The sequence below is a fragment of the Lentimonas sp. CC4 genome (assembly GCF_902728235.1).
Lineage (GTDB): Bacteria > Verrucomicrobiota > Verrucomicrobiia > Opitutales > Coraliomargaritaceae > Lentimonas.
The window spans coordinates 1324087-1439429 of the sequence record NZ_CACVBO010000001.1; the positions used below are offsets into that span (position 1 = coordinate 1324087).

The 115343-nt window shown below is 53.3% G+C and carries 100 protein-coding genes and 1 pseudogene (2 of these 101 only partly in view); 50 read left to right on the top strand and 51 right to left on the bottom strand.

Translation table 11 applies throughout. The features are described 5' to 3' along the window. The 5 genes from GZZ87_RS05825 to GZZ87_RS05845 form a co-directional block, all read left to right on the top strand. Nucleotides 1-298: the 3' portion of a hypothetical protein gene (locus GZZ87_RS05825; protein WP_162025584.1), read on the top strand. 128 nt of this gene lie to the left of the window's left edge; only the last 298 of its 426 coding nucleotides appear in the window; its start codon lies beyond the left edge, outside the window; the stop codon is at nt 296-298. Nucleotides 299-390: 92 nt separating this feature from the next. Beyond that, nucleotides 391-1683, top strand: a complete 1293-nt coding sequence (locus GZZ87_RS05830; protein WP_162025585.1) for a TolC family protein — start codon at nt 391-393, stop codon at nt 1681-1683. Nucleotides 1684-1688: 5 nt separating this feature from the next. Beyond that, nucleotides 1689-2912, top strand: a complete 1224-nt coding sequence (locus tag GZZ87_RS05835; protein WP_162025586.1) for an efflux RND transporter periplasmic adaptor subunit — start codon at nt 1689-1691, stop codon at nt 2910-2912. 21 nt (nt 2913-2933) lie between these two features. Beyond that, nucleotides 2934-6086 (top strand): efflux RND transporter permease subunit, encoded by a 3153-nt coding sequence (locus GZZ87_RS05840; protein WP_162025587.1) that lies wholly within the window; start codon nt 2934-2936, stop codon nt 6084-6086. 36 nt (nt 6087-6122) lie between these two features. Next, entirely contained in the window at nt 6123-6635 is a 513-nt protein-coding gene (locus GZZ87_RS05845; RefSeq protein ID WP_162025588.1) for a hypothetical protein, read from the top strand. Between the two features lie 222 nt (nt 6636-6857). Here the strand turns inward: GZZ87_RS05845 and GZZ87_RS05850 are convergent, their stop codons facing one another. The 4 genes and pseudogenes from GZZ87_RS05850 to GZZ87_RS19740 form a co-directional block, all read right to left on the bottom strand. Beyond that, entirely contained in the window at nt 6858-7778 is a 921-nt protein-coding gene (locus GZZ87_RS05850) for an Abi family protein (protein WP_162025589.1), read from the bottom strand. A gap of 199 nt (nt 7779-7977) precedes the next feature. Next, the gene (locus GZZ87_RS05855) at nt 7978-8658 is read right to left on the bottom strand and encodes a DUF2971 domain-containing protein (protein WP_162025590.1); all 681 of its coding nucleotides are present in this window, start codon (nt 8656-8658) and stop codon (nt 7978-7980) included. 22 nt (nt 8659-8680) lie between these two features. Then, on the bottom strand, nt 8681-9100 hold the full coding sequence (locus GZZ87_RS05860) for a hypothetical protein (protein WP_162025591.1): 420 nt from the start codon (nt 9098-9100) through the stop codon (nt 8681-8683). 78 nt (nt 9101-9178) lie between these two features. Further along, nucleotides 9179-9322 (bottom strand): annotated as a pseudogene (locus GZZ87_RS19740) (anion permease); the annotation flags it as partial. A 192-nt stretch (nt 9323-9514) separates the two neighbouring features. Between GZZ87_RS19740 and GZZ87_RS05870 the strand changes: the two are divergent. The 6 genes from GZZ87_RS05870 (at nt 9515) to GZZ87_RS05895 (ending at nt 16407) form a co-directional block, all read left to right on the top strand. After that, complete coding sequence (locus tag GZZ87_RS05870) at nt 9515-10972, top strand: efflux transporter outer membrane subunit (RefSeq protein ID WP_162025593.1); 1458 nt, start codon at nt 9515-9517, stop codon at nt 10970-10972. Nucleotides 10973-11051: 79 nt separating this feature from the next. After that, a complete protein-coding gene (locus tag GZZ87_RS05875) occupies nt 11052-12365 on the top strand; it encodes an efflux RND transporter periplasmic adaptor subunit (protein ID WP_162025594.1) in 1314 nt (437 codons plus the stop codon). After that, complete coding sequence (locus GZZ87_RS05880; protein WP_162025595.1) at nt 12362-13084, top strand: ABC transporter ATP-binding protein; 723 nt, start codon at nt 12362-12364, stop codon at nt 13082-13084. Before GZZ87_RS05875 ends, GZZ87_RS05880 begins: the two co-directional genes overlap by 4 nt. A 14-nt stretch (nt 13085-13098) precedes the next feature. Then, nucleotides 13099-14313, top strand: a complete 1215-nt coding sequence (locus GZZ87_RS05885; protein ID WP_178106560.1) for an ABC transporter permease — start codon at nt 13099-13101, stop codon at nt 14311-14313. A gap of 10 nt (nt 14314-14323) precedes the next feature. Next, on the top strand, nt 14324-14974 hold the full coding sequence (locus GZZ87_RS05890; RefSeq protein ID WP_162025597.1) for a response regulator transcription factor: 651 nt from the start codon (nt 14324-14326) through the stop codon (nt 14972-14974). Beyond that, nucleotides 14971-16407 (top strand): HAMP domain-containing sensor histidine kinase, encoded by a 1437-nt coding sequence (locus GZZ87_RS05895; protein ID WP_162025598.1) that lies wholly within the window; start codon nt 14971-14973, stop codon nt 16405-16407. Before GZZ87_RS05890 ends, GZZ87_RS05895 begins: the two co-directional genes overlap by 4 nt. A 1-nt stretch (nt 16408) precedes the next feature. Here GZZ87_RS05895 and GZZ87_RS05900 read toward each other — a convergent pair whose 3' ends face one another. Then, nucleotides 16409-17821, bottom strand: a complete 1413-nt coding sequence (locus GZZ87_RS05900) for a DASS family sodium-coupled anion symporter (protein WP_162025599.1) — start codon at nt 17819-17821, stop codon at nt 16409-16411. Between the two features lie 138 nt (nt 17822-17959). On the opposite strand from GZZ87_RS05900, the gene GZZ87_RS05905 reads away from it, so the two are divergent. After that, nucleotides 17960-18280 (top strand): pyrimidine/purine nucleoside phosphorylase, encoded by a 321-nt coding sequence (locus GZZ87_RS05905; protein ID WP_162025600.1) that lies wholly within the window; start codon nt 17960-17962, stop codon nt 18278-18280. Nucleotides 18281-18444: 164 nt separating this feature from the next. Next, the gene (locus GZZ87_RS05910; protein WP_162025601.1) at nt 18445-19011 is read left to right on the top strand and encodes a DNA-3-methyladenine glycosylase I; all 567 of its coding nucleotides are present in this window, start codon (nt 18445-18447) and stop codon (nt 19009-19011) included. Here the strand turns inward: GZZ87_RS05910 and GZZ87_RS05915 are convergent. The 6 genes from GZZ87_RS05915 to GZZ87_RS05940 all read right to left on the bottom strand — a co-directional run bounded on the left by GZZ87_RS05915 (nt 19008) and on the right by GZZ87_RS05940 (nt 31984). Next, complete coding sequence (locus GZZ87_RS05915; protein WP_162025602.1) at nt 19008-19580, bottom strand: hypothetical protein; 573 nt, start codon at nt 19578-19580, stop codon at nt 19008-19010. The two genes, GZZ87_RS05910 and GZZ87_RS05915, sit on opposite strands and share 4 nt — an antisense overlap. Before the next feature lie 276 nt (nt 19581-19856). After that, a complete protein-coding gene (locus GZZ87_RS05920; RefSeq protein ID WP_162025603.1) occupies nt 19857-21413 on the bottom strand; it encodes a DUF1501 domain-containing protein in 1557 nt (518 codons plus the stop codon). A 5-nt stretch (nt 21414-21418) separates the two neighbouring features. Then, nucleotides 21419-26974, bottom strand: a complete 5556-nt coding sequence (locus GZZ87_RS05925) for a DUF1800 family protein (protein ID WP_162025604.1) — start codon at nt 26972-26974, stop codon at nt 21419-21421. 187 nt (nt 26975-27161) lie between these two features. Further along, nucleotides 27162-27773 (bottom strand): carbonate dehydratase, encoded by a 612-nt coding sequence (gene can / locus GZZ87_RS05930; RefSeq protein ID WP_162025605.1) that lies wholly within the window; start codon nt 27771-27773, stop codon nt 27162-27164. Between the two features lie 179 nt (nt 27774-27952). Beyond that, entirely contained in the window at nt 27953-30385 is a 2433-nt protein-coding gene (locus GZZ87_RS05935) for a DUF2309 domain-containing protein (RefSeq protein ID WP_162025606.1), read from the bottom strand. A gap of 21 nt (nt 30386-30406) precedes the next feature. Beyond that, complete coding sequence (locus tag GZZ87_RS05940) at nt 30407-31984, bottom strand: proton-conducting transporter membrane subunit (RefSeq protein WP_162025607.1); 1578 nt, start codon at nt 31982-31984, stop codon at nt 30407-30409. 70 nt (nt 31985-32054) lie between these two features. Between GZZ87_RS05940 and GZZ87_RS05945 the strand changes: the two genes are divergently transcribed. The 5 genes from GZZ87_RS05945 to GZZ87_RS05965 all read left to right on the top strand — a co-directional run bounded on the left by GZZ87_RS05945 (nt 32055) and on the right by GZZ87_RS05965 (nt 39660). Then, nucleotides 32055-32933, top strand: coding sequence for a LysR family transcriptional regulator (locus GZZ87_RS05945; RefSeq protein ID WP_162025608.1), 879 nt, complete (start codon nt 32055-32057; stop codon nt 32931-32933). Between the two features lie 270 nt (nt 32934-33203). Further along, nucleotides 33204-34520, top strand: coding sequence for a cytochrome ubiquinol oxidase subunit I (locus GZZ87_RS05950; RefSeq protein WP_162025609.1), 1317 nt, complete (start codon nt 33204-33206; stop codon nt 34518-34520). Between the two features lie 2 nt (nt 34521-34522). Further along, nucleotides 34523-35536, top strand: a complete 1014-nt coding sequence (locus GZZ87_RS05955; RefSeq protein WP_162025610.1) for a cytochrome d ubiquinol oxidase subunit II — start codon at nt 34523-34525, stop codon at nt 35534-35536. Between the two features lie 214 nt (nt 35537-35750). Then, a complete protein-coding gene (locus GZZ87_RS05960) occupies nt 35751-36698 on the top strand; it encodes a hypothetical protein (protein ID WP_162025611.1) in 948 nt (315 codons plus the stop codon). A gap of 193 nt (nt 36699-36891) precedes the next feature. Next, nucleotides 36892-39660, top strand: a complete 2769-nt coding sequence (locus GZZ87_RS05965) for a bifunctional aconitate hydratase 2/2-methylisocitrate dehydratase (RefSeq protein ID WP_162025612.1) — start codon at nt 36892-36894, stop codon at nt 39658-39660. A 148-nt stretch (nt 39661-39808) separates the two neighbouring features. Here the strand turns inward: GZZ87_RS05965 and GZZ87_RS05970 are convergent, their stop codons facing one another. The 6 genes from GZZ87_RS05970 to GZZ87_RS05995 form a co-directional block, all read right to left on the bottom strand. Next, the gene (locus GZZ87_RS05970) at nt 39809-40084 is read right to left on the bottom strand and encodes a hypothetical protein (RefSeq protein WP_162025613.1); all 276 of its coding nucleotides are present in this window, start codon (nt 40082-40084) and stop codon (nt 39809-39811) included. 5 nt (nt 40085-40089) lie between these two features. Then, nucleotides 40090-41523 (bottom strand): GAF domain-containing SpoIIE family protein phosphatase, encoded by a 1434-nt coding sequence (locus GZZ87_RS05975; RefSeq protein WP_162025614.1) that lies wholly within the window; start codon nt 41521-41523, stop codon nt 40090-40092. Nucleotides 41524-41557: 34 nt separating this feature from the next. Beyond that, the gene (locus GZZ87_RS05980; protein ID WP_162025615.1) at nt 41558-42076 is read right to left on the bottom strand and encodes an STAS domain-containing protein; all 519 of its coding nucleotides are present in this window, start codon (nt 42074-42076) and stop codon (nt 41558-41560) included. Between the two features lie 147 nt (nt 42077-42223). Continuing rightward, on the bottom strand, nt 42224-42697 hold the full coding sequence (locus GZZ87_RS05985; protein WP_162025616.1) for a redoxin domain-containing protein: 474 nt from the start codon (nt 42695-42697) through the stop codon (nt 42224-42226). A gap of 152 nt (nt 42698-42849) precedes the next feature. Further along, nucleotides 42850-44031, bottom strand: coding sequence for a tyrosine--tRNA ligase (tyrS, locus tag GZZ87_RS05990; protein WP_162025617.1), 1182 nt, complete (start codon nt 44029-44031; stop codon nt 42850-42852). Between the two features lie 108 nt (nt 44032-44139). After that, nucleotides 44140-45225: an adenylyltransferase/cytidyltransferase family protein gene (locus GZZ87_RS05995; RefSeq protein ID WP_162025618.1), complete on the bottom strand. Its 1086-nt coding sequence runs from the start codon at nt 45223-45225 to the stop codon at nt 44140-44142. A 147-nt stretch (nt 45226-45372) separates the two neighbouring features. On the opposite strand from GZZ87_RS05995, the gene GZZ87_RS06000 reads away from it, so the two are divergent. After that, on the top strand, nt 45373-46734 hold the full coding sequence (locus tag GZZ87_RS06000) for an NAD-dependent succinate-semialdehyde dehydrogenase (protein ID WP_162025619.1): 1362 nt from the start codon (nt 45373-45375) through the stop codon (nt 46732-46734). A 68-nt stretch (nt 46735-46802) separates the two neighbouring features. Here GZZ87_RS06000 and GZZ87_RS06005 read toward each other — a convergent pair whose 3' ends face one another. The 12 genes from GZZ87_RS06005 to GZZ87_RS06060 all read right to left on the bottom strand — a co-directional run bounded on the left by GZZ87_RS06005 (nt 46803) and on the right by GZZ87_RS06060 (nt 58087). Further along, nucleotides 46803-47414 carry a PEP-CTERM sorting domain-containing protein gene (locus GZZ87_RS06005; protein ID WP_162025620.1) on the bottom strand — a complete coding sequence of 204 codons (612 nt, stop codon included), beginning with the start codon at nt 47412-47414 and terminating at the stop codon, nt 46803-46805. Nucleotides 47415-47575: 161 nt separating this feature from the next. After that, on the bottom strand, nt 47576-48142 hold the full coding sequence (rlmB, locus tag GZZ87_RS06010; RefSeq protein ID WP_162025621.1) for a 23S rRNA (guanosine(2251)-2'-O)-methyltransferase RlmB: 567 nt from the start codon (nt 48140-48142) through the stop codon (nt 47576-47578). A 125-nt stretch (nt 48143-48267) separates the two neighbouring features. Then, complete coding sequence (gene ruvB, locus GZZ87_RS06015) at nt 48268-49317, bottom strand: Holliday junction branch migration DNA helicase RuvB (RefSeq protein WP_162025622.1); 1050 nt, start codon at nt 49315-49317, stop codon at nt 48268-48270. A 102-nt stretch (nt 49318-49419) separates the two neighbouring features. Next, nucleotides 49420-49932 carry an ATP-binding protein gene (locus GZZ87_RS06020; RefSeq protein WP_162025623.1) on the bottom strand — a complete coding sequence of 171 codons (513 nt, stop codon included), beginning with the start codon at nt 49930-49932 and terminating at the stop codon, nt 49420-49422. A 67-nt stretch (nt 49933-49999) separates the two neighbouring features. Beyond that, on the bottom strand, nt 50000-50608 hold the full coding sequence (pnuC, locus tag GZZ87_RS06025; RefSeq protein WP_162025624.1) for a nicotinamide riboside transporter PnuC: 609 nt from the start codon (nt 50606-50608) through the stop codon (nt 50000-50002). 94 nt (nt 50609-50702) lie between these two features. Then, nucleotides 50703-51002 carry a Dabb family protein gene (locus GZZ87_RS06030; protein WP_162025625.1) on the bottom strand — a complete coding sequence of 100 codons (300 nt, stop codon included), beginning with the start codon at nt 51000-51002 and terminating at the stop codon, nt 50703-50705. Between the two features lie 41 nt (nt 51003-51043). Then, nucleotides 51044-51643: a bifunctional phosphoserine phosphatase/homoserine phosphotransferase ThrH gene (gene thrH, locus GZZ87_RS06035; RefSeq protein ID WP_162025626.1), complete on the bottom strand. Its 600-nt coding sequence runs from the start codon at nt 51641-51643 to the stop codon at nt 51044-51046. Nucleotides 51644-51695: 52 nt separating this feature from the next. After that, nucleotides 51696-52247 carry a DUF4136 domain-containing protein gene (locus GZZ87_RS06040; protein ID WP_162025627.1) on the bottom strand — a complete coding sequence of 184 codons (552 nt, stop codon included), beginning with the start codon at nt 52245-52247 and terminating at the stop codon, nt 51696-51698. A 55-nt stretch (nt 52248-52302) separates the two neighbouring features. Further along, complete coding sequence (locus GZZ87_RS06045; protein ID WP_162025628.1) at nt 52303-53979, bottom strand: OprD family outer membrane porin; 1677 nt, start codon at nt 53977-53979, stop codon at nt 52303-52305. A 174-nt stretch (nt 53980-54153) separates the two neighbouring features. After that, nucleotides 54154-55386: an outer membrane protein transport protein gene (locus GZZ87_RS06050; protein WP_162025629.1), complete on the bottom strand. Its 1233-nt coding sequence runs from the start codon at nt 55384-55386 to the stop codon at nt 54154-54156. A gap of 233 nt (nt 55387-55619) precedes the next feature. Beyond that, nucleotides 55620-56360, bottom strand: coding sequence for a hypothetical protein (locus GZZ87_RS06055; protein ID WP_162025630.1), 741 nt, complete (start codon nt 56358-56360; stop codon nt 55620-55622). A 77-nt stretch (nt 56361-56437) separates the two neighbouring features. Beyond that, nucleotides 56438-58087 carry a sulfatase-like hydrolase/transferase gene (locus tag GZZ87_RS06060; protein WP_162025631.1) on the bottom strand — a complete coding sequence of 550 codons (1650 nt, stop codon included), beginning with the start codon at nt 58085-58087 and terminating at the stop codon, nt 56438-56440. 111 nt (nt 58088-58198) lie between these two features. Here GZZ87_RS06060 and GZZ87_RS06065 point away from each other — a divergent pair, with 111 nt between their 5' ends. Beyond that, nucleotides 58199-59146 (top strand): helix-turn-helix domain-containing protein, encoded by a 948-nt coding sequence (locus GZZ87_RS06065; protein WP_162025632.1) that lies wholly within the window; start codon nt 58199-58201, stop codon nt 59144-59146. Between the two features lie 338 nt (nt 59147-59484). On the opposite strand, the gene GZZ87_RS06070 is transcribed toward GZZ87_RS06065, so the two are convergent. Then, nucleotides 59485-60087 (bottom strand): nuclear transport factor 2 family protein, encoded by a 603-nt coding sequence (locus GZZ87_RS06070; RefSeq protein WP_162025633.1) that lies wholly within the window; start codon nt 60085-60087, stop codon nt 59485-59487. A 300-nt stretch (nt 60088-60387) separates the two neighbouring features. On the opposite strand from GZZ87_RS06070, the gene GZZ87_RS06075 reads away from it, so the two are divergent. From GZZ87_RS06075 to GZZ87_RS06090, 4 genes are read left to right on the top strand one after another with little or no spacing between them, the layout of a single operon-like run. Next, complete coding sequence (locus tag GZZ87_RS06075; RefSeq protein WP_162025634.1) at nt 60388-61686, top strand: FAD-dependent oxidoreductase; 1299 nt, start codon at nt 60388-60390, stop codon at nt 61684-61686. Further along, on the top strand, nt 61683-62483 hold the full coding sequence (locus GZZ87_RS06080; RefSeq protein ID WP_162025635.1) for a DUF1365 domain-containing protein: 801 nt from the start codon (nt 61683-61685) through the stop codon (nt 62481-62483). The genes GZZ87_RS06075 and GZZ87_RS06080 overlap by 4 nt, the downstream gene beginning before the upstream one ends. A 53-nt stretch (nt 62484-62536) precedes the next feature. Beyond that, a complete protein-coding gene (locus GZZ87_RS06085) occupies nt 62537-63130 on the top strand; it encodes a sigma-70 family RNA polymerase sigma factor (protein WP_162025636.1) in 594 nt (197 codons plus the stop codon). A gap of 12 nt (nt 63131-63142) precedes the next feature. Beyond that, the gene (locus GZZ87_RS06090) at nt 63143-63415 is read left to right on the top strand and encodes a hypothetical protein (RefSeq protein ID WP_162025637.1); all 273 of its coding nucleotides are present in this window, start codon (nt 63143-63145) and stop codon (nt 63413-63415) included. Nucleotides 63416-63563: 148 nt separating this feature from the next. Here the strand turns inward: GZZ87_RS06090 and GZZ87_RS06095 are convergent, their stop codons facing one another. Genes GZZ87_RS06095 through GZZ87_RS06105 form a run of 3 tightly spaced genes read right to left on the bottom strand, consistent with a single transcriptional unit; the run spans nt 63564 to nt 66474 of the window. Beyond that, entirely contained in the window at nt 63564-64808 is a 1245-nt protein-coding gene (locus tag GZZ87_RS06095) for a cyclopropane-fatty-acyl-phospholipid synthase family protein (protein ID WP_162025638.1), read from the bottom strand. Beyond that, nucleotides 64790-65563 (bottom strand): DUF1295 domain-containing protein, encoded by a 774-nt coding sequence (locus GZZ87_RS06100; protein ID WP_162025639.1) that lies wholly within the window; start codon nt 65561-65563, stop codon nt 64790-64792. The genes GZZ87_RS06095 and GZZ87_RS06100 overlap by 19 nt, the downstream gene beginning before the upstream one ends. Next, nucleotides 65560-66474, bottom strand: coding sequence for an acyl-CoA desaturase (locus GZZ87_RS06105; protein WP_162025640.1), 915 nt, complete (start codon nt 66472-66474; stop codon nt 65560-65562). Before GZZ87_RS06105 ends, GZZ87_RS06100 begins: the two co-directional genes overlap by 4 nt. 89 nt (nt 66475-66563) lie before the next feature. Here GZZ87_RS06105 and GZZ87_RS06110 point away from each other — a divergent pair, with 89 nt between their 5' ends. After that, nucleotides 66564-67037, top strand: coding sequence for an SRPBCC family protein (locus tag GZZ87_RS06110; RefSeq protein ID WP_162025641.1), 474 nt, complete (start codon nt 66564-66566; stop codon nt 67035-67037). 413 nt (nt 67038-67450) lie between these two features. On the opposite strand, the gene murA is transcribed toward GZZ87_RS06110, so the two are convergent. The 6 genes from murA to GZZ87_RS06140 form a co-directional block, all read right to left on the bottom strand. Next, entirely contained in the window at nt 67451-68746 is a 1296-nt protein-coding gene (gene murA, locus GZZ87_RS06115) for a UDP-N-acetylglucosamine 1-carboxyvinyltransferase (protein WP_162025642.1), read from the bottom strand. A 21-nt stretch (nt 68747-68767) separates the two neighbouring features. Then, nucleotides 68768-69652: a hypothetical protein gene (locus GZZ87_RS06120; protein WP_162025643.1), complete on the bottom strand. Its 885-nt coding sequence runs from the start codon at nt 69650-69652 to the stop codon at nt 68768-68770. 456 nt (nt 69653-70108) lie between these two features. After that, entirely contained in the window at nt 70109-70375 is a 267-nt protein-coding gene (locus GZZ87_RS06125; protein ID WP_162025644.1) for a type II toxin-antitoxin system RelE/ParE family toxin, read from the bottom strand. After that, a complete protein-coding gene (locus tag GZZ87_RS06130; RefSeq protein ID WP_162025645.1) occupies nt 70359-70565 on the bottom strand; it encodes a TraY domain-containing protein in 207 nt (68 codons plus the stop codon). The genes GZZ87_RS06125 and GZZ87_RS06130 overlap by 17 nt, the downstream gene beginning before the upstream one ends. Nucleotides 70566-70754: 189 nt before the next feature. Then, on the bottom strand, nt 70755-71729 hold the full coding sequence (locus GZZ87_RS06135; RefSeq protein ID WP_162025646.1) for a helix-turn-helix domain-containing protein: 975 nt from the start codon (nt 71727-71729) through the stop codon (nt 70755-70757). Continuing rightward, nucleotides 71726-74506, bottom strand: a complete 2781-nt coding sequence (locus GZZ87_RS06140) for a DEAD/DEAH box helicase (RefSeq protein WP_244648131.1) — start codon at nt 74504-74506, stop codon at nt 71726-71728. Before GZZ87_RS06140 ends, GZZ87_RS06135 begins: the two co-directional genes overlap by 4 nt. Before the next feature lie 90 nt (nt 74507-74596). Between GZZ87_RS06140 and GZZ87_RS06145 the strand changes: the two genes are divergently transcribed. The 4 genes from GZZ87_RS06145 to nth all read left to right on the top strand — a co-directional run bounded on the left by GZZ87_RS06145 (nt 74597) and on the right by nth (nt 76995). Then, the gene (locus tag GZZ87_RS06145; protein WP_162025647.1) at nt 74597-74827 is read left to right on the top strand and encodes a hypothetical protein; all 231 of its coding nucleotides are present in this window, start codon (nt 74597-74599) and stop codon (nt 74825-74827) included. 384 nt (nt 74828-75211) lie between these two features. Further along, a complete protein-coding gene (locus tag GZZ87_RS06150) occupies nt 75212-75583 on the top strand; it encodes a dUTPase (protein ID WP_162025648.1) in 372 nt (123 codons plus the stop codon). A 102-nt stretch (nt 75584-75685) separates the two neighbouring features. Beyond that, a complete protein-coding gene (locus GZZ87_RS06155) occupies nt 75686-76294 on the top strand; it encodes a CPBP family intramembrane glutamic endopeptidase (RefSeq protein ID WP_162025649.1) in 609 nt (202 codons plus the stop codon). Nucleotides 76295-76341: 47 nt separating this feature from the next. Next, on the top strand, nt 76342-76995 hold the full coding sequence (nth, locus tag GZZ87_RS06160) for an endonuclease III (RefSeq protein WP_162025650.1): 654 nt from the start codon (nt 76342-76344) through the stop codon (nt 76993-76995). Here nth and GZZ87_RS06165 read toward each other — a convergent pair. Further along, on the bottom strand, nt 76992-77375 hold the full coding sequence (locus GZZ87_RS06165; RefSeq protein ID WP_162025651.1) for a hypothetical protein: 384 nt from the start codon (nt 77373-77375) through the stop codon (nt 76992-76994). The two genes, nth and GZZ87_RS06165, sit on opposite strands and share 4 nt — an antisense overlap. Before the next feature lie 687 nt (nt 77376-78062). Between GZZ87_RS06165 and clpB the strand changes: the two genes are divergently transcribed. The 14 genes from clpB to GZZ87_RS06235 all read left to right on the top strand — a co-directional run bounded on the left by clpB (nt 78063) and on the right by GZZ87_RS06235 (nt 94270). Then, nucleotides 78063-80654 (top strand): ATP-dependent chaperone ClpB, encoded by a 2592-nt coding sequence (gene clpB / locus GZZ87_RS06170; protein ID WP_162025652.1) that lies wholly within the window; start codon nt 78063-78065, stop codon nt 80652-80654. A gap of 199 nt (nt 80655-80853) precedes the next feature. Beyond that, nucleotides 80854-81714 carry a PEP-CTERM sorting domain-containing protein gene (locus GZZ87_RS06175; RefSeq protein ID WP_162025653.1) on the top strand — a complete coding sequence of 287 codons (861 nt, stop codon included), beginning with the start codon at nt 80854-80856 and terminating at the stop codon, nt 81712-81714. A 125-nt stretch (nt 81715-81839) separates the two neighbouring features. Further along, a complete protein-coding gene (locus tag GZZ87_RS06180; RefSeq protein WP_162025654.1) occupies nt 81840-83885 on the top strand; it encodes a hypothetical protein in 2046 nt (681 codons plus the stop codon). A 105-nt stretch (nt 83886-83990) separates the two neighbouring features. Continuing rightward, entirely contained in the window at nt 83991-85016 is a 1026-nt protein-coding gene (locus GZZ87_RS06185; RefSeq protein ID WP_162025655.1) for a DUF975 family protein, read from the top strand. A 57-nt stretch (nt 85017-85073) separates the two neighbouring features. Then, nucleotides 85074-85616, top strand: coding sequence for a hypothetical protein (locus GZZ87_RS06190; RefSeq protein ID WP_162029551.1), 543 nt, complete (start codon nt 85074-85076; stop codon nt 85614-85616). Further along, a complete protein-coding gene (locus GZZ87_RS06195) occupies nt 85617-86216 on the top strand; it encodes a hypothetical protein (RefSeq protein ID WP_162025657.1) in 600 nt (199 codons plus the stop codon). Then, entirely contained in the window at nt 86216-86527 is a 312-nt protein-coding gene (locus GZZ87_RS06200) for a rhomboid family protein (RefSeq protein ID WP_162025658.1), read from the top strand. The genes GZZ87_RS06195 and GZZ87_RS06200 overlap by 1 nt, the downstream gene beginning before the upstream one ends. Further along, nucleotides 86524-88215 carry a hypothetical protein gene (locus GZZ87_RS06205; protein ID WP_162025659.1) on the top strand — a complete coding sequence of 564 codons (1692 nt, stop codon included), beginning with the start codon at nt 86524-86526 and terminating at the stop codon, nt 88213-88215. The genes GZZ87_RS06200 and GZZ87_RS06205 overlap by 4 nt, the downstream gene beginning before the upstream one ends. Nucleotides 88216-88217: 2 nt before the next feature. Next, a complete protein-coding gene (locus GZZ87_RS06210; RefSeq protein ID WP_162025660.1) occupies nt 88218-89447 on the top strand; it encodes a DUF4350 domain-containing protein in 1230 nt (409 codons plus the stop codon). Continuing rightward, the gene (locus tag GZZ87_RS06215; protein WP_162025661.1) at nt 89444-90412 is read left to right on the top strand and encodes a MoxR family ATPase; all 969 of its coding nucleotides are present in this window, start codon (nt 89444-89446) and stop codon (nt 90410-90412) included. The genes GZZ87_RS06210 and GZZ87_RS06215 overlap by 4 nt, the downstream gene beginning before the upstream one ends. A gap of 45 nt (nt 90413-90457) precedes the next feature. Then, a complete protein-coding gene (locus GZZ87_RS06220; protein ID WP_162025662.1) occupies nt 90458-91813 on the top strand; it encodes a DUF58 domain-containing protein in 1356 nt (451 codons plus the stop codon). A gap of 4 nt (nt 91814-91817) precedes the next feature. Next, nucleotides 91818-92822 carry a stage II sporulation protein M gene (locus GZZ87_RS06225; protein ID WP_162025663.1) on the top strand — a complete coding sequence of 335 codons (1005 nt, stop codon included), beginning with the start codon at nt 91818-91820 and terminating at the stop codon, nt 92820-92822. Then, nucleotides 92819-93583: an RDD family protein gene (locus GZZ87_RS06230; protein WP_162025664.1), complete on the top strand. Its 765-nt coding sequence runs from the start codon at nt 92819-92821 to the stop codon at nt 93581-93583. The genes GZZ87_RS06225 and GZZ87_RS06230 overlap by 4 nt, the downstream gene beginning before the upstream one ends. 36 nt (nt 93584-93619) lie before the next feature. Beyond that, nucleotides 93620-94270 carry a hypothetical protein gene (locus tag GZZ87_RS06235; protein ID WP_162025665.1) on the top strand — a complete coding sequence of 217 codons (651 nt, stop codon included), beginning with the start codon at nt 93620-93622 and terminating at the stop codon, nt 94268-94270. A 268-nt stretch (nt 94271-94538) separates the two neighbouring features. Here GZZ87_RS06235 and GZZ87_RS06240 read toward each other — a convergent pair whose 3' ends face one another. From GZZ87_RS06240 to GZZ87_RS06275, 8 genes are all read right to left on the bottom strand, one after another. Further along, nucleotides 94539-94952, bottom strand: coding sequence for a response regulator (locus GZZ87_RS06240; protein ID WP_162025666.1), 414 nt, complete (start codon nt 94950-94952; stop codon nt 94539-94541). Then, nucleotides 94939-96726 carry a PAS domain-containing sensor histidine kinase gene (locus tag GZZ87_RS06245; protein WP_162025667.1) on the bottom strand — a complete coding sequence of 596 codons (1788 nt, stop codon included), beginning with the start codon at nt 96724-96726 and terminating at the stop codon, nt 94939-94941. Before GZZ87_RS06245 ends, GZZ87_RS06240 begins: the two co-directional genes overlap by 14 nt. A gap of 300 nt (nt 96727-97026) precedes the next feature. Then, a complete protein-coding gene (locus GZZ87_RS06250; RefSeq protein ID WP_162025668.1) occupies nt 97027-98694 on the bottom strand; it encodes a putative manganese-dependent inorganic diphosphatase in 1668 nt (555 codons plus the stop codon). Between the two features lie 227 nt (nt 98695-98921). After that, complete coding sequence (locus tag GZZ87_RS06255) at nt 98922-99647, bottom strand: type II secretion system protein (RefSeq protein ID WP_162025669.1); 726 nt, start codon at nt 99645-99647, stop codon at nt 98922-98924. A 249-nt stretch (nt 99648-99896) separates the two neighbouring features. Continuing rightward, nucleotides 99897-101192, bottom strand: a complete 1296-nt coding sequence (gene glyA / locus GZZ87_RS06260; RefSeq protein WP_280178254.1) for a serine hydroxymethyltransferase — start codon at nt 101190-101192, stop codon at nt 99897-99899. A 25-nt stretch (nt 101193-101217) separates the two neighbouring features. Then, nucleotides 101218-102798 carry a hypothetical protein gene (locus GZZ87_RS06265; protein WP_162025670.1) on the bottom strand — a complete coding sequence of 527 codons (1581 nt, stop codon included), beginning with the start codon at nt 102796-102798 and terminating at the stop codon, nt 101218-101220. A gap of 204 nt (nt 102799-103002) precedes the next feature. Then, the gene (gene surE, locus GZZ87_RS06270) at nt 103003-103782 is read right to left on the bottom strand and encodes a 5'/3'-nucleotidase SurE (protein WP_162025671.1); all 780 of its coding nucleotides are present in this window, start codon (nt 103780-103782) and stop codon (nt 103003-103005) included. A gap of 132 nt (nt 103783-103914) precedes the next feature. Next, on the bottom strand, nt 103915-104376 hold the full coding sequence (locus GZZ87_RS06275) for a thioesterase family protein (protein ID WP_162025672.1): 462 nt from the start codon (nt 104374-104376) through the stop codon (nt 103915-103917). Nucleotides 104377-104967: 591 nt separating this feature from the next. Between GZZ87_RS06275 and GZZ87_RS06280 the strand changes: the two genes are divergently transcribed. From GZZ87_RS06280 to GZZ87_RS06295, 4 genes are all read left to right on the top strand, one after another. Next, complete coding sequence (locus GZZ87_RS06280; protein WP_162025673.1) at nt 104968-105927, top strand: hypothetical protein; 960 nt, start codon at nt 104968-104970, stop codon at nt 105925-105927. 34 nt (nt 105928-105961) lie between these two features. Continuing rightward, the gene (locus GZZ87_RS06285) at nt 105962-106546 is read left to right on the top strand and encodes a PEP-CTERM sorting domain-containing protein (RefSeq protein ID WP_244648130.1); all 585 of its coding nucleotides are present in this window, start codon (nt 105962-105964) and stop codon (nt 106544-106546) included. Nucleotides 106547-106748: 202 nt separating this feature from the next. Then, the gene (locus GZZ87_RS06290) at nt 106749-107684 is read left to right on the top strand and encodes a transposase (RefSeq protein WP_244648129.1); all 936 of its coding nucleotides are present in this window, start codon (nt 106749-106751) and stop codon (nt 107682-107684) included. A 175-nt stretch (nt 107685-107859) separates the two neighbouring features. Further along, nucleotides 107860-108873 (top strand): FKBP-type peptidyl-prolyl cis-trans isomerase, encoded by a 1014-nt coding sequence (locus GZZ87_RS06295; RefSeq protein ID WP_162025676.1) that lies wholly within the window; start codon nt 107860-107862, stop codon nt 108871-108873. A gap of 346 nt (nt 108874-109219) precedes the next feature. On the opposite strand, the gene tal is transcribed toward GZZ87_RS06295, so the two are convergent. Beyond that, nucleotides 109220-110179 (bottom strand): transaldolase, encoded by a 960-nt coding sequence (tal, locus tag GZZ87_RS06300; protein WP_162025677.1) that lies wholly within the window; start codon nt 110177-110179, stop codon nt 109220-109222. Nucleotides 110180-110635: 456 nt separating this feature from the next. Then, nucleotides 110636-111022, bottom strand: a complete 387-nt coding sequence (locus GZZ87_RS06305; protein WP_162025678.1) for a DUF423 domain-containing protein — start codon at nt 111020-111022, stop codon at nt 110636-110638. A gap of 138 nt (nt 111023-111160) precedes the next feature. Between GZZ87_RS06305 and GZZ87_RS06310 the strand changes: the two genes are divergently transcribed. The 3 genes from GZZ87_RS06310 (at nt 111161) to GZZ87_RS06320 (ending at nt 114577) form a co-directional block, all read left to right on the top strand. Further along, nucleotides 111161-111754: a hypothetical protein gene (locus tag GZZ87_RS06310; RefSeq protein WP_162025679.1), complete on the top strand. Its 594-nt coding sequence runs from the start codon at nt 111161-111163 to the stop codon at nt 111752-111754. A gap of 56 nt (nt 111755-111810) precedes the next feature. Further along, nucleotides 111811-112878, top strand: a complete 1068-nt coding sequence (locus tag GZZ87_RS06315; RefSeq protein WP_162025680.1) for an outer membrane beta-barrel protein — start codon at nt 111811-111813, stop codon at nt 112876-112878. A 445-nt stretch (nt 112879-113323) separates the two neighbouring features. Further along, nucleotides 113324-114577 carry an argininosuccinate synthase gene (locus tag GZZ87_RS06320; RefSeq protein WP_162025681.1) on the top strand — a complete coding sequence of 418 codons (1254 nt, stop codon included), beginning with the start codon at nt 113324-113326 and terminating at the stop codon, nt 114575-114577. Nucleotides 114578-115210: 633 nt separating this feature from the next. Here GZZ87_RS06320 and GZZ87_RS06325 read toward each other — a convergent pair. Next, nucleotides 115211-115343: the 3' end of an FIST N-terminal domain-containing protein gene (locus GZZ87_RS06325; RefSeq protein WP_162025682.1), read on the bottom strand. It continues 1061 nt past the right edge of the window; 133 of the gene's 1194 nt are visible here — the last part of the coding sequence; the start codon falls outside the window, past its right edge; its stop codon occupies nt 115211-115213.

Below are 115343 nucleotides of genomic sequence, written 5' to 3' on the forward strand. Positions count from 1 at the left end.
CTGTGAGGGACACTGTGAGTCGGCGCATGTGGAGTCAGCTGCGGAGCACGTCGTGGTTTGTGAGATCCAGGAAGATTGCACAGATATCGAGCTGCTCGGCGGCGAACAGATCCCGACGCGGCTCAACGATTCGACACTCATCGAACTACCAGTCTTTGTGGTGTTCGAGTCTGCAGTCGTTTTTCCAAAGGTGCCAACGGTTGCGGGGAATGCACAGTTGCGGGCGCCGGCAAGAGCACCGCCTCCGCTGGATTGGCTCACCGATATTTACATCAAGAAGACAGTCCTGCGGGTCTGATCGTCCTAATACACTTAGCTTGGCTGGTTGTTTGAAACCAGCGTGTTTGTAGCGCTCTGCTACATCGTAGCTTCACCGTATTAGGATTTTTTATGTATCAGTTTTTGAAAATAGGACGCTCGTTGGCGTTCGCATTAATCGCTCAAGCGGCAGTGAGCAGCTTGTCTGCTGAGCCGCTTCGCGTGACGAAGGCGCAGGCGGTCGCACAGGCGCTACAGGCAAATGCTGGGCTGATGGCTGCCCGCACCACGATTGACCGCGCGCAGGGTAACTTCCGGCAAGCAGGCCGTTGGTCAAATCCCGAGCTTAGCTTGGATTATGCGACGGATGAAACCTTCAATGATGAAGGCGAATACGGCTTCGCGCTTGGTCTCGAGCAGCGCTTCCCCGTGACGAATCGTCTGCGTGTGCAGAAAGCGATTGCTCAAGATGAGATCGAACTCGCTCAAGTGGAGGTGGCCAATGAGACGCGCTTGCTCGTGCAAGCGGTCGAGCTGTCGATCAATAGCGTCGCAGAGCTACAAGCGCAGATTACACTGCGTGAGGAGCGCCGCGCGTTGAACCAACAGTTTGCCAACTTTTTAGAGTCGCGCATCGAGACGGGCGAGGCTTCGGTGATTGAGACCAACCAAATCAAAATCGAGATCTATGCGGTGAATCAAGAGTTGCAGCAGTTGCAGAACGAACTCGCCGAGCAGTTGACGGTGTTACGCCAATTGATGGGTGTGGCGGATGGCGTTGAGGTGGAACCTCAGGTTGATTTTAAGCTGCCACAGGCATCGCCTGGGCTGAGCCTCTTGACGCGGGATTCGCTGCAAAATCATCCAGAGTATCGCATGAAGTATTTGCTGCTTCGTATCGCGGACAAGCGTGTGTCGGTTGCAAAGGCAGAGCGATGGGCAGACATTGCGCTACGGGTGTTCTTCGAAGAAGAGCGTGGCGTGGATGATCCCGGCGGCCTCGGGCGTGATCGCTACTTGGGAGTCGGTGTTTCGATTCCACTGCCGTTGATGGATCGTAATAACGGAGCCATCGAAGCAAGCCGTGCTCAGCAACGGCAAATGAAATACGAGCTCGAGTATGTTGGCTCGAAGTTGCGCAGCGCAGCGAAGATTCAACGTGAGCGAGCGCTCAGCCTCTACACGCAAGCGCAAGACTATCAAACCAACCTGACTCAGTTGGTAAACAAGAACGTTGCGGATATGAACACCGCTTACAGCGCGGGGCAAATCAGCCTGACGGAGCTGTTTCGCGCTCAAGAGCAGGCACTGAAGATCCAGTCCACACACATCGAGATGCTACATGATTATGAGCAAGCGATGATCTACTGGAAAGCCGCCACCGCGCAACACAGTGCCCAATACACACCAACCAAACAGATTTAAATTAGATGAAACATTTCAATCAAACTCGTAGGGGCTTTGCTTGCGAAGACCGCGACCACTCCTCACCGCGTCGAACCTTCAAGGCTTTAAATGCCATTCGCGGGCTTCGACAAGCAAAGCCCCTACGTTTTCTTGCGTCGCTGCTGTGCGTCACCGCGGTATCCGCTGCCTCGCAACCGCCCATCATTCTCGATGAGACTGGCGTTAAAAATCTGCGGATCGAGACGGTCGAAGTGGAGGAGCGGGACTTTGAAACGACGGTCTTTGCCATTGGGCGCATTGAAGAGATTCCGTCGCAGCATTCGGTGCTCTCCTCACGTGTCGCAGGGCGTGTGATCGATTTGAAAGCCTTTGAGGGTGACACTGTGGAAGCGGGCGAGGTGATTGCATTGGTGGAAACACGACAACTCGGTGATCCACCGCCAACGATTGAGCTTAAGGCTCCGCAAGGCGGTATGGTGATTACTTCGCACCTGCGCTTAGGGCAACCGGTGCAACCGGATGTAGAGCTGATGGATATTTCGGATCGTTCTGCAATGTGGGCCGTGGCAAAGATTCCCGAGCAGGAGGCATCGCGAGTGAAAGTAGGCAGCCAGGCGCACATTCAAGTGCCTGCCTTGGGCGCCGAGACCTTTGAAGCGAAGTTGATTCGGTTCGGTGTGAATGCCGACCGCGGTGCGGGTGCGATTGAGGGGATCTTTCTTATTTCAAATACCGACGGGCGTCTGCTGCCGGGAATGCGTGCTGAGTTTGCAGTGGTTTTGGATAGTCGCTCAGATGTGATGGCAGTGCCGCGCGAATCCATTCAGGGCGATCCTGCTAATCGCATCGTGTTCGTGAAAGACTTTGATCTGCCGAATGCCTTTGTGCGTGCGCCGATTGTGGTCGGTCAACGCAATGATCGTTATGTTGAAGTCATCAGCGGTTTGTTTCCTGGGGACGAGGTGGTGACGCAAGGCTCGTATTCGCTGGGGTTTATTGGGGGCAGTGAGAGTATTTCGCTGAAGGAAGCCTTAGATGCGGCACATGGGCATGCGCACAATGAGGACGGTTCTAAACTGACAGATGCTCAGCGGAAGAAGGAGGAAGCCGCAGCGAAGGCAGCTGCGGAAGCAGACGCGGGCGGCGTGAGTGCGTCGAGTAATCGCTTACTAGTGATCTATGCAGGTGTGCTGACGGTGCTGTTTTTAATCGTGCTGCAACGCCTGTTCAATCAGCGCCGTGCGTAACTCTTAAGATCGATACATCCTATGTTAAATCATCTTATACGATTTTCGCTGTCACATCGGCCATTGATCTTGGTCTTTGTGGTTTTGATCTTGGTGCTCGGCATCAAGAAAACCACGGAGCTTCCCGTCGAAGTGTTGCCAGATCTGACTAAGCCGACGGTGACGATTTTAACGGAGTCGGCGGGGTTTGCTCCGGAAGAAGTCGAGACCTTGGTCACCATTCCATTGGAGAATGCATTGATGGGCGTGACAGGTGTGACGCGTCTGCGTTCCGTAAATGATGTTGGGTTGTCATTAATCTTCGTCGAGTTCGAGTGGGGCACCGACATCTATCAAGCGCGTCAGTTTGTGCAGGAACGCTTAGCAGGCGCGTCGGAGGCATTGCCCGAAGACGTGAGTCCGTATATGACGCCTGTGGCATCGTTGATGGGGAATATATTATTGGTCGGCCTTGCTGATCCCACCGAAGTGACGAGCCCGCGCGACCTGCGCACGCTTGCGGACTGGACGGTGGCGCGGCGCTTGCAATCCATTCCTGGGATTGCGGAAGTGCTCTCGATGGGCGGAGGGGTGAAGCAGGTGCAGGTGCAACCAGATCCCGATAAAATGTTGGCGCTTGGTGTATCCTTCGAGCAAATACAGCAGGCTGCCCAATACGCTGTGAAAAATACCACGGGTGGCTTTTTGACCGAGTCGGCTCAGGAAATAATGGTGCGGAATTTGGCGATGACGACGGATCTGGATGAGATTTCAAATACCGTGGTCAGCTATGAAAACGACCGACCAATTCGGTTGCGTGATGTTGCCGAGTTGGTCTGGGATATTGAGCCGATGCGCGGGGATGCCGGCCTCGGTAGTAAGCGACTCGCAGTAGATGGCGTGGTTCAAGGTTATCCAGGGGTGATTCTCAGTGTCACGAAATCGCCGGGCTTTGATACGATTGAACTGACTGAGCAGGTGGAGGCTGTGATGGCGGATCTACAGGCATCGCTGCCCGCAGGGGTTGAGCTGGTGACCTTGTATCGCCAGTCTGATTTTATTAATCTGTCGATCGGGAATCTGGAAGAAGCGCTGCGTGATGGAGCCATCATGGTGGCGATCATCTTGTTCCTGTTTTTGCTCAACGTGCGGATTACGTTGATTACGCTCACGGCGATTCCGTTGTCCTTGGGCATTACGATCCTGGTGTTTGATCTGATGGATCTGAGTGTGAATTCGATGACCTTAGGTGGCCTCGCGGTGGCAATCGGTATGGTGGTGGACGATGCGATTGTGGATGTGGAAAACGTCTTTCGCCGATTGCGTGAAAATGCCAGCCTCGCGAATCCCGATCCTAAGCTCGAAGTGATTGCCCGTGCTTCGGCTGAAGTGCGCTCGTCGATTCTGTATGCCACCGTGCTGATCATTTTGGTGTTTTTGCCGCTACTGGCACTCAGTGGAGTGGAAGGGCGTCTCTTTTCACCGATCGCGATTGCGACGATTGTGAGTATGCTCGCGTCCTTTGTTGTGTCGCTGACGGTAATTCCGGTGCTGTGCTCGTTTCTGCTTAATCCGAAAGCTGGAGTGGAGCATCACGATGGATTTGTGGTGCGTGCGCTGAAATGGGGATTTCAAAAGACGTGGCTCAACTTCTCTCTGTCGCAACCCTTGCTGGTGTTGTTGATTACAGGGGCACTGTTGTTTGTGGCCTTTGGGGCGCTGACGAATATGGGGGGCAATTTCCTGCCACCTTTCCGAGAGCCGACTGCGTTGATCGCGATGACGACTGCGCCGGGCACGTCGCTCAAGCAGACGACGGAATTGGCCGATACTGCTCAGGATTTGCTGTTGCAAATCGCAGAGGTCGATACGGTCGGTTATCGCGTGGGTCGTGCGGAGCGTGGGGATCACGTGGTGCCTGTTTCGACGGTTGAGTTTGATATCGAATTCACTGAAGTGTCGGAGCGCAGTCGCGCCGAAGTGTTGGAAGAGATTCGCACTGTGATGCGCACGATCCCCGGCACGTTTAGCGCGATGAGCACGCCACTGGCCGACCGCATCGGGCACATGCTCAGCGGAGTCTCGGCGAAGGTGGCGGTTAAAATCTACGGGCCTGATTTAAGTGAGCTACGCCGACTGGGCTCGAATGTCACAGAACTTGCCCGTTCGATTCCGGGGCTTGAAGAAGCACGTGGCGAGCAGCAGGCATTGATTCCGCAATTACGCATTGAAGTCGATCGTGAGCGTGCATTGGCCTATGGTGTGACGCCTGGAAAGTTGAATGAGCAACTCGCCGCGTTGATGGGCGGCGAGGTGGTTTCGGAAATTTATGAGGGACAGCGGGTGTATGATCTCGTGGTGCGTTTGCCTTTGGCGTGGCGTGAGTCACCGGATCGCTTGGCGAATTTGTATATTGATACGATGAGCGGCCAACGTGTGCCGCTGAGCTATGTGGCTGAAATTCATCAAGCGACCGGGCCGAATACGATCCTGCGTGAAAATACCATGAGGCGCTTTGTGGTATCGATCAACCCGACGACAGATGATCTAAACGCAGTGGTCGAAGCCTTGCAGGCGAAACTCTCGAGTGATCTCATATTGCCCGAAGGGTATACGGTCTCCTTTGAGGGAGAGTATCAGGCGCAACAAGAAGCGCGTCGCACGATTGCGATTATGTGTTCGTTGATATTACTGCTGATCATCTTCCTGCTCTTTAGCTATTTTAAGACCTTTAGTTTCGTGCTGTTAGTGTTGAGCATCATTCCGGTCTCTTTGATCGGTGGTGTGATTTATACGCATTATACATTAGACAATGTGAGCATCGCGACGCTGGTCGGTTTTATCGCCGTCACTGGTATCGCAGCACGTAATAACATTATGCTGCTCTCGCACTACTTGCATTTGATGCGGCACGAGGGCGAGGTGTTTTCGCGGGCGATGGTGGAGCGCGGCACCATGGAGCGGTTGGTGCCGATTCTCATGACTGCCATTTCGGCGGGGCTTGCTTTGATTCCTTTGATTCTGGCAGCGGATGAGCCCGGCAAAGAAATTCTGAATCCCGTGGCGATCGTGATCGTCGGTGGACTGATCAGCTCCACGCTGCTCGGTCTCGCGGTAACGCCCGCCATTTTCTACGCCTGCTTTAAGAAGCCAGCGGAAAAAGCCATTCGTCTGGAGGCCACTGCCTCCGAATAACTTAATTCAACAATCAAACGTAAATACGAATATATCATGAAAAAACACACAGCTATCAAATCACTCCTTCTCGGGCTATTCGCACTCGTCGCAGTTAACTCTGCTTCGGCGGGCACCGGTCATGATCACGGAGCGCATGCAGGGCACGATCACGACGCTCATACGGAAGTCGCGCATACCGACGAAGTCAAAATGCCGAACGGCGGGCGCTTAGTCACTTCAGTAGAGCCGCACCTGGAGTTCTATGTCACGCCCGAGCGTTTCGTGCAGATCACATTTATTGGGCACGATGGCAAAGTCGTGCCAGTTGCGGAGCAGAAAGTGTCTGCGATTGGAGGCGACCGTTCTTCACCGACGAAAGTCGTGTTTGTGAAGAAGGGCGATGTGTTGATCTCGAAGGCAGCACTGCCCGATGTGAATAACATGCCCATGGTCTTACAGGTAAAGACCGCGCCTGATGCGAAAACCGTGCGCGAGAAGTTTAATCTGAATTTGAGCGATTGCCCGACCTGCAGTTTCAAGGAATATGCCTGCGCGTGCGGGCATTGATAAGTGAGTCTGCTGGCATTACCTCAGTGCTTGAATATTTCACGCCTGCCCTTTTGAGGGCGGGCGTTTTTTTGAAATAGAAGAAAATACGATGAAATATGGTTCTGGAGCAGGGGAAAGACTCCGCTCGAAAAGCGGCTTCCTTGGTGGATTTGGAGGTAGATGAATTTGACTCCCTCTTTGCATCCTATGGGCTGGGTTCTCCGTTTTAAAGATTCCCGATTACATCCAAAATGGATCCTCGATCGAGTTCTTGGTAAAACCCATTGCTACTGGATCAATTTCGGAATACTCGGCTAGCAAAGCTTTTAGCCGCAGACGCCAATGGTTTCCGTGATTCATTATATCGAGCATGCTTACGAGGACGACTGCGTGCCCCTCGAACTTATTCGCATTCTGAATAATTGCTCGTAGGTGAGTCGGCACCAATGGCGTGATCGAAAAAATGCGGTTCCATAAGCGCCCGTGGTGTGCGCAAATGTTACGGATATGGGCTAGTGAGTGCAGCCAGCTTGCAAGCACTTTTGCGCTCACTCCAAACTCCAGTGCAATCTTCGCCTTAAGGGCCGCGTCTCCGATGCCCTTGTAAAGTATGGATAGTGTGCCGAGAGTGAGCACCTCTGTTGTCATCCATGCCGGTGGCAGGTAAGGGGTTCCGTATTTAGTGTAGTAGTGCTCAATAAATGTCTCTGAATGTGTTTGAGGTGAAATTCGGGTTTTAGTTGTTGGATGGAAGGCAACTCCAACAGCTCTTTCCGCTTTCCTGATGAATGCGGCATGATTGAATTTACGGTGAAAATTACTGGCATCCAGATACCAGTGCGGCCCAAATTTCAGGCATGCTTCATTGATCATTCTAGCGCGGATGCCGACTTCGATACGTTCCACGGCATCCGCCACGATCAAACGAAGATGGCGGTCAAATTCATATACCTTTAGGACTGAATCGAGATTCGTATCCTCTTTAAATTGGTTGCGATCCGGTGCTTTTAGAAAGGGATAGCAGTAGCCGCTGAGACGGTAATAGCCGATGTTTAACAGCGCCGCCTCGGCAATTGATTCATCGGGAACCGAAAGCCCCCGGTTCTTTATTTTTTCGATTTGTGTCGGTAAATCGATTGCTGGCTTCGAAAATGTGCTCATGGACTACACTTTAAACGTATGCAAAAAAATACCCACCAAGTTGCGCATCGTAGAGAGGCGTGGCGGGTTTGTTAGTTGAAATGTCATTATTGGTGGATGAAATGTCAAGACATTGTCGGGGGCTTGAAAGTCGGCGGCCGAAGATACTGTGTCGCATTTTCAGTGCGGTTTAGGTAGTAAGTTACGTTTTTCATGTGTTCTAATCCACGAGCACCTTGTATTCTTGGTGGCAGAGTCGCGCTCGCGTGACCGTGGCCTCAAAACCTGACTGCTGGAGTATCCTGCGGACGTAGTCTTCCTCTAATTTACAGTTATAGCCTAGGATGACTTTTCGTAACACGCCTTGAGGCATATCGACGAAATAACTGCCATTGGCGGCATCACATTCCTTAAGATGAAAATGAGCACGCACTTCTTTCTCATAAGCCCAATTGGGGGACTTTATTGAGTATAGCAGTTCAAGGAATCCAAGCCCATAGGTCTTGTCACCGTGTTGATTGGCATCGAATAGAGGTCTCGGTTTATTGTAGTCGATGATCACTCTGCGTTGAAAGACCTCGGGGTCGAATTCCAAGCAAACACCAGTATGTTTCTCTGCATAGTGTGCCCACATGAGGGGCTCTTCAGCAACTTGGCTGAATGATATGAAGCCGGTTTTCGGATGCTGATTATTAATCCAATCTTCAATGCACTCTTCTCGTGTTTTCGCCGCTTTTTCACTATCTTCGAGCCCGGTAATTCCCGGACGCCATTCGAATAGATCATTCATTTCTTTCAGACGGCCAATTCGGAGGTTTTGATTTTCAATCGTGAGCAGTGCGGCTTCTGCTGTGAAATAGCGGTATAAACTGGTGCTTTGATTGGTAGGTGTAGTGCTCATTATTTTTATCTATTGCAGGTTTCTAAGCAGCATGCCCCAAGGCGATAAGGGCTTCGGCGATGGATTGGACTTTCGGGGCGCGGACGCCTTTGAAGTGTTGAGCGACTTGCTCGGCCACGGTTTTTGGCCAAGCTTGTTTGACTGTCTTGGCCTTCGTTGTTGTTACACTGCTTTTGACTTCGAGTTCGTCCTCTTCGGTGCGCTGCTCTGAAGCTTCGAGGGGGTGGTCGTCGGGCCTTAGATCGCGGATACTGCTAGTGGTCGCGGTGCCATCGGGCTGATGAAGCGGCACGGATTTTTCAAAGACGTAGACGTTCTCTGTTTGGTTGGGTTTGGAGCCTTGCGGGCGCTCGATGCAGATGTCACCGCAGAAGGGTTGGAAATTGGCGCGTTCGGAAGCTCCTGTGTCGGCCCACTGTGTAATGAAATCAGTAAACATCATGGTATTTCGAATGATGCTGCGGATCTCATGACTAACGGCAAGAGTATGATGCGTTCTTATTTATGGATATTCCGTCGCCTAAAAAAGAACCCGACTAAGGAAAGTCAGCAGCAGGGCGAAAGTCAGGTTGAGGGCGAGCCCGATGCGCACCATGTCGCGTTGTTGGATCTGGCCTGAGCCGAAGATGATGGCATTGGGTGGTGTGGCGACAGGGAGCATGAATCGCAGGAGGTGGCTAGGGTTCGTGGCAGAATGATTCCGGTAGTCCCATATCGATGGCGAGGGCGACGAAGATGGTCGCGAGTTTGTAAAGCAGAGCGATGTGTTCATCTCTATTTCTGGAAAAATTTAAAACTTCACGATCTCTTAAGGTTCGGTTCTGTAAACTCTGTGGCATCCTCAAAGGAATGCCACATGATACATCTTACTCAAAAACAACTGACACGCTGCGCGAGTCAAAGCGTCATTGCGCTTAGCTTGCTGTGGCTGAGTGCCTGCGCCACCACCTCGTCGATGACCGACACACGTGCCAGCTTCGATGCTAACTTGCCAACGACTTGGCAAAACGACACGAAGCCCACGAGCACATCCGATACCACCGATCTCAGTGAGTGGTGGTCGCGCTTTAACGATCCGCAGATGGAAGTGCTGATTGCGGAGGCGCTTGCCAACAATACCGATAGCCGGATCGCACTGTCTAATATACGAAAAGCGCGCGCCGAGCGTGGCCTAGAAGAAGCCGAGCTCTGGCCGACGCTCTCAGGGCGGACGTCGGCGTCGAGTTCCAATGTGCATGACCGCGACACACATGATTCCAGCAGCTCCCAGAGCTATAGTGCCGGACTGGACGCGAGCTGGGAGGTCGATCTCTTTGGTCAGCAGCAGCAATACTTGAAAGCCTCCGATGCCGAACTCGCTGCGAGTGTGGAAACGTTTTATCAAGTGCAGGTCTCGCTAGCTGCCGAAGTGGCTAACACGTATTTGGATCTCTGTGCATATGAGTCTCGACTCGCCATTGTTCGGGACAGTCTCTCCATGCGCGAAGACACGCTACGCATCACGCAATGGCAAGAGGATGCCGGCGAAGGTGACTCCTTGAGCACACAGCAGTCCATCAGTTCGGTGGAGCAAGCGCGGGCACAAATTCCAGGCTTGGAGCAAAGTGTCGTCGAAACGCGCAATAGTTTGTCCATTCTGACTGGCCGCACGCCGGAGTCGTTTGCCACATTGGCCACGAAGGCTGCGATTTTTCCTCAAACACCTGAGGCGCTTGCGATCGGCATTCCAGCTGATACCTTGCGTCAACGTCCCGATGTTCGCACGGCGGAGTTACAAATCGAGGCGGCCACCGCGAATCTATCGGCCACCGAGCGGAGTCGTCTGCCTTCGCTCAACCTAAGCGGCTCCATTGGGGTCGAAGCGTTGTCTTCGGGCGACTTGCTCGACCCGCAGCGTATTCTTTCAAATATCGCAGCTGGCCTGAGTGCACCGATTTGGGATGCCGGACGTATTAGCCGAAATATCGAAATCCAAAACGAGGTGCTCGTCCAATCTTACCTGAGCTATGAAAGCACGGTGCTCAATGCATTGTCCGAAGTCGAAAATGCGCTCAGTGCGATTCGCAAACGCACCACGCAGCTCGCCACACTGACACGTGCGACCACCGCTGCGCATCAAGCGTCCGAGCTTGCTCAAATGCAATATGAAGTCGGCGAAATCGATTTGCTCACAGTCTTAGAAACGCAACGAACCGAATTGGTCGTTAAGGAAAGTCGTGCCGCGATCGAATCACAGGCACTGCAGGCTCACGTCCAACTTTACAAATCACTGGGTGGCGAATGGTCCACTCCCGGCGAAATTTCACAACTTTGAAGAGAAGTCAGAAGTTAGGAGTTAGAAGCTCAACGTCAGTGCTAACTCATCAATACAACTTTAAACATAATCACACATCATGGAAACCTCACAAAACCCACTCGAACCGGATTTGGCCGAAGCCATACAGGCTGGCAACTCGCAGCATAAATCCAAGAAATTCATTTACCTGTGCATCCTCTGTGTGCTGCTTGGTGCAGGATTTTGGCTTTACCGTAGCATGCAAACCAGCCCCGGTGATGCGCGCCCACAACTCACCACCCAGCCGATTCAGCGCGGCGATATACGTCTCACGATCACTGCCACTGGTAATCTCGAGCCGACTAATGAAGTGTCGGTTGGTAGTGAGCTCTCGGGCACCACGCTTGAAGTGTATGTCGACTCCAACGACCGCGTAGTCAAAGGCCAACAACTCGCACGCCTAGATACCAGCACATTGGAAAATCAACTCAAAGCGAGTCGCGCGGCTCTAGAATCCACTAAAGCCAAAGTGGTCGAAGCGGAGGCCACGCGTAAGGAAGCTGCAGCGACACTGGCTCGCCAAAAGGAGCTCCACCGCGTCAGTGAAGGGCGAATTCCTTCGAACGCCGAACTCGCAACATCCGAGGCCGCTGCCGAACGTGCAAAGTCCGCCGTGTTGAGCGCGCAAGCTGCCGTCGTTGAAGCCGAAGCGCAAATTGAGATCAATGAAAGCGACTTAGCGAAAGGGATTATTCGCTCGCCGACGGATGGTGTTGTGTTGAGCCGTAGCATCGAGCCCGGGCAAACTGTGGCGTCTAGTTTTACGACTCCTGAACTCTTTGTTATCGCAGAGGACCTTACGAGTATGAAGCTCGAAGTCGCCGTGGCAGAAGCCGACATTGGCGGTGTTGCTGCTCAACAATCTGCAAGCTTCAGTGTCGATGCTTGGCCAGATCGGAGCTATCAAGCCACCGTGCTGAAAGTATCCTATGGCTCTGAGGTCACGGACAACGTCGTCACTTACGAGACCGAACTCTCTGTCACGAACAAAGACTTAAGCCTGCGCCCAGGTATGACCGCGACGGCTGATATTGCGGTCGCGCACCATGAGGATGTGCTACTGGTGCCAGTCGCAGCCTTGCGCTTCAATCCCACGCGACCTGATGCTCCCGCTGCCAGCAGCAGCGAAAAGAAATCATTTCTCGACAGTCTGCTGCCAGGGCCACCGCGTCGCTCAGGCGCCAAGAAGGGCGGCCCAAGTTTAGACGCCGATCAATCACCTGTATCCGCCATTTGGATACTAAAAGATGGTCGTCCGGAACGTGTTGAAGTTAAACTCGGCATCAGCGATGGACGTTACACCGAGGTCAGCGCTGATGGACTTGACGAAGGCACCGAAGTCATCCTCAGCGAAAGCACACAAAAATCATGAACGCAGCGCTACAACCACTCATCGAATTAAAACAACTGACCAAAACCTACGGTCAGGGCAGCGCGGCTTTTGAAGCGCTGCGTGGCATCGATCTGAAAATCGGGAAAAGTGAATTTGTTTCTATCATGGGGCCCAGCGGTTCTGGTAAATCGACTTTGATGAATTTACTCGGCTGCTTGGACCAACCCACTACTGGCAGTTATTGCTATGAAGGGATTCCAGTTGAAACACTCGATTCGGTGCAACGCTCATTGCTGCGCCGCTATGCCCTAGGATTTATTTTCCAAGGCTTCAATTTGCTGGCGCGCACCAGTGCCATCGAGAATGTCGAGTTGCCCTTGCTCTATCGCGGCATTAAACGCTCTCAACGTCACGCCATGGCACGTGCAGCTTTGGCGCAAGTGGGCTTGCCGGACAAGGAGCGCAACACGCCGGCAGAGCTGTCCGGTGGACAGCAACAGCGCGTCGCGATCGCACGTGCGATTGTGACGAATCCCAGCACCCTGTTTGCTGACGAACCAACCGGTAACCTCGATTCGCAAACCACTTCCGAAATCATGGACTTACTGACGCGTCTGAATTCAGAACGCGGCATTACTATTCTGATGGTCACTCACGAACCCGATGTCGCTGCCTATGCCAAGCGCACGGTGAGCGTGATTGATGGACTGATCAGCACCGACCATACACACACTTCCACTTCCACTTCCAGCCACTAATTCTTATGTTTGCAATGCTCGGCAACGCTTTCCTTATCGCGATCAGAGAAATCCGGCGCAACCTGACGCGCGCTTTTCTCACGGTGCTCGGTATCATTATCGGTGTGGCGGCGGTCATCACTATGGTTACGCTCGGTGACGGCACCACTCAAGCAGTCAAAAACCAGATTTCCGACCTGGGTAGTAATCTCGTAATGGTGCGCCCAGGCTCTGGCTTTGGCCCTCGGTCACGTTCGGCAGGTGTGCCGAATTTCTCTGAAGCCGATGTCGTTGCGATCGACGAACAGATTGCAGGTATCGCCGCGATTGCGCCCGTGCGTAATACGTCGCTCAGCACCATTTATCGCCAAGAAGCGCGTAGCACTCAAATCACCGGCACCCATGCCTCGTATTTTGAGATTAATAGCTGGACGCTCGCGGAAGGCCGTTTTTTTGACGATTCCGAAGTGCTGCACGCTGATGCGGTTGCGGTGATTGGTAACACTGTGAAAACTGAGCTCTTTGGCTCGGAAGATCCGATTGGACAGAAGATTCGGGTCGGGCGTGCGTCGCTACTCGTTATTGGCCTACTTAAATCCAAGGGGCAAGCGGGTATGGGTGACCAGGACGACACCATTGTCGTGCCCTTGACAACGATGCAACGCCGCCTCGGTGGGCGCGCATCTGGGCGCGACGTCAGCCAAATCAGTATCTCAGCCGATGAGGATTTTGACAGCGACCTTCTCATTAGCGACATCTCCTCGCTCTTGCGCCAACGTCGCAATATTCAGGGTAATCAGGACGACAATTTTAATGTGTTTGATACGCGCCAAATTGCGGAGACGCTGAGTTCTTCCACGCAATTGATGACGACCTTGCTCACCGCCGTGGCTGGAGTGTCACTCTTAGTCGGCGGTATCGGTATCATGAATATCATGTTGGTTTCTGTGACCGAGCGCACGCGGGAGATTGGTATCCGGCTAGCGATCGGTGCCACTGCCCGCGAAGTGCTTTGGCAATTTCTGGTGGAAGCACTGACCTTGTCCTGTGTCGGTGGATTGATCGGGATTGGGCTCGCCTTCGCGTTTTGCAGTTTGCTTGCGCCGATGATTCAAGTGCCTTTTGCTTTTAACCTTCAGATCAATTGCATCGCATTCGTCTTTTCCGCTGTCGTCGGCATTGTCTTTGGGTTTGCGCCCGCACGCCGTGCAGCAAAGCTTGATCCCATCGACGCATTGCGTCATGAGTAGGTAATTCCCCATGCGCGTCCTAATTATAGAAGATGACCCCGGCCTTCGCCGCAGCCTGAGTGCCACCCTCAAGGAGGAAGGCTTCGCGGTCGATCAAGCCGCTGACGGAGAAGAGGGGCTGTATAAAGCCAGCGAAGGGCTTTACGATGCCTTGCTGCTCGATGTGATGATGCCGAAGTTGGATGGCTGGCAAGTGCTGGAGCGACTACGCCCGCAGCACAGTGTGCCCGTGTTGATGTTGACCGCACGCGACAGTATTCCAGATCGTATCAAGGGCCTCAATACAGGTGCGGATGATTATTTAACCAAGCCCTTTGACAGTGATGAACTCGTCGCACGACTGCGCGCGCTGATTCGCCGAACTGCGGGTAAGGCTCAATCAAAAATTGAGATCAAGGGACTCGTGCTCGACACCGCGCGTCGCAGTCTGAGTCGTGACGACTGCGAGATCGAACTCACTGCTCGCGAGTATTCACTCTTTGAATATTTAGCACTGCATCGCGGAGAGGTGGTGAGCCGTAGCTTGCTCTATGAGCGTCTCTTTGATGAGAACGACAATAGCCTTTCCAATCTGCTGGACGTTCACGTTTCCAACCTACGCAAAAAACTCGGCTCCGATAGCATTACCACGCGTCGCGGCCATGGCTACTGTATCGAATGAAACGTCCACTACAATCTATTCGCTGGCGAATTCAGGCCTGGCACGGGCTTATTTTGTTCATCGCCATCGCTGCATTTTGTGTGACCGCGTATCAGCTAGTGTGGCAGAATCAAGTGCGGCGCATTGATCGTGAACTGGATGAGATGGACCGTGACCTAGTGAGGAGTCTCTTTGAACAGGACGAGTCCACGGGCGAGGAAAGCAACTCATCGCAAAGCAAACTACCACGACACGAGTTGCTGTTATTTCAGTTGCAGCAAGGGACGTTTCAATTGCCTGAGCTAGTGACTGCTGAATTTAACCAAGAGGAACCCGGGTATTTTTACTATGCCTTCGCGGACAAAGATGAACTCATTTTGCTACAATCCGACAACGCACCACAGCCGCTGAACTTTTTGCCCTTACCGACTGAGGATGTGACTGCCGAGTTTCGCACGATCGGGAGTTTTCGCGAAAATTTGCATAGTTCTTCGTTTGGTCTGCGCAGTCTTGTTGGGCGCGATATGACGCCTGAATTGGAAGAGATGCAGCGCTTCGCATGGTCGCTGGGTGGCAGTGGGCTTGCTGTTTGGTTGCTCGGTCTGCTGGGGGGATGGTGGCTTGCGGGTAAGGCGATTCAACCGATTCAATCCATTAGTCAGACTGCGACACGGATCGCCGAAGGTAATTTAAACGAACGCATTAGCACCGCCGGTAGTGATAGCGAATTGGATCAACTCAGTCATGTGCTTAATCATACCTTTGATCGATTGAACGCCGCCTTCGAGCAACAACGTCAATTCACTGCTGACGCATCGCATGAGTTGCGAACGCCACTCACTATCTTGTTGTCGGAAAGTCAGCGCATGCGTAAGCGCGGTATGTCCCGCAGTGAAGCGGACTATCAAGAAGCCTTCGACCTCTGCCACGATGCAAGCACCCGTATGCGCGATCTAGTGGAAAGCCTACTCTTGCTGGCGCGTCAGGATAACAACAGTCCCAGTCAAGTGTTTAGCGAGTGCGATCTTCCCGTCCTGATCCGTGACTGCTGCGCGCAGTATCAAACCTTGGCGGAGTCAAAACAGATGCACTTCGCATTCGAACTCGAAACCTGCCAACTTCAGACAGACCCGCAATTATTGAAGATCGTGCTCAATAACTTGATTGGAAATGCCATCGAGCATCATCAAGGGCAGGGGACGGTTACGGTGAAATGCCATTCGGTCGATGAGAAGATCGAGCTGAGCGTCACTGACGATGGGCCTGGCATTGCGGAGGTCGATTTACCACGGATCTTTGATCGCTTTTACCGCGTGGATAAAGTCCGTGGTTCGCAAGACGGACATTCCGGCTTGGGACTCGCATTGGTGAAGGCGATTGTGCAAACGCTGAAGGGGCAGATTCAGGTTCAAAGCCAGCTAGGCCGTGGGAGCACGTTTACGGTTACGCTTTGACTTAGAATAGAACTTTACTGAGTAGCGTTAGCAGCACTGCGAAGGTTAGGTTGAGGGCGAGCCCGATGCGCACCATGTCGCGCTGTTGGATATGTCCTGAGCCGAAGACGATGGCGTTCGGCGGTGTGGCGACTGGGAGCATGAATGCACATGAGGCGGCTAGGGTTAAAGGTAGAATGATTTCGGTGGTCGGTATGCCCATGTCAATGGCGACGGCTGCGAAGATCGGCACGAGTAAGGCGGTGCTGGCTGTGTTGCTGGATAGCTCGGTCAGGAAAATGACGAAGGTGACGATGATGCCTATAAAGAGTAGCGTGGGCCAACCCGCCGTGAGCGCTTGGATTTGATAGGCGAGAAACCCGCTAGCTCCAGTGGTGCCGAGCACTTTGCTCAGTGTGATGCCGCCGCCAAAGAGTAAGAGCACGCCCCAGTTTGTGGTGCGCTCGACATCGCGCCATCGAACGAGTCGGCAAGAGGCGAGGAGCAGGAGTGCGCAGATTGCGACGAGTGTATCAAATGACTTTGCGATGCCGAAGTAAGCGGCGAGCGGTGCACTGAATAACCATGCGCAGATCGCGAGTGCAAAGATGGCTAAGGTCAGGGTGCGGGCGCTGTTGAATTGAAATGCCTGCGCTTCGACTTTGAACGGTGGCACGACTCCAGGTTTTGCAAAGAGGCGTAGTAAGATAAAGAGTGTGGGCAGGAGGACGGCGACGGCTGGTATTCCAATCGCAAGCCACTCGGCAAAGCTGATCTCGAGGTTGGCCGCGGCGATGGCATTAGGCGGCGTGCCGATTAAGGTGCCGATGCCGCCGATACTTGCGGAATACGCAATGCCGAGCAGTAGGTAGGTGGAGCATCGCGCCATGACGGGTGCTCCGCAGGTGGATTTGATGTGCGCCAGTATTCCGAGCGCAACGGGTAGAAGCAGCGCAACGGTTGCCGTGTTGGAGATCCACATGGAGAGCAGCGCGGAAGTCATGAAGAGTGCGATCGCTGTAATGTGAAAACTGCCTCGGCCAATCATTAAAATACGTATGGCGAGCCATTGATCCAGTTTCTGGTAAGAGAGTGCGGCCGCTAATCCGAAGCCTCCGAGGAATAGGAAAATCAAAGGGTGAGCGAATGCGGAGAAACTTTGGGTAACATCGAGTGTTCCTGTGAGTGTGGCCGTCACTGGAATGAGCATGGCAGTGATGGCGAGCGGGAGTGCTTCGCTAAGCCACAGTGTGGCGGCCAGTGCCAGGATCGCCAGTCCGGTGCGCACGGCCTCGGCGTTGTAGGCGTCGGATAGTTCGCCGAGGGGGAGCCATGTGCGAATGCTAAAAAAGAGCAGCCATGCCACGATTATGGTGATGGCTTTTCGCAGTCTGATAGGATCTGCGCTACTGGCGGCTGCTTGGGATGTGCTCATTTCATCTCCCGTTGTTTGGTTCGGTTAATCTATTCCGAAACCAATAGGCTGACAAGTCTGGTTGGATGGTTCTGTGGCTTGAGGCCTTTCTCTAAAATCCGGATTGCAAGTTTCGGAGGATTCGCCATGACCTTTCGCATGTCTGAAAATTTCGAAAACGTCTCTATCATTAAAAAGGCCAATGTTTATTTCGGCGGCCAAGTTACTAGCCGCACGGTAGTGTTTGCGGATGGCTCCAAGAAGACCCTCGGCTTTATGCAGCAGGGTGATTACGAGTTCGGCACCGAAGCGGCGGAGTTGATGGAAATGCTCGGTGGTGAAATGGATGTGAAGCTCGACGGTTCGGATGAGTGGAACACTTACGGCGAGGGCACTTCCTTTAATGTGCCTGGCAACTCCAAGTTTTCGCTGAAGGTGAAAGAAGGCGGCGCAGATTATTGCTGCACGTATCTTAGTTAAAGAACGTCGAACATTGAACGTCCAACGTTGAACTTTGAGTGGTGATTGACTGCCAACGTAGGGGCTTTGCTTCGCGAAGACCGCGCAAAGGCGATACGCACACGAAGTTTCGTGCCGTCTCCTTCGCTCGCGGGTGCCGCAAGCAGCACCCCTACAATTAAATTATGTGCCAACGTTGCCAATGGTCGGTCGGTTCTGAACTCGAGCGTGAGTATCACGATCGCGAGTGGGGCGTGCCGGTTTGGGACGACCATGTGTTGTTTGAGTTTCTGATTCTCGAGGGGGCTCAGGCGGGGCTTAGCTGGGTGACGATTCTGAAGAAGCGTGAGAATTACCGTCGGCTTTACGATGGGTTTGATCCCGCGCTGATTGCACAGTATGATGCTGCTAAGGTCGCTGAACTGTTGGCGGATGCAGGCATCGTGCGGAATCGGCTGAAGGTGGCGGCTTCGATTGGCAATGCGCAGGCGTTCTTACGGATCGTTGAGCGTGAGGGCGGCTTTAGCACGTGGCTGTGGCAGTTCGTGGGCGGGCAACCGATTCAGAATGAGTGGACAGAGTTTTCAGAAGTGCCGGTGAGCACGCCGGAGTCGGATGCGATGAGCAAGGCGCTCAAGAAAGAGGGCTTTAAGTTTGTCGGCACCACGATTTGTTATGCGTTCATGCAGGCGGTGGGGATGGTGAACGACCACACCACGGATTGCTTTCGTCACGCGGAGTTGTGCGACTAAGGGACGCTCGGCTCGACTTGCTTAAGAAAGACGTCGTCAGCGGTCCATAGTTCGTGGTCGGGGCCGGCGGAACGTATGTCCATTTCTTGGCCTGAGAGGGCGTGGAAGAAATAGGGGGTGCCCCATTGATCGATCAGCTCGTTACCGCGTAGTGCGGGGCTGTCGGGTGCGATGAAGATGATTTTCTTTGGGTTCTTGCCTAGCAATTGCTCGGTGATCTCAAAGTTTTCGACGCCAACAGGGTTTTCTTTGTAGGCGAATCGGTAGTGGGTGAGTAGCTGCTCGATATGAATGAGCGCTTCGTGCGGCGGTGTGTCGGCGGTAATGGCACGGCTGGTTGCTAGTGCGGGCTTATAGTGCACGTGACCGTCGGGCAGTCGTGTGAGGCGTGGGTCGGGCTTTGTGGGTGCGGCAGTGCTGCTGGAGTCGATGTGACTTTGTTGCGGTGCGTCTGCGTTGGCGGGCTCAGTGGATGAGGGAGTCGTCTCTTTGACCGCCGCGATGTCGACGATCAGCATGAGCATGGCGAGCGCGATGAGCGTGATGGGGATAATCCAGAGTTTTTTCATCTGTGAGTTTGGTGGATTCTGACTGATGCTCGGCTGTTTTTAGTCCGTAGTGTAGAACGTAGCAGGCTTAATGATGCTTAACCACTCTGATGTGTTCTTAAGAAGACTCGGGCTCTGTATTTTTAATATTCAGTGCACTGAGTTAAGCGTAAATTAAGCGTGGTTAAGCGGATCCGCGCAGCGGCTCTGGGATAATTTTGAGTCTGATTGATCTATTGCGCAATGGAACGTTTGCGGGGGTGCTGGAGGACAGACAGAAATGTCTGTATCACATTCTTATAAAAAACCGAGGTTTGCGGTTCCACTTATATCAAAGGGGTCTTGGAAGCGATCTAGGTTGGGGAAGATGGTTTGCATCTCGCTGCTGTTGGCTGGCACGCCAAACCAGTTGGCGAGGACTGCGGCGAATTGATCCACTGAGGTGGTGGGGATCCAGCGACCGCGTGAACCGCTTGGCACGTCGTCGCTGCCGCCGACGGCGAGTGTGGGATAGGTGCCATAGAAGTTGCCACCGTTGACTGCGCCGCCGAATACAAAGGAGTGCGAGCCCCAGGCGTGGTCGGTTCCGGCTGAGTCGACGTTGGTGCCGTTGGGCGTCCAAGTGCGGTTGAAGTCGGAGGCTTGGAAGGTGGTCACTTTATCGTAAGCAAAGTCGGTATCTTTGCTGTCGAGCTCTTTCATCGCGGCATTGAATGCACCGATGGCATGATCGAGTTGCTCGAGTAGGTTGGGGAGATCGTCGTTTATGTCGGCATGGTTATCAAAGCCGCCGAGATCGACGAAGAAGATCTGGCGATTGTTACCAAGGCATTCGCGGCCTGCGATGAGACGAGCGACGGCTTTGAGCTCTTCGGCGACACCGCCTGTGGCTTCGTAATCGGTCCAGATGGCATCGAAATCGATGCCTAGGTTGGCTTCGATTTGCATGGCTTCACTGATGATCGCTTCATTAGCGCGGGCACTGCGCACAACTTCGGTGTAGCCTTCTTCGATGATGTGCGCGTGGCTGTATTGCATGATTTGCTCTAGCGCTTTAAGACGTTCGCCGGTGGCGTTTGCGTTATACGTTCCGTTGGTGGCATTGATGGCGCTGGAATAGTTGGTGCCAAATCCTGTAAGGCTGATCGAGCCTGAGGAGGTCACGGTATATTGGTTGAGCGCGCCGCCATTCATAAACTGGTTGGTGCCAGCGGCGGTGATCATCATGGAGGTCTGGCTATTGACGTTCCACGTGTCGTTATAGAGATCGGCGACGCGTGCGCCCCAACCTGAGGTGTATGGCTTGTCGGCGATGGAGGACATCCATTGCGTGACTTGGTCGGAATGCGAAAAGAGCTGCTTGGGCAGGCTGCTGGTGCTGTAGCCGTTTTGAGTGGTAGGTTCGGAGAGGGTGCCGACATTGGTGACGAAGCCGGCTTCACTGGCCTCGAACATCTCGGCGAGATTGCCGAGCCTAGGGTGGAGTCCGAATTGATCTTGGCCAGGGACTGCGATGGGTAGAGTGGCGTCCTCGCCTGCAGGATTGTAGGTCGGGTGGACGATGCCGTTGGGAACGGCGACGGCACCACGGTCACTGGCGTAGGCGGCAGCTTGGGGGTTGGTGCCGCGTGGGATGAGGACATTGTTGGTATCGCAGCCGCCACGCAGGAAAATACAGACGAGTGCTTTATAGTCGGAGCCGACGAGCGCAGAGCCACCGAGTGAGCTGGCTGCGGCGGAGTTGACGAGTGAGAGCTGGGCGATGGTGTTGACCAAGGGGCCAATCGTCATCGCGCCACAGGTGCCAGCTTTGAGAAATTGGCGGCGGGAGATTTTTTTGAGGAGCTTAGACATGACGCTTATTTCTTGATTTGATACTCTGGCGAGAAGGTGAGGAGGTAGAGCGCATCGGCAAATTTGTAGAGACGATCAGTTTCATCGTTGGAGCCGTCGAAGGGGTCGCCGTATCCGTTGGTGATGGCATCAATGATGAGTTCGCGCGGGTTCTTTAAGGTTTCGTCGACGCCGTAAATGTTGGGGTCGTCGTTATCGGAGGTGTCGTAAGGATAGCGCAGTTTGAAGAAGCCGTAGGTGAGGCGACGGTCGAGTTCGTCGACCAGTGCTTCGTCGGCGAGGGACTCGCTGCTGCGACCGCGAGGGACGCTTCGCATTTGTGCACGCGTGCCGTATGAGCCGCTGATCAAGCTGATGACATTAGCGGAATTAGCGTCTAAGGTTTCGCGTATCATGACTCCGGCTTTCGCCCATGGGTTGGTCAGCACTAGGCTATCGACGCGCGCGATGATTTCGCCATCGCCGTCGAGTTGCTGGTAGGCGTAGTGGAATTCATCGGCGGAGTTCCAGATATCATTGCCAGAGGCTTCGAGTGTGAAGGCGGTTTCGCTGTTTGCTACGGTCGATCCCTCGGCTGCGACGTTGCCGATGTCGGAGTGATACCATGTGCCTTCGCCGCTGGTGATGGAGACGTTGCTAAATTCGGCAGTGGTGAGGATGCCATCGTCATGGCTGGTGAGCGCTAGCCCGATATAGACTTCGGAGGCCATGGGGAGCACTTGGGTTGCAATTTCGGTCCAAGTCACACCGTCTACTGATTCGCTGGCAATGAAGACATCGCCTGTGCGGTTGAGGCGCACCCAGTGTGGCGCCTCGGCTGAGTATGTTCCAGTGAATCCATCAGTCAGACCATTGCCTTCTAGCGTGAGTTCTGAAGTGGGTTCGGTGGCTGGGTAAAATGCGTCGGCTAGAGCTTGGCGGTCGAGTCGTTGGTAGTCGTGGCGGTCGGCATCGACTGAGTTGAAGGCGAGCTCTTGGTTAGTGTCAGTGCCACCGAGTTCGTCTCCGCCTGGGCCTTGGCTGTAGCGGATGATGTATTCGAAATAGTTAATGTTACGGATCACGTCTGGCTCGTTGGCGAGCTGAAGTTCGGGTGCAACCATACCCGCGGCGCCGACTGCTCCGCCTGGAGAGAAATCAGGTAGGTAAAAGTTGAATACAGTCTCTTGGGTGAATGGATCCATTTGCAGCCCACGTGTGCCGCTGGTGAATGTAGAGCCAGGAGCGAAGCGCACGTTGCGCTCAAAGTTGGCGAGTTGAGCGCTGGGGTATTTGAAGTTTTCGAGGTAGATGTCTGGGTTGCTGTAATCGCCTGCAGCGACATCGTAGGGCGCAGCACCTTCGGGATTGGTGAGTGGCAAATAGGTGTGAGCTTGAAGCGTGCGTAGTAATTGTAGATAGCCTTCGAGGGGCGACTTCTTCATGCCGAAGCGAGTATCGTTGAGATTGATGTTACGCGCTTCAGGATCGAGGAGTATCGCTTTCAGCGTGAGTGCGAGGTTGCCCTCTGAATTTTTAAAGACGGTCGCGACGCGGTGTAGGTAATCCTGTGACGGATTGGAGGTGGTAAAGCGTTGGATGAGACGGCGCGAGATGAACGCAGGTGTGCTGACGTGGCTATGCACCATATCAAAATCCGGTTGTCCATCTCCTGGGGTGCCCGCGAGCCAGTCGATGGCCGCCTCGATGTCGGCGATGCCTTGCAGCTCAGGATCGGTGATGTCGGAGTGATCAATCGTGGTGCCGGCAAAGCTTTTCGAACCTAAGCTGTGGTAGTCCCCAAACATTTTCATGGGGTAGAGATAAGAGCGGGAGAGTTGTCCTGAAGTATTTTGTGACGCGGAGAAGCTTGTATCGCTTGGGGCGTAAGGCACTCCGCCCCAAGCCGGAGTGCTGGTCGTGCTGGCGTATTGGCTAAAGCTTTGGCCGGTCAAGATTTTTGCAAATTCACGGATGTCGTCGTTGGTATATGTCGAACTTGGTAGCCCTTCGGGAGTCAGCTTGAGGGTGCCGTCGCTCCAGATGTTAAAGAGGCCGATCGAGAAGAGCTGCATGTTTTCGCGCGCCAAGTTTTCGTCGGGGTAGGCGTCGAAGAGTCCGTCGCCATCAAAGTCGATAGCTTTTTGGTTTTGCAGGCTAGAGAGCCATTTGCCCATGACTGGACTCCAGTTGACGTAGCCAAGCACGTCGCGGTAGTAACCGAAGGCATGGGTGTTGAGCATGTCTTGATAGTTGGATGCGGCATAAGCGTTTTGTGAGATAGAAGTGCTGCTGGCGCTTACTACGACGATCTGCTGGAGGGCGTAGCCCATCTTTTGGCGTAGTTGGTCGCGTGCGTTGAGCATTGTTTGCCAGTGTGCATTGCGCCGTTCGGCGTTCCCTGTGGTGGTGCCGATACTGAGGTTGTTATTGTCGCCGAGGTTGAGTTGTGCGTGGGTGACCGGATACTTCGCGCTTAGATACCAGTGCTCGGGGTTGGAGCTGCTGCGGTCGATGGAGGGCCAAGTCGGGCGGGACGGAGTCGCGGTGGTGCCGTCGGTGGGGTTGCGGCTTGCGTCGAATAAGCCCGCGAGTGTCATGCGCTGGAAGACTGCGGCGAGTGTGAAGTCTAGTAGATAAGTCTGCGGAGTGTTAGCCGTGGTCATCTGCGTATCGATCCAGTCGGAGTAGGCTTCGTTCCGGTGGTAGGCTGGGTTACTGAGGCGCTGGTTTTCGATCTGAGCTACGAAGGCGGCGACTTCGCTATCGGTGGCGCCGAAGGTGGCTTGGTTGAGGAAGCGGCGCACTTCGGATTCGAGTAGGTCACCGGTGAGTTGTGGGAATTCGCCGGAGCCCGTAGCGGCTGCTGCGGGCGCGTCGCCGGGGTCAGTGGCTGAGCCACCGGAGAGGTTGAGGAAGGCCCAGATCTCGCCGGCAGGGTTGTCGACGGTGTGAACGTTGAGGTAGAGCGGTGTCTCGTTGTTTTGCCCGAAGAGCGAGTCAATGATGACTTGTTTGCTCGCGGGGCCGCCTGCGGTAGGCACTGCGCCCGAGGAGTCGGTGAGATCCCAGAGGTAGTTGGTGAGTGGGCCGTTGAGTGGATCGCTTTCGTCATCGCCGGGTGTTTCAGTGATGGCGTAGATGATATTGCCAGCGGTGTTACCTGCATTGGCTTTGTGCACGTGGGAGTCTTGCTGTGCGGAGGTCAGGCCTGAGAATTCATCCCATAGGCGAATCTCTGTGCGGGGGCCATTAATAGTGGCCGTAGCGTATCCGGAGCCGCTGGTCGGGACCACGGCTTTGCCATCTTGGCTGAAGCTGCCGGTAAAGATGGTGATGTTGTCTGGACTATCGGGGAGGTCGAAGATTTGGATGGAGGCGCCGTTGAGGAGTTCTGATACATCGTAGCGCGCATCGTCGGCTTCTTTGATGGCGATGTTCACGGATTCGGGGTATTCGTTGAGGGTGTCGTCGACCGGGGTGAGGGTGAGGACCTTTTTGATTTCACCAAAGGCGAAGTGAACGGTGTCGGTGACGATGGTGCCGTCTTCGTCGGTTAGAATATAATCTTCGGGCTCGGCTTCTTCATCGCCCGCACTACCGATCAGCATGCAGCAGGTGCCGTCGCAGAGGGTGGTGCTGGTGCCTGCTTCGAGCGGGGGAAAGCACAGATCGACTATGAGTGGTTCAAGCGTGCCCGCGCGGGTGATGGTGATCTCGCCATTGTCGGGGGTGGTGTTTGGGTAGTTGCTTTCGAACGCAGCGCCGTCACTGCCGTAGAGGGTGATTTCTGGTTTGCCTTGCGATTGTGCGAGTAGGAGTGCGAGGGCGTCTGCATCGGGCAGGCCGTCTTGGGTTTCGGCGTCGAAGGGTAGAAATGGGTAGTAAGGCGCTAGGGCGAGCTCTTCCCAGTCGGGGATGCCGTCGTTGTCTTGGTCTTGTTCTTTGATTTCGAGTTCGAAGAAGTTGGGCGTGTCGCCATTGCCGAAGTCGGTTTGGTTGGAGATGAGGTAGCCGTTGCCTGCGATGAGTCCGTTAGTGAATTCCCAGTCGTCGAAGACGATGTTGGGATTGTTTAAATAGGGGAGGCGTAAGCTGCTGAATTTTTCGACAACGGCTCCGTCTCGATATACTAGGCCAGTGTGGGCACCGACGAGATTCCCTGTGAGATCGGTTACATATAGGTCGAAGGTGTCTTCCGCGACGGTGTGAGTCTCGTTGGGCGTTTTATATTCAAAGCCGCCGACGGCGAGCGAAGCGATGAGTTCGATGCGGTAGGTTTTTTCGAAGTTGATGTCGATTTGGACATCGGAACCGCCAGATCCACCTGCGCGCACGGCGGCGCCGGTGCTGTTGGAGGTGCTGTCTTCGATGTCGATGCGCGGACCTTCCTGGCTACTATCCGTGCCATTCATAAAGAACATGTATGTGTCCTGTTGGCCGCTGCTCATGTTAAAGAGCCATGTGGCGTAGAAGTGCTCGCTGCTGCCGGGGTCGAAGTAAATGCGTTCCAGCGTGCTACTAGTGCCGACGTCGCCAGTGATCTGCTCGGCGTTGCCCGTCATGCCGATGATGTCGGTGACGATTGCGGTGTTGTCAGGCCATTGTGCGCCCGTTTGACCGTCACTGTCGTAGTCGTGCTGCAGGAGTATGTTCTGTGGGCCGAGTTGATTGTGGAAAAAGACCTGAGCCAGAGCATCGCGATCGAGCTGTTGGATGCCGTCGATACTAGGACCGGACCACGCGATTTCCGCATACTGCTGCGGCACATTGGCGACGTAGTGTAGTTCAAGCGCGTAGCGTGTGTCGGCTGAGAGTTCGAGTAATGTGGAACGCTGGGTGGCGTAGGTGTCCCATTCGCCACTGGATAGATCGGTTTGCGTGGGAAGGATTTCGGCGATTTTGACCGGAGCGCTGCTACTCGTGGTATCGTGCAAGTAGAGTTCGGCAGGGCCGCCGGCGGAGAGGAAAAGGGTATAGCTGCCAGACTCGGGTGGAGTGATCCAGCAGCTCAGGCGTGCGCCGTAGCCGCTCGCGAGAAAGTCGGGTGCTTCGGGTGCTGGGTGGTTGCTACTGCCGTCGGGGGCGGAGGGAAAGGTGTTGAGCGCGTGGAGCTCTTCAATGGTGGTGCCCGCGAAGTTGGCCCAGTAATCGATGCGTATGGGACTGAGCGTTGCTGCAATGCCATCGGTGCCAATATGGAGGGGGCGTTCGGTGTTATCGCCCAGCCAGCCCTTGCTGATCGGGGTGAAGTCGTTGAGGTCTGGAGAGTGAGTGACGCTGTAGTGCTTGCCGCTGAGGGTTTGAAAGCGGAGCTCAATCTGATCCGGATCATTCTGAGTGGTGGAGGGGAGCAGTCTCGGGAGATCGGAGGCGTCTTCCGGATCGGTGCCGACGATGCACTCTTCGACATTGGTAAAGCCGTCGCCGTCGTCGTCATTGAGCAGTTGCAGGGCACTGGCATTGAAGCGCTGTTCCCAGACATCGCTGAGGCCGTTGCTGTTCTGATCCACGGCGATGGCCGCTGTGCTTAGCAGGTATAGGGGAAGGGCGAAGAGGGTAACTGTCCAGAGGTGCGACATAAGGCTATTAGCATGTCGCTAAGGTCCTATAAGTCAAAGTGATAGGGCTCCGTTTGATCGCGTAGAGGATCACTAGTGCAAAAGCTTTATTCGTCAACGAGAGTGTGCGCGTGATCCGCGCATGGACGCAACGCAGCTTCATTCATCCTAGATTTGTCTGTGAACTAAGTTCAGGGCAGCGATGTCGCTACTGTAATTGTTCGGTGCAGTGGTCAATGGGGTCTTGTAGATCGCAAATATGTCCGTCTTTGAGGCTATAGATCCAGCTATGGATTTCCAGCTTCTGCCCCCTGTTCCATGCCTCTTGTATCACAGTGGTGCGGCCTAGGTTGTTGGCTTGTTGGATGACATTGAGTTCACAGAGGCGATCCAAGCGCGCTTCATAGTCGAGTGCTTTTAAATGACTCCAATTGATGACTGCGATATCCTCGATGTGGCGCAGCCAATTATCGACGAGTCCGTTGGGCTGAGAGTTGATCGCTGCGCGGACGCCGCCACAGCCGTAGTGACCGCAAACAATGACATGTTGAACTTTGAGTATTTCGACCGCGTATTGCAGCACGGAGAGCATATTAAGATCTGAGTGCACGACAAGGTTCGCGATGTTACGGTGCACGAAGAGCTCTCCTGGTGCGAGACCTGTGATCTGGTTGGCGGGCACGCGACTATCGGCACAGCCGATCCATAGGTGTTTGGGGCTTTGAATCTCTGCTAGTTCCGCGAAGAAGTTAGGCTTTTCAGCTCTAACTTTTGCAGCCCATTTTCGGTTGTTTTCTATAAGGTTAGGTAGGGTTTTCATTCAGGGATTTTTATCGTTTGTGCTGCGATGTCGAGTTAGTTGATTGATCGAAATCTATAAATAGGGGGCGTCCTTTTGCTCATGTGACTTTGCGAGTGTTAGGCGTTGTTAGGCTACGAAGTTCGCGCCGGTCCGAATACTCTGTTTTAATTCGCTTTTCGATCACTAGCAATCGCGCCTTACGCCTGTGCCCTCCATTCGCCGTTTGGCATACGGCGGAGCCATTGCTGACCATTGGCTCCCAGTGAGATTAAATGGATCCAGCCGTTTTCGACTAGATGGCGCACGTGCTCTTGTCTGGACAAGATCGAATCGAGCACCTCGGTGTCGGCTGCGATGCAGGCATGTAGCCTAAGCGGTTCATGGATCAATTTCTCTCCGTCGTGCACCGACTGAAAGGGGAGCCCCGGCCGTAAATCATTTTCGTTGCCGAGTGCGACTCCCACGCCACCAACCACATTGTGGATCGCTTTGTGGCCACTACCGAAGTGATGGTTGTCGGTCGCGGAACCGTAGTATTGTAGGTTGATCCAACTACCGACCACGAGTGGTCCGCCGATGACTGCCTCAAGCACGGCGGCTTCGGGGTCGGCTGTGGCGTTGTATTCGTGCAGGAAGGCACGGCTGCCAAGATTCGATGCACGTGTCCATTCGCGCGGTGCGACGATAAAGGCGGCGTTGCCTGCTAAGCCCCACTCGGGGCGCACTTGTGACCAGTCGAGACTTCTGGAGCGAACCGCTTCGACGATATCTGATTGATCCTTAGCATTGCCGAGCAGCACTGATCTTTCGAGTGCAGTGATACCTCCGGCAGTTTCGAGTGATTCTTGAAGCTCTCCAATGAGTGATGCATCCACCGGATCGGTTTCGTAGAGCGTGACTTGGTCAGTCGTAGTGTTGTGTAGCCCGCCGATGAAAGTGGTGTCTTTGGGGATTTCAATGCCACGCGCCTGTAGCTCAGAGCGCACATCCTGCTGGTTGAGCAAAGCGGCTGCGAGGCGCGCATTGGCGTCACCTGCGTGGCCACCGCAGGCGCCACAATCGAGTCCGGAAGCAAATGGATTGTTCTTTGTCTGGCTACCGTGCCCGCAGAAAAGAACGATCTTGGCAAAGTTCTCCTTCAGGCCGAGTCCGTTGAGGATACCCATAGCCATATCGGCACGTGCGGCTGTGGGCATTGCTTCCAGAAAGGCCGGAGCTGATGCCGATTTGTGCTTCGACTTATCGATAGCAAAGGCATCGCAAATGATTTTATAGGCGTAGCTCAAGCCGATCGTCTCCACGAAGGTGAAGCATGATGCCGCGGCTTCCTTAAAACGTTTCCAGCTGCGTTCGTTTTCGCGCTCGATAACGCGTTCGAAACGAAGTTCATCATATTGAACCGCCTCAATGCCTGAAAGGCCTTCTGCAGTCTTTACCGGTGGTGCCAGTAGCACAGGGCAGCGCGCCTGTGAGCCGCCAATGCCAGGGATGCTGTGATCGATCGGCAGGCCGAAGAAGCCGGCAAATCCGATTGTCTGAATATTCAGCTTAGTTGATTCAAGTGCACGGCGAAAGACCTCGGACCGAACATCGATACAAAATACCGCTTGCACATCGGGACGCTCATTCGATTTCGCTTCAGCGGTAATCTGTGTGCGTAGCGTTTGCTCAAAAGCGTTCTCTAGGGCTGACTGCCAAATGAGGCGCTCGGCGAGTGCCAATGGAATTGCATCGTCAGATAAATCTTCAGGCTGCACCTCAAGGTTACGCTTCCAGCCTTCAATGCATTCGCTTTCTCCTAGATGCAATTCGTAGAGCGCAACTTCGTAGTTTAACAAGATCGCCAAGAGTTGCACGACTAAGTCGCCCTCGCTATTACGGATTTCGTGCTCACGGTCTTTATACCGTAAGTGACCCGACCAGCCAGGTAGGGTGAGCAAGATACGGTAGAGGAACTCTTCGATTTTCTCCTCAGGCATACTCAATTTCGAGACAGCCTCTTCGATTGCGACTTCTGGATCGTCGGAAAAGGACTTTACCTTGGCGCGGAACCCTTTCAATCCGTTGAGTTCAGGATTGCGGTCAATCAGCGCGGCTTCTTTCCACCCTGCATAGAGGCTGAGATTCTTCCATGGAAACTTCCATGAGGATTGCCCTTCGTCATCATAGGCCGCGCACCACTTTGCCGCCTCTTCGCGAATCACGTATTGCCATGGCGTGCCTAGGCGGGAGTCCAGATATACACTGAAAGAGCAGGTTTGGTAGTGTTCCGCTTGGTCGACATGTGGTGTGTTTAGCCGATCTACGAGATGGTCGACTGTGAGTGTTGCTTCAAACGATTTGAAGCTCTGTAGCACTTCAGGCGATGCGTTCGCAATGCCTGCTTGCAGATCCTTAAGGCTGATCTTTCCCGCTTCGTAGTGCGCTTTAAACCATTCGCGTGGCAATACTGTATCGGCATCTTGAATACGTTTAAAAGCAGTTGCCGTTTTTGCGAAACTTTGATCTGCGTATCCTAAAAATGGATTGACCGCCACGAAGTGTGACAAAGGCCAGAGTGGTGCGATCTTCTTACATGCCCTTGAAATATGTGAATGCAGATCCATGGCTTTTTCTGGTGCTTGGTTCATATTAAATCCGATTGTTATAAATTAACGATTTTTAGGGACGAGGCCGAGTTTACGTGCGGTATTGTTAGCGATCGTGTTCATGTAGAAGCCGTTCAAAGCATGCACATACAGGCGGCGCTTGTAAGCGACTGAAAGGAACCCTGGGTGTCCGTCTTGGAAACGGATGGATGTCATCAAGAAGGCAAAAATGAAGAGCGTGAGTATGATTTCAGCCATTGGCCATGTCGGCACATCACGCGGCAAAGAGGATGCCAGTAGCGTGTCGGCTAGGCCTGATAGCACGAAGTAAATGGCGCCGATGCCTGCGGCAAAGATCGCTGTCTTGATGATTTCACTGCTATCACGACCGCGGCGCATTTGTGTCCATAGTAGTTGTGTAATGGCCACTACGACCACCATGCTGAGCACCAGCATGCCAGGCTTTTCAGCAGGGCTCACTCCAAATACGTAGCTAAGACCAACCACAATACTCACACCGATCGCGACTGCTAACCAGATGCGACTCTGCGGAAGTTTCACATATTTTGGATCCGCATTGAGTTTCTTCGCAGTGGCAACCGCAGAGCCAGAAGAAAGGAAGGCATGCCCTTTGTAGAGTGAGTGCGCTACGATATGAAGCACTGCGAGGTGGAATGCTCCGAGACCACACTGCAAAAGCATGAAACCCATTTGAGCGATCGTGGAATATGCCAGCGCGCGCTTCACACTCGTTTGCGAGAGCATGACGAACGACCCATAGATCGCGGTGATTGCACCGAAGATGGCGAGCAGGAGCAGCGCATTAGATGTGTTCACCAATACCGGACTCATGCGAACCACTAGATATCCACCACCGTTAATGATACCGGCGTGCATCAGTGCAGATACAGGTGTCGGCGCCCCCATCGTGTCAGGTAGCCATGTGTGAAATGGGAACTGAGCGGATTTGAACATCGCTCCAAGGATAATCAGCCAGCCGATCCATGCGTTATTATCGAGCGAACTCCCTTGCTCCTGTGTAATTATAAATAGCTTTCCAAAGTCCTGCGCCCCGTAGATGACGAAGACGCCAATGAATGCGCCGAGTAAGCAGAAGTCACCCATGCGGCTAACAATGAATTTCTTACGAGCTGAAAGGAGCGTGCCTTTACGGTCTGGGTAATAGACCAGCAGCTTGTGGAGGCCTAGGCTGCTTGCCATCCATGCCGCGAAGAACTGCACCAAGCCTGGTGCCACGACTAAGGCCATCACGGAACCGAGCGTGACGCACATCCATTTAAAGAAGTATCCTTGGCGCTTATCACCAGCGAGGTAATTTTGTGAGAAACGCAGGATGACCGCTCCTAGGAAGCAGACCAATAGAAGGATTGTTGCCGAGAGCGCATCAAATCGAATGCCGATCCATCCAGCGTCAGTCAAAGTGGCAACCACAGGTTGCTGATCGTGAAAAGCCCATAAGACTGTTGCCAGCGTCGCACTGCCAAAAGCGCACCACGCAGTGAGCTCGGCAAACTTCCCCGCAGTAAGCGGACGACCATTGAGCCATTTCGATGAAAGCACGACCCACAGCATGAGGGCTGGCGCTATCCAGAGTATGAGAAGACTGATGAGTATTTCCATGCCACTATTGTAATGGAAACTCTTGATTTTGTCTAATATAAGAATTTAACTAAATCGTTCTCTTTTATATATGTCACAGTTAAACTATCACCACCTTCGCTACTTTCATGCCATCGTGCGCGAAGGCACGCTCACCCGTGCTGCCGAGACTTTGCACGTCTCTCAGTCTGCCTTGAGTATTCAATTGAAGAAGCTGGAAGAGAGCTTGGACTGCGCCCTATTTGATCGACAGCACAAATCTCTGAGTCTGACCGAGGAGGGGCGTATCGTGTTCGACTACGCTGAGACGATCTTTCGCACTGGTGAAGAGTTGATGGCGACGTTGCAAAATAAAAATAAGCGCTTTCGCGATGTGCTGCGCGTCGGTGCGGTGTCGACCCTATCCAAGAACTTCCAGATGACTTTCTTGAAAGAGGCCTTCGACGACGAAGATCTCGAAGTGGTGATTCAGTCCGGGAGTCTGCGAGAGTTGTTGAATCAACTGAGAGCGCACACGATCGACCTCGTTTTATCCAATACGCCGATCCTACGCGATGCTGAGCGCAAATTGCACAGTCAATTACTTGATAAGCAATCTGTGAGTATCGTGGGTCCCGAGCGCTTTAAAGGCCGAACAGGATTTAGGTTTCCCGAAGATTTGGTGGATACGCCGATCGTATTGCCGAGTATGGAAAGTAATATCCGAGCGGGCTTTGACCTCGCCATGGAACGTGCCGGCATCGCTCCCTTGATTGCGGCGGAGGCCAATGATATGGCGATGATGCGCCTAATCGCCCGCAAGACCGATGCGCTTGCCCTCGTCCCACCAGTGGTGGTTATGGATGAGCTACAAAACAAGCGGCTCTTCGAGCTGTGCAATATCCCTGATATTCAAGAGACCTTCTATGCGATTACCGCAACACGTCGTTACCCGAACCCGTATCTAAAAAAGCTCTTGAAGCACGATTAGGGGAGCTTGTGGAGAAGCAGCCTCTCCATCGTCACATTGCCGATGGAGTCTCGTGTGACCGAATCGACCGCGTATTGTGGGGCGGATCGAGGGTGAGCTCGTGATGCGGGATAAGAGTGTCGATTCTGCGCTGCAGCAGTCATGGGTGATCAAACTGATGCTGAGGTCGACTTGCTACTAGCGGCGATTAGGGTTTGTTATGAATTAGTTGCTAGTTTGACAGGGCTTTCCTTCGCAGGTCTTGCTTTACTGACTTCAGCAAGAACCATTATGGACGAATTTTTACTTTCTCGCATACAATTTGCGGCCAATATCTCTTTTCACATCCTGTTTCCGACGATCACGATCGCTCTAGGTTGGTTGTTGTTATTCTTTAAGCTGCGCTACCGCCGCACGCGTGATGCGAAGTGGATGGAGCTGTATTTCTACTTTACCAAGGTCTTTGCGTTGACCTTTAGTCTCGGGGTGGTGACAGGCGTGACGATGTCGTTTCAGTTTGGCACGAATTGGCCCGGGTATATGAATACCGTGGGTAACATTGCGGGGCCGCTGCTAGCTTACGAGGTGCTTACGGCATTTTTCCTCGAAGCGACGTTTTTGGGAGTGATGCTTTACGGCTTCCGCAGGGTGCCGAGCTGGTTCCATACGCTATCTACGTTTTTGGTGGCGGGGGGCACGACCTTGTCGGCATTTTGGATTCTGGCCCTCAATAGTTGGATGCAGACACCGGCGGGTCATGTGATGATCGATGGTGTGGCGCACGCTGAGAATTGGTGGCAAATCGTGTTTAACCCGTCGATGCCATATCGACTCATACATACATTGCTCGGCTCAGGATTAACGGTCGCTTTTCTAGCTGCTGGCTTGTTGGCGTATCGCTGTATCAAAGGTGATCAACGCCCTGCAGTGAAAGCTGGGTTGACTTGTAGTATCGTCTTGGCGGCAGTGCTGGCTCCTTTACAAGGACTCGTTGGTGATTTACACGGCACGAATACGCGTGACTATCAGCCACAGAAGCTGGCAGCAATGGAGGCGTTGTGGGAAAGTGGTGATGGGGTGCCGTTGGCGCTCTTTGCGTTGCCCGATGAAGAGGCACGTGAAAATCACATGGAGATCGCCGTGCCGAAGCTCGGTAGTCTGATTATTACGCGTGACCCGAATGGACATGTGCGTGGGTTGAATGAATTTATTGGCGAACATCCGCCCGTGGCTCCGGTGTTTTGGAGCTTTCGTGTGATGGTCGGGGTAGGCACCGTCATGATCGGCGTGGCTTTTGTTGGAGCATTTTACCTGTGGAAAAAGCCCGCACTGCCGCAGTGGTATTTAAAAGTGCTGTTGGGCATGACGTTTTCCGGCTGGGTCGGAACGATCGCGGGCTGGTATGTGAGTGAGATCGGACGTCAGCCGTGGTTGGTGCAGGGGATCTTGAAATCCAAAGATGCGGTGGCCGATCTGCCGCCCTCGCATGTGGCGCTCACGCTCACCGCTTATTTGGTGACTTACGTGGTATTATTTTTTGCCTACATTGGCTCTCTCTTTTACTTGGCGAGAAAGGAAATCGCGACTGAACCTAAGGAGCTTGTTTAAAAATGAGTTTGGAAATTTTTCAAAACGGCGAGTGGTTGCCCTTCGTCTTCGCATTTCTAATTGGCCTCGCGATGTTGCTGTATGCGGTGCTCGACGGCTATGACCTGGGGGTTGGGTTGCTGTCGCGTAGCGTGGAGCGCGAGGAGCGTGATCGGATGATTGCTTCCATCGGCCCGTTCTGGGATGCGAATGAGACCTGGCTGGTGTTGGGTGTTGGTTTGCTGTTGGTCGCCTTTCCTGTGGCGCACGGTGTGGTGCTAACGAATCTGTATCTGCCCGTGGCGGTGATGATGATCGGACTGATTTTTCGTGGCGTCTCCTTTGACTTTCGCAAGAAGGTGGCGCCTGAGGGCCAACAGCGTTGGAACCGAAACTTTTTCCTCGGCTCGCTGGTCGTGGCCTTGAGTCAGGGCTACATGGTCGGGCGCTATATTATCGGTTTTCAAGAAGGTCTGAGCGGTTACCTCTTTTCGGTGTTCTTCGCGTTGCTCGTGGTTGCAGGGTATACGCTGATGGGGGCGTGTTGGTTGATTCTGAAAACCGAAGGCGCGTTGCAGGTTAAAGCCGTGGGCTGGGCGCGTCGGGCGATTTGGGTGATGGTGCTCGGAGCCTTGCTCAGTAGTTTGACTGCGCCGTTTGTCGCGACGCGCATTTACGATCGGATGTTTGCCTTTCCCGAGGTGACGCTACTGCTGGCGATGCCGTTGATCTCGATCATGCTGACCTTGCTAATGCACTTCATTCTCGGGATCTTACCGTTGGAAAAGGATCGGCTCGCTTGGATGCCATTCGCGATTTCGATTGCGATCTTCGTGCTCGGATTCCTGGGGCTGGTTTACAGCTTTTATCCGTATATCATTCCCGGGCATTTGCTGATTGTGGAAGCCGCCGCCGCGCCGGAGTCATTGATGGTGATTCTGATCGGCACCGCGATTGTGCTGCCATTTTTGATCGGTTATACGGCGCTGGCCTACTGGATCTTTCGTGGCAAGGCGACGGATCTGAGATATGATTGAGGAGGGGCGTGTCGAACGTTGAACGTTGAATGTTGAGCGTTACGCTGCGTCGTTTTGTGTCGTAGCACGGTGCTTAAGCCCGAGAGCGTTGCCTCGCAGAATCGTTGCTGTGAACCCATCCCGACGGACTGCGTCTAAAGAGCGCAGCTACATTAGTGTTGTGTATTTTAATAAGCGTTTGACGTAAGGTGGGTGGTTCGCACTGTTTGGCCCCATGAAAAACGTTGTTTTGTGTCTGGTTGCTTTGGTGGTGGGATGGTTGCTTGGGGTGTCGTTTGGCGTCTCGGAAGTTCGTGAGCCCATAGGTGAGGTGCCGGTGTCTGTGGTGACTGCGCCGGTTGGCACGCTTGAGCGTATCAGCGAGTTAGAGGCCAGTCTCGCGGAGACGGAGTCGGCACTTGAGCGTGCCCAGTCAGAACTCGAGACGGTTCGCGCGGCGGCAAGAGATTCTGCTCCTGAGGCAGAGGTCGAAGAAGAGAAGGCTGCTCCGGTTCAGAACCCATTCATGGCGAATGTGCAATCGATGGCGGCTGAGAGTTCGAAGCAACGGAAGCAGGAAGAGTTGGAGAAGCTGAAGCTTAGCTTGAATTTGTCGCCGGATCAGGTGGCAGCGTTGGAGACGTATTATGCGAAGAGTGCTGAGCTAGAGGCGAAGCTGATGGAGCGTGTGTTTTCTGGGGAGTCGATGGAATCCATGGAGGCAGCAGCCGAGGAGATGGCATCGGAGGTGGAGTATCACAGTGTTTCTCAGTTGCTCGATGAACTTCTGACACCTGAGCAGCAGGCGGTGTATGAGGCTAACAAGGAGCAAGAGGATTTGGAACGTAAGGAAGCGACGGCCTATCGCGAGCTCAGTTCACTGCAGCAACAGTTCTTATTGGATGAGTCGCAGAAGGATCAGGTCTTTGAGATTTTCTATGACAAAGCGTATGCCGTGAAGCACTCTGAGTGGGAAGCACTGGGGATTGATCAATCTGGAACCGATGGTTTCCTAGGCGCAAAGGTCGTTGAGAATGAACGCTTGATAGAGACTCTATCTGAAGTGCTCGCAGAGGATCAGCTTGAGCTGTATCGCAAGAAGCTGGCGTCCGACCTCGAAATGCAACGTAAGTCGATGCAGATGTTTGGTAGCGGACTGGCTTCGAAAGCGAAGGGCGAGTGAATCTAATTGGAGACTTCTACAGTCAGCACATATTGGGCGGAAATCTGCGACTCGGCTGAGCTTATTGAAGTCAGGAGATGGCGAAGCAATGTCCATGTCACTGCTCGACTTCGATGAGGAAGAATCGATAGGAGTGCTGCTTTTCCGTTTTTTGGACTGACAGTTGGCTTAGAAGGCATATGTCATGGTGTGCATGAATACCTATACTGACTATTTGAAGGAGATCGAAGAACGTAAAGGCGAAGGGTTAGCCCCTAAGCCAATCGATGATGGCGTCTTATTGGCTGAAATCATTGAGCAGATTAAAGATACTGCGAACGAACATCGTAAGGAGTCACTTAACTTCTTTATTTACAATACCTTGCCGGGCACGACGAGTGCGGCTGTCGTGAAGGCAGACTTTTTGAAAGCGATCATTCTCGGCGAGTCGGTCGTCGCAGAAATTACGCCCACCTATGCCTTTGAGCTGTTATCTCACATGAAGGGCGGCCGTTCGATTGAGGTGCTCCTTGATTTGGCCCTGGGCGATGACGCGGCTCTCGCAAGCGAGGCTGCTGCGGTTCTTAAGACACAAGTTTTTCTGTATGAAGCCGATACCGATCGCCTTGAAGCGGCTTACAAAGCTGGCAACGCAATCGCGAAGGATCTCCTTGAGAGTTATGCTGCGGCTGAGTTCTTCACAAAGCTTCCAGAAGTGGAAGAAACGATCGAGGTCGTCACTTATATCGCTGGCGAAGGTGATATCTCCACTGACTTGTTGTCTCCAGGCAATCAAGCGCACTCACGCTCTGACCGCGAACTACACGGCAAGTGCATGATCTCTGAACAGGCGCAAATCGAGATCCAAGGTCTGCAAGCGCAGCATCCTGACAAGCGTGTGATGCTGATCGCGGAAAAGGGCACGATGGGCGTGGGCTCTTCTCGTATGTCGGGTGTCAACAATGTGGCGCTCTGGACTGGTAAGCCCGGCAGTCCCTACATCCCATTTGTGAATATTGCTCCGATTATTGCGGGCACCAATGGTATCTCTCCAATCTTTTTGACGACCGTCAGTGTGACTGGCGGTATCGGAATTGATTTGAAGAACTGGGTGAAGCAGCTCGATGCAGACGGTAACCCAGTCAAGGACGAGAATGGTGACCCTGTGCTAGAGCAGGCCTATTCGGTCGCGACTGGCACGGTGTTGACGATTAACACAAAGGATAAGAAACTTTATAATGGCGACCAAGAGTTGGTGGATATCTCTGCTTCGCTCACGCCTCAAAAAGTCGAATTCATCAAGGCGCGCGGTTCCTATGCAATTGTCTTCGGCAAAAAGCTCCAGACCTTTGCCGCTGAAACATTGGGGGTTGCTTTGGCGCCAGTCTTTGCTCCTTCCAAAGAGATCACACATGCAGGCCAAGGCCTCACTGCCGTTGAAAAGATCTTTAATAAGAACGCTGTTGGCGTGACAGAGGGCAAAGTGCTCTACGCTGGCTCTGATATTCGCGTAAAGGCGAACATTGTGGGGTCGCAGGACACCACTGGTTTGATGACTTCTCAGGAGTTGGAAGCGATGGCGGCAACCGTCATCTCGCCAACGGTGGATGCAGGTTACCAGTCTGGTTGCCACACGGCGTCTGTTTGGGATAAGAAGGCGCAGGCGAACATTCCACGCCTCATGCAGTTCATGCACAAGTTCGGCCTCATCACCGCGCGTGATCCGAAGGGTCAATACCATGCGATGACCGACGTGATCCACAAGGTCTTGAACGACCTGACAGTGGATGAATGGGCGATCATCATTGGTGGTGACTCACACACTCGTATGTCGAAGGGCGTAGCTTTTGGCGCGGATTCTGGCACTGTAGCGCTCGCACTTGCGACCGGTGAGGCGACGATGCCGATTCCTGAATCGGTCAAGGTCACTTTTAAGGGCGACTTGCAAGATCACATGGATTTCCGTGATGTGGTGCATGCGACACAGATTCAAATGCTCAAGAAATTCGGCGACAATGTCTTCCAAGGCCGCGTGATCGAAGTGCACATCGGCACCCTTCCTGCCGACCAAGCATTCACCTTTACTGACTGGACTGCGGAAATGAAGGCGAAGGCTTCCATCTGCATCTCTCAGGATGAGACGCTGATTGAGTCTCTGGAAATCGCGAAAGGCCGTATCCAGATCATGATCAAGAAGGGCATGGACAACGAGAAGCAGGTGCTTCAAGGCTTGGTCAATATTGCGGATCAACGCATTGCGGATATCCGTTCAGGTGCGAAGCCAGCGCTGATGCCAGATGCGAATGCGAAGTATTCTGCGGAATTCGTCGTCGATCTGAACGAAATCGTCGAGCCGATGATCGCTGATCCGGATGTGAACAACGATGATGTTTCCAAGCGCTATACGCACGATGCGATTCGTGAACTCTCTTACTATAAGGGAGAGAAGGCCGTGGATCTTGGATTTGTTGGTTCCTGCATGGTGCACAAGGGCGACCTTAAGATTGTCTCTCAGATGCTCAAGAACCTCGAAGCCGAACAAGGTAAGGTTGAATTCAAGGCACCGCTCGTCGTCGCCGCGCCGACTTATAACATCATTGATGAGCTAAAGGCTGAAGGTGATTGGGAAATGTTGCAGAAATATTCTGGTTTCGAATTCGATGATGATGCACCAAAGGGCGCCTCACGCACCGAATACGAAAACATGATGTATCTCGAGCGTCCTGGCTGTAACCTCTGTATGGGTAACCAAGAGAAGGCTGCTAAGGGTGATACTGTGATGGCGACTTCGACACGCCTGTTCCAAGGTCGCGTGGTAGAAGACTCCGAGCGTAAGAAGGGTGAGTCCTTGCTCGCTTCGACACCAGTGGTCGTCCTCTCTGCAATCCTTGGACGCATCCCGAACATGGATGAATACAAGGTAGCAGTCGAAGGCATCAACCTGACGAAGTTCGCTCCGCCGACAGGTGTGTTGACACGCTAGTCAGTTGCTGTTCGCCAGTTTTACAAAAACGCTCAGGGATGTTCCCTGAGCGTTTTTTTGTGTGGTTGAGTGAAGTGACACAGACATTCTTGTCTGTTACGTAGGATAAGTGCAGTTCTACTGGGACAGACAAGAATGTCTGTGTCACTCAGGTCAGCTCAGCTCCGCTGTGCTTAATCGCGATGAGCGTGAGGTCGTCGGGCTGACCTTCGTCGCCGGAGAAGCGGTGCACACTATCCATGACGTGATTGAGGATGGATTGTGCGTTGCTATTGCCGTGACGCGGTCGGTGTAGTCCTTGCGTTTGCCCCCTTTTTCCTCCTGAGCGTTTTTTTGTGTGGTTGAGTAAAGTGACACAGACATTCTTGTCTGTTACGTAGGATAAGTGCAGTTCCACTGGGACAGACAAGAATGTCTGTGTCACTCAGCTCAGCTGTGCTTAATCGCGATGAGCGTGAGGTCGTCGGGCTGGCCTTCGTCGCCGGAGAAGCGGTGCACACTATCCATGACGTGATTGAGGATGGATTGTGCGTTGCTATTGCCGTGTGCCTTGAGTGTCTCGATGAGACGTTCGCCGGAGTATTCGTCGCCGCTGGCGTTCACGCTTTCGGTGACGCCGTCGGTGTAGAGCAGTAGGGCGTCGTCTTTGCCGAACGGGACGGTTTTATCTTTGATCGTGAGGTCGAAGATTTCGGGTGGCACCATGCCGAGTGCCATGCCTTGCGATTGAACGGCTTCGACGCTCTCGGTGCCATCGCTGGCGTGGCGGTAGACGAAGGGGAGCTCATGCCCCGCGCGGGCGAAGGTGATCTCCTGCTTGGCCTGATCAATGATCGCATAGACGATAGTGATAAACATATCGCGCCGCATGGAGCTTTGCATCTGCGAGTTGATCTCTATGAGCACTTCTGCGGGGGAGTCGAGTTGGCGCGAAACGTGGCGTAGGTTCGTCTGGCAAATTGCCATCAGGATGGAGGCTGAGATGCCTTTTCCAGACACGTCGGCGATGGCGACTCCGATACGATTGTCATCGATTGCAAAGACGTCGTAGAGGTCGCCGCCGATCTTTTGCGCGGGTGTATAGTGCGCGGAAAATTCGATTTTATCGGATGCGGGGAATTTACTCGGGAGGAGGAGCCCTTGAATGTTGCTGGCCAGTTCGATGTCGAGATCGAGCTTGTTCTTCTCGATCTGTAGCTGCATGGCATCGCTATTATGCACTGCGAGTCCGACTTGTTCTGCCAAGGATTCGACTAGAGAGAAATCGGTATCGGTAAATGCGAGATCGTCGGCTGGATTGGCAACGGCGAGCACGGCGATGAGTTCCCCTTGAAAGAGAACGGGCGCGATGATGATCGAACGCACTTGAAGTGCAGGATCGCTGTGTTGAATGACGCGTGGGTCGTTTGTCGCATCGACGATGAGCTGTGCGCGTTTGGACTTCGCTGCTTGGCCGATTAAGCCTTCGCCCATTTTGAAGGATTCTGATTTTAGGATGTTTTCGAGAAACTGGGCGCGAGTTGCGAGTTTGGCGCTGATGCCTTCTGGTAGTTTGCGTTGCGGGGGAAAGAGTCCTTCGACGGCGATGCCCTTGAGCGTATCATCCTCGCGTTTTTCAAAGATACAGGCACTCATTGCGCCAGTGCTCAGGATGGCGGCGTGGATGATGCGCTGAAACATGGCTGCACGGTCGCTTCCTTCGGCGACGGCCTCGACCATGTTGTGCATGAACTCGACGACAATCTGCTTCTCCTGCTGGAGGAGCTGCTTTTCATCTTCGATGATCTTGATGTGTCTGCGTCTGCCCGTGTGGAGCAGCCACATGCCAAATAATCCTACGAGTAATCCAAGAAAAAATGACATTAATATTCAGGTCTCTTGGGCGGCGCGGAGGGGGTCACTCTGTTTCGTCGGCCTCGACCTGATTTTTAAGGAAAGCGATGACGTCTTGAAATTTAGCGGCGTTTTCCGTGTCGGCCTTCACTAAATTTTCGTGAGCGTTGAGCACATTCTTGGCGTCAGAGACTTCCACGTTTTTAAGTGCGGAGAATTGAGCTTCGGCCGCATCACCTGAGCAGTTTGCAAGATCCTCGCCGATGGTGAGGAGGTTTTGCAGGCCGAGGTTGCAGACCAGCTCATGGTTGCGCTCTCCGAGCTTGCAGATGATTAATACGCCCGGAGGTGTCTGCTTGCGTAATTCAAGCGCCGTGCCCGCAAGAATGCCGAGGAAGGTGCTATCCATCCCCTTGCAGTTCTCGAAGTCGAGCACAATGTGGCTCTTGCCTTCGCCGACCATTTTTTCGATGAACTCTCGAAACGTGTTACAGTTCAGATAGTTCGCCTTACCGTTAATCTGAACCACGACGGGATCAGAGTAAGCGCTGACTAGGAAGGTAGGCTGGGTGGGCTCACTCATGCTATGTTTTTTTGCGGCAAATGATAGTTCAACGGTGTGATCTCAAGATCTGGAGATGATATTGCGAAAGAGGTATGAAAGAATGCCACCACGAGGGTAATAATCAACTTCAATTGCAATATCAACTCACAGATTTAGATCGCGGTCTTAGCTTTTGAGTGCGGTCTGGATTGCGTCGAAATTTGGCAGATCGTGTGGATCTTCAGCGGATTCGCTGTAGATGATGACGCCGTCTTCATCGATCACGAAGGCGGAACGCTTCGAGACGCCCTTGAAGCCGAGAAGATCTGCATAGAGCACGTCGTATGCTGCCGACACGTCTTTATTGAAGTCGCTGAGTAGTGGGAATTGGAGGCCGTCGACTTTTGCCATCTCTTCTTGAGCAAAAGGGCTGTCGACGGAGATGCCGTATACTGCTGCGTTGAGATCAGAATAGGCGGAGAGGCTGCTGCTCACGTCGCACATTTCTTTCATGCAGACACTGGTGAATGCGAGCGGGAAGAACAGCAGGACTGTCTTCTTTTTACCGAGGTTGTCGCTCAGGGAGACGTCCTGTAGGCCGTCTGCGTTTTTAGTTTTGAGAGTGAATGCGGGTGCTTTGGTTCCGGTTGCTAGTGCCATGATGAGTAGTGAGTAGTGACTGGTGAGTCGTGACTGGTGAGTCGTGACTGGTGAGTAGAGTGTATATATAAAGGATTACGCGGCGTTAATGTAAAGCGCCAGATACAATAAGAAGCGCCCTTAATTTGAGCGCTTCTTATGAAATCCTGTCTTTATGCGAGTAGTTTGAAGAACACGCGCTTGCCGGCTTGGAAGATCATTTCGTTGTCTGGTCGAGTGATTTCCTTGTTTGGATCTTCTTGTTTGACGGTGTCGATCTTGACGCCGCCTTGTTGGACGAGGCGACGAATCGCGCCTTTACTCTCAAAGAGTTCAGATTGTGCCATCACCTCGAAGAGCGGTGCGCTCTCGGCATCACCGAGCATGTCGCTCCATGTGAAGGTCGGCATGTCGTCGGGTAATTTGTTCTTGGAGAAGACTTTCTCGAATTGCTCGAGCTCGTGTTTGCCAGCGTCCATTGAGTGGAACTGTCCAACCAAGGCGGATGCGAGGTGCTTCTTGGCCAGCATCGGGTGGCCTGCCTTGAGCTTCTCGATCTTGTCTTCGCTGCTCTCCAAGAGCAACTGGTAGTAAGTCCACATCGTCTCATCGCTGATCGACATGATCTTACCGAACATTTCCTTAGGGGAGTCGGTGAACGCGATGTAGTTATCCGCGCTCTTGGACATCTTCTTGCTGCCGTCGAGGCCGACGAGGAGTGGCATCGTGATGACGGCTTGCTCTTGTTTGCCAGCGTCCTTCTGCAGGGCGCGGCCGACGAGCATGTTAAAGAGTTGGTCGGTGCCGCCGATTTCGACGTCGGCATTGAGCACGAGCGAGTCGTAACCCTGAATGAGTGGGTAGAGGAATTCGATGATCGAGATCGGGGCATTGCCTTTGTAGCGCTTCGCAAAGTCGTCGCGCTCTAACATGCGAGCGACAGTCATCTTGCGAGCCAGCTTGAGGCAGTCCTCGAAGCCCATCTTATCGAACCACTCGCTGTTGTAAACGACGGTGGTCTTGTCTTCGTCGAGGATCTTGAACGCCTGTTCGAGGTAAGTATCCGCGTTGCTCATGATCTCGTCCTTAGTGAGGACGGGGCGCGTGTCGGAGCGGCCAGAAGGGTCACCGATCAAAGTGGTGAAGTCGCCGATAATCAGCACTGCCTCGTGGCCGAGGTCTTGGAACTGGCGTAGCTTGTTAAAGACGACGAGGTGCCCGAAGGTCAGGTCAGGGCGTGTCGGATCGACGCCGAGTTTGACGCGCAACGGGCGATTGCCGTGGAGGCGATCCTCCAGTTCGGTGTCACCGATAACAGTGTCAGTATTTGTGCGGATGGTTTCGATCAGGCTCATTGAAAAAGAAGTCAGAAGTTGGAAGTCAGAAGTGAGCGTTTCACATACCGACTAGATGCTGAAGCGGGTAAAAGTGATCTCGTTCGGCGTCCCGTAAAGGAAAAAGCGCTATCGAATGGTGATGTAAGGCTCAATTGCGCGGTTGCAGTTCGCAGATGCGACAAATGTGTCGCGATCCGCGCTGTCTGCAAAGAGGTAGAGCGCGTAGCCGCCCCAACCGCCGCCGCAGTATTTTCGGCCGATGCAGCCGTCTGCTTCAGCGAGTTCGCGCATGCCTTCTTTGAGTTGTGCCTCGTAGCTCATGCTGACGGCTTCGCCGAGCTTGGGGATGCTACCTGCGAAGATGGCGTCTCTAGCGGTGGCAGCTGCTCGCTCGATTAGGTCGTAGTCGCGGTCGTTGTCGGCATTGCCAGGTGTGTCGTGCGGAATGTCGGTGTAGTGCAGCGCCATGTGGCCACGGAGGAAGTCGCCGTTACGCTTAAAGTCTAGTTTGGGCCGTGCGCCGCTGCGCCATGCGCATAGGCCAGTTTCGCGAATGATGGCAGGATCCTGCCAGCCTACGCCCAGATTGAGCTCGCTTTCCACGCCGTCGTTGCCGTTGAGCAATGCCCAAGCACCGCTGCCGCCGAGGCCAGACTTGATCTCGTAGCTCCACTCATTGAGTGAGACCATTGGCGAGATCGCGCAATTGACGATGTAAGCACCTTCGCGTGCGTGACGTGGCACGTCGAGCCAACCGCCTGCGAAATCAACGCGCAATGGTGATTCGGCAGGAGTGCGGATATTGCGCACGATTGAGCTGGAGGAAACGGGTGTGAACTGTGGCGGTGTCTTCGGGAGGACGATGTATTTGGCACCGACTTGGGCACAGAGTGCTTTTTTGGCGTCGGCATATTGATCGTCGTCCGTGACGGCCAAGATGTCTGGACGGATCTTTAGAAAGTGGTCTTTGAAGTCGAGGCCGAGGTCTTCGCAATCGCCGACGACCACTTGGTCGATCACTTCGAGTGCGGTCATTAGAGCGAGCTTGTGATCCTGTGGAATCGAGGTGCGGCGTTTCTTGTGCTCCCAGAGGACGGCGTCGGATGCAAAGCAGACGGTCAGGTGGTCGCCCAGCGCTCTGGCTTCACGGAAAAACTGGATGTGGCCTGCGTGGAGAATGTCGTAGCAGCCGGAAATAAAAATCTTCTTCATAGTTTAAAAGGGGGTGTTTCGCTCAAAGTAGAGGTCGTTGCAGAGAAATAAGGCAAGTATGGCGATGAATTCCAACCTTATATAAGATAAATACGCCGCATTAGTTTTGCTTATTTACCTTGCGCCTCAGGTGGCTATCAGAGTGGCATGTTTGAATCGATCAATCCCGCAACGGGCCAAGTTATAGTGCGCACTTCTGCGATGCCTGCGGACGTATTAGCGGCTGCGCTTGAGGAGGCTGGCACGACTGCGATGGCATGGGCGCGGGTGGATGTGAGTCTGCGTGCATCGATGCTGGAGACGGTTGCAACTTTACTTGAGGCGAAGCGCGAGGCGTTTGCTCGGCTCATTGTTCAGGAAGTCGGCAAGCCGATCGCAGAGGCACGGGCAGAACTCGATAAGTGCGCGTTGCTGTGTCGCTATTACTCGGCGAATACGGTCGAGTTTTTGGCAGACGAGCTGATTGAGGCATCGGCTCAGGAAAGTGTATTAAGTTATCAGCCGCTCGGTGTGGTGCTGGGTATCATGCCATGGAATTTTCCGTTTTGGCAGGTGTTTCGATTTGCGGTGCCTGTGCTGGCAGCTGGCAATACTGCGCTGCTCAAGCATGCGCCGAATGTGTGTGGGTGTGCCTTGGCGATCGAAGCGCTGTTTCAAGAGGCGGGCTATCCCGAGGGGGTCTTGCGAGCATTGTTTATCGAGATCGATCAAGTCGAGTCGGTGATCGAACACGACGCGGTGCAAGGCGTGGCGTTGACCGGCAGCGAAAAAGCAGGCGCTGCGGTGGCTGCAATTGCGGGACGTGCGATCAAAAAGACGGTGCTGGAGCTGGGCGGGAGTGATCCGTATGTGATTTGTGAAGATGCCGACCTCGATCTGGCCGCTGCGAAGTGTGTGCAGAGTCGGCTAAACAATTGTGGGCAGACTTGTATTTCGGCGAAGCGGTTACTCGTGCATGAAGCGGTGTTGGAGCCCTTCACGGAGAAGGTGATCGCGGCAATTGAGAAACGCCGACAGGGCAACCCAGAAGATGAGTCGATTAACCTCGGTCCGATGGCGCGTGCCGATTTGCGAGTGAACTTACAGCGTCAAGTGGATGCCAGTGTGGCAGCAGGCGCTCGGGTCTTGCTCGGTGGTGAGGTTCCAGAAGGAGCAGGCTATTACTATCCGCCAAGCGTGCTTGCCGATGTGCGCCCGGGGATGCCTGCGTTTGATGAAGAGGTCTTTGGGCCAGTGGTGGCGCTCGTTTCAGTCAAGAGTGATGATCAGGCAGTCGAGCTTGCCAATCAATCCGCTTATGGCCTCGGAGCGGGGGTGTTTACACAGAATATAGAACGTGGCAAGCGCCTCGCGCGTCAGCTTGAATGCGGTGCGTGTTTTATTAACGATTTTGTGAAGTCGGACCCACGCTTGCCGTTCGGCGGGATTAAGCGCAGCGGCTACGGTCGCGAGCTATCGAAGTGCGGCATCCGAGAATTCGTCAACGTGAAGACGATTTGCGTGGGGTAGTGTGGTAGCGAAAAAGGCGAATTCCGAAGAGTTCGCCTTTTTGAGGTCGGGGCTGCTAGTTTGTGGGGCTAGCGACGTCGACGGAGTCCTACCACAGCCAAGATGCCTGCGCTCAATAACAACGCGGTGTTGGATGGCTCTGGAACAACGGTCAGTGTAATGGTGTCATTTCCAAAGCGAGCATCGGTCGTCCATATGTAGGTTCCCGTTGTGAGTCCCAGCGATGTAAATGTGGCACTATTCCAAGTCGAACTTGCTACTGTGTTGTATACTGTTAGAGCACTTTCGTTTACCAATTGGCCATCGAGTGCAATCGCCGTGGAGCCTGTTAAACCAATCATTTCGAAGTAGTTGCCGGTCGAGGTATTCGCGGTAGTCAAAGTGAGGCTTCCCCCGAAGTTAGAGGGACCCGACACAATCGCATCAGAGTAAATGTTTATATTTGCAAAATTCGTATCGGCAATTTGAGCCAATCCAACTGCCAACTCACCGAGGGCAGATCTCAATTTTCCAGATTGAGGGCTAGTGTAAAGGGGGGCCGGAATCGTTGGGCTAACGGTTAAGCTTCCGGTGGACTCCATTACGACATCCCCTCCGGCTTCTGTTATCGTTATATTAATCGCAGCGTTCAGTGAGGTGCCGACAGTGATGAAGGAAATGAACAGGATTGGTAGTTTCATGGGCGTAACTCATTCGATTTTTTGAGGAAATCAAGTCGAACTGCCATTATGAGTAGTTGACTCTAATTGATTCAAAGGCGGCGACGGAGGAGTCTCCGAAGAAAAAGCGGCGGATCCATATCGGATCCGCCGCTTGTTGGAAAGGGGACTGACGCTTGTATTTACAAGCGCTGACGCACCGCTTCGTAAAGAATGACGCCCGCGGATACCGAGACGTTGAGGCACTCCACGCTGCCAGCCATCGGGATGTTGATGAGGTGATCGCAGTGATCACCAGTGACCTTACGCATGCCCCAGCCTTCGCTGCCGAGCACGATAGCGGTGGGGCGATCGAGTTTCATGTCGTAGAGCGACTTAGAGGCTTGATCGGAGGTGCCGATCAGTTGGATGCCTAGCTCCTTGAATTTACGTAGCGTTTGGCTGAAGTTCTTGATGCGCACGAAGGGCACGTCGTCGGCACCGCCACAGGAAATATCACGAACCGTCGGTGTGATGCCACAGGCACCTTTGACAGGAGCCAAGACCGCAGTGACGCCTGCGCCGGATGCGCTACGTAGGCATGCGCCTAAGTTGTGGGGGTCTTGCACGCCTTCGAGGACTAGGAGCAGAGGGTTCTCTGTTCGGTCGATTAGCTCGAAGAGGTCATGCTCGTTTTCGAGATAAACGATCGTTGGCCCTTTCGAGTGGCGAGGTGCACGTTTGATTTTGTGAATTGAATTACGGCCCATGGTATGAGTGAAAGTGAGATGAGTGAGAGTGAAAGTGTGGGCGGAATGCTATAGAGCAGACACTCTTGTCGCTTTGCTGTTACGATGTAAAGGGGGAAGCGATCAGCGCGTTTCTTCTATGTATTTTAGAGTAACTCCGGTTGTGCGCCGTTGTCCTGTGGATCGAGGCCGATGACTTGCCAGCCTTTGTTGGTGAGGACGCGGCCTTGGGCGGTGCGTTGGAGGTAGCCTTCTTGGATGAGGAAGGGCTCGTGCACCTCTTCTAGTGTGTGAGATTCTTCGGCGACGGCGACGGCGATGGTGCCCAGACCGACGGGGCCACCGCGGTAATTCACCGCCATGACACGCATCATTTGCTTGTCCATCTCGTCGAGACCGCGGCGATCAATTTCCAGGAGTTCGAGGGCGGCGGCGGCCATGGTCTCTGTGATGACGCCGTCACCGCGCTGTTGTGCGTAGTCGCGGCAGAAATTGACCAAATTGTTGGCAATACGCGGCGTGCCACGTGCGCGGCGGGCGATTTCGGAGGCTCCGGCTTGAGTGAAGCCGATTTCGAGTAGGTCGCAGGTGCGTTCGACGATACCTTGCAGAGTTTTTTGGTCGTAGTAGCTGAGGCGGGATTGCAGGGTGAATCGGCTGCGCAGTGGTGCCGTGAGCAGTCCCATGCGAGTCGTGGCTCCGAGTAGCGTAAAGCGGGGGAGTGTTAGGCGCACGCTGCGGGCGTTGGGGCCTTGATCGATCATGATGTCGATACGGAAGTCTTCCATCGCTGAGTAGAGATACTCTTCCACGGCTTTCGGGATGCGGTGGATCTCGTCGATAAAGAGGATGTCGCCTTCGCTCAGATTGGTGAGCAAGCCTGCGAGGTCGGCGGGCTTATCAATCACAGGGCCGGAGGTGATGCTGACTTGCTTGCCCATCTCATGCCCCAGGATGAGAGAGAGTGTGGTCTTACCGAGCCCTGGAGGACCGCTAAGTAAAATGTGGTTGAGAGGATCGCCGCGATCACGGGCTGCGCCGACCATCACTTCCAGTCGCTCGATGGTTTTATGCTGCCCAGCAAAGTCGTCGAAGGAGAGGGGGCGGAGCATAGACTCTTCCGAGCTGATGGGGTCAGCGAGTGTTTGTTCGATAAATTCGGTGCCGGTGGGTGGGTCTTCTGGGGTGGAATGCATAGAGGCGATTGTTGCTGATGGATTGTTCTGTTGCAGCGTTGTCCAAATTAAGGGAATAAACCAGCGCTTTATACTTATATGGGGTGGAAAAAAAACGGCTCTTTACAAAATCGCGTCGATGGCGTGCACCGCTTGCACCATGCGTTCTTCCTCGCTACCGTGGATTTCGACGTAGGGGATTTTTAAGATGTCGAGGCTGTCCTTGAAGAGTTCATGCAGCTGTTTCCTGGCCTCGGGGCTTTCGCGTTGGCCTTCGTCGGCGACCCAAGGGATGTCGGGCAGGCAGAGTAAATACAGGCTGTAGTCGCGTTCGAGGAAGCGGTCGTTGACCCAGTCGAGCACGACATCGAAGTAGTAATTGGCGTAGATGATGGACGACAGGATGTTCGTGTCGTGAATGACCAGCCGTTGGGCGCTCGCCAGTGCCGCATCTTCGAGGGCGAGTTGCCCTTCTGCGATCGGTTCGAGATCGTGTGCCTGAAGGTCGCCGTTGAGCTGCTCGACATAGCTGCGCACGAATTCATCAGTCCAAGGTTCGCCATAATACCCAGAGAGTGCCTGCGCTAGGGTGCTTTTGCCTGTGGATTCGGCTCCGATGAGGACGATACGTTTCATGTGTAAGAGGGCTTGAGGAGGGGGGGAGAGCTGAGGGCTGAGACTTGAGGGCTGAGAGCTGAGGGGCTTAGTCTGCGCTTGTGGAAGGCGCGATTGTGCGTTTCCACTCTCGCCAGCCTTTAATCGCGAGGATGATAAAGACGCTGAACAGAATGACGCTGGGCCAGACCTTGTCGGTGTAAAAGAACTTGAGATAGACGCAGTCGGAGATGATCCAGAAGATCCAATTTTCGATGTGTTTGCGGCTGAGCATCCACTGCGCGATGAATGCGCAGCACGTCGCGAAGGCGTCGTAATACGGCAGTCGTGCTTCACCTGTGGTTGACAGTAAAGTCCCGATCGCGGCTGTGCCAGTGATGAGCAGTGCGATGATTGTGAGCCAATGCCTGCTTGGGAGGTGCGAAATACTGACTGCGTCGTCCTCTCGATCCGAGTTCCTAGACCATTGATACCAGCCATAGCCAGCGATGCCGACGAAGGCGATATTCATACCGCCAAAGGCGTAGTAGCCTCCGCGGAAACTGATATAGATATAGGCGGAGTAGCACAGGATGAAGAGCGGCCACGCAATAAGCTTCTCTTTAATACTGAGCCAGACTCCGGTGATACCCATCACCATTGCGAACCAGTCGATCAGGCTGATCGACTGAAGTTGTTCCAATAAAGTGTCTAACATTGAGTGTGGGGCACTTTGGGGAGGGGGCGCGCTCAGTCGTCGTGGTGGGGAGCGTGATGAAAAACAGACAGAAATGTCTGTATCACGTAGCACTTTAGTCGGCGTCGTAGATTTTTACCTTCTTCCAGTAATCCTTGTTGTCGTTAATGAACGCCGTGTGGATCGGGTCTGCTTGATACGCATCGTGCGCGGCGATGTCTTTGACGATGACGGTCAGTGCAAAGTCGTAAGTGGTATCGACGACTGGGCGCTCTGCGGTTTTCGCAGGTGTGCCGATGTAGATGGCTTCGGCGTGTTGGATGCCTCGCATGGTTTCTAGAGAGAGGCGGAACTCGGTGTATTTATCGCCATCGAGGTCCTTTTTGAGCCAGAAGTATACAGTGTGAATCAGCATATGTTGTGGGGGGTCTTGTGTTTTGTGGGGTGAATAAAAACTTACAGCTTAGCTGCAATGATCGCTTGTAGCTCTGCGTGATTGCGTGCGACTGGTAGCTCTGGGCGTTCTTCGGTCAGGCGATCTGGTGGGCAGAACAGAAGACCTTCATCAGCGCAATCGATCATAGAGAGATCGTTGTAAGAGTCGCCCGCTGCAATGGTGTCGAAGTTCAATGCACGGAAGGCTTCGACGGCCTTGCGCTTGTGGTCTGGCAGGCGGAGCTTGTAGTCCGCGATGCGGCCCGTTTCGTCGATCACCAAATCGTGGCAGAAGAGGGTTGGGTTGCCGAGCTTGGCCATTAATGGACCCGCGAATTGGCTGAATGTGTCCGATAGGATCACGAGACGAGTCTGTGAGGTCACCCATTCGACGAATTCCTTCGCGCCGGGGAGTGGATCGAGCGTGCCGATGACTTCTTCGATGTCGGCTAGCTTGAAGCCTTCTTTGTCGAGAATGTCCAAGCGGTAGCGCATGAGCGTATCGTAGCAAGGCTCATCACGCGTAGTGCGCTTGAGGGCTTCGATCCCAGTTTTTTCCGCGAAGGCGATCCAGATTTCGGGGATGAGCACTCCCTCAAGGTCAAGACATACGATATTCATGCCTTCTAAACCGCTAGAATCGTAATCCAAGTCAATCTCAATCAGGCTTTGGTTATCCTGCAGGTGGGAATTGCGCCAAGGTTTCGATGATGATTTCGCGAATCTCGGCGTCGGTCGGTGCGTTCCAGCCGAGGCGCTTTACGTAGGCACCGCGCCAGACGAGTTCCTTCGATTGCATGTCGATGATGTCGACGATGAAGGTGCCCTCCTCGTATTGATCGATTTGGACACTGGAGTAGCCCCCGAAGCCACTATAAGGGTAGCGGCGGTAAGGCGCTGGGCCGACACCGAGGTCGTTGAGCTCGGTGACTGTTTTCTTGGCGGTGCTAAAGGTGACGCGAAAGTCTGGTTTTTCACAGCCTTTGGAGAAGCCACGCATTTCAAGCACCGCGTTGAGTTCGCGCTCGATGCGGCGGTCCACGATCGGGCTGAGCACGATGTCTTGATAGTTGGCGCGCAGCTCTCGTGAATCGACTTCGAAGCATTGGTAGCTTTGAAATTTAGGTGCGGCCTCGCGGTCGTAGTCGACTCGGACGGGGGAGACACAGCCGAGGAGTGCGAAGAGGGGGAGGAGCAGTAGAATACGAGACGCGAGTTTCATCATGTTAGGCACGAGTGTGACGCGTTATATTACAAAGGCAATCCATCAAGGGGCTTCGTCAGAAGGTCTTTACGTAATTAACGATGAAGCGCACGTCTTCGGCGTCGTCACCATCTGAGCCGTCTTGATGATTTTTGGCAGTTCGCAATCGAAACCAGAGGTTGGGGATGCTTTTAGGGTAGTAGTCGAAATTCCAATTGACTTCGTATTGATCGGGCGAGGCGTTGCTGCCGCTGTCGGGTGTGTTGCCGTAGGTCCAGCGCATGGAGGTGACGAAGCCTTCATCAGCTTTGCCTGAGAATCGATAGCTCAGACTGCCGCCGATGGCCTTCTCGCCGGCGCGGTCGAAGTCGGAAATCATCATTGAATTGAAGCTGGGGGAGCCGCCCCAAGGGGTGAGCATCTTCTCATCGGAGCCAGTGTGGGTAAATACTAGAGTGCTCACTAGTTTCTCGTAGCTAGCGCGTAACTTCACTCCGTATTGCTGAGTCGAGACGCTACCGATGAGTTCATTGCCGATACTGCGTTGGTCTGAGAATTGGAAACCAGCGTCGAGGTGGATGAGATCAAAGAGTGGGAGGGTGGCATTGGTTTCTAAGTAAAATACGTTGAGGGTATTGGGGTTGTTGAGTTCGACGAAGCCGACGTTGGAGTTCTCGTTCAACTTATAGTGTAGTCCGAATGTATAGATGCCTTCGTCGCTATTCTCTGCACCCGCTTGCTCCGAGAGGGATTCGAAGTCAGAGCCGGTGCGCTCACGCATGCCATGCACGTAGCCGAGCCCATATTTCAGTGCTTTGTCGGAGTCTGGCGTGGATCGAATGGTGTAGGCCTCAAATGTGTTCGGCACCATGCGCGAATCGTTTGAATTGATATAGGGTAGGTCGATGAGTTGGATGCCGAGTCTGAAGTCAGCGTCTCGAATCTTCAGGTTTAGATTTGCTTCGGTGATGACTGTGTAACCATTGTTTCCTCTTAATAGCCCTGCGCTATCATCATCGTCTTGGTCGTCGCTAGAGGACATCACTTTTTGCGAGGTGTGCGCGGTGAGGCGGATCGAGGCAAAGTCTTGATACATCCCTGACTTCAGGCCCAAGCCCCCGCCGATGGCGAAGGCCTCGGAGGTGTCGCCATTGCCAGAATCGTAGTAGCGGTAGTAAGCTCGAGGCGCGATGAAGTAGGTCGTATTGTCAATAAACGGGACGCCCGTATGGTGCAATTTCTCGTCCAGTCGCTCTGCTTCTTGCGTCAGGGGGGAACTGTCTTGGTTGAAGCCGACGCGTTCGGAGGAGTCGTCTGGCGCATCGATCGTCACGGCCGAAGTGTCACTCTGAATGGGAGCAGTCGCTGCAGGTTTTTTGAAGGGGAGCACGACCTCAGGTTTGGCCGGTGTGGTTTCTGCCGCGAGTGTGGCTTCGGCCTGCTCGGTTGTAGCGGCTGTTGCTGAGGTGAGGCTCGTCTGTTCAGGCGCGTTTGGTTTGTCTGCGTCGATGGGCTGGTCGAGTGGAGACGTCTTCGTGCCGAAGCCGACGCGCTCGGAGGATTCATCCAGTCCGCTTGAAAGCGGGGTGCTGGGCGTTTCGGGGTTCGCCTCTTGTGCAACAGGAGCTTCGGCAGATGGCGTGTCGCTACTGTCGACGACCTCCGATGCGCTCAGGCTGGTGAGCACGCTGCAGGCGATGCACAGCAAGATGCATTGTAGTTGGCTAATTGATCTAGGTTGGGTGCGCTGCATCTTTAGCGTGCTGGTGTTGAACGTGGAGAAGTATTCCTAGGGTTTGAGGATTTTAAGTCTCTAGCAATGCCGAACTTTTCTGAGGGCAGGTCTCTACTTCGAGGAGAGTCGAAACGAAAATGGCCAACCAAAGTCCTTGGTTGGCCATTGTGTGAATGGTGCTTCGAACTATGGCTAGAACCGGCGTTGTGCGGTAAAGCCGGCGATGACTAGCATGTTTGTTTCGAACTCGCCTTTGATGCGTTCGCCTTGAGCGACTTGATCGACTTCGGCATCGCCGGAGAAGATGACGGTCGCGCCGACGGAGCACTTCCAGTTCTGGTTCTGATTCCATGCATAGGCCGCTGAGAATTTATATTGTTCATCCACTGCGAAATCAATGGTGCGGTCGTCATCATCGACTGGCGAACTCTCATAGCTAAAACCGAAGCTGAAGGCGCTGTCTTCCATGAAGCGAGTGAAGGCGACGCCGCCGTGCCAAGTATCTTTCCAGTTGCGGTCGAGGGTTACCGGTGCGCCGTTGCTGATCGTGACATGATTATCGCTGAAGGTGGACCACTCTTGCCAGCCGAGGTTGAAGGCGGCGACCCATTCATCTGTGAGTTCGTAGCTAATGCCTGCTTCAATCCATTGCGGATTGTCCCAGTCGAGATCGAGATCGCTTTTGCCGTCGAGTGGACCTGCGTTCTTGATCTTGAGGTCACCTTCGAGTTCGACATCCATCTCTGCGCGATAAACGAGGCCGAAGAGTGTCTTCTCGTTGATTTGATAAGTGAGCCCGAAAAAGGGTTGGGTGCCCCAGTCCTCCATATCATCGAATTCTGCGGAGCCGTCTGAGCCTAGCGGAAGCGGTGATTTGATTGCGAGTTTCTGGTAAAACTGAGTATTGATGATGCTGACGCCTGCGCCAATGGAGAGGTCTTCAGTGACTTGGTAGCCGACAGCAGGAGAGATGCTCAACCCTTGGAGAGACACTTCAGTGGCACCATACCGACCGACCCAGTTGTCGCCGAAATCATCACCGCCACCCATTGCGCCGACAATGGAGAAGCCCAATGAGAGGTTTTCATTGTATTGCTTAACCGCAAAGAAACTAGGGATCGCCGCAGGAACACCCGCGTCGCCACCGTCGCCACCGCCGGCAGTGGAAGCGGACGAGGAATCGAATTTACGGATTGGCACAATGACTTGTGAGCCCAGTAGCATTTCGTCCGAGTCGAGCCCAGTCATGCCAGCAGGATTGGCCCACGCGGAGTCGGCCATTTTATTATTCACTGGATTGACGACCCCACCGGTGCCGAGGCTGCCAGGGGTGCCGACTTCGGATAGGTAAAATGCCGCTCCATGGATTGATACGGATGTGAGCGTAAAAAATGCTGTGAGTTTGAGTGCTGTGCTGTGGTTCATGCAGATATGTGGTTTGGAGGTATGCTCGTATGTCTAGGTTCAAAAACGCTCGGTCGATTTCGACCGAGCGTTGATAAATCTATAAGGCAAAGCTTTTTACATCATCGGAGTCTGGCTCTTGATGAGGAATGCCTCGACCGCATGCGTTTGCGTGAATGCCGAAACTACGAGTGCGGCGCTGGTGAGGATTTTTTTGGTAAGTATCATGGTTCGGTTAGTTTTTTATCGGGATATTAGTATTTGAAGCGGATGCCGACGCCAAGTCCCCAATCGTAAGCTCGGTCATCGCTGAGGCCTGCTAGGAAATCGGTGTAGAGGGCGACGCGTTGATTGAGGTTTTTGCCGAGTTGTAGTTCGATGCTGGCGGGGGTGTTGCCATCGTTGTTCCACTCGACAGGGAGCTTGGCGTCGAGTTTCGCCCAGTAGCTATCAGCAAAGGGTTGAAGGGCGATCAGGCGAAAGGCGGTGGTGTTGACATTGTCACCGCTGTAGCTGACGTAGTGCTGGACGAGTGGAATGAGCATCAAGTTGTTTTTGAAGCCCATTGCGATACCAACCAAAGGCGCCACTTGATCGGAGTTGAAGCCGATGCCTTTGTCTTCATCGCCGAGGTCGATAATCCATTCCGCGCCAACCGCGAGACGGTATTTGAAATGTTCGGTTTTTCCCTCCATTGGGAAATAGATGGCTTTGACGCTGGTGGACTCCCAGCCGTTTTCACTTTGCCCGGTCGCATTGGTCTCCCAGTAGTGAAGCTCGTATTTGATCTTTAATTTGTCGTTGGCCATGAATGCGCCATCGACATAGACATCGTTGATGGTGCCAGCATCGGCATCGAGTGACTGCCAGCGGATGTCGGTGTTTTTCGCTTTGGCGAGCGGATTACTGGCGTTTTCTTGCGGTGCTTCGGGCTCAGAGGCGTGAGCCGTTAAGGCCACTAGAGCTACGATGGATAAGGTGAGAGGGAGTTTCATGTTCAATTTCGGAGGGGTGTGTCTGAAAGCAAAAAAGCGGCGCTCAGTGTTGAGCGCCGCTTTGGTTCACTTAATTATTAGTGCCAAGACATGAATATCTCGACGGTTTCTTTAGACTCGGGGCGTAGGTTTTCGATGCCTTCATAGGGCTTGCCCTTGCCGAGTGGTGCGTGCGGATACTTGCCGATCGCCATCATGTGACGCTTGATCATATCCTGAAAGCTGGCACCTGACCAAAGGACTGCGCCGATGTGGGCGTTTTCTTCGCGGGGGTCGCGGAAGACGTTGAAGACTGGCGCGGCAGCGCCAGGCACGCCGGCTCCTGGCACGTGCATCTTCATCTCTTGTTTGACCACGGAACGGAGGATTTCGTTCTCGTAGATATATACATAGTCGCGGCGACCGTGGTGTTCGCCATTGAGGAGGAGAGCGGTTTGGTCAACGCCGTCGATCACGCGGTCGCGTGGGATGTAGTCGGTGGCTTGGGCGATGCGAGCAAAGGTGGTGTAGAGGTCGGAGACATGCATGATGTCACCTGCGTAGGAGTCGGCCTCGATGACTCCTGGCCAACGTGCAAATGCATCGACGCGCACGCCGCCTTCGAGGTGTTGGGTCTTGCCGCCACGATAGATCAGCTGGCTGAGGCCAGAGGTGCCTTCGTAGTGATACATGAGACCATTGTCGGCCATGAAGACCACGAGTGTATTATCCGCTTCGCCAGTGGCTTCGAGGCGATCCATGAGTTCGCCGATCATGCCATCTAGCACTTGTAGCTTTTCAGCCATGAAGCCGCCGTTGAGTGATTCTGGGTTTTCGTCCAAGACGAAGTTAAGCGGGTAGAGCGGCCAGTATTGTAGATAGAACGGCTCATCTTTGGCGGCGAGCTGGTCGACTTGCTCCAGAATTTGGCGTTGGTAGCGCTCGTTCATTTCTACGTAGTGCGCGTGCGTCCATTCTTCGCCTGGTTCGAGGTCGATCTCGCGAGCCAGACCGCCGACTTCTGCTTCGACGCCAGTAACTAGACCGTATGGGCGGAAGCGTTTATCGAGTTCAAATTCCCCGCTTCGCATGGAGCGATTGTAGCCGAACTGGTTGTTCGCCATGGCGGACTCCTTGGTCATCACCGTCAGCTGCACCTGCTGGTGCAGTGGAAATGCTGCGTAATCGAAGCCCTGGTTGTGCGGGTAAGATTGCTCGATGTCGCCTTGGTGCCATTTGCCAATGTGCGATGTATTGTAGCCCGCTTCTTTGAGCACTTCGGCAATGGTGACTTCTTCGGCAGGTAGGCCTTCGCCGACCAGTGCGACTTTGACTTCTTTCAAACCTGTGCGCACGGGGTGGCGGCCTGTGAGGAAGGCGGCGCGTGTCGGTGTGCAGGACGGCTCGGTATACATCCGCATCAAATTGAGGCTTTCTTCGGAGAACTTATTAATGTTGGGCGTTTTGATGCCCATCACGTAATTCATCTTCGGGTTGCCCATTTGGCCGAAGCTGACGTCGTCGATCAGAATGTAGAGAATGTTGGGGCGCTTGCCGCCATTGGCATCGCGAATTTCGGCGAGCTTGGCATCGACCTGCGTGTCTTCCGCAGCCCACTGCTCGGCGTATTGTGCTTTGACGAAATTGAATTCACCGTCGTGGATGATCTCGTCGGCGAAAGCAGAAGTGATTGATAGTAGAGTTGCTGCCAATGTGCTGATACAGCAGTGGAGGTTTTTATAGTTCATAGACGGGTAGGTCTTGGATTTTCGTATACAGAGTCGTTAAACCATGCACCATAAGCTTTAGATTGCAACTGGGTGTCCTATCGAAAATTCGCAACTTTTTTAACTTATAGTATGAACGGAACTTACATGGCAGGCGCGTTTAACGATTCGGATGCATTTAATGCTGCGGTTCAGGTGTGGAACTTGGATTTTCGTCAGTTAGATGCGGGAGCGTTTCATGCGGAGTTGAGTCAGTTGGGCACGCCGGATGTGGTGGCGACGAGTAGTCGTTTTAATCGTAAGTTGAAGCAAGGGGGCACGGCCCCGTCAGGGTATATGACATTTGGGATTCCTGGAGAGGAGCATACGCGGTTTCGCCGGATGGGGTGTGATTTGAATGGGTCAAATGTTGTGATCTTTAAATCAGGTGACGCTTTGGATTGTGTGTCAGAGGCTGGCTTTGGTGCACATACCATGTCGGTTTCATTGCGACGCTTACAGCAACTCGTGCATACACATGAGCTCAATTCATTGAGCGATCTCTTATCGAAGCAGGAGCATTTTCTGCAGTCGAATTTACAAGTGCGCTCACGTCTACGTCAGGCGATTGCCTCTTATAGTGCGTGCGGGAAGCAGCGTCCTGATGTGCTCTCCAATCGTGTATTTCTGAAAGAGTATGAGTCGAATCTGTTAGAGTGTTTGTTGGCAGGGGTAGTTCAGGCGAAACCCTTTAAAGCTCGGCCTATGGCGCATTCGCGTGCGCATGCATTGAAGCGGGCGCTGGCAGTGATACATGATCGTCATGATAAATCGCTGACGGCGACTGAGTTGCCGGCATTGGCGGGTGTGAGTGCGCGGACCTTACTCTATGCGTTTCAGCAGGAGTTTGGTCTGTCTCCTAAGGAATACATGAAGCTATATCGATTGCACCAGTTGCGACGTGCGCTGAAGCAAGGGAGACCAGTGCTTGATACAGTTGCGGGAGTTGCAAATGAGCACGGCTTCTGGCACATGGGGCAGTTGGCGCAAGATTATCGAAAACTGTTTGATGAGCTGCCGAGTGAGACGCTGAAACGCTAGAATCGGCAGGTGCTGTTGACCTTTACCATAAGTTGAGAAGGTGTGAAGTTCGTGGTGAAAAAGCTCAAAGAACCGCGTTCATCGCAACAACTAGAAGACACAAAAGTGTGGGTAAAGATCGGCCTCTGCGGTTCCCGCGTTCTACGCTGCCGTCTGCGGAGCCTCAGCATTCAACCAAAGCACTCACACACCGCAGGACGAGGCGGAGCTCGTCCCTCCCAAATGTGTTGAGCAAAAATCACAAAATGTGATGCGCGTGCTTATACAACGCGATGTTCGGTGAGCTGCCGTCGAAAAGGTAGGCGCGGCTCGATGGCACTGTGCGGCATAGCACGGATCTACATCTTTCCCTTGGTATACGAGATAAGCTGTTTGGCGATGGGAATGCGTCGATAGACGATGTCCGTCGGATCCCAGTAGTCTTGATGGAAGATGACTTTGCCTTCAGTATTATAGCGTATGTGTGACATGCCGATGGATTCTTCCCAGGTGCCGGGAGGGGTGCTTTTGAAGTCGAGTCGCATCGTCCAATCGAGGTAGAACTCGTCGCCGCTACGGATCACACGGTTGAAGACGAACTCGGCTGCTGCGAGCGGCTCTAGGCCGTGTAGCATGTAGTTGCGCATGTCCTCAGGGTTGTCGAACTGCCGAAAGGCGTCGCGGAAATAGACGTTCTTGGCGTAGACTTCGGTGACGTTGGCCTCTAGGTTCTCGTAGCTGTAGTCGATAAATAGATCCTGAATGCCTGCCAGCATGGCAACTTCTTCAGGCGAAGCCGCAGGGGGCAATTGGTAGTTTGCTGGATCTGTGCGCTCCAGCGCTGCTTTGTATGCGGTGTCGGGGACGGTTTGAGTATGCATGTCGGAGGATGAGTTCTTGCAGGAAGTTAGGAATAGCAGCACGCAAAGGCTGCCGAGAGTGAGTCGTGTGCGCTGGTTCATGTGTATGAATAGAACGTGTAATATCTTCAGACATTACAAATAAAGCTTGAAAGGGGAGTTAGAAGTTAGGAGTCGGGAGTTAGAAGCTGGGTATCACTGCTTTCTGCAGTATGTGTGGTTCGCTAAATGGCTTCGCCCTTCGGTTGCAGCCAAAGGGATCATAAAGTGTCGCTGCGCTCGGTAGGCAATGACTGGCGAAACTCTATGCACTTCATTACCATAGACTCACTTGTAATTACTCTTTTTAGGATCATTGTAAGTTTTTGAGCCGCGGAGCGTTGATTCCATACTATTAAGCATATGTCAGCAACAGTGATACCTTCCACCTCTACAGATAAACCACTCAAGATCGCCGTCGTTGGCTGCGGTGTTGCCGGGCTCACCGCCGCTTGGCTGCTGAGCCGAAAGCATGAGGTGCACCTTTTTGAGAAGAACGATTACGCCGGAGGGCATACCCGCACCTTGAGGATTGCTGATGGCCCAGACGAGGGCACTGCGGTGGACACCGGTTTTATTGTGATGAACCATCGCAATTATCCTCACTTTACCGAGGTGCTCAAGCAGCTCGGCGTAGCGCTTGCGGACAGTTCGATGACGTTCAGCTATTACGACCGAGTGAGTGATTACGGTTATTCTGGTAATACGCTGGGTTCGTTGTTTCCAAAGCCGAGCTATTTCTTCAATGGCCAGCATCTAAGTTTGATGAAAGATCTGTGGCGCTTTGCGCGTATCGGCTATCGTGATTTGAACTCAGGCTATCTAGAGGGTAAAACCCTCGGCGAGTATTTCAGTAAGCGGCGTTTCAGTGGCGCCTTTCTGAATAACTATCTCTATCCTATGGGAGCCGCCATTTGGTCGTCGCCCGTTGCGCAGATGTCAGCATTCCCTGCGCAACCCTATCTCCACTTTTTGGAGAATCATGGCTTACTGCGGTTGACGAACAGGCCGCAGTGGAAATATGTGGCTGGAGGCAGTCGCACTTATGTTGAAGCGATGCTGAAACAATTCGAGCGGCCTCCGCAGCTTTCGCGCCCGCCGGAGAGTATTCGTCGAACAGATTCCGGCGTGGTGCTCGAGATGCCAGACGGCGAATCGCTGAGCTTTGATCATGTTGTCATTGGTGCGCACGCGGACGAGGCACTTAAATTGTTGGCCGATCCCACCTCATCTGAAAAGGAGCGCTTGGAGCCATGGCACTACCAGCCGAACACAGTGGTGTTACACACGAGCCACACGCATTTGCCGCCTGACCGTAAGCAGTGGTCGTCTTGGAATTTCATCCGCGAGTCCTCGCATGATGCGACACAGCCCGTGTCGGTCAGTTATTACATGAATCGCCTGCAGAACCTAAAGACACACCGAGATTACGTGGTGACTTTAAATGCGACCGAGTCGATCCCCGAGTCGACGATTATTAATAGCACCACGCTGACACATCCGCTCTATTCGTTTGAAAGCATGGCCACACAGCCTAAGCTAGAGGCGATGAATGGGGAAAGAAACACTTGGTTCTGCGGTAGTTATTTCGGCTATGGCTTCCATGAAGATGCCGTGCGCTCCGCTGTGCAGGTTGCGAAAGGGTTTGGTATCGAGCTGTGAGCTGGCATTCACAGATTTATCGTGGCCAGGTGGTGCATCAGCGCATGAGTCCTGTGGAGCACGCATTCAGTTATCCAGTGACTTTTTTCGCGTTTGATCTGAATGAACTGGATACCTTGGCTGCCAAGGTTCGTGGATTTAGTCATAATCAATCGGACCTGTTGCGTCTGAACGACCAAGATTATCTACGAGGAGAGGCGCGCCCGATTGCAGATCAGTTAGAGACCTACCTCGGGCCAGAATTGCCAGGGCAGCATACGCGTTTGGTCACATCGCCGCGTTATTTCAATTATGCGTTTAACCCGGTGAACTTCCACCTTCGGATGCAGGGCGACCAGCTCTTGGCTGTGGTCGCTGAAGTGAATAACACCTTTGGCGATCGGCATGTGTATCCGCTCAATGACCTGGAGGCAGGTGATGCGCCTCATATGTGGACGGCGCGCTGCCCGAAGGACTTTCATGTCTCTCCTTTTAACGATTTGTCGGGGGAATACTATTTCACGTTTCGAATAGAGGCGGAGGCGCTTTTCCTTGGCGTGGATTTATACCGCGAGGGTGCGTGTGTGTTGAAAACGTGGATACAAGGGAAGGGTGCTGCGGTGACGCGTGCCAGTATTTGGCGGTATGCTTTGATGCACCCGTTCGATACCGCCTTAAACAGTATGCCGCGTATTATTTGGCAAGCCGCTCAATTGTATTATAAAAAGAAGCTACAAATATACACACGGCCTTCGCCTGATTCGCCACAGACCTTGATCGACCGCGATCAGCATTCGGAACCGAACGCAGTGATCTAATTGCTAAAACGTTGGTTGACCTAAGCCGATGTGGGCTAAATAGTGGGTGTTTGATGTCAGAGACGAATAAGCCAGCAGTTGAGATTGCACAGCCAGACACATGGGTGGATCGATATGGCAATTATCTGTATGCCTATGCGATGTCGCGCCTTCGTAATGCCGAGGCAGCCGCGGATTGTGTGCAGGATACATTCTTGGCGGGGATTAAGGCGCTGGATCGCTTTGATGGCAGCCGTGACATTAAATTTTGGCTGCGTGGCATCATGCACAACAAGATCGTCGATCAGATTCGAAAGTCGGTCAAAGAGAACAAGGTCAGCATCGACAATGAAGATGAGGAGTTGTTGGAGAGTTTCTGGTTCAAATACAGCGGTATCACGACCACCAATCCAGACCCTTGGCAGTTCAATCCACGCAAGGCCTGCGATAATACCGAGTTTTGGGAAGTTTTGAACACTTGTATCGACCAAGTGAAAGAGCCGGCCCGCCAAGCGTTCGTGCTTCGTATGCTCGAAGACATGGAAACTGAAGAAGTTTGTAAGGTTATGGACATTACTCCGAATTACTTATGGGTGTTGTTACACCGGGCACGCGAACAGCTTAAAGTCGCGCTCGAACAAAAATGGACCGGAAAGGACGCTCAGTAACTCAAATTTAAAATGTTTACCTGCAAACAAGTCTCACATGCCTTATCGAAAGAGGATTATGAAAAGCTTTCTCCTACGAAAAAGTTCTTTCTTAAGCTGCACGTAAAGCTCTGCATTTTCTGCGGAAAATTCAACCGACAGGTAATGGACAACCAAGATATGTGCCGGCACTACAGGCATGAAGAAGAAGAGCACTTAGAAGATGGCCCCGAGCTCGATGAAGCGAAGAAAGATGCTTTGAAGGAGCTGCTGGCTACGCATTGCTCGTGCAAGAAGCCCGAGTAAGGTTAGGGAGGCGAAGTGACACAGACATTTCTGTCTGTCCCATCAGAGTCAGTTCCCAGCGAAGTGACACAGACATTTCTGTCTGTCACGTCAGAGTTAGCTCCCAGCGCACGTAACAGGCAGCAATGCCTGTATCACTTAGTTTCACCTACGACCTGTTACGCTGCAGCACGACATGCTGCACATCAATCAGGCCGGCGTTAAACCCTGCTTCACAATAACTAAAATAATAGTTCCACTTGCGGCAGAATTCCGCGTCGAAGCCGAGCTGATGCACGCGCTCTGCCTTCGCATTAAAATCCACTGCCCAGCGCCGTAGCGTTTCGGCGTAGTCGTGGCCAAAGGGCTCCATCGTGAGCACTGCCATATCGCCGGCTTGATCGACATTGGCTTCGATCGCGCCGGGGGAGGGCAGGTGACCGCCTGGGAAAATGTATTTCTGTATCCAGTCGCAACTGTTGCAGTAGCGCTCATAGCGTTCGTCAGGGATGGTGATTGCTTGGATTACGGCCTTCGCACCTGGCTTGAGTGATTGCTGGATGGTCTTGAAATAGCTTTCTAGGAATTCGTGCCCTACGGCTTCGATCATCTCACAGGAGACGACGGCGTCGAATTGTCCGACAAGTGTGCGATAGTCTTGTAAGGCGATTTCGACTTGATTCGAGACACCTGCCTGCTCGAAGCGATTCAGGGAATAACTGAACTGTTCTTCAGAGAGCGTAATGGTTTTGACCTGACAACAGCGCTCAGCCGCGCGTTGTGCGAGTGCGCCCCAGCCAGATCCGATTTCTAATATGGAGTCACCTGCTTTGACGTCTGCTAGGTCGAGTATGCGATCGATCTTATTCCATTGAGCCTGCTCCAGTGTCTCTTCCTTCGAGTGGAATAAGGCGCTGGAGTAGGTCATTGTAGGGTCTAGGAAGGTCTCGTAGAAGGCATTGCTTAAGTCGTAGTGCTCTTGGATGTTCTCCTTGCTTTGCTCCACTGTATTGCGGCGCGCCTTGTGATACAGTTGGTTCATTTTCTTCGCCAGTAGAGAGAAGCCATATTGAACCCTGCCGAGCTCTTTTTGATTGTTTGCGAGCAGAGTCAATAAGCCGCTGAGATCAGAGGTTTTCCAGAGTCCGTCGACATAGGCTTCGCCGAGGCCAACACTGCCGCCAGAGAAGACCTTGCGGAAAAACTTAGTATCCTCGATCAACATTTCAACGGGTGTGCACGATGGATCACCAGTGAGGACGCAGGCGCCACTTGGGAAATAGATGCGAAGACTGCCGCCCTGAAGTGTGCCTAGTGCGCGCAGGAAAAGTCGTTCGACTGTTCGCGGCTGAGGGCCATCAATCAGTGGGAGAGGGGCGCTTATGCTAGAGTTGGCTAGTGATGTGGTTTCCATGGGAAAAACATATTAGTGGATTGTTGGTAGCGTCGGTAGTCGTCGCCTCGGGACTGCAGGGAGGATCGCTCCGCATGCGGCACGCCGGTGAGGAATCGTAAGAATAAATACATACTCAGAGGGCCTAATAATGCAAACGGCCACATTATGGAAGTGGCTGCTAAGGCGACGTAAGCCCACCAGTGCACCCATTCGAAAAAGTAGTTCGGGTGACGTGAATAGCGCCACAGTCCTTGCTTGCAGACCTTATTTCGGTTGGTGGGGGCACTACGAAAGCGTGCGAGTTGTCGATCTGCGACGAATTCACCGAGCAGAGCGCAGAGCGCAATGCCGACGGCAATCCAATCAATTAGACCCCATGGACCGCTGGCATTCATCGCAATGCTGACCGGCACCATGAACAGTGCGACCAACAAGATCTGTAGGAGAAAGAGCGGGAAGTAGTTGCGCATCGCCTTGTCGCCCCAATGAGCGGTCAAGTAGCTGTAGCGTGGATCTTCTTTACCTGATAATACTCGATGCTTGAGTAAGTAAAACGAGAGCCGCAACGACCAACTGAGTAGAATCGCCAGGACTACATAGCTCCGTGCTGTTGGCGTTTCCATTTGCATGAGATACGCGACTGCGGCAACGCCTAGACCAGCCGACCAAACGACATCGACCAAAGCCATGACCTGAATCCGACGGGCAGTGAAATATGCCAAGCTTGCACCAATACTTCCGAGCAAGAGCAGATTGATCCAATAGTTGCTCAAGTGTTGCCTCCTTGGCTTGCTCGGTCTTCGGCCTCTGCGTAGATGGCTTCTGGATACACTTTAAGATCCCAGACTAAGCCAATTTTTTCCAAGCAGCGTAATAGCAAATACGATAGATCTAGCTCCCACCAATACATGCCTTGCCGAGCGGAAAGCGGCCAGCGGTGGTGATTATTGTGCCAGCCTTCGCCGAAGGTGAGCAGCGCCACCCACCAGCTGTTGCGGCTTTCGTCGTCGTTGTTGAAGCGTTTCTTACCCACTATGTGGGTGACTGAATTCACGCAAAAGGTCACATGATAAACGAGAATGGTGCTGAGAAAGAAGCCCCACATCACCATCTGCATGCCACTGGTGCCTAAGCCTGGGTAGTAAGCATTCAGGCCTGCGCCGACGGCATAGAGCAGAGCGACCAGTGAGAGCACTGGCAGAATGTGAAAGCGATCAATGAAGCGCAGTTCGGGATATTTGTTTAAGTCTTTGATCCGGTCATGTTGAATCGATCCATAGGCGCGGCACATGATCCAGCCGATGTGTGCCCAGAAGGCATCTTTGACGACTGGCGAGTGAATGTCTTCCGGTTTATCCGAGTGCTGATGATGGTGGCGGTGGTTCGCTGCCCACCACATCGGGCCGAGTTGAGCGGCGGAGGTGCCGACCCATGCCATGATAAATTGAAAGGTGCGACTGGTCTTGAAGGAGCGGTGCGAGAAATAGCGATGGAAGCCGGCAGTCAGCGCAAACACGCGCACGACATATGTGATGACGAGTGCAATCACAGCAGCCCAGCTAAACCTGGTGAAGAGTGCGCCCAGTGCGAGTAGGTGCATGATAAATATAGGTGAGGATGCCATCAGCAGACGGTTGTCCTCATCGGCGAGGGCGTGTTTTAGAATTTCACTCGGTTGTTTCATAGTTCTTTAAGCGATCGAACACCTCTGCAGAACCTTACAGGGAATTTTTGATGTAAGTTTTCTGATTCTTGGTTCGATCATTAGATATCATGGCTAAAATACATCAACTCACCCGCGAACAAATCATTGATACGGATATCACCACTGCATGGGACTTTATCAGTTCACCCAAAAACCTCGATGCCATCACGCCCGACGACATGCCCTTTGAGATCATAACGGATGTGCCAGAGAAAATGTATGATGGCCTGCTGATCGAATATCGGGTCGGGATTCCAATTATCGGACGTCAAACGTGGTTGACGGAGCTAAAGCACATCCGTCGGGGGCATTCGTTCGTCGATGAACAGCGTATCGGGCCGTATAAGATCTGGTATCATTACCACGAAATTACCGTCGTGCCCGGCGGCGTGCGTTTCGTCGACCGCGTGAACTACGTCTTACCCTGTGGCCCTTTCGGCGCGATTGCACACATGCTGTATGTGAAGCAGCAGCTGAAGCATGTGTTTGATTATCGTGAAGTCGCCATGCGTAAGAACCTTGTCAGCTACGCGGTGGCTTAGTCGTGCAGGCTCTGAGTGTAGCGGAATAAAGCCAAGAGCATGGACACTCTGGTCCATTGCCGAGTCTCAGTGGTGCTATAGGACAGGAGTGTCCTAGCTCCTGGCTGTTGCGTCAAAAGTCTGCGCTGCTCATGCGTAACAGGCAGGAATGCCTGTATCACTTTCTGAGGTAGGGGCTTTGCTTTGCGAAGACCGCGCAAAGGCCATGAGCACACGAAGTTTTGTAACGTCTCTTACACTCGAGGGTGCCGCCCCTCGACGAGCTCTGGGCCTTGAGCCTGTCGAAACGGCAAGCAGCACCCCGACGAAGCGTTCTGCACCATTGAAATTCACAATACTTGATGATCGTGAGTTTACTTTATCTGTTTAATATTCAACGTTCGACGTTGAACGTTCAACGTTCGCGCGCAGCGCTACTCTTCCAGTAGTTCCTTCGGCATGTCCTTGTCGCTTAGACGCTCGATCTTAGCACCGATGCCAGTGAGCTTTTGCTCAAAGCGTTCGTAGCCGCGGTCGAGGTGGTAAATGCGTTGGATCCAGGTGTCGCCCGTCGCTGCGAAGGCGGCGAGGATGAGTGCCGCAGAGGCGCGAAGGTCCGATGCCATGACAGGCGCGCCGGAGAGTTGGCTTGCGCCTTTGACGATCGCACTCGGGCCTTCCATTGCGATGTCTGCGCCCATGCGTTGGAGCTCGGGCACGTGCATGAAGCGGTTCGGGTAAATACGCTCGGTGATGATGGAGATGCCGTCGGTCTGCGTCATCAATGCGCCGAGTTGCGCTTGTAAATCAGTGGGGTAGCCGGGGTGTGGCAGTGTAATCACGTCGACGGGCTTGAGTGAGCCTTCGTAAGGCAGCACGCGAATGAAATCGTCGCCGAGCTCCATGGGCAGGCCTGCCTCTTCGAGCTTGTCGAGGAACGCGCTGAGTAGCTTTGGGGCGATACCTTTGACGGTGACGTCGCCACGGGTGATGGCGGCAGCGACCACGAAGGTGCCCGCTTCGATACGGTCGGCGATGACGGAGTGTTCGCATCCATGGAGTTTTTCAACTCCAGTAATGAGTAACTCGGGGCTGCCGATGCCTTCGATCTTGGCGCCCATCTTGACGAGTAGGTTGCACAGATCGACGACTTCGGGCTCACAGGCCGCGCATTCGAGGCGAGTGGTGCCAGGAGCCATGACGGCGGCCATGACGATGTTGGCTGTGCCAGTGACGGTGCTGCCGCTACGGCCACCGAGGAAAATGGGGCCACCTTTGATTGCGGATGCGTCGACGTGGACGTAGCCGTTGGAAATGTCGACCCGACAGTTGAGCTTTTGGAGCCCTTTAATGTGAAGATCGATCGGACGGGGGCCGATCACGCAGCCCCCGGGGATCGATACTTCGGCTTTGCGCATACGTGCGACGAGTGGGCCGAGGAGGCAAACCGAAGCGCGCATCTTGCGCACCAATTCATACGGGGCGATGTGGGTGATCTCCTTGGCGGTGATCTCCCAGGTGCCCGGTTCGGGTTGCACTGTCTCGGCGCCGACGTGCTGCAGGATCTCGATCATGAAGCGCATATCGCTCAGATCGGGGACGTTCTTTAGAACGACCGTCTCATCGGTCAGCAGGGTGGCAGCGAGGATCGGCAGGGCGGCGTTTTTTGCGCCGCCGACTTCGATTTCACCATTTAAAGGTCCGTTCCCGCTGACTTTGAAGACATCCATTGTGTGTGCGCTGTGCTGAGATTAAGATTCGTTGCTAAGAGATTTTGCAGAGTGTGGCTTTGCGTTGCCGCCTTGACGACGACCTTGTCCACCACGATTGCCGCCACTTTGACGACGACCTTGTCCACCACGGTTGCCACCTTGGCGATTCTTACCGCCTCGGTTGCCGCCGCGATTGCCGCCTTGGCGGTTTTGTCCGCCACGATTGCCGTTGCGGTTACCTGCTGGCTTCTTCTCTTCGGGCTTATCGCCGATACCGAAAAATCCTAAAATGGTCGCGAGTAGGCCTTTTTTCTGAGGCGCTGGCTTACCTTTGCCCTTCGGCTGTGGCTTCTTGGCGCCACGTGCTTCGGGCTTACGCTCGGCTTTGGCTGGGCGATTCTTTTCGCGCTCAGCACGACGTGCATCACGCTCGGCACGGCGCTCTGTGAGTTTCGCTTCGACGCTCTTGATGGAGGCGAGCGTGGCTTCGCTTGGCTGCGGGTTGGTGATACGCTCTTCGCGTGGCTCGCGTGGTGCACGCTTTTCACGTTCCTTGCGTGGTTCGCGTTCCTTGCGAGGCTCACGTGGTGTGCGTTCTGCGCGAGGCTCGGATGCACCTTCGCTGCGTGGTGCGCGATCGCGTGGAGCACGTGGCTCACGTTTTGGTCGCTCTTCGCGTGCTGGACGTTCGGCACGTGCCGGACGCTCTTCACGTTGTTGGGGGCTTGGACGGCCACTGAGCTTTTCGCTCTTCAGGGCATCGCTTGCGCTGACTTCGCCCATGCTACCTGTGCTTGCGGAGGCGACTTCGGTCTTAAATCCACCGCTACGGCGGCGGCCACGTGGCTTTTTAGAAGCGTCTGTGCTGGGTGTGTAGCTGTGGCTTGGATTTGGCTTGGAATCGGTTTCTTCGAATTCTGGCATCTTATGTATGTGTTACTTTTTGTTATTGGTGTGATGCAGGCTAGAACAGTCATAGCGTGTAAAACACATGTGTGTGCTCGATCATACGGACTCACGGATCAATCTCGGCTGGCTTCCGGGAAGCAGCTTCAGTTGTTGCCAAGTCGTTGGCAACGAGGTGAGTCACGTATCGAGACAGATAGGGGTAGTGTAGTAATTTTTCAGCGGCAAGTGTTAAAACGCCTGCGGCGAGTGAGGGTGCTACGCACCTAGTGAGGAGTGAGGAGTGAGGAGTGAGGAGTGAGGAGTGAGGAGTGAGGAGTGAGGAGTGAGAAAGTAGAAGCGGCTTCCAGCCGCTGTTGTATCCGTAGGTGGTCACCTTTAGGCGGCCACCCGCGTGTGGTTAGAGCAACTGCCGTGTCGGTCGAGCGGCTGAAGGAGCTCGGCTACGTAAGCGGAACATTCACGTTTTCTGTGCTAACGATAGATGTTCTTGCGGTGCCCGACTTCGAGCACCAGCACAACAAATACTTCGCCTTGAAGCTGACAAAGAATCCGGTAGTCGCCGCTTCGATAGCGCCACACGTTGTTTAATTCGCCTTTGAGCTGTTTGCCCCATTGGCGAGGGTCTTCCGCTCCGACAATACGCTCATCTAAGAAATCAAAAATTTGCTTAGCGACTTGCTTATCAAGCTTCTTGAGCTGTTTCAGCGCCTTTGATGAAATGCTATAATCCCAACTCACGTTTCGCTTCTTCGGAGGTGTAGATCTTACCAGGGTTCTGGATCGTTTCGACTGCCAAATAGTAATCCTCCATATCTTGAAGATGTTCTAAGATGGCTTCGCGTGCGTAGTAAGTCTTGGTGCGTCCAGTCTTCTTCGCGAGTTGCTCTAGACGGCTTTCGACTTCCTGATCTAATCGAATGGCTAACATGTTGACTTATATTGCGCTGCTATATGCGTATTGCAAGTTACAAAGGTAGAAGGGGTTTCCAGCTGCGGGGTGTTTTCGTAGGTGGTCACCTTTAGGCGGCCACCCGCGTGTGGTGAGAGCAACTGCAGTGTCGGTCGAGTGGCTGAAGCAACTCGACTACGTAATGCTGTAAGCGGCTGGAAGCCGCTTCTACTGTGCTTGGTGCAGGCGTGTGAGTTGCTCGAGTGCATCGGGCTTGAGCTTGAGCACGCCCGTCTTCTTTTCCCAATTGCTGATCGTCGGCGCGGTGACGCCGACCTCGCGGGCGAAGGCGGCTTTGCTGAGGCCGAGTTGTTTGCGGAGTTTGCGGACTTTGGCGGCGGTGGGGCTGTAAGGTTTTGGTTGCTTGGCTTTGGATGCTGCCTTCTTGGATGGGCGTCGTGGTGCGGGGGGATCGTCTTCTAAATCGATACCGAACACATCGCCGAGTGCATCGTTATCTAAGCTGCGTCGGCGGCGGGAGCTGCCGGTCTTGGTGAGATCACTGACGGCTTCGTCGATCACAATGAGCTCGGTGTGGTCCACACCGCGGAGTTTGAAGAGTAATTCGGGAGATTCGTCGAGGCGCACCCCAACACCATACAGTGCGGCAGCCACGTGTTTGCACATGTCGGCCCAGTCGGGACAGTTGCAGTTGAAGTGAATTTCGCCGGGGGCGGGGAATAATCCTGACTCTTTGTCTGCGACTAGTGACATGATCTCCTTGGAGAATTTCCCTTGTAGCAGTTCGATCAGCGAGCCGATCTGTCCTTGGCACTTCGCTTTGAGTGCAGCCCATTTTTCGGGGGCGAGGGGATCTATGGTGACGGTGAGCTCGTAGAGTTCCGAGCCGTTGACCCGCGCAAAAACTTTTTGCGGCTCGATTTTTAGGTCAACAACTGCTCCGTTGCGCACGTAGCTGCGGCCGCGGGGGAGGCGATATTCGTAGTCGCTATAGGCTTCGAGGTTTTTGCACCATGCCTTGCCCCAGAAACTTTTCGCGATGGCGCCATTGCGAGAGCCTGCGGGCACTGGTTCGGGCTTGAGGCCGGAGACTTTGAGCGTGCGAATCTTCTTTTCTGCCTGCGCGCGGAGTTCTGCGACGGTGGGCTTCCGGTAATCGTCGTTGTAGTAGTTCCAGCTCATAGTTTGGTGTCGGCGTGTTGTAGATCGAGGCGGATGAGGTCTAAGAGTTCGTCATTGCTGAGTTCGGTCAACGTTTTCTCGGCGCTGCCAGTTAATAGTTGGTCGGCGGTGCTTTGCTTCTCAGCGATCATGCGGTCGATTTTTTCTTCAAGTGTTCCGCTGGTGACGAATTTGTGCACCAGCACGTTGCGTTTCTGGCCAATACGGAAGGCACGGTCGGTGGCCTGGTTTTCGATGGCAGGATTCCACCAGCGGTCGAAGTGGACGACGTGCGAGGCGGCGGTGAGGTTGAGCCCGGTGCCGCCGGCTTTGAGCGAGAGCACGAAGAACGGCGGGCCGTCCTCGCGTTGGAAGTGGTCGACCATTTGCTGGCGCTGGTTGATCGGCGTGCCGCCGTGTAGCACGAGGCCAGAGCGACCGAAGATCGCAGCAAGGCAATCGGCAAGCGGATCAGTCATTTCGCGGAATTGGGTGAAGATCAGTAGCTTCTCGCCGCGTGATTCGATCTGGGCGGCGAGCTCTTCGAGTCGCTGGAATTTGGCACTTTGCTTGGGTATGTATTCGCCTGCGCCTGTGAGTTGGTCGGGGTGGTTGCAGATCTGTTTGAAGCGCATCAGGTAGCTAAGCACGAGGCCCTTGCGTTGAATGCCTTCAGAAGTGGCGAGCTCCTCTTTCAGTGTCTTGACGGTGTGCTGGTAGAGCTTGGCTTGCTCGACGCTAAGACCACAGAAGACTTTCATCTCGGTTTTGTCTGGTAAGTCACCGATGATTGACTTGTCGGTTTTGAGGCGACGTAAAATGTAAGGGCTGACGAGCCTGCGTAGGGGGGCAAAGTGATCGCTGGTGGATTTGCTCAGGTCCTTGGTGAACTTACCAAACTGTCCAGAGCTGCCGAGTAGACCAGGGTTGATGAAATCAAACAGTGACCAGAGATCGCCGAGCGTGTTTTCGATCGGCGTGCCGGTGAGGGCGATGCGAGCCTGTGCTTTGAGGGCGCGCACGGCTTTGCTCTGGCGGGTGGCGTGATTTTTGATGGCTTGTGCTTCGTCGAGCACGACCCAGCTCCAGTCGAATTCGGCCGGCCAGTCGAGCCGGTTGAGCATGCCGTAGGTGGTGATGACGAGATCCGCGTGGGCAAGCTGATCGGTCGGTGTGCTGTGGAGAATGTCCTTCGGGCACTCCGATGGGTGAGCGACGAACAGGCGTAGCGAGGGGGCAAATTTATCGGCTTCGCGCTGCCAGTTGCCGATCAATGAGGCAGGCACGACCAGCAGGGCGGGCGCGGACTTCGGGGATTGTTGCTTTTTGCGTAGCAGGGCGGCGAGTAGTTGGATGGTTTTACCCAGACCCATGTCGTCGGCGAGGCAGGCGCCGAGGCCTGTCTGCGTGCAAAACCACAGCCAGTCGAGACCTGCCTGTTGATAGGGGCGCAGTGTGGCTAGCAGTGTGTCGGGTGGCGTGAGCTGTGCAGGGTCTTTGAGTTGCTGCAGGAGTTCGGCCAGTGCCTCGCCGGGTTCGGCAAAGGCCCATTCGTGGAAGGTTTCGGTTTCACTGCTCGCGGCTAAATCGGCGGGTGCGCCGGCGAGCCAGCGCATGCCTTCGGCGAAGGAGATCTCGCCGTGGGCTTCCACGCGGCGCCAGTGATCTAGGGCTTGTTGTAGTTTTTCGCGGTCGACTTCGACCCATTGGCCGCGCAGCAGGACGAGTCCGTCGTCGCCGTCGAGGAGTGCTTCGATCTCTTCGGGGCTGAGCGCTTGCCCGTCGACGATGACATTGAGTTTCACGTCGAGCAGGCCGTGCTCGCCGACGGAACTGCGTTTAGCGGAACCGATCTTGGCGGCGACTTGTGGACGGCGGGTGCGCTTTTTCCACCAGTCCGGCAGGCGAATGAGGAGGCCGGCGTCTTCCAGCTCGGGCACGCTTTGTAGGAATTGGAAGGCTTCGCTCGGCAACCAGACGAGCGGGTGGAAAATATCCTGCGTCTCGACCAGATCCGCGATGAGTTTGCACTGTTTCGCTGCGGCGTTGATTGGGGAGAGTAGTTTGAGGAGTGCGGACTTGTTGTTGGTGCCTGCGTATTCCTTGAGCGCCTTGCCGAGCGGGAGTTGTTGCAGACGGCCACTTTTGCTGAGCCCTGAAGCGTAGGAGGCCATGAACGCGAAGGGGTATTCGGGGTCGCTCTTATTCTCGGCGAGGTGGAGGGTGACGCGACCGACGCGCGACCAGAGCGGGGCGTGGGTGGCGAGTAGGGTGGTCAGGTCGGTGCCGGTTTCGAGCTGAGCGCGTGTCCACTCGACGAGTCGCTGCCAGAGGGCGCGTAGCACGTCGAGTGTGAGGTATTCAGCGCCGCGCATGGGTGGCGCATTGAGAATGATCTCGGAGAGGTCGGCGGTGGCAGGTGGATCAACTTGTAGATCTGCCTCGTTTTCGGGTGAGACGTGGCAGAGCGCACGGATAAAGTGCTCGGCGAATTCTTTCCAATAGAGCACGGATGCATCGACTTCAGGCGGCAGCTTTTGGCCTGCGATACGGATGAGGCCAGCAGGTTCGGAGTCACCGAACCCGGCCAGCTCTTTGAGCGAGTCGTCGCGGCAGAGGACGATGCCGTGTGGCGTGAGTTCGAGTTGGCTCATGGGGGTGCGATGTTGGACGTTGGACGTTGAGTGTTGAGCGTTGCGGTTGGTCGCTCGGAGCTTTAGCTCGATGCCATTGGATAATAATTCGATGAGCAGGAACCCGAGAGAATAACGCACTAACCAAGCGTATGATATGGCCACAAAGAGGCACAAAAATACACAAAAAATTTCTGCAGTGGGGTTTTCGTGCTTCTTCGTGCCTTTTTGTGGCTGAATATCAGTGGTTTAGAAATGTCTTTTCACTTTAGATTGGGCTGTCTGTTCGCGTGGCTATCGCCGATAACGACAACCAGTCGCATTTCAATCGATGTTACGCCAGGGCAGCATAAGCGGCTCAAGGCACTTGCCGCACTTTCAGGGCAATCAATAAAGGATTACGTGTTGGGGCGCACACTGTTGCAAAGTGGCGAAGATTCTGTTGAAGCGGTTTTCGACGAAGTTGCTGACGAGCTGCGAGGCTAATAGCAGCGTGTGACTTCAACTGGTAAAATATTTAACCGCAGAGTTCGCGGAGTGCGCTGAGAGTCCGGGGAGGATTTTGTGAAATGCTCTGCGTCAGCTCTCCGCGCCCTCAGCGAGCTCTAGCGCAGCGGGCGGTGAACAAATACGTCTGAACAGTGTTCACAGTAGCCTTTCGAGGGAGGACATAACAAAACCACAAACCATGAGAGTCTCGCTCTCATTCTGGCTGGCTTTCACGAAAAGATGGATTGTCTTAAGCGATTGAAAAACAGGTTGGTGTGATACAATTGGATGAGGGAGAGAGAAGAACAGACAGGAATGTCTGTGTTACGTATCTACCTCTTTGCACTTGCTTGAAGGGGGTGCGGCACGTAGGCATTGTGCATGGATAAATTTGACGAACTTTTTGACCTTCAGAACGCGTTGAACAAGCGCATTGGCGTGGATACTGACAATATGTCGGACGAAGAAAAGACCAAGTGGGTGCTGAATTACACGCGCGCGATGCAGCAGGAAATGTCGGAGCTGATTGATTCGGTGCCATGGAAGTGGTGGGCGAAATATCAAGAGTTCGACGAGCAAAATGCGAAGGTCGAAGTGGTCGATCTGTTTCACTTTGTGATTTCACTCGCGCAGGTGCTGGGCATGTCTCCAGAAGATGTGCATGCAGCCTACACCAAAAAGAATAAGGTGAACCACGATCGTCAGGACAGCGGCTACTCTAAGAAGGACGAAGACGACTCGCGGCATATCTAGCAGCGAGGCTGCTAAGTGAGGATGAGGAGTGAGAGTGGCGAGTGAAGTTGGCATGACTTATCCGCCCATCAGTCATCCGCCATTATCAATCAGTCATCTTTTATGAACGAATCTCCTTTTATGATCTTACTCTACGTCGGCATGGCTGCCTACGTGGGGAATATATATTGGGGCGATTATCAGTCGCAGAAGGTTGGTGAGCCGAATCCGTCGGCGATGCCGGGGGCGACTGCCGCCTCGTTGAAGCTCTTTGTGATCGGTGTGATCGGCGCGTTGCTGATTTTGGCGGCTGAGACGGGTGGCGAGATTGCGCTGGGCATCGCGAGTGAGCAGAGCGAGATGGTGTGGTATTTCGTGTTCGCCAGCCTTGGAGCAGGTATCGTGGAAGAGGTGATCTTTCGCGGTTATCTGGTGATCGATAAAAAAGGCAAAGCTGCGTTGATCGGTAGTTGCGTGGGGTTTTCGCTGATATTCGCGATCATTCACGGGCATTTCTGGAGCAATGAAGAGGGCGAAGCTTTTGCATGGACGTTTACTACGAAGGCCTTTTTTACGACGGGGATTTTGCTGGCGAACTCGCTCTGGTTCTACGCGCTTCGTTTTGGGCCATGGAATAAGAACCGCTCACTGTTTCCGTGTATGTTGGCACACGCGGCGAGTAATCTCGGCGTGTTTGCAGTGAAGTTCGTCCAGGGCTTTGTGATTTTTTAGACGCGGCGGATCTGACGCTTTTTGATTCAATTTAACTTTTTCCTCTGATGCTCAAAAAAGAACGCGCAGCTCATGTGCTCCATCGTTTGGAGGAGCTGTATCCGAATCCGCCAATTCCACTGGACCATAAGGATCCCTATACGTTATTGATCGCTGTCCTGCTATCCGCGCAGTGCACGGATGTGCGGGTGAACCAGATCACGCCGACACTCTTTGCGCGTGCAGATACACCGGAGGCCATGGTGCAGGTGCCTGTCGAAGAGATTCGCGAGATCATTCGCCCGTGTGGGCTCTCGCCGATGAAGTCGAAAGGGATCGCCGGACTTTCGCGTATGCTCGTCGATGATCATGGTGGGGTAGTGCCAGACGATATGGCGACTTTAGAGACGTTTCCTGGGGTGGGGCATAAGACGGCGTCGGTTGTGATGTCGCAGGCATTTGGCGTGCCGGCTTTTCCCGTCGATACGCACATCCATCGACTCGCGCAGCGCTGGGGACTGACGGATGGTAAGAGCGTGGTGCAAACTGAACGCGACCTGAAGCGACTCTTCCCCGAGGCGAGTTGGAACGCGCTCCACCTGCAGATTATTTATTACGGGCGAGAGTATTGCTCCGCTCGTGGGTGCGATGGCACGGTATGCGAGATGTGCCGGACGCTCTATCCGAACCGCAAGCGGCCCTTGAAGCTGAAAAAGGCTTAATCACCAAACAGCGAGATCGTCTCTTCTGTGTTGAGATTGAAGGAGGATGAGTCGCTGGGCGTTTGCCTCTTCGTGCCGCTGGAGAAGGCACTGCCGAAGCCTGAAGTGGGAGCCGTGCCAAGGGATAGGGATGTGTAGTCGATCTCGAATTCGGAGCTCTTCTTTGTTGAGGGCGCCGATTTTACCTGTGCCGTTTCGGTTTCGACGAACAGCTGACTGTCGAGTGCGAGGCGCTTATCAATGACCTTGGTGCCTTCGACTTGATCGACGATTTGAAAGATGAAGTAGGTGCCCTGCTCAAGGGCGGACAGCTGGCACCCCGCTACCACGAGGAGCGTGGCGCTTAGATAAGCGGAGGCGGTTTTGTTCAGTCGAAGCATACTATAAATACAAGTTGTGAGCGCTTGTGATCTTGTCGAGCGTGATTCGTCTAAAGTTGGTGGGGTGTTGAGCGTTGAGCGCCGCGATTTGTAGCGCGGTGCTTTAGCCTAATGCCATTGTATATCAAAAATGATATAAGCGTTAAGCAGAAAACTAGATTGTCATATTTGCAATTTGCATGATTTCTCGCCCCAAAGGGGCAACCTATATTAGCCCGGGGCAACGCCCCGGGAATTTAAGCCCCAGACAGCTAGCCCTGAAAGGGCGTTCTATTCGCTCGTCCACGCCTTGCGCGATTAAGTCGCCCTTTCAGGGCTTAGGAGGTGGTTGATTCAAATCCTAGGGCGTTGCCCTAGGCTGACATAGGACGCACCTTTGGTGCTGCAATTAATATGCAATGGCATTGTGCTTTAGCCCGCGAGCGGAGCCTGAGCACCGTGCCTCTCCGACGCACTGCGTCTAAAGGCCGCAGCTACGGGCCTTTTAGAGCAATTTTTCAAAATGTGCCAAGTGGGTCATTTTGTCGCTTGCCCGTGGCGAATTGTCCCGCTGTGCAGTTTGTTGTTGTTGGTTAAGTGTTGTCGGTTGTTTGATTCTAATCGTTGATTGTTAGTGGTTTAAGTTCGAGTGCCTGCTGTTTGTCTGCGTCAATTTGAGATGGAACAACTTATGCAGTAGAGTGAGGCATGAATATTGATTTTAACACATTTACAGAGAAATCTGCCTTTGCCGTGCAGGAGGCGCAGAACCTTGCGCGCAGTCACGGTCAGCAGGAGATCGACGTATGGCATCTCCTCCTTGCACTTGTTCAACAGGAAGACGGCATCGTGCCTAGCCTCTTGGAGCGCTTACAGATTACACCTTCGGCGGTGCAACTCGCCACCGAGCGTGAGATCGACAAGCTGCCGAAAGCGACTGGTAGCGTGAACGTCAGCCAAGTCTATGTCTCCTCGGCGCTACAGAAGGCGATCGCGCAGGCGGACAAAGAAAAGACCGCGCTGAAGGACGAATACGTCAGCACCGAGCACTTATTCCTTGGGCTCTTGGCCGCCGATACGAAAGGCAAACTTGGTCAGTTCTTTAAGCAATTTACACTCGACCGTGATAAAGTGTTCGAAGTCCTTAAATCGTTACGTGGCGGTCAAAATGTGACCAGCCGTAATCCAGAGACGACCTTCGAAGCCTTAGAGAAATACGGTATCGATCTGGTCGAGCAGGCGCGTAAGGGAAAAATGGATCCCGTGATCGGGCGTGATGATGAAATCCGCCGCGTGATTCGTATTCTCTCGCGCAAAACCAAGAACAATCCCGTCCTCATTGGTGAGCCTGGTGTCGGTAAGACCGCCATCATCGAAGGCCTCGCGCAACGCATTGTGCGTGGCGACGTTTCCGAAGGCCTCAAAGACAAGACGATCTTTGCCCTCGATATGGGCTCGCTGATCGCGGGCGCGAAATATCGCGGTGAGTTTGAGGAGCGCCTCAAGGCTGTCCTCGCTGAGGTCAAATCCAGTGACGGACGTATTCTGCTATTCATTGATGAGCTGCATACGATTGTCGGTGCGGGCAAGTCCGAGGGGGCCATGGATGCGGGCAACATGCTCAAGCCCATGCTCGCCCGCGGGGAGCTGCACTGTATCGGTGCGACCACGCTCGATGAGTATCGGAAATACATCGAGAAGGACGCGGCGCTCGAACGTCGTTTTCAGCCGGTGCAGGTGGATCAACCCACAGTCGAAGACACCATTTCGATCCTGCGTGGTATCCGCGAACGCTTCGAGCTCTTCCATGGGGTGCGCATTCAAGACAATGCCCTCGTCCAAGCTGCTGTGCTCTCGCATCGCTACATCACGGATCGTTTCTTGCCAGATAAAGCAATCGACCTCGTCGACGAAGCCTGTGCGCTGATCCGCACGGAGATGGACAGCATGCCGCAAGAACTCGACGAGCTGACTCGCCGTGCCTTGCGACTCGAAATCGAAGAAGCCGCGCTCAAGAATGAGAAGGACGATGCTTCCAAGGCGCGTCTGAAGGCGCTCTCCAAAGAGCTCGCTAACATTCGGGAGGAGGAAGCGGTCTTCCGCTCTCAGTGGGACAACGAGAAGGGCGCCATCGACGAGATTCGTGCTGTGCGTGAAGAACTCGATGCCACTCGCATCGCGATGGAAAAGGCCGAACGCGAATACGATCTCAATGCGGTCGCTCAGTTGCGCCATGGTAAGATGCCGGAGCTGGAAGAAAAGCTACAGGCACTCGAAGCTGTGGAGGCGAAGGAGGGAGCACTCTTGAAGGAAGAAGTCTCTCAAGAAGAGATCGCTGGTATCGTCTCGAAGTGGACAGGCGTGCCCGTCACACGACTGGTGGAAGGTGAGCGCGAGAAGTTGCTACGCCTCGGCGAGGTGTTGCACGAAAGTGTCGTCGGCCAAGACGAAGCGGTGACGCTCGTCTCGGAAGCGATTCTGCGTGCGCGTGCGGGGATTAAAGATCCGCGCCGGCCGATTGGTAGTTTCCTCTTCCTCGGACCGACGGGTGTCGGTAAGACTGAGCTCGCTCGAACCTTGGCAGAGACCTTGTTTGATTCAGCGGATAACATCGTGCGCCTCGACATGTCGGAATACATGGAGAAGCACTCGGTGGCTCGTTTGATCGGCGCACCTCCAGGATACGTTGGTTATGACGAAGGCGGTCAACTCACAGAGGCCGTGCGTCGTAAGCCATATAGCGTGGTGCTTTTCGACGAAATCGAGAAAGCGCATCCAGATGTCTTCAACGTGCTCCTACAAGTGATGGACGATGGCCGCATTACCGATTCGCAGGGGCACACAGTGGACTTCAAAAACACAGTGATCATCATGACTTCGAATGTCGGCAGTCGCTTCTTAACGGAAGGCGTCTCCGGCGACGAGATTCCTGAGAGCGTGCGCGAATCGGTCATGGCCGAGTTGCGTCAAGGCTTCCGTCCGGAGTTCTTGAATCGTATCGACGATGTCATCCTGTTTAAGCCACTCACGCTTGAAGAGATCACTCAGATTGTGGATCTGTTGCTCGCGCATTTAAACGCACGCCTCGCAGATCGTCAGATCACCATTGAGTTCGACGAAGGTGCCCGCAAGTGGATCGGGGAAAAGGGCTACGATCCTGTCTATGGTGCACGTCCGCTCAAGCGCTTCTTGCAAAAGCAAGTCGAGACGCGCTTGGCGCGCGGCATCCTAAGTGGCGAAGTCGCCGAGCAATCTACCGTATGTTTCACGCTGGACGGGGATGAGCTGGCGATGCGCTAAATCAGCGATCGCAGCCAACGATTCTTCAAAAGCCCCTCGCATGCGCGAGGGGCTTTTTTCGTCAAAGTTGTCGGGGTGTGCGTTTATTCAATGAAAAACAAGAGAAAAGCAATGAGTCGTTCTCTTGAGTCAGAGGCGCTGAATACTGATAGTCATACCCAATATCCCGAATATTCATTTCAAATAAACAAAAATACCTATGAAAAAGACACCCTACACCCTCGGCGCGATTGCGCTGTTCGCTGGAGCTTCGTCGCTCTCAGCTCAGTTAGTTAATATCGACTTTAGTGACTCAAATGGCACCGACGCTGCTGCTGCGGTAGACCAGGCTGGTCGCGTTACGAATACTCAAAGTTCGGTCGGTTGGCAGGTTCAGAGTGGTTCTGGTGTGTTTGCCTATGATGCTGCTTCTAATGTAGGAACAGACCCAGGCACATGGACACAGTTTAAGGTTCGTGAGTTTACAGATGTTACAGATACAGCATTCAGTAGTGTTACGCTGACGTATCAGATGAATTTCGACTTGTCTAATAATGCGACTCGAGGGACTAAGTTTCGTGTCGGCTTACAGTATGATGATGGGACAGATACCGTTCGAGTATCTGACCAAGGCATCTTGCATGTTACTGATGCTCAAGCTCGCCCCGACTCATATGAAACTAATAACCTAAACACTGGAGGTGATTACGCGACCTTGAACCCTACGAATAACTGGGGTTTAGCTGCGACTGGTGCGAATTCGGTAACGATGACCACTGTCATCGATTTTGTGGCTGATACCGTTACATACTCGTATGCGAATCCAAATGATGGAGATGGTGGCACAGTCGTTTATGCGTCATATGCCTATACCGGTTCGGCAGTGAATGAGCTTCGTTTTGCTTTAGATGCAGAGAATAACGCTAGTGCCTATGCATTTGGTGATGGCACGGGTGGTGAGTATTATGCGATTAATTCGGTCACACTAACCGGAGTCGCGGTCCCAGAACCAAGCACCTTCGCACTGCTCGGTGGCCTCTGCGCTTTGGGTTACGTGATGGTGCGTCGCCGTCGCGCATAGTTCTCCGCACAATCGCATTTTCTAAAAGCCCACTCTTTGGAGTGGGCTTTTTTACGTCTAGGCATCTGGGCACGCCGTAAACCTGCGCTTGCGCTTTGCCTCGCGCTTTCTAGGTTGGGGCGTCTATGAAATGGTTACCCCTGTTTGTTGCGCTTGTGCTTGGTTGTGTGCTTGGATTTTTCCTGTCGCCGAAGAAGGATTTGGGGAGTCCACGTTCGACTGCGCTTGAAGCGTCGTTGGCTAAGGGTGGTTCAGTGGAGTCGATGGGTGCGACCGAAGTTGTGGCGACTGAGATGTCGGACGAGGAACTGATCCCGAACTCTGGCATCAGTGAGGCATGGTTGGCGGCACTCAAATCGAAGAGCCAGTTTGATCAGATCGGAGCCTTGCACGGGCGCCTGCAGGGGCTGACGGCGGAGGACTTTCCGAAGTTGTTGGATACATTGGATGATTCGAATCGGGCGACTAATTGGATCATGGGTAATCTGATTGCGACGAAGTGGGCGGAGAGTGACCCACAAGGGATGTTAACCTATTTGCAATCGATGCCTCAGCAGAAGCGATGGGGCATGCAGAATTTACTGTTTAGCGCATGGGCGAAGAGTGATGTGAATGCGGCCTATGCCGCCGCGCAAGCACTCACAGATTCACGGATGCGTAATTCGGCGATACAGGCAGTGGTGCGCACGGTGGCCTCGGGAGACTTGCCTCGTGCGATGGACATGTTGCAACAGATGGATGACCGCCGCCAGCGTAGTAATGCGGTTCAGTCTATCATACAAACGCTTGCAGCGAAAGATCCGCAGGCCGCCTTGCGCTTTGCCGATGAGCAGACAGAGCAGGGGCAGTTGCGCAATGCGCAGTATGTCTATTCGCAAATCTTCTCGCAGTGGGCGATGAAGGATGGTGCGGGTGCGCGTCAAGCGGCCTTAGCAATGCCGGATAGCCAGATGAAGGTGCAGGCGTTGTCGGGTGCGATGCAAGAGTGGGTAGCGCGTGAGCCGATGGAGGCGTTGGAATGGCTGGATTCGTTGCCTGTGGATGGCTCGGTCTATAATTCGCGCAAGGAGGTGTTTCGCCGTTTGCTCAATCAGGATTTCGATACGGCAAAGGTATTTATTGAATCTGAGCCTGATCCGGTGCAACGACGTGACATTCTAAGCAATTTACATTTTCAGAGTTTCGCTTGGAATAAAAGCTATGAGGACATCGAGTCGCTGTTTGATTGGGTGGGAACGGTTGCGACGGGTTCGACCTATGATCAAAAGGTGGGCGATGTGTTACGCAGTATGGCAGATGCTGACCCGGATCGGGCGATTGAGTTTGCGCGGCAGATGCGCCCAGGTAGTGCGCGTATGAATGCGCTCAGCTCGGTGGCGAGCATGCTCGCCGAGCGCGACCCGAAGGCGGCGCTGACCTTTGCGCAGAGCTTAGAATATGAGGACGAGCGTGAGCGGGCGTTGAACCATATGAGCTGGCAACTTTCGCGTAATGGGGGCGAGGAGGCGCGTGCATTGATTCTGGAGAGCGAGGATCCGATGTTGCAGCGTAAAGTTGCGAGCCAAATGGTCGGGGAGTGGGCGAAGTATGATCGCGCAGGTGCGTTGGCATGGGTGGAGAGTCTGTCGGATGAGCAAGCGCGTAATAATTCAGTGGGGCAGGTTCTGAGCCACTGGATACAGTCGGAACCTGTTGAGGCGATTGACTATATGGTCAATGATCTGCCGGAGAACCGTTTGAATGCCAATCTGAGTTCCGCCTACTCGCAGTGGGCAAGGCAGGATCCAGAGGCTGCGATCGCTGGCTTGGCGCAGTTGCCAGACTCTGAAAAAGTGAGGGAGGCGGACATCTATAATCGTATTGCGCAGGCCTATGTGCAGCACGATCCGATGGCGGCTTCGGAGTGGATTGCGACACTCGACGATGGCCCGGCACGTGATGCGTCTGTGAAGACCTTGGTGAGTAATATTTCGAAAACAGACCCAGAGGCAGGTTTTATTTGGTCGGAAACAATCGCGGATGAAAAGGCGCGTAAGAATAGCTTGAGGCAGACCGTGCAGAAGTGGGTGAAGGACGACCCCGATGCTGCATATGATGCGGTGAGTGATTCTAGAATGCCGGCCGCGGAGAAGGAGCCGTTACTAAAGTTGATCGAACAGGCACAGCAGTAGTTGGCACTCGTCATGAATTTTGGGGATTAAGTATGGTAATTCACTAAGAATCCGTTAGCCCTTTGAAGGGGTTCAATTTAACAACAATCAGTAGAGGAAAGCATTATGAATTGGTTTTATGAAAAAGATGGAGCGCAACAGGGGCCAATCTCTGAAGCAGAGCTAAAGTCACTGGTTGAGGCCGGCACACTTGCGGCACATAATTTAGTCTGGCGTGAAGGGATGGCCGATTGGTCGCCATATAGTGCTGTGTTTGCGGGTGCGGCGCCATCCAGCGCGGCGCAAGTGAGCTGCCCGAGTTGCGGTGCATCGGTCTCTAGTGCTGAGCTGATTCCTGCTGGTGCGCGTCAAGTCTGTCCACACTGTCGTGATTCGTATGCGCAGGGTCTGAAGGAGGGGGTTAGCAACCCAGTCGCTCTGATGAGCGGGCGTGGCACTGGCGGCGCGACGCCAAACCCAGAGCTGCGTGCGATGGCGCGTGAGGCGCTTTCGGGGAATTGGGGCGTTTCAGTGGTGGTGACTTTTTTGAATTCACTGCTTCAACAAGCCGCTGCGATGGTGCCTTTTATCGGAGTGCTGATTCAGTGGGCTATTATGGGGCCACTGTCGCTTGGGTTTCATGCCTGTTTTATGGGGCTAGCACGCGGCGAGGTTCTGGAAGTCGGAAACTTGTTTAGTGGCTTCTCCAAGTTCTGGAGAGGCGTGGGCATATACTGGCTGGTTGCGATCTTCGTGGGACTGGCAACAATGCTTGCAGCGCTTCCCGGTGGCTTATTGGTGGGCTCAGTATTTATGATGGACGTAGCGGTGCCGGAAGAGCATCCGCTGTTTTTCATCGGGATCGCCGTTGCGGCGATTCCTGCAGTGATCGTCGGAATTTATATGTCTTTACGCTATGCGCTGGTTTATTTCATTGCGAACGATGAGCCAGAGACGGGTGCCTTTGAGGTGCTGAAAGAGAGCACGCGTCGTATGGATGGCCATAAGTCGAAGCTATTTAGCCTGTCTGTCAGTTTTATCGGCTGGCATATTCTTGGCTTTCTAGCGCTCTTCATCGGTATGCTGTGGTCGATGACCTACTGGTATGCTGCCTTTGCCGCGTTCTATGATGATCTGAGCGATGAGGCTTAAGCGTTCAAATTGATTCGCATGCAGCACGAGCTACGGTCTTTAAAAAATATGCGGACGATGCCGCTACCGGATCGCCCGGTTGTGCATGATTACGGATGGAATTTTACACAGGCGAATCACTATATTCACTTGTTTCCTGCGGTGATCCGCTTGAACGAGGCAGTGCGTGCCGAGGCGGTGCTGGAGGGTGGGCAATCGACCTGCTTCTTTCACTCGAAATTACCAGCCACTGCACTGTGTGATGTGAGCGGACGTCTGATCTGTGATTTGTGTAAGACCGAATGGAACGGGAAGACCGTCAGTTTTGAAGCGTTACAATCCTTGCTAGCTGATGATGTCGCAGTGAAACAGGAGCGGCGCTGCACAAAATGGGATGACATCGCACTATCGCTCGTGATCTTTCCAGTTTTGTTCGGGCCGATCGTGGTGGTGACTGCACCTGTGGCATTGGGGATCTGTGTGGTGAAGTGGCGTGCTGGGCCGACCAGTCTCTTACGCCGTAGTCGCTGGCGTTATGTCGTTGCGGCGCTGCTAGCCATTTTTGAAATCGGATTTGGCGGTCTCCTCGTGGCGGCAATGTTTTTTGGAGTAGAGTTTTAAATGGCCGCGAAACACATACAGTATAAGAAGCTCTCCGGGCGTTCGTTGCTGAGTGTGCAGTCGGCACACTTGGGGGATGATCATTTGTTAGTGGTCGAAGGGCACTACGTGGAGACCTACAAACGCCTGTATTATAACGACATTGAGGCAATTCTAGTGTGCCCGACGTCGAGCGGTAAGGTCATGGCGATTTTGCTGACGATCTTGAGTGTGTGCATGATATTGCCTGTGCTTTTCGGAGGCTGGGACTTTCTGCCCTTGGCGGTGTTTGGTGTGATTCCAGCCGTGTTTGCTGGTGTCTTATTCTACGGTCGAGGCTCAGTCTTGTTTGGTGTAAAAACCGCGGTGCAAACCGTGATTTTGGATGGTGTGAAGTCGCGACGTAAGGCGAATCGGGTCGAGGCTCAGTTGAGTGCCGAGATCGAGCGCGTGCAAGGGAGCTTGTCTGAGCCAGACCTACAGGCTGCCATTTATAAGGATGCCGAGAGTCATCGCCATCGTATCGGGGCATGGGCGAAAGAACCAAAAGCGCCTGCGCCACCGCCATTGAATGTGCCTTCGGCGCCTGAGTCGTTTCAACGTCCGACCTCTAAATTATAATGGCGGCACCTTTGGCACAGTCTCGTTGTTTTCAACATGTCAGCCGAGAGGCCGTGGCGCGTTGTCCGCAATGCGAGCGCTTCTACTGCCGCGAGTGTGTGACAGAGCATGATGGGCGGATGATTTGCCGCACTTGTCTAGATGCACTACTGCTAGAGCAGGAGGCATCAAGCCGAGGACTCTTTAAGAGCCTCGGTGCTTGGCTGTTGGCCGGCGCGGGGTATGTGTTCGCAGTCTATGTGTTTTACCAAATCGGTAGGGTGTTGTTACGCATACCATCAGAGTTTCATTCGGGGGTATTTTTCGAATGAAGTCCCGTGATCAGCCTCCCAACTTGAAGCCGAATCGACGGCGCTTTCGTCGCCGACGTGTTCGGCAAGATGGTGAGCCCACTGCAATGGATTTGATTGAAGAAGGTGTGCACTTGTTGCGCCGCACGCCGTTGATTGCATGGGCCGTGTATCTATGTGGTGTGGCTCCATTTATTTTTGGGTTCCTGTTTTTCTGGACGGAGATGGTGAGCAGCGGATTGGCGGGACAGTCATTGTTGCCTGGTGCGCTCGGGTTGGGAGCCTTATTCATTTGGTTTAAGGCGGCGCAGGCATTTTTCTGCGATGGATTGCGAGAGACCTTGTATGGTGCAGGCGATGTGCCTTGGTCAGTTGGGCAATGGCTGATTGTGATTCGGCGGCAAGCATTCTGGCAGTCGACCGCATTGATCGTGCTGCCGATTGCTTTTGTGATTACGGTTCCGTTTGGCTGGGCATTTGCTTTTTATCAAAATGTGTTGGTCTCTGATCCACGTGATGACGCGAGCGATGGCGATGTGGTGCGTGAGAGCTGGCGCTTGGCTCGGCTGTGGCCTGAGCAGAACTGGATGCTGTTGGCTCTGCTGGGTGTGGTCTATCTGTTGAGCTTTATCAATTGCCTGACACTGTTGATGACTGGGCCGTTTTTGTTGAAGACGCTGTTGGGCATCGAGACGGTGTTTTCTCGTTCCGGTATCCATTTGTTGAATACTACTTCGTTGTTCGTCTGTTGCTTGCTCGCTTATGTCGTAACAGATCCTTTGGTCAAGGCGGTCTACTTGTTGCGTCGTCACTATTGTGAGTCGCGTCGTAGTGGTGCTGATTTATTGTTGAGGCTGCGTCGTAGCGAGTTGAGCAAAGCTGTGCTCATGTTGTTGACGCTCTTAGTCGTATGGCCGCTTTTGGATTCCTCGAGTGCCTCGCTGGGGGCTGAGCCAAGCGTTACGCAATCTTCGTTGGAACGCGTCGATCCTCGGCAATTAGATGCATCGATTGATGAGGTGCTGGAGCGCCGAGAGTTTACCTGGCGCTTCCCGCGTGAAGAGATGAACGAGGATGTGGAGATGGAAATTGGCTGGCTCAACTCTTTCAAGGAAATGCTCGAACGATGGAAAGAGCGGATCGAACACTGGATTGAGCAGCTGTTTGATTCTGAAGGCGATAAGGATGAGAGCGATTGGGATTGGGATGGTTTTGTTGGGCTAGGCGAAGTGCTGAGCTATGTGCTGATCGGGTGTTTTATATTGATCGTGGTGTATTTCGCGGTGCGTGCGTGGCGGCTGTATCAACCTTTAGAGGCGCTTGAAGGCTCAGCGGATTCGTCGGCCGAAGTCGTCCCTGATTTGAATTCAGAGGATGTCGCCGCTGATTCATTGCCGCGTAATCGTTGGGTGGAGATGGCGAGGGAGCTTATCGCGAAGGGAGAGTATCGACTCGCACTGAGAGCATATTTCCTCGCTCAACTTTCGGCGTTGGCGAGTGAGGGCATTGTAGTGATTCGTTTGGCGAAAAGTAATCGTGAATATTCTGATGAGATAAGCCGTCGTGCGCATGGGCAAGTGGACTTGTTGGAGCTGTATCGTCAAGAGGTGTCTTTGTTCGAAAGTGTCTGGTATGGTGAGCGCGCTACTGGGCAAGCGGAGATTGAAGAGATGGAACGCTATCTCACAGAGTCGGGGGTGCTGGTATGAGAATGCGAGTCTTCATTTTGCTGCTATTGGTGGTGGCGTTAGTCGGTTTGTTGGCTGGGGTTTCGTGGTTGATCCATTTGCGTTTTGAGACTGGGCAAGCATATCCTAGAGGTTCTAGTTTACGGGCAGATCCGGTCGGAGTAAAGGCACTGTTTGAGGCGTATGAGTCGATTGATCGATTGGATGTGAGGCGTAACTTTACTCCATTGAATGAGATCGATGATCTACCGTCTGAGGCGACACTGTTGCTGCTCAACACGCGTGGCTGGAACTTGTATCAGCTGGCGCAATTTGATTCGATTGAGCGCTTCGTTTCGAGTGGCGGACGTCTAGTCGTGGCGCTGAATCCAGAGCATGTCGCGTATCAGTATATTGAAGGCGATGATGAGGGGGCTGATGAGGACAGCGAAGCGATCGAAGGGCAGGAGGAGGTTGATCGGAAGTCTGTTTTTGCGCGCCGAGCAGAAGGGAAGCAGAGACGATTTTGGGCCGAGGTGGAGTTGGTGTATGGCGAGCACGAGGGTGGCGATGCGCTATGTGTGGATGTCGACGATGTGGCTGCCTTGCCGCTCAGTTTGCCATGGCGTGAGGGCGGGGCGTTGGGTGAAACTGGAGAAGATTGGACCCCCGTGTATCAGATCGAGGAAGAAGTGGTTGTGGCACAGCGTGCGTATGGTCGTGGCAGTATTGTGCTACTGACAGATGATTACTTGTTTTCAAACGAAGCACTCTTGAAGCATCGTTATGCTGAATTGCTGACTTGGGTGTTGGGCGATCAGAGCACTATTATTTTTGATGAAACGCACCTTGGTGTGTCCGAGGGCACAGGAGTCGCGATGCTGATGCGTCGTTATCGTTTGGGTGGGTTCTGTTTGGGCTGTGCGGTCTTGTTATTGTTAGTGGTGTGGCGCGGAGTTTCGCCGCTATTGCCAGCGCATGCTGGGCGTTCTCAGGGCAATGTCATGTTTGCAGAGCACTCCACTGAAGCTGGTCTGAGCGATTTAGTGAGACGCAGTGTATCTGCAGTCGATTTGCCGCGTGAGGCATTTAGCCAATGGAAGGACAGCTTCATTCGAAATGCAGCGGATGAAGCGTATTATGCTCAGGAGATCCAGGAGGTGCATACCTTTCTTGCTGAGTATGCTGATCTGCCAAAGCGCAAACGAAAGCCATTTGAATGTCATTTAAATATACAATCGATTATCAACCGTAAGAAAAGGAGACGCCTATGAACGAAGCATCACTGAAACAATTTCATCAACATTTAGAAGCTGCGCGCGCAGAGGTCGCCAAGGTGATCATCGGTCAGAAGGCGGTGGTTGATTTAGCCTTGATCACAATTCTTACAGGCGGGCATGCGTTGATCGAAGGGGTGCCTGGTGTCGCAAAGACTTTGCTTGTGCGCACACTGGCTTCTGTTTTATCGGTTGAGAGTAGCCGTATCCAGTTTACACCGGATCTCATGCCGGCCGATATTACGGGCACCAATATCTTCAATATGAAGACGCAGGAATTTACGCTGATCAAAGGCCCTGTGTTTACCACATTCTTACTCGCGGATGAAATCAATCGTGCACCTGCTAAAACGCAGTCCGCTTTATTACAGGCGATGCAGGAGCGCCGTGTTTCCATCGACCGTGAGCATATTGCGCTCGATCCGAGTTTTACGGTATTTGCCACGCAGAACCCGATCGAGCACGAAGGCACCTATGCTTTGCCGCAGGCTCAGCAAGATCGGTTCATGCTGAAGATTCTGATGGATTATCCAGACGAGGCAGATGAGCTGACCCTCGCGCGTAGTATGCTGACCAATGCGTCGCCCGAGTCGGTGCTTGATAGCGAAGCCGTGCAACCTGTGCTCGCTGCGGGTGAGCTGCTCGAAGTGCGTGCTGCGTTGGATTCGATTGTGGTGCGAGAGGAGTTACTTGCGTATATCGTCGAGTTGGTGCGCCGCACCCGTAAGCATGAATCGGTGATGGTAGGTGCAGGGCCTCGAGCGACGCAGGCCTTGTTGCTGGCATCGCGCGCTTCGGCTGCGATCGATGGTAGAGATTTTGTCACGCCTGACGATGTCAAGGCACTGTCCGTTCCGGTGCTCGCGCATCGTCTGATGTTGAGGCCTGAGTATGAGATCGAAGGTCTCACGATCGCTGAAGTGATTCACCAACTCTTAGAGACCGTCCCAGTGCCACGCTGATTATTTGTCACGCGTAATTCCTAATTCCTAATTCGTAATTCAACAATGCGTCCTATTCCCAGTCAACGTTGCGTGCTACTTGCCGGTCTGTTGTTGCCGCTTGGCTTGCTGAGCGCGGCATCGCCGAGTCTGGCATGGCTGTTGCCTGCTGGAATTGCGGGGTTGGTGCTGTTGGGCGTGTTGGATGTATCATTGTCTGCGCAGGCGCTAGATAAGCTGCGGGTCGAAGTGGAGCCAGTGACTCGCTTGGCTCGTGGGAACCCTGGTAAACTATCGCTGCACCTGCGCTGCGATGGGCAGCCATTGCCTGCTGTAACTCTCGGCCTGCCGCTACCTGTTGAGTTTATTCAAGACGTGGAGACGCAATCGGTCGCTCTGGTGGGTGCAGGGGCAACGCACTGGATTGTCGAGTGGGAGGTCACTGCGCGCTCGCGTGGTGTGTATGTGTGCCCAGCGATCTACGCTGAGGTGCCTTCGAGGATGGGGCTTTTTCAGGTGCGCCGTTGCTACCCATCGACTGCGGAGCTTCGAGTCTATCCGAACTTGCGCCGCGAGCGTAGCCAGTTGGCGAATCTATTTTTAAATCGCGGTAACATTGGTGTGCATGCACAGCGCATGGTCGGGCAGGGGCGTGAGTATGAGCAACTGCGTGACTATAGTGCAGGTGATAGTATGCTTGATATCCACTGGAAAGCCTCGGCGAAGCGCGGTGAACTGGTGACGAAGACGTATCAGGTGGAGCGGACGCAGGAGATCTATTTGGTGGTCGATCATTCGCGACTGAGTGGGCGGCGCTCGGCGCGCGATGTCAGCAGTGTGGATGATGCGTATGCGGAAACCGTTCTTGAGCGTTACGTGACTGCGGCGAGTGTGCTTGGTATGGCTGCGGATCGTGAAGGGGATCACTTCGGTTTAGTTGCGTTTGGGCAGCAAGTCTCGCGCTTTGTGCGTGCCAGTTCTGGGAAGCAGCATGGCCAAACCATACAGGATGCGTTATTTGATCTGAAGACCGAGCGTGGGCCATTCGATCTCGATGAGCTGTTTACCTTTATTCGCATGCGTTTACGCCGACGTGCGTTAATTATTTTTATGACGGACCTGAGTGACTCAGCTGCGGCGGAGGAGTTTAAGCAACATATCGGTCTGTTGGCATCTCAGCATTATGTATTGGTAAATTCAATACGCCGCGAAGGCGTGCACCCGATGTATGCAACGCAGCAGGATGTCGGAGGGTCGAGTCTTTCGGATCAGATCGCTGGGCATTTGAGATGGGATGGACTTCGTCAGTTGCAAGTCGCGTTACGGGCGGCTGGCGTAGAGTTTTCCGTGTTGGATGATGAGAAGCTGAGCCTTGAGCTCGTGAACCAATACTTGGCGGTGAAACAAAGGCAGGTCTTGTAGCGCTATGATTTTAGATGTAGAAAAATTTATTAGAAAACGTCGCTCGGAGTGGGATGAGTTTGAGGCGATGGTTGTCTTGCTGGAATCTGATGCGCGGGCGAAACTCGATTTGGATGAGGCGCAGCGCTTTCATTATCTCTATGAGCGCGTGGCTGCTGATTTGTCGAAGTTGAGTGCGTATGCAGTGGAGCCTCGGACGAAGCGTTATCTGGAGTCTTTAGTGGCGCGTGGGTTTGGCGAGATGCATGGGTGCGCGCGCGGCTTGCCGTTTGCGACTGCATTGGCTGCGTTGTTATATGCTTTTCCTGCGGCGGTTCGTCGGCATGCGCGTGTCTTGGCCTTGGTGGTGGCGATCTTTAGTCTCGGCGCTATTTTTGGCGGAGCTGCCTTGGCGTTGGATCCTAGTTCGAAGTCGGTCTTAATGCCGTTCTCGCATTTGCAGGGAGATCCTAGTGAGCGGGTGGCCGAAGAGGAAGTCATGAAAGGCACGCATATGGATGGAGGTAAGTCCAACTTTTCGGCGCAACTGATGACCCATAACACGAAGGTGGCGATTCTGACTTTGGCCTTAGGAATGACCTTTGGTATCGGCACCAGTATTTTTCTTTTTTATAATGGAGTGATTCTTGGAGCGGTCATCGTGGATTATATATTGGCTGGTGAGACCGTGTTTTTGACCGGCTGGTTGCTGCCGCATGGTAGCGTCGAAATTCCCGCCATTCTTTTAGCGGGGCAGGGCGGGTTATTACTCGGGCGCACGTTACTGTTTGCACAGGGACGGATGAGCCTAGGGGAGCGTTTGCGATCCATTCGAGGCGATTTGGTGCTGATTATCTCTGGCGTTGCAGTGATGCTGATTTGGGCCGGTCTGATCGAGAGTTTCTTTTCGCAGTATCATGAGCCAGTGTTGCCTTATGCATTAAAGATAGGCTTCGGGGTGCTGCAGCTGATCGGAGTGTGTGCGTATTTCATGTTTATGGGGCGTAAGGAAGAGGGCGCGGTGATATGAGTGCGCGCTTTAATCAGTTAATCATTCAAACGCCAGAGGGGGTGCAGTTTGTGCATCAGCTTGCGAGTCCGGTGGCTCGGTTTATTGCTGTGGCGGTCGATACGATGGCGATCACGAGTTTGATGTCGGTCCTCTCAGTGTCGGTGACGTTGCTGGGGTTGCTCTCTGCGGATATCGCGATGGCCTTTAATATTCTGCTCTATTTTGTCGTGTCGATTGGGTATTACATTCTATTGGAAATGGCTTGGCGTGGGCAGACGCTTGGCAAGCGTCTGATGCGCTTACGCGTGATTGATGCCAATGGCCTGAAGCTGCGCCCGAGCCAGTTTGTGCTGCGCAATCTGTTGCGCTTTGTGGATAGCTTGCCGGTATTGTATTTGGTCGGTGGCTCCTGTGCCTTGATTCATCGACGTTCACAACGCTTAGGGGATCTTGCCGCTGGGACAGTCGTCGTGCGGGTGCCAGAGTTGCACGCGCCGCAATTGAGTGAGGTGCTAGGCAATGTGTATAATTCGTTTCGTGATCATCCACGTTTGGAGGCATTGCTGCGGCAGCGTATTTCGCCGGAGCAATCTGCGATTGCACTGCATGCGCTGCATCGCCGTGGGGAGATGGATGCAGTGGCGCGCGCGCGGCTTTTTGCGCAATTGGCAGAGCACTTTCGTGGACAGGTGCAGTTCCCCGCAGATGTGACGGCTGCGATGAGTGATGAGCAATACATACGAAACTGCGTGGATACGATTTATCGCCTTGCAAAGTAAATTCTAGAATACGAATCAGAGAGAACCCTTACGAATATGAACGATACCAACACCCTCGACTTTATAGACTGCCCGACTTGTTTTAAGTCCGTTCAAATGGATATGTTGATTCCGGCAGGAGGCACGCATGTGTGTGCAAATTGCCGAGAAGCATATTTGCAGCGAATGAAGGAAGGGGTGCATACCGCACAGAGTGGCGAGTGTGCCGCGATTCGACAGGAGCACATTAAGCATGAGGCCTCGATACGCTCGGTCGGGCTGCTGTATTATTTTGGCGGTTTTCTCGTAATGATGGGGGGATTAAGTGCGAGTGTGACTTCGTTTGGGGCTTCCGGAGGGGAGGGTTCAGCAGCTTTTATTGGTATTTTTTCCGTTGTGCTCATACTTGGTGTTGGGCTGATTTCTGTAGGTCGAGGATTCCGTCGACTGCGCCCTTGGGTGAAAATACCAGCGACAATCTTATCTGCGCTTGGTTTGTTGAATATCCCTATCGGGACATTGATCCATGGCTACATCCTATACTTGATCCATTCGCAAAAGGGAAAGGTGGTGTTCTCTCCTGAGTATCAGGAGATCCGCGAAGCGACTCCGGAAATTAAATACAAAACGTCGAAGTTGGTCTGGGCGATTTTGATTGTGCTGCTGCTCGGGCTCGTCGCTTTGGTCGGGTTTGCCCTAATGGGCTAGGGCTGCTGCGCTTCAAACCAGAAACACGCTCCCCTTGCGAGAAACGTGTTCTGTAGCGGGACCACTCAGTTGTGATCCCTTAGGAATATCTACAACAATAGACTTTAGGCTCTGTGTTTTGTTCCCTACAAATATGTCTCCGCGCTGCGATTTGTAGCTCGGTGTGCTCGGTTGAGCTTGTCGAAACCTTTAGCCCGAGTTGCGGAGCCGGAGCTGCGGTGCCTCTCCGACGCACTGCGGCTAAAGCGCGCAGCGACGGGATGCTGTTTTACTTGCCGCTCTTTAATACGCTTTCAATTGCGTTGGAGAGCGTCTCGGTGGTGACGGGTTTTGCGAGGAAGTGTTCGCCGCCGCTTTTATAGAGTCCACTGCCGGACTCTTTGCGAGATACCATGGCGGAGACAAAGATGATGGGCGTGTTTTGCGTGATTCTGTGCTGGCGTAGCTGAATCGCTACGTCGCCACCGTCGGCCTCGGGCATTACAACATCCAGTAGGATGATTTCTGGGTTAAACTCGTTGGCGACTTGCTGGGCTTTGGGGCTCTCGTTGACGACGCGCACTGCGTAGTTGCCTGTCGCTTCTAAGTTGAGTTTTACCATGCGTGTAAAGGCTGCTTCGTCATCGATCAATAGGACGCGTCGAGTTTCGGCTGTGGGGGCTATTTTGTTATTTATTTTCATTGTCGGGGGTCGTTGGGAATATGAGGCGGGCGCATACGCCCTTTGTTGTCGTTCTATTTTCTAGTGTAATCATACCGCGGTGCATATCAACTATACTGCGCGTTACGGAGAGTCCGAGCCCAGTGCCGTCACCGGTCGATTTGGAGGTGTAGAAGGGGTCGAATACTTTATCGACTTCCGCTGGGGAAAGTCCTCCGCCAGTATCTTTAACTTCGATGATTACCAGATGGTCGCCAATACGGAAGCACTCTGTCATACTGCTGGATACATTGGCTCCGGCTTGTTGCATGCGCTGCTCAAAGCTGCGGATAATGAGTTGGCCGCCTTCAGGCATCTCGGAGATCGCATTGAGGAACAGGTTGATAAAGACTTGCTCCATTTTCTGAGTGTCCATGGATACCAATGGTAGGTCTGGGTTGAGATCCAGTTGTAATTCAACGTGTGCTTCATTGAAGTTATGGCGCATGAAGCTGAGGATATGTTTGATTAGCTCGTTAATGTTCTTCGGCACCATGCTGATCTCGTGAGGAGAGGAATAGTCGAGCAGTTCGAAGATCACATCATTGGCTTTTTGCGTCGCCGTTTGCATGTCGTTTAGCACCTCTATGAGCTCTGTCGAGTCGGCGAGTTGCTGCTTGAGAAAGTCCATTCCGAGCGTAACCACTGCCAGTGGGTTTTTAACTTCATGTGCAACGCCTGCGGCTAATCGACCGATGGTTTTTAGTTTCTCAGCTTCTATCAATTGGAGCTGAGTCGCCTTCAACGTTTGAATGGTCGACTTGAGTTTCATTTCGACTTCTTTCTGTCCCGTGATGTCTTGTGAGATTCCGACTAGACCGATGCACGCTCCGTCTTTGTCATAAAACGGAACTTTGCTAGTGAGTAGCCATAGGTCTTTCTCTCCCAAGCCGGTGCGGTGATCGACCATATACTCGATTCCTTTGCCAGTTTGCATGATCTTGGCGTCGTTGATGCTGATTCGAGTCGATTCCTTGTGATCAAAAAAGTCATGGAGTGTTTTACCAATCACTTCCTCGATTGTGTCCGCTCCGAGGTAATTGGCATGGCGCTGGTTAACGATTAGGTAGCGACCTTGTGTATCTTTGACGAAGATGCCTGCCAGTGCGTAGTCGATCACGGTCTTGAGTAGGCGACCTTCTCGCTCGAGTTGATCTTGCGCCTCTTTGAGGTCAGTGACAGAGCGCGACATTCCCATGGTGCCGATGATCTGATCATGTGTATCGCGTAGTGGGATCTTGGTAGTTGATACCCAATTGATGCTGCCGTCTGAGAGGGTCTCTTTTTCGAGCTTACCAATGATGGGGTTTCCTGTTTGGATGATCGCTTGCTCGTCATCATAAGCGGGCTGCGCATGCTCTGCCGTGAATAGGTCGAAGTCAGTCTTGCCTAGAATCGCATTAGGATCTGCAAAGCCGTAGACTTGATTCATCGCTTTGCTCACTTTTAGGAAGCGGCTTTGTTTGTCTTTGAAATAGATCGCATCGGGGATGTTTTCGAGCAGTTGCTTTAGCAAATTTTGTTCTTCGAGCAGTTGCTCTTCTTTATGCCGCCGTCGTATCGCATGTGAAATACGCGTAGGGAGTTCACCTTCAATCAAGGACTCCGCTAAGAGATAATCATCCACCAAGTGAATGACTTCTTTGTGCTCTCGTAGTTGTGCATGATTGCGGCACAGGCAGATCAACGCGACTGCGCCGTTTACGGCGCCGATGGACTGGATCGTATCCAGCACCTGTTTTGTCTCGATTCGCATATCCAGGAGGATCGCATGGCAGGAATGCTCGAAATCAATATGCTGTAGATCCTCGAAGTGCTCGACGCGGAGGAGCTCATATTTGCCATCTTCTGCTTTAGATAACGACTGACGGATGACCGATTCCTCATTTGAATCGGGGCTTAAAAGCAGGAGTTTTCGGGGGTAGCCTGCAAGGGGTTGTGCGGCGTTATTCAGAATGACTACATGGTAGCCAAATTCTGTAAAACCACAAGTCTCGACGTGATCGAATCGAGTGAGCCTGAGCGCCTGATTTTACGCCTCATTTGCTGCCATCGCCTACGCGACACCCATCGTCTTGAGCAGAGTCGAAATGTAGGGGATCAGCTGCTTCTTGCGGCTGACGATGCCTGGTAGGTCGTAAATATTGTTTTGCCCATGCTGCGGGTAGTTGATCTGGCTTTTGAGTTCATCGCTGCCCGCCACGATGAGGAGCGAGTCTTGCGTGTTAATGTCGGTCACCAGTAGGAAGCTGAAGAGGAGCTCTTCTTGTTGGCGGTAGGCCTCGAGGGCTGCGTCTAGTGCATCTTCGTGCTTCCAGAAATTGTCAAAGCCGAGTTCTTCGATTTGAGAGACAGAGTAGGTGATCTCGCCATCTGAGTAGCTCTTGCAGTCTGAGCAGACAACCTCTTCGGGTGTGTGATTGATAATCACTGAACCAGAGGAGAAAATGAGCTCTGCTAGCTCCTCAGAGCTGATGCCAGCAATGGGTGAGAGCCAGTCGAGCAGTTCGCCTTCGAGGGCGGTCGTTGTGGGGCTGTTCAGTAAGAGTGTGTCAGAGATGATCCCTGCCATGATGATACCCGCGATTCCCGGAGTGGGCGTGAGTGAATGTGCGCGGAAGAGATCGGCGATAATCGAGCAAGTAGATCCGACTGGGCGATTGATAAACAGAATGGGCTGATCCGTCGGAATGTTGCCGAGACGGTGGTGGTCTAGGATCTCAGTGATCTGCACTTGCTCGGCTCCGTTCACGGCTTGTCCAAGTTCGTTGTGGTCCACCAGTGCGATGCGTGTGTGGCTAGGGCGGAGGATATCACTCTTGGAGAAGACGCCTATTAGCTCTTTGTTCTCGTCGGTAACCATGTAGAGCGGATCGTTGATATTTGCGATGCGGCGCTTAACTGATTCAATCTGATCTTCTGCTGTGAAACACTTAACCTCGGTCTCGATCAGTGAATCAATATGAGTCGCGGTGCGAATCATCCATGAGGTGGAGGCCGAGTCGTAGGGGCTGACAATTAGTGATACATTGCGCTCTTTGGCGCGCTCGATCATGTCCTCATCGACGTCCAGTCCACCGGTGATGACCAGTAGGCGCACGCCGAGTTGTAGGCAGCGCTCTTGAATGTCCCATCGATCGCCGACGACGATGATGCTAGTATTTGCGCTGGTGCCTTCTTCTTTGTGATTGTTGCCAAAGGAGCGAATATCCATCGCGCCGACGCGCACGAAGAGTTCTTCCTCTTCGTCGGGGTTATGCTTGTGGAGCACTGTCGCGTTGAGTGAGCGAATGATTGCGGAGATACTGCTGTGCACGCGGCGCATCTTGCGCGGTTCGCGTGGCTTGGGGATAAAGAACTCTCCCAATTGAAAAAAGGAGATCATGCCTTCGATGTGACCTTTGGCGTCGACCACAGGCAAGGCGCGGACGTCATACTTATCGATCAATTCTAGCGCCTCGGCGCAGGTGCTACCTTTAGTCACTGAGCGCACTTCGGTGTGCATAATGTTTCCAACGCGTGGTGTCACATCGCCGATGAAACGTGGGAGCGGCACTTTGAAGCGCTCTAATATCGCATCAATTCGGGCGTTGGAGTTGCCGCAACGCGCAGCGATATATTCGGTTTCGCCGATGGCGTGCTTGTAGGCTTCGTAGGCCAGTGCGGAGCAAATCGCATCTGCGTCGGGATTCTTGTGGCCAAGGATGAATATCGGGTCGGGCATTATGAAAGCTAATTAAGTGATGAGCGTAACTTTAAACAATCCCAAAATTTCAAAGATAAACGAAGAAAAGTCCAATTTGAGCTGGGAAGGGGCTGCACGGTGCGGTCTATTCGTTCAGTGCGCAGTCAACGGGATCTTTGATTCGGGGGCGATGCTCCAGTCCGTGCAAAGAAAAACCTGGACTCTCACGAGTCCAGGTTTGTTTCGATAAAGGTGTATCTACAGAACTACATCGCAGGGAAGGTCGTCGTCGTCGATGTGGTCTTGATGGCTTCTGTAATGTCGGAAGTTGCAGAGGTTGACTCAGAAGCAGTTCCAGGTTGGAGCTGATACTCAGCTTCTGTCAGGTTCGGGAAGAATTCTGTGTGGCCATCCATGAAGCCGATGTGTCCGCCTTTGCCCTGCCATGGGGAGGTGTTGATCCACTCGCCAGTGGTATCTAAGCCTTTGGTCCAGAGTAGAGGAGTGGTCGATGCGGGTGCATTTGGGCTCATGTTGGCGACTACCGTGTAGCTGATTGTCGCCTTGTCGAGGCTGCTCCATTCCTGGGAATCAGTGAACACATTGCCATTGCGGATGCCGATGCTGCGTGGGGTTGTTCCAGCGAGCAAAACATCTTCATCAGAAGAGATGAAGTAAAGGCCTGCATCTGTGAGCCCTGCATGATATGCCAGCACTTTCGCCCAGTCCTTCGCATCTGCGGCCTGAGTATTGCTGGTCTCGCTCCATGCTCCCTTGTTAGAGATGATTCGTGTGCGTGTGCCTGAGTTCGAGTAGGTGGCAAATGAAGTGGCAATCTGCTTCATGTTGCTGGCGGAGGCGACCATTGACGCTTTTTCTTTAACCGCACCAATGGTCGGTATAAGGATCGAGGCAAGGATGCCGATAATCGCGATAACAGTGAGGAGCTCAATCAGGGTGAAGCCCGAACGTGGGGATTTTGTTTTGATCATATTATAATAAAATCGTGTTGAGGTATGTGTTGGGGCAGCAGAAGCCCATTTACGAACCTAGAATTTACGCAGCTTGTCTGGGTAAGTCCAACTCTTTTTATTGTAGATTTATGGTGGTTCTTCGCTGTGTTACAGGCATTCCTGCCTGTTGAGGATGTGTTATAGGATATTCGCAAAAAAAAGAAGCCCACACAATGTGCGGGCTTCTTTGGAAAGATTGCAGTCTCATGCTGCACCTGTGCTATTTGCTTACGCGGGGTAAGGTAGCGGGTGCTTTGCGCTGAGTTCCTGTGCGATCGAACGTGCTTGTGCGATTACGTTCTCGTCGGTCGGTGCACTGAGAACCATGTCGATCGCTTCGGCGATGCGAAGCATGTCGGCTTCGACCATCCCGCGGCTCGTGACCGCTGGTGTGCCGAGGCGAATGCCACTGGTTTGGAAGGGGCTGCGTGTTTCGCCAGGAACGGTGTTCTTGTTCGCTGTGATGTTCGCTGCGTCCAATGCGATTTGTGCGACTTTACCGGTGAGCTCTGGATCTTTTTTGCGCAGATCAATCATCATGAGGTGATTGTCTGTGCCACCACTGATGATGTGGTGGCCGCGCTCTGTCAATGCGCCTGCGAGTGCCTTCGCATTGGCTGCGACTTGCTTTTGGTAAGTCTTGAAGCCTTCAGTGGCCGCTTCTTTGAAGCAAACTGCCTTTGCTGCGATCACGTGCATGAGTGGGCCGCCTTGAATGCCGGGGAAGACGGCCGAATTGATCTTCTTCGCATGCTCTTCTTTGCATAGGATCAGTCCACCGCGTGGGCCGCGGAGTGTCTTGTGCGTCGTGGTGGTTACAAAGTCCGCGTGTGGCACTGGGGACGGGTGAAGTCCTGCTGCAACGAGGCCTGCGATGTGTGCGATGTCTGCCATCAGGTAAGCGCCGACTTCGCGAGCGATTTCGCCCATACGCTCAAAGTCAATGATGCGTGAGTAGGCAGATGCACCGACGGTGATCATCTTCGGCTTCTCGGCGCGTGCAGTTTCAGCAATCGCGTCGTAGTTGATGAGGCCGTCCTCGACGCCGACGCCGTAGTTGACGACTTCGTGGTAAATACCGCTGAAATTCATCGGGTGGCCGTGTGTGAGGTGGCCGCCATCGGAAAGGTTCATGGTCAGGATCTTGTCGCCCGGGCGTAGCACGGAGAGATAGACTGCTGCATTTGCTTGGCTGCCAGAGTGTGGCTGCACATTCGCGTGATCCGCGCCGAAGAGTGCCTTCGCGCGTTCAATTGCGAGTTCTTCGACGACGTCAACATGCTCGCAGCCGCCGTAGTAGCGCTTACCGGGATAGCCTTCGGCGTATTTATTGGTGAGCACGCTACCTTGCGCTTCCATGACGGAAGGGTAGGTGAAATTTTCCGAAGCGATCAGCTCGATGTGGCTTTCTTGGCGCTTACGCTCGGCGGCGATGGCGGCAGAGATTTCTGGATCGATACTCGCTAGTGGAGTTGGGTTCAAGGCGGAGTTGTTGGTCGCGTTGGTCATAATAGTATGTGTCATTTAAAAGTGATTGTTTGAGTGGCTCCTAGAAAGGCCACTTCCAGTCTTGTTTGCCTCGCTTGGTGGCCTTTTGGGTTGCTGGATCGGTTTCGGCCTCAGGTGTTGAGGTGGGCTCAACGGTTTCGGTCGTCATGACGTCTTCAGGGGCGACAGCTTCGGCCTCTACGCTGGGATCGGTGACTTGGACTTCGATGATGTCGGTTTCCACATCAGTGGTCGTTTCCGCTTCAGTGGTCTCTTCGCTGACGGGCTTTTCGCTCCAGAATGGCCACCACCATGGGTCGAGTGTGCCACCTGTTTCGTAGCCGTCTTGTAGGAGTGCATTGGTTGATTGTTGCTGGTCGTCTTCGCTAAATGGCCATGCCCAGCGCATGAACGTCTGGCCTAGGCCAGTGTCGTCGGGGGTGGTGTTGATGCCGGCAGCTTCAGCAAGCTCATGCATTTGCTGGGCCACGACTTTGCGTCCCTGTAAATTCTCGGCCAATTTTGTCGCATCTTGTGGGGTCGCTGGCAGGATGCGTGTGGGCACTCCGTCGATTGGGCGGCCGGGCTTGTATTCGTAGAGGACGAAGCCGTAGCCAATGGGGCTTAGGACTTTACGCATGCCATCGTCCCAGCGCATGAAGATGTCTTGGCCAGTCATGCGCCAAGAGCCTTCGAGTGTGCGGTCTGACGATGTTTTGAGTCCACCGAAACGACTGATTTCAATCAGCTCGAAGGCATCTGCACGGTGTTTGATGATCCAAGAACCGCGGTAGAATGCGTTTGCATCTTTGTAGCTGGAAAACGCGATGCCGCCGGTGTTGGTCGCTTCCTCGGCAGTATACAGTGCAAACCAGTCTTGCGGTATATTGTCGTCGCTGGTGCGACTTGCAGGGAGTGGTTCAGATTCGTCTTGCCCGATGTTGGTGCCTGGAGGGATGACCTTTAGGGAGAAGTGACGTTCGTTTTCTTTGAGGATCGTGTAGTGGCCAGTGTCCCAGACGATGTGTAGCTCGCTGCCTTGTTTGGCCCATGAACCGCGCAGACCGCGTGTGCCATCTTTGGTTTTACTCCAGTTTGTGGCTGCGGAGCGGTTTGGCTCGATGATCACATAGAAATTGCCGGCTTCGGATTCGACTTCCCATGTGCCAAAGAAGCCTTTGGCTTTGTCGCGGTCAGAGGTCTGCTCGTCTGGCTTGGAAGGTGCCTTCGCCCATTGCCCTAGCACTTCTTTCGGCACTTGCTGCGCTTGAGTGGTGTAGAGCTCGCGGCTTGTCGCGTCGTTATAGCTGATCGCATAGCCGAGCGTGTCGCGGGTGATGCGGTGCGAGCTGCCGTCATCCCATTTGAGTGTCGCGCCGCCGACATCGCTGGTCCACGTGCCTTGATACACCGTGCGGTCCGCATTGTCGCCCCAGAAATAGGAGGCGCGGCCGTTGCGTTTGACGATTAGGATCTGTGCGCCGTCGTCGGGTGTGTCGATTTGCCAAGTGCCACGATAGACGTCTGCGCCCTCTTGTGCGGATAGTGAAAATCCGAGTGTGAGCGTGAGTAGGCATAAGAGCAGAGCTTTTAATGAAGTATTAAAAGTCGCATAGAATCTCTGGTTTGAGAAACAATTCATGTGAGGTGCATATTTTTCGGAGTTCCTTCACACAACTCTAAAATGGTGGATGTGTCGGAAAGAGGGATGTGAACGTTGAACATCGAACGCTCAACGTTGAACATCGAGTGGCTTAGTTTGGGCAAAATGCTTAAAGTGAAACAGACATTCCTGTCTGTCTATCGCAGAGTGAGTCTAAGCAAGTAGCATGGCTTCTCGAGCGCATTACGCTCCCCCGCCAATTCGAGCAAAATCGAGAATGCTGCGACTGATGCTCCCGCGTTCGAGCGCCGCGCGATCCGATTGTGGGTCGGCTTGCACCGTCGTGCCTTCCGAATAGCGGAAGCTGTATTTGCCGGGGCTCGTCTCAGCGTAAAGACTGCCAAGCTGGATTTTGGCGGGCACGGTCTCTTCTGTCGGGCTGTCGAGTGTGGTTGAGGCAGGGAAGTTGATGTTGACCACAGTTCCGGTGCGCGGTGGATGTGTGAGTGTTTCGAGTGCGATGCGCCGCGCATGCTCCGCAGCTGCAATGAGCGATACGGTAAACGCACCCTCGGTTTGTCCTTTGCTGCGTTGGATGCCTTCAAACAAGTGGTGCGGCACGCACTGACTGTAGGCAATGGCAGGCAGCCCCCAGAGGGCGCCTTCGATTGCTCCGGCGATGGTTCCGGAGCTTAAGATCAGGGTTTCGGTGGTATTGTAGCCGATGTTGATCCCCGATAAGACAATGTCTACCGGTGCCTGCACGAGGTTGCCCAGTGCGATATTCACGCAATCCGTCGGCGTGCCGCTGATCGCCCAAGCATCCACGCCTGCAGGGAAAACCGACGGGCTGTGGATGACTTCCACCTCGCCGTGTCGACTCACCGCGCGGCCGATCCAGCTCTGCTCAAACGCAGGCGCCGCAACTGAGACCTGAAAGTCGGGAAGCAGGGCATCGACCAAGCGATGCAGAAAGATGGAGTCGATTCCATCGTCATTCGTAACAAGTGCGTGTGGTTTCATGGAGTGGGTGTTGTTGGTTGGACGTTGTTGGTTGGGCGTTGTTGGTTGGACGTTGTGGGTTGGGCGTTGTTGGTTGAAAGTTGGACGTTAATCGCTTCTCAACCAGCAACCAGCAACCAGCAACGTCCAACCTCAAACCCCCGCCGGTCGTGCCAGCGCCTCGGCAGGCGCTTCCGTGATACGTGCGCGCACCTCGACCGGTATTTCAACCGATTGCAGCTCGCCGCTTTCGGTCAGCCTCGTCAGGATCGTCGTAATATTCGCCTTCGCCGCCTGTGTGCGGCTACCGTCTTTGTTGATCCGAAAGATGCGAAATTGATAGTCGATCGAGCGGTCTTTGACTGCTTTGACTGCGAGATGAATGTCGATCGTGTCGCCGAACCGCAGCGGCGCCGTAAATTTACATTCCGCTCGTGCGCGCGGCCAACCGACGAGTTCGCCGGGTTGGGTATTGATCAGGTCGACCTCGGCGGCTTCAAAGAAATCACGTTCCGCAGTTTCCATATACTTAAAGAAATTGGAGAAATGCACGAGGCCAGCCATGTCGGTCTCGGAGAATTCGATGCGTCGCGTTGAGGTGTGTTCATATGCCATGTGTAAGACTCATGCGCAGTCGTGCGCTTTTGGCAACACGCCGTAACCGGATTTTTCCGAATCGCCGATTTGGCATCCTGCCCCGGTAGGGGCGCTGCTTGCGGCGCCCGCGAAGCTGCGGGATGTATTCGAAAATGCCAACGGCAACGACTGTTCGCGCGGCCGTTTCCCGTATATTCGTATCAGCTCTTTTAGCGATTTTCGTTTTGAACGCGGTTCTTTTCGCAGAAAAAGCCGTGTTTCCTATTTTTAGGGACATTTGAAGAGGGCTTTATGATCAAGGAAACTGTCAAATTTTCGTCACCCCTGCATGAATGCAGTCATTTTTGAATGCTTATATGAACCTAACCTGAATAGCGCCTTAACTCTTTAGTAAAAAGGTGTTAAAGCCATGGAGAAGTCGCAGTTCTTGCTGTTTTTAGGCTTGTCACTGCTGCAACTTGTGCATTCTTTTGGGGATTCATGGAGTCAGCTTCAGCCTTCTCTCGGCGCATAAGCCATACTTCTACTCACACAGTCCATTTTCAATCTACCATATTTGAGCGAATGCAATCCTTCATGGCTGCCGCTCAAATTTAACCCCTCCAAATTATGAAAACTTTTCCAAAAACACTCGCGCTGCTGTCTGGAGTCGCGCTTCTCGCGTCGAGCGCCTTTGCTCAAAGTGTCGCAACTGATCCGGTTGGGTATGTGACCGTCCCAGTTAAAGGCGGGGGGACTAGTATTATTAGTAATGGTGGCTTGCTTCAGCCTATATCAACTCAAGGAGTGGGAAGCGTTTCGGGAGGAGTTGTCTTAACTGTCTCGGGAGCTTCGTATGTTGTTGATGAGTTTGCTGGATCTCATTATGTTCAGGTTGCTTCCACGGGCGAGTGGGCTGCTGTGGCTTCGAATTCTGCTGATACCATTACGCTTGAGGCGTCGATTGCTGATGGCACTGATTTGAGTTTCACTCTTCGTCCGTTGAATACGCTGGATTCACTATTTGGGGCTGATAACTCGGCTGGCTTTACTGGTGGTGCTGACTTTGGGGCTTCTGACAAGGTGTTCGTCTGGGGGTTAGCTTCGCAGAACTTTGTTGGTTTTTATTATTATAATAGCGTTGATGGCGAGTGGCAGGATGTTTCTAATAATCCAGCTACGGTTATTATATATCCTGATGAGGCTTTGATTGTTGTTGCTCAGAGTGATTTTGATTTGACTTTTACTGGGAGTGTTCAGACCGGTGCGGTTTCTGCTCCCGTTGCCGGAGGGGGGAAGACTTCTATATTGCCCAATCCATATTCGGTAGACTTGAAAATATCAGAATCTGGGTATGAATCAGTTCTCAATGGCGCTGGGGATTTTGGTTCTGCAGATAAGTTGTTTGTGTGGAGTTCAGATGCTCAAAACTTCTCTAAATTTTATTATTACAATACCGATGATAGTGAGTGGCAAAACGTGTCTAACGCAACTGTAACTGATGATGATGTCATTCCGGTAGGTGGTGTTGCTGTTGTGGTTAAAGCTAGTGCAGGCGATGATGTTTGGTCTATGGCTCAACCTTTTTAAGATTTTTTTGCCCTCAATTTAAATATATATGTATATGAAGAAAAGTAGTTTAACTTTGGCGTTGATGTTTGCAGCAATGGGAGCATCTGCGACGACGATATCTTTAAGTGGTTCGTTTGTGTATGAATCAGATGGAACAACTAAAGTTTCAACGGGCGATTATGTCTCAGTTGGATATTTTTCAGACGGGTTTGATTTTTCAAGTATTCCCACTCTAACTTGGGACGCGCTAGGTGCTTCGTCTTATACTGAGCTAACGGGATCCTACGGGATTACCTCTGATGGTGTATCTGGCGGTGGAGGAACAGCAACCGGTATCTTAGGGAAGACTCTGTATGTTTGGTTTTTTGCTGATGCATCAGTGCCTACCTCCCCTGATTTGATCGGTAGTCAAGAGTTTGGTTTGTTTTCCGGATCAGGTGCAGATTGGACAGCTAAAGGAGATAATCCATTTAGCGATTTTAATAACTTAAGTGTTTCGGGTATCACTGATAATGAGTATGGTTCAATCATTGGTGGGGGAGTGTCTCTCTCTCCTGTTCCAGAGCCATCCACATACGCCGCACTTGCTGGTTTATGTGCATTGGGTGCAGTCATGGTTCGTCGCCGTCGTAGCTAACTGCTTCGTTACTTTTTCAAAAAGCCTCAACTTCGGTTGGGGCTTTTTTTGTGTCTGGATCTCGCGATCACAGTCTTTGGATTATTTTGAAGGGTCTGTCCCTAATATACTGGATTGACTGGTGGTTGGATCAGTTGCATTGTTTGTTCTTATGAGGCATCGGCGAATTAAAGTTCACGGTAGGTGTGCAGTCTATCACTGCATGACGCGCACGGTGAATGGGGAACTACTGTTTAAAGATCGCGAGAAGGAAGTCTTGCGGAAGATGATTCGCCAGGTGGCAGACTTTTGCGGTGTGAAGGTGCTGACGTATTGTATCATGTCGAATCACTTTCATGTGCTGCTGGAAGTTCCGGATGCGCCTTCGGTTTCGGATGCAGAGTTGATGCGTCGCTATCAGGTGCTCTACCCCAAGCCTACTAAATATCAGGAGGCTTCTGCGGCGTTAATGAGCGCTGAACTACGTGCCGGGGGCGAGGGGGCGGAATTGGTTCGGCGTAAGTTGCTGGCGCGGATGTTTGATGTCTCTGAGTTTATGAAGACGGTGAAACAGCGATTCACCGCTTGGTATAATAAGTCGCATCAGCGTTACGGCACCCTGTGGGCGGATCGCTTTAAATCAGTGTTGGTCGAGGGGGAGGGAAATCCCCTGCAAACGATGGCGGCTTATATCGACTTAAACCCTGTGCGTGCTGGCTTGGTCGATGATCCGAAGGATTACCGTTTCTGTGGTTATTCGGAGGCAGTGGTCGGGGTTGCTGAGGCAGAACGGGGGCTGATTTATATTTGGAGGGATCACGGTGCGAAAGATGTTGATGCGGCTTTACGTGCGCATCGGATGTTGATTTTTGGTAAGCATGCGTCGGATTCAGGCTTGCGGGGAATGTCTCGCGAGCGGGCGTTGAAGGTGTTGGAGGCGGAGGATGGGCAATTGCCTAAGGCTGCAATGTTGCGTTGCCGTGTGCGCTATTTTACGGATGGGGTGATCTTGGGGTCAGCTGAGTTCGTGCGTGGCTTTACGGGGGCTTGGCAAGTCGAGTGTAGGCGAAAGCACCCGGCGAAGGAACATGGGCTGCGTGGCTCAAATTGGGGCGATCTTGCGGTGATTCAGGCGCTGCGAAGGAACGTGTTTCATTAATAAGTATCGAAGGGCGCGGCTTCATGCTAGTGGAACTCTTTTCGTGGTTCGCTGACTGAACTAAGTAGCATACGCTAAATTGGGAGGTGCGATGCGATGCGTGTTGACCTTACAGGTGCTTGCTTAACGGTATGTGGCATCTTTTTTAATCCCAAAACAAAATACAAAAATCCATATGTTAAAGAAATCTACTCTTATTATTGGCTCAGCGCTTGTGCTGGGCTCAGGGCTCTCTGCCGCTGAAGAAGTCGCCGTCGAGGCGGTTGCTGTGTCTGAGCCAGTTGCGGTTCAATTACCTGCGGCAGCTGCCGTGGAATTGTCAGAGGCTGAGCTAGTCGAGATGGTCGGTTACCTCACTGCGCAAGGTGGCGGTGTGGCGACGCTTAAGCTCGATGATGCAGGTATTGCTGCAATCGCGGGTGGCTTGGAAAAGGGGCTTTCGGGCGAGTTGAAAATTCAGGATTTTCCTCAGGAGGCAATGCAAGCCGCATTTGCGCAGGCAGCTGCACGTGCTGAAGCGGTTCAGGAAGAAACAGCAGAGCTGCCTCCGATTGATGAAGCATCGCTGGAAAAAATTGGTTTAGTGATGGTCGCACAGTCTGGCCTTGAACAGCTCGGTTTCGGTTCGGACGATGCCGCAGCAATCACTAAGGGGTTTATTGCGGGTGCGAGCGCGGCAGTTCCGGATCCTTCGATGGAGGCTAAGATGCCTGCGTTCCAAGAGTTTATCCAAAAGCGCGTTGCTGTGGCGCAAGCTGCTGCTGAAGCCGCTGGTGCAGCGGCAGCGGCAGAGAATAAGGCCGTCGGTGAGGCATTCTTTGCTGAGCTGGTCGCGGATGCTGATGTTCAGAAAAGTGAGTCCGGCTTGCACTACAAAGTGCTCGAGCCCGGTTCGGATGCAAAGCCTTCGATGACGGACAGTGTGCTCGTTCACTATAAGGGCACTTTGATCGATGGCACGCAGTTTGATAGTTCGTATGATCGCGGCACGCCTGCAACCTTTCCATTGAATGGTGTAGTTAAGGGCTTTGGCGAAGGGCTTACAAAGGTCGGAGCTGGCGGTAAGATCATCCTCTATATTCCGAGTGACTTGGGCTACGGCAACTCGCCGCGTCCAGGTGGCGCGATCAAGCCAGGTGACACGCTGATTTTTGAATGTGAATTGATTGAGGTCAACCCAGGCAGCTAGACTGCTCTGGTTCGATACTGGTGAGTGGTGAATGCACTGACTCGCAGTTTCGCTATTTTCAAAAGCCCGCGATCAGTCGCGGGCTTTTTTGTGTGTCGTCAAAGGCGGTGGAAAGTAGTGCCGGGAATTTTGTCGGGCCCTAAATCATTGTTCGTTGCTGTAGCGATTGCACGCGAGTGCTGTCGATTGATACTCGGGTGTAACGCTCGACCTTGCTGGCGCAAGGTCGCTACGAAATGAAATTGATTCTTAGGAGGGAGCGCGGTCCCTGTCTCAAAAAAACAAAAAATCCCGCAGGCGCACGTAGTGCCCGCGGGATGGAAAACTAGGCTTGGCCAAGAATTGGCTAAGCGAGCTTCGCTTGGACGATCGCGCGCACCTTGAGCATGTCTTGTCCGAATACGCGGATGCCTTGGGCGAGTTTCTCTGTGGCCATCGCATCTTCGTTGAGTAGCCAGCGGAAAGCTGCCTCCGTGATTTCGATCCTTTCGATGTCGGCTTGCTTTGAAGTCTCGGGGTCGAGCTTGCGTGGCACTTCGGCGTTCATGCCTTGCAGCTCTTCGAGTAGGCCTGGGCTGATCGTCAGTAGGTCGCAGCCGGCTAGCTCGAGGATTTCCCCGATGTTACGGAAGCTTGCGCCCATGACCTCGGTGGTATGGCCGAATTTTTTATAGTAAGTGTAGATTTCGCCGACGCTGACGACGCCTGGGTCATTTTTTGCGGTGTAGTCGATGTCGGTATTGGCTTTATACCAATCAAGAATACGCCCAACGAAGGGAGAGATCAGTTGTGCGCCCGCTTCGGCGCAGGCTACGGCTTGCACGAGAGAGAAGAGGAGCGTCATGTTGCAGCGGATGCCTTCCTTTTCGAGGATCTCGGCCGCGCGGATGCCTTCCCATGTGGAGGCCATCTTGATTAGAATACGCTCACGCGGTGTGCCTTTCGATTCGTAGAGTGCGATTAATTCGCGAGCTTTGGCTACGGTGCTGTCGACGTCGAATGAGAGGCAGGCATCGACCTCGGTGGAGACGCGGCCTGGCACGATTTCCAGGATTTTTTGGCCAAACCCGACTAAAAGGTGGTCGATGACAAGGTCAATGAGCGCTTCGCCGCTCTTGTCGGAGTCCTTGGTTGCCTCGATGGCTGCGTCAAGGACGGGGAGGTATGCTTCTTGTTGGAGGGCTTTCAGTATGAGCGACGGGTTGGTTGTCGCGTCTTGAGGCGCATAGGCCTCGAGTGTGGCAAAGTCGCCTGTGTCGGCAACGACGGTAGTGATCTTTTTGAGTGCTTCGAGTGTGTTAGACATAGGGTTTATAGCTAACTTATGTGTGAATCTGATTTCAAGGGCGGAAAGTCTCTACTGCGTTGAATATAATTCATGTGTGAGATGCAGATTGTTGCAATCGTTCGCTCTATCTTCGTCTGAAGGCGTCGGTATTCGTTTATGCTGCCGCGCATTAAGTCTCCTATGCATGGCTGATTGACTCCAATGCCCTATAGATCTGGTGCTTGCGTCTATTTAGGCAGATCTTAGTCGGATCCTATTTTGTAGATTATAGTTCAAATGATCGACGACTCGCATCCTCTATTCGCGAAGACTTGCGTGATTGCTTCGCCATCTCCGGACTTCGGCGAGCTCAGTCGTGCCGCAGGCCTCCGTCGTAGTTAAAAGGACAGGGCAATCGCACCGAACCGATGTATTCTAACTACGAATCCCCCGAATCTACGCGAATGATCCTGAAGCCTCGCTGGACGGCTGAATCTATCCCTGTAAGATGTTTTTTGCTGTGCAGGAGCGAGCGAGTCGCACCCAGCCGATGATTAGGCATAGTCCGCCGAGTGGTGTGATGGGGCCCAGCCAACTGGGGCCGCCGAGTGCGAGTGGGTAGAGGGAGCCAGAGAAGAGGAGTATGCCAACGATGAAGCAGTTGCCGGTCAGGCGAGGCGCTTGCTGTTGCTCGGGCATTAGTGATAGTAATATGAGTGCGAGGGCATGCCACATTTGGTAGCGCACTGCGGTCTCCCATGTGCTGAAGGTGCCATTTTCGATGAGTGTGCCTTTGAGCGCATGCGCACCAAATGCGCCTAATATCACTGCAATGAGTGCGAACAGGGCGCCGTATCGTCGAAGTCGGAGTGTTTTTTGCATGTTTGAGTCTGCTGTAAGTGCGTTTTTGGATGTGGATTTAGCCCTGATGTATTCTATATGAGGATGGTTTTTGGGGAGGTAAACGGTTATTTTTTTACTTGCCATTTACGGTCTTAAACTCCTTTATGCCACCGATCTATGCGTATTACCTTACCTAATGCCCTTGTTGCTGCGCTTCTTGCGTCAGCATTGCTCACTCCCTCTTTCGCTGCCGATTCGGCTGCAACTGAGGAGCGTATGGCGCGTCTCGAAGCCCGTCTTGTAGAGATGGAAGCGCGTTTAGCTGCAGCTGAAAAAGCGCCGGCACCTGCTGCTTCTAGTGTCTCGGAGGCACGTATTGCAGAGCTCGAAACACGTTTGGCCGAAGCGGAGCAAGAGACGAAGGAAGTAAAGGTCTTGGCAGCGAACAGCGCTAGTAACGAATCTAGCATTTTAGGAAATAAGGCGACTTTTGATATTTTAGCGAACAGTGCCTGGCGCAACCTGCGCTGGACGGAAGAAGACCAGTGGGCAGAGATTCGTCCTGGTGTGTCGATGAGCAAGGTGATTGAGGCCTTGGGCTCTCCCCCGCGTTCAGTGGATTCTCTGAAGCCACGTGTGGATGAAGTCTTCTATTATGAAACTAGTATCCGCGCGGACAAAAATGCGCTACGCGGTAAGGTTAGTTTTAGGGGCGGTAAGGTGCTGACCGTTCAAAAACCAAATTTCAAAGCAAATAAATCCGCTCAATAGAGTGGTGCTGTTTGCTTCGGGAACAAACAAACAAAACAAACAAAACAAACTACACTATGAAAAACAAAATTGCTATCGCATCTGCATTCCTTGCAGCTTCTAGCTTTTCGATGGGTGAAATCGTTATCAACGATTTCCTTTCTTTCGAAGGCTTTGTAGACATGTCCTACTCCCACACAGACGTCGATTCAGACTTCCTTGGTGATGGTTCTGATAACAGCTTCCAAATCGATCAAGTTGAGATTGACTGGTTGTTTGATTTCGATCCAGTAACTGCTCAAATCGATCTTCAATATGAAGGTGACCGCGATGATGACTACGATTTTGATGATGATGATGATCTCGTCGAGCAAGCATTCGTAACTTACCACTTCGATGGTGATTTCGAGGGCACAGCAGTGACTGCTGGTCGTTATGCTTCGATGCTTGGATTTGAAGCATTTGAGCCAACTGGCCTCTACCAATATTCGACAGCATATGCGTCGAACACTGGCGCAGATGGTTCTGCGCTTCCTGGCTATGCGCAAGGTGTTAAAGTAACATACGAAACTGATGACTCGTTCTATGGTCTGTCGGTTCAAGATGAGGCTTTTGATGTCGATGGTGACCGTCTTGGTGGTCCTAAGCGCGATGGCGACAGCTCTTACGCTGTTGAACTTGCTGCTGCTCATGCGTTTGGTGACGGTTTCACTGGCTTCATTGGTGGTGTCTACGAAGATGCTGATGAGGGTGACACATACCTCCTTAACACTTACGTTACCTATGAAACAGGTGTATGGTTCTTCGCTGGTGAAGTGAATGTCGGCAACACTGAGAATCCTGGAGCATGGGATCTTGCTTTCGCTGATGAGTCTGATGACGTTGATCACTTGAGCGGTCTTTTGATGGCTAACTACGCTTATAGCGACGTTGCTTCGGTGACTGGTCGTTTCAGCTACTTTGAATATGACGGTGGCGTCATTGATCAAAATCTGGAGTTCTTCAAATACACAATCGCTCATAACTACGCGTTCACAGACAACCTGCTTCTTGTTACAGAAATCAACTACATCGATGGTGATCTTGATGATCTCGACGACTACGAAGAGCTCGTAGGTGCTGTTGAACTTCTCTTCTCCTTCTAATTGGGCCTAGCCTGATTTAGATCGTAAAGAAATCTTATTTTCAAAAGCCCTCCGGTTGTCCGGAGGGCTTTTTTTGTGTCTGGCGTTCTGGGGGAGGGACGAGCTCCGCTTCGTCCGCCGACCCTCAGCTTAGGACTAGCGCACCGCGGAGGCTGTCCCTCTCAAATCCATCAACACTCTCGGTAGCTCTTTATGAGACTACGGCACTTTTCACAAATCATGCTGCGTGCGAATATCGCGCAAGTTCGCTCAATGAGATTTATTGATCGAAGAGATCATAACTTCTGCAAAACGGTCTTACGTTGGTTCGGTGCTTCTGCTCGGTGCTTCTGCTCGGTGCTTTGGCTCGGCGGCCGGCGCGGAGGCCAGCCCTCCCTCAATCTTCGATACCTCGTTGCATTTCCGCTTGCCTCTTTGGTGGGTTCGCCTAACTCCTTAGGTTACTATGAAAATCGTTCTCGCATACTCAGGGGGTCTCGACACTTCCGTCCTCGTTAGCTGGCTCAAGGAGCACTACAACGCCGAAATCATCACCTACGCGGCCGACGTTGGCCAAGAGGAAGAGCTAGACGGTTTGGCCGAAAAAGCTAAGGCGACTGGCGCATCAGCTCACTACACGGTGGATCTCGTTGAAGAGTTCGCTCGTGATTTCATTTTCCCAATGATGCGTGCGAATGCGATCTATGAAGGCCAATACTTACTTGGCACTTCGATCGCACGTCCGCTGATCTCCAAGGCGCACGTTGAAATCGCTCAGCGCGAAGGCGCAGATGCTGTCGCTCACGGTGCGACTGGTAAGGGCAACGACCAGGTTCGTTTCGAGCTTGGTTATGCGGCACTGGCACCAGAGTTGGAAATCATTTCACCGTGGCGTATGGAGGTCTTCCGTAAGGCATTTCCAGGGCGCACCGAGATGATCGACTATTGCCGTGAGCATAACATCGACGTCGAAGCGAGCGCTTCGAAGCCTTACTCGATGGATCGCAACTTGCTCCATATTTCCTACGAAGCTGGTATCTTGGAAGATACCTATTTCGATCCTACCACTCCGGACAACAAGGGGATGTATAAGCTGACTGTTGATCCAGAGGATGCTCCAGATGAAGCACAATATATCGAACTCGATTTCGAGCGTGGTGACTGTGTGGCAGTGGATGGTGTTACAATGAACCCTGCGGAAGTCATGAAGCACCTCAACGCTGTTGCAGGTAAGCATGGCATCGGTCGTGTGGACATCGTTGAAAATCGCTTCGTCGGCATGAAGAGCCGTGGCGTCTATGAGACTCCGGGGGGCACGATCTTGCTGCAGGCGCACCGCAACATGGAGAGCATCACAATGGATCGCGAACTAGCGCACCTACGTGATGGGTTGATTCCTCGTTATGCGGAACTTGTTTACAATGGTTTCTGGTATGCGCCAGAGCGTGAAGCGCTTCAGGCGTTGATCGATGATTCTCAAAAGACAGTCACTGGCACCGTGCGCTTGAAGCTTTATAAGGGCAACGTCACTACAGTCGGTCGCAAGTCACCATTGTCTCTCTATGATGAAGATATCGCTTCGATGGAAGGTGTTGATAGCGATTACAATCCAGACGATGCGAGTGGTTTCATCCGCTTGAATGCATTGCGTCTACGTCGCCGTGCGATTGCTCAAGGAGGCCCTGAGATTGCTTCCGAGAGTAAGTTGAAGAAGGACTAATTGATCGCTTCCGATCTTCTGATCGGGGCAGTAATTTTCAAGCGGGGAAATGTGGCGACACGTTTCCTCGCTTTTTTTTGTGCGTGGACCGCTCAGTTCTCAGTCGTTGTGTCATCGCATGCGTGGACGTGACTGGCGTCACATCTCTACGATTTTTTTGACTGTGTAGCAAACTCGTGCGAACGAGGTTCGCGTCTCGGCAGTTGCGTCATGGCATCGGTGGACGTGACTAGCGTCACATCTCTACGATTTTTTTGACCGTGTAGAAAACTCGTGTGAACGAGGTTCGCGTCTCGGCAGTTGCGTCATGGCATGCGTGGACGTGACTAGCGTCACATCTCTACTGTTTTTTTGACTCTGTAGCAAACTCGTGCGAACGAGGTTCGCGTCTCGGCAGTTGCGTCATGGCATGCGTGGACGTGACTGGCGTCACATCTCTACGATTTATTTGACCGTGTAGCAAACTCGTGCGAACGAGGTTCGCGTCTCGGCAGGTGCGTCATGGCATGCGTGGACGTGACTGGCGTCACATCTCTACTGTTTTTTTGACCGTGTAGCAAACTCGTGCGAACGAGGTTCACGTCTCGCAGCTCCTTCATTCTTGTGGCCTCGGTCGTCGAGACTAGGGGGTAGTCACTCGCGCTTTACAAAAAGACCCAGGCTTGCAGCGTAGCCGTGGAGCAGCGTGCGGTTCTTGCTCGGGCCAAATTCGCCGTTACAAAACAGCCCGACGATGGGGAGATCGGGGTAGATGTCGTGGATCATG

Bases quoted from the DNA above. Each gene is read 5' to 3' on its own strand.
- GZZ87_RS06020 (WP_162025623.1), bottom strand. From the start codon at position 49,932: ATGAAACGTATCGTCCTCATCGGAGCCGAATCCACAGGCAAAAGCACC.
- GZZ87_RS06130 (WP_162025645.1), bottom strand. From the start codon at position 70,565: ATGTTAGCCATTCGATTAGATCAGGAAGTCGAAAGCCGTCTAGAGCAA.
- tyrS (WP_162025617.1), bottom strand. From the start codon at position 44,031: ATGAGCCTGATCGAAACCATCCGCACAAATACTGACACTGTTATCGGT.
- surE (WP_162025671.1), bottom strand. From the start codon at position 103,782: ATGAAACCACACGCACTTGTTACGAATGACGATGGAATCGACTCCATC.
- GZZ87_RS06155 (WP_162025649.1), top strand. From the start codon at position 75,686: ATGAACGAATCTCCTTTTATGATCTTACTCTACGTCGGCATGGCTGCC.
- rlmB (WP_162025621.1), bottom strand. From the start codon at position 48,142: ATGGGCCGTAATTCAATTCACAAAATCAAACGTGCACCTCGCCACTCG.
- GZZ87_RS05920 (WP_162025603.1), bottom strand. From the start codon at position 21,413: ATGTCTAAGCTCCTCAAAAAAATCTCCCGCCGCCAATTTCTCAAAGCT.
- GZZ87_RS06190 (WP_162029551.1), top strand. From the start codon at position 85,074: ATGCCGCTACCGGATCGCCCGGTTGTGCATGATTACGGATGGAATTTT.
- nth (WP_162025650.1), top strand. From the start codon at position 76,342: ATGCTCAAAAAAGAACGCGCAGCTCATGTGCTCCATCGTTTGGAGGAG.
- pnuC (WP_162025624.1), bottom strand. From the start codon at position 50,608: ATGTTAGACACTTTATTGGAACAACTTCAGTCGATCAGCCTGATCGAC.
- GZZ87_RS06150 (WP_162025648.1), top strand. From the start codon at position 75,212: ATGGATAAATTTGACGAACTTTTTGACCTTCAGAACGCGTTGAACAAG.
- GZZ87_RS05870 (WP_162025593.1), top strand. From the start codon at position 9,515: ATGATACATCTTACTCAAAAACAACTGACACGCTGCGCGAGTCAAAGC.
- GZZ87_RS06280 (WP_162025673.1), top strand. From the start codon at position 104,968: ATGAAAACTTTTCCAAAAACACTCGCGCTGCTGTCTGGAGTCGCGCTT.
- GZZ87_RS06135 (WP_162025646.1), bottom strand. From the start codon at position 71,729: ATGAGCTGGAACTACTACAACGACGATTACCGGAAGCCCACCGTCGCA.
- GZZ87_RS05840 (WP_162025587.1), top strand. From the start codon at position 2,934: ATGTTAAATCATCTTATACGATTTTCGCTGTCACATCGGCCATTGATC.
- GZZ87_RS06105 (WP_162025640.1), bottom strand. From the start codon at position 66,474: ATGAAACAACCGAGTGAAATTCTAAAACACGCCCTCGCCGATGAGGAC.
- GZZ87_RS06235 (WP_162025665.1), top strand. From the start codon at position 93,620: ATGAACGATACCAACACCCTCGACTTTATAGACTGCCCGACTTGTTTT.
- GZZ87_RS06315 (WP_162025680.1), top strand. From the start codon at position 111,811: ATGAAAAACAAAATTGCTATCGCATCTGCATTCCTTGCAGCTTCTAGC.
- GZZ87_RS06075 (WP_162025634.1), top strand. From the start codon at position 60,388: ATGTCAGCAACAGTGATACCTTCCACCTCTACAGATAAACCACTCAAG.
- GZZ87_RS06245 (WP_162025667.1), bottom strand. From the start codon at position 96,726: ATGCGAATCGAGACAAAACAGGTGCTGGATACGATCCAGTCCATCGGC.
- GZZ87_RS06210 (WP_162025660.1), top strand. From the start codon at position 88,218: ATGCGAGTCTTCATTTTGCTGCTATTGGTGGTGGCGTTAGTCGGTTTG.
- clpB (WP_162025652.1), top strand. From the start codon at position 78,063: ATGAATATTGATTTTAACACATTTACAGAGAAATCTGCCTTTGCCGTG.
- murA (WP_162025642.1), bottom strand. From the start codon at position 68,746: ATGGATGTCTTCAAAGTCAGCGGGAACGGACCTTTAAATGGTGAAATC.
- GZZ87_RS05880 (WP_162025595.1), top strand. From the start codon at position 12,362: ATGAACGCAGCGCTACAACCACTCATCGAATTAAAACAACTGACCAAA.
- GZZ87_RS05910 (WP_162025601.1), top strand. From the start codon at position 18,445: ATGTGCCAACGTTGCCAATGGTCGGTCGGTTCTGAACTCGAGCGTGAG.
- GZZ87_RS05995 (WP_162025618.1), bottom strand. From the start codon at position 45,225: ATGAAGAAGATTTTTATTTCCGGCTGCTACGACATTCTCCACGCAGGC.
- GZZ87_RS05905 (WP_162025600.1), top strand. From the start codon at position 17,960: ATGTCTGAAAATTTCGAAAACGTCTCTATCATTAAAAAGGCCAATGTT.
- glyA (WP_280178254.1), bottom strand. From the start codon at position 101,192: ATGACACATACTATTATGACCAACGCGACCAACAACTCCGCCTTGAAC.
- GZZ87_RS06050 (WP_162025629.1), bottom strand. From the start codon at position 55,386: ATGAACCACAGCACAGCACTCAAACTCACAGCATTTTTTACGCTCACA.
- GZZ87_RS06095 (WP_162025638.1), bottom strand. From the start codon at position 64,808: ATGGAAACCACATCACTAGCCAACTCTAGCATAAGCGCCCCTCTCCCA.
- GZZ87_RS06295 (WP_162025676.1), top strand. From the start codon at position 107,860: ATGTTAAAGAAATCTACTCTTATTATTGGCTCAGCGCTTGTGCTGGGC.
- GZZ87_RS05975 (WP_162025614.1), bottom strand. From the start codon at position 41,523: ATGTCATTTTTTCTTGGATTACTCGTAGGATTATTTGGCATGTGGCTG.
- GZZ87_RS06060 (WP_162025631.1), bottom strand. From the start codon at position 58,087: ATGAACTATAAAAACCTCCACTGCTGTATCAGCACATTGGCAGCAACT.
- GZZ87_RS06220 (WP_162025662.1), top strand. From the start codon at position 90,458: ATGCGTCCTATTCCCAGTCAACGTTGCGTGCTACTTGCCGGTCTGTTG.
- GZZ87_RS05875 (WP_162025594.1), top strand. From the start codon at position 11,052: ATGGAAACCTCACAAAACCCACTCGAACCGGATTTGGCCGAAGCCATA.
- GZZ87_RS06285 (WP_244648130.1), top strand. From the start codon at position 105,962: ATGAAGAAAAGTAGTTTAACTTTGGCGTTGATGTTTGCAGCAATGGGA.
- GZZ87_RS05895 (WP_162025598.1), top strand. From the start codon at position 14,971: ATGAAACGTCCACTACAATCTATTCGCTGGCGAATTCAGGCCTGGCAC.
- GZZ87_RS05850 (WP_162025589.1), bottom strand. From the start codon at position 7,778: ATGAGCACATTTTCGAAGCCAGCAATCGATTTACCGACACAAATCGAA.
- GZZ87_RS05980 (WP_162025615.1), bottom strand. From the start codon at position 42,076: ATGAGTGAGCCCACCCAGCCTACCTTCCTAGTCAGCGCTTACTCTGAT.
- GZZ87_RS06200 (WP_162025658.1), top strand. From the start codon at position 86,216: ATGGCGGCACCTTTGGCACAGTCTCGTTGTTTTCAACATGTCAGCCGA.
- GZZ87_RS05830 (WP_162025585.1), top strand. From the start codon at position 391: ATGTATCAGTTTTTGAAAATAGGACGCTCGTTGGCGTTCGCATTAATC.
- GZZ87_RS06205 (WP_162025659.1), top strand. From the start codon at position 86,524: ATGAAGTCCCGTGATCAGCCTCCCAACTTGAAGCCGAATCGACGGCGC.
- GZZ87_RS05965 (WP_162025612.1), top strand. From the start codon at position 36,892: ATGAATACCTATACTGACTATTTGAAGGAGATCGAAGAACGTAAAGGC.
- GZZ87_RS06005 (WP_162025620.1), bottom strand. From the start codon at position 47,414: ATGAAACTACCAATCCTGTTCATTTCCTTCATCACTGTCGGCACCTCA.
- GZZ87_RS05945 (WP_162025608.1), top strand. From the start codon at position 32,055: ATGTCACAGTTAAACTATCACCACCTTCGCTACTTTCATGCCATCGTG.
- GZZ87_RS06045 (WP_162025628.1), bottom strand. From the start codon at position 53,979: ATGCAGCGCACCCAACCTAGATCAATTAGCCAACTACAATGCATCTTG.
- GZZ87_RS06180 (WP_162025654.1), top strand. From the start codon at position 81,840: ATGAAATGGTTACCCCTGTTTGTTGCGCTTGTGCTTGGTTGTGTGCTT.
- GZZ87_RS05950 (WP_162025609.1), top strand. From the start codon at position 33,204: ATGGACGAATTTTTACTTTCTCGCATACAATTTGCGGCCAATATCTCT.
- GZZ87_RS05940 (WP_162025607.1), bottom strand. From the start codon at position 31,984: ATGGAAATACTCATCAGTCTTCTCATACTCTGGATAGCGCCAGCCCTC.
- GZZ87_RS05885 (WP_178106560.1), top strand. From the start codon at position 13,099: ATGCTCGGCAACGCTTTCCTTATCGCGATCAGAGAAATCCGGCGCAAC.
- GZZ87_RS06165 (WP_162025651.1), bottom strand. From the start codon at position 77,375: ATGCTTCGACTGAACAAAACCGCCTCCGCTTATCTAAGCGCCACGCTC.
- GZZ87_RS06145 (WP_162025647.1), top strand. From the start codon at position 74,597: ATGTCTTTTCACTTTAGATTGGGCTGTCTGTTCGCGTGGCTATCGCCG.
- GZZ87_RS06070 (WP_162025633.1), bottom strand. From the start codon at position 60,087: ATGAACCAGCGCACACGACTCACTCTCGGCAGCCTTTGCGTGCTGCTA.
- GZZ87_RS06305 (WP_162025678.1), bottom strand. From the start codon at position 111,022: ATGCAAAAAACACTCCGACTTCGACGATACGGCGCCCTGTTCGCACTC.
- GZZ87_RS06240 (WP_162025666.1), bottom strand. From the start codon at position 94,952: ATGAAAATAAATAACAAAATAGCCCCCACAGCCGAAACTCGACGCGTC.
- GZZ87_RS06255 (WP_162025669.1), bottom strand. From the start codon at position 99,647: ATGATCAAAACAAAATCCCCACGTTCGGGCTTCACCCTGATTGAGCTC.
- GZZ87_RS05900 (WP_162025599.1), bottom strand. From the start codon at position 17,821: ATGAGCACATCCCAAGCAGCCGCCAGTAGCGCAGATCCTATCAGACTG.
- GZZ87_RS06310 (WP_162025679.1), top strand. From the start codon at position 111,161: ATGCGTATTACCTTACCTAATGCCCTTGTTGCTGCGCTTCTTGCGTCA.
- GZZ87_RS05890 (WP_162025597.1), top strand. From the start codon at position 14,324: ATGCGCGTCCTAATTATAGAAGATGACCCCGGCCTTCGCCGCAGCCTG.
- GZZ87_RS06120 (WP_162025643.1), bottom strand. From the start codon at position 69,652: ATGCCAGAATTCGAAGAAACCGATTCCAAGCCAAATCCAAGCCACAGC.
- GZZ87_RS06085 (WP_162025636.1), top strand. From the start codon at position 62,537: ATGTCAGAGACGAATAAGCCAGCAGTTGAGATTGCACAGCCAGACACA.
- GZZ87_RS05925 (WP_162025604.1), bottom strand. From the start codon at position 26,974: ATGTCGCACCTCTGGACAGTTACCCTCTTCGCCCTTCCCCTATACCTG.
- GZZ87_RS05985 (WP_162025616.1), bottom strand. From the start codon at position 42,697: ATGGCACTAGCAACCGGAACCAAAGCACCCGCATTCACTCTCAAAACT.
- GZZ87_RS06275 (WP_162025672.1), bottom strand. From the start codon at position 104,376: ATGGCATATGAACACACCTCAACGCGACGCATCGAATTCTCCGAGACC.
- GZZ87_RS05860 (WP_162025591.1), bottom strand. From the start codon at position 9,100: ATGATGTTTACTGATTTCATTACACAGTGGGCCGACACAGGAGCTTCC.
- GZZ87_RS05955 (WP_162025610.1), top strand. From the start codon at position 34,523: ATGAGTTTGGAAATTTTTCAAAACGGCGAGTGGTTGCCCTTCGTCTTC.
- GZZ87_RS06225 (WP_162025663.1), top strand. From the start codon at position 91,818: ATGATTTTAGATGTAGAAAAATTTATTAGAAAACGTCGCTCGGAGTGG.
- GZZ87_RS06175 (WP_162025653.1), top strand. From the start codon at position 80,854: ATGAAAAAGACACCCTACACCCTCGGCGCGATTGCGCTGTTCGCTGGA.
- GZZ87_RS06230 (WP_162025664.1), top strand. From the start codon at position 92,819: ATGAGTGCGCGCTTTAATCAGTTAATCATTCAAACGCCAGAGGGGGTG.
- GZZ87_RS06290 (WP_244648129.1), top strand. From the start codon at position 106,749: ATGACGCGCACGGTGAATGGGGAACTACTGTTTAAAGATCGCGAGAAG.
- GZZ87_RS06055 (WP_162025630.1), bottom strand. From the start codon at position 56,360: ATGAAACTCCCTCTCACCTTATCCATCGTAGCTCTAGTGGCCTTAACG.
- GZZ87_RS06030 (WP_162025625.1), bottom strand. From the start codon at position 51,002: ATGCTGATTCACACTGTATACTTCTGGCTCAAAAAGGACCTCGATGGC.
- GZZ87_RS06320 (WP_162025681.1), top strand. From the start codon at position 113,324: ATGAAAATCGTTCTCGCATACTCAGGGGGTCTCGACACTTCCGTCCTC.
- GZZ87_RS06215 (WP_162025661.1), top strand. From the start codon at position 89,444: ATGAACGAAGCATCACTGAAACAATTTCATCAACATTTAGAAGCTGCG.
- thrH (WP_162025626.1), bottom strand. From the start codon at position 51,643: ATGAATATCGTATGTCTTGACCTTGAGGGAGTGCTCATCCCCGAAATC.
- GZZ87_RS06265 (WP_162025670.1), bottom strand. From the start codon at position 102,798: ATGAATTGTTTCTCAAACCAGAGATTCTATGCGACTTTTAATACTTCA.
- GZZ87_RS06040 (WP_162025627.1), bottom strand. From the start codon at position 52,247: ATGATGAAACTCGCGTCTCGTATTCTACTGCTCCTCCCCCTCTTCGCA.
- GZZ87_RS05960 (WP_162025611.1), top strand. From the start codon at position 35,751: ATGAAAAACGTTGTTTTGTGTCTGGTTGCTTTGGTGGTGGGATGGTTG.
- GZZ87_RS06195 (WP_162025657.1), top strand. From the start codon at position 85,617: ATGGCCGCGAAACACATACAGTATAAGAAGCTCTCCGGGCGTTCGTTG.
- tal (WP_162025677.1), bottom strand. From the start codon at position 110,179: ATGTCTAACACACTCGAAGCACTCAAAAAGATCACTACCGTCGTTGCC.
- GZZ87_RS05935 (WP_162025606.1), bottom strand. From the start codon at position 30,385: ATGAACCAAGCACCAGAAAAAGCCATGGATCTGCATTCACATATTTCA.
- GZZ87_RS06090 (WP_162025637.1), top strand. From the start codon at position 63,143: ATGTTTACCTGCAAACAAGTCTCACATGCCTTATCGAAAGAGGATTAT.
- GZZ87_RS06065 (WP_162025632.1), top strand. From the start codon at position 58,199: ATGAACGGAACTTACATGGCAGGCGCGTTTAACGATTCGGATGCATTT.
- GZZ87_RS05915 (WP_162025602.1), bottom strand. From the start codon at position 19,580: ATGAAAAAACTCTGGATTATCCCCATCACGCTCATCGCGCTCGCCATG.
- GZZ87_RS05835 (WP_162025586.1), top strand. From the start codon at position 1,689: ATGAAACATTTCAATCAAACTCGTAGGGGCTTTGCTTGCGAAGACCGC.
- GZZ87_RS05855 (WP_162025590.1), bottom strand. From the start codon at position 8,658: ATGAGCACTACACCTACCAATCAAAGCACCAGTTTATACCGCTATTTC.
- GZZ87_RS06185 (WP_162025655.1), top strand. From the start codon at position 83,991: ATGAATTGGTTTTATGAAAAAGATGGAGCGCAACAGGGGCCAATCTCT.
- GZZ87_RS06110 (WP_162025641.1), top strand. From the start codon at position 66,564: ATGGCTAAAATACATCAACTCACCCGCGAACAAATCATTGATACGGAT.
- ruvB (WP_162025622.1), bottom strand. From the start codon at position 49,317: ATGCATTCCACCCCAGAAGACCCACCCACCGGCACCGAATTTATCGAA.
- can (WP_162025605.1), bottom strand. From the start codon at position 27,773: ATGAAAACCCTACCTAACCTTATAGAAAACAACCGAAAATGGGCTGCA.
- GZZ87_RS06000 (WP_162025619.1), top strand. From the start codon at position 45,373: ATGTTTGAATCGATCAATCCCGCAACGGGCCAAGTTATAGTGCGCACT.
- GZZ87_RS05845 (WP_162025588.1), top strand. From the start codon at position 6,123: ATGAAAAAACACACAGCTATCAAATCACTCCTTCTCGGGCTATTCGCA.
- GZZ87_RS06250 (WP_162025668.1), bottom strand. From the start codon at position 98,694: ATGCCCGACCCGATATTCATCCTTGGCCACAAGAATCCCGACGCAGAT.